General features: G+C 41.9%; 102 protein-coding genes and 1 pseudogene (1 of these 103 cut by a window edge). 56 read left to right on the forward strand and 47 right to left on the reverse strand.

Annotated features, from left to right (window positions below; translation table 11 throughout):
- Positions 1-255: 255 nt before the first annotated feature.
- From hisH to typA, 4 genes are all read right to left on the reverse strand, one after another.
- The gene (gene hisH / locus TPSD3_RS16490) at positions 256-897 is read right to left on the reverse strand and encodes an imidazole glycerol phosphate synthase subunit HisH (protein ID WP_086489653.1); all 642 of its coding nucleotides are present in this window, start codon (positions 895-897) and stop codon (positions 256-258) included.
- Positions 894-1,490, reverse strand: a complete 597-nt coding sequence (gene hisB / locus TPSD3_RS16495; RefSeq protein ID WP_086489654.1) for an imidazoleglycerol-phosphate dehydratase HisB — start codon at positions 1,488-1,490, stop codon at positions 894-896. The genes hisH and hisB overlap by 4 nt, the downstream gene beginning before the upstream one ends.
- Positions 1,487-1,705: a hypothetical protein gene (locus tag TPSD3_RS16500; RefSeq protein ID WP_086489655.1), complete on the reverse strand. Its 219-nt coding sequence runs from the start codon at positions 1,703-1,705 to the stop codon at positions 1,487-1,489. The genes hisB and TPSD3_RS16500 overlap by 4 nt, the downstream gene beginning before the upstream one ends.
- 119 nt (positions 1,706-1,824) lie before the next feature.
- The gene (gene typA, locus TPSD3_RS16505) at positions 1,825-3,642 is read right to left on the reverse strand and encodes a translational GTPase TypA (RefSeq protein WP_086489656.1); all 1,818 of its coding nucleotides are present in this window, start codon (positions 3,640-3,642) and stop codon (positions 1,825-1,827) included.
- A 238-nt stretch (positions 3,643-3,880) separates the two neighbouring features.
- On the opposite strand from typA, the gene phoB reads away from it, so the two are divergent.
- Together phoB and phoR are read left to right on the forward strand one after the other, a co-directional pair.
- Positions 3,881-4,576 carry a phosphate regulon transcriptional regulator PhoB gene (gene phoB / locus TPSD3_RS16510; protein ID WP_086489657.1) on the forward strand — a complete coding sequence of 232 codons (696 nt, stop codon included), beginning with the start codon at positions 3,881-3,883 and terminating at the stop codon, positions 4,574-4,576.
- Positions 4,573-5,895, forward strand: a complete 1,323-nt coding sequence (gene phoR / locus TPSD3_RS16515) for a phosphate regulon sensor histidine kinase PhoR (protein ID WP_086489658.1) — start codon at positions 4,573-4,575, stop codon at positions 5,893-5,895. The genes phoB and phoR overlap by 4 nt, the downstream gene beginning before the upstream one ends.
- 146 nt (positions 5,896-6,041) lie before the next feature.
- On the opposite strand, the gene TPSD3_RS16520 is transcribed toward phoR, so the two are convergent.
- Both TPSD3_RS16520 and cheD read right to left on the reverse strand, forming a co-directional pair.
- The gene (locus TPSD3_RS16520; RefSeq protein ID WP_086489659.1) at positions 6,042-7,154 is read right to left on the reverse strand and encodes a protein-glutamate methylesterase/protein-glutamine glutaminase; all 1,113 of its coding nucleotides are present in this window, start codon (positions 7,152-7,154) and stop codon (positions 6,042-6,044) included.
- Between the two features lie 9 nt (positions 7,155-7,163).
- Entirely contained in the window at positions 7,164-7,787 is a 624-nt protein-coding gene (gene cheD, locus TPSD3_RS16525; protein ID WP_086489660.1) for a chemoreceptor glutamine deamidase CheD, read from the reverse strand.
- A gap of 330 nt (positions 7,788-8,117) precedes the next feature.
- Here cheD and TPSD3_RS16530 point away from each other — a divergent pair, with 330 nt between their 5' ends.
- Positions 8,118-10,187 (forward strand): heavy metal translocating P-type ATPase, encoded by a 2,070-nt coding sequence (locus TPSD3_RS16530; RefSeq protein WP_086489661.1) that lies wholly within the window; start codon positions 8,118-8,120, stop codon positions 10,185-10,187.
- 51 nt (positions 10,188-10,238) lie between these two features.
- Complete coding sequence (locus TPSD3_RS16535) at positions 10,239-11,249, forward strand: ParA family protein (RefSeq protein ID WP_086489662.1); 1,011 nt, start codon at positions 10,239-10,241, stop codon at positions 11,247-11,249.
- Positions 11,250-11,303: 54 nt separating this feature from the next.
- Here TPSD3_RS16535 and TPSD3_RS16540 read toward each other — a convergent pair whose 3' ends face one another.
- The 3 genes from TPSD3_RS16540 to TPSD3_RS16550 are packed head-to-tail and all read right to left on the reverse strand — an operon-like array spanning position 11,304 to position 14,553.
- The gene (locus TPSD3_RS16540; RefSeq protein WP_086489663.1) at positions 11,304-12,266 is read right to left on the reverse strand and encodes a hypothetical protein; all 963 of its coding nucleotides are present in this window, start codon (positions 12,264-12,266) and stop codon (positions 11,304-11,306) included.
- Between the two features lie 11 nt (positions 12,267-12,277).
- Complete coding sequence (locus TPSD3_RS16545; protein WP_086489664.1) at positions 12,278-13,417, reverse strand: DUF3696 domain-containing protein; 1,140 nt, start codon at positions 13,415-13,417, stop codon at positions 12,278-12,280.
- Positions 13,414-14,553: a DUF262 domain-containing protein gene (locus TPSD3_RS16550; protein ID WP_086489665.1), complete on the reverse strand. Its 1,140-nt coding sequence runs from the start codon at positions 14,551-14,553 to the stop codon at positions 13,414-13,416. Before TPSD3_RS16550 ends, TPSD3_RS16545 begins: the two co-directional genes overlap by 4 nt.
- 459 nt (positions 14,554-15,012) lie before the next feature.
- Here TPSD3_RS16550 and nifV point away from each other — a divergent pair, with 459 nt between their 5' ends.
- The 22 genes from nifV to TPSD3_RS16660 all read left to right on the forward strand — a co-directional run bounded on the left by nifV (position 15,013) and on the right by TPSD3_RS16660 (position 39,612).
- On the forward strand, positions 15,013-16,209 hold the full coding sequence (gene nifV, locus TPSD3_RS16555; RefSeq protein ID WP_086489666.1) for a homocitrate synthase: 1,197 nt from the start codon (positions 15,013-15,015) through the stop codon (positions 16,207-16,209).
- Positions 16,210-16,243: 34 nt separating this feature from the next.
- Complete coding sequence (gene cysE / locus TPSD3_RS16560; RefSeq protein ID WP_086489667.1) at positions 16,244-17,041, forward strand: serine O-acetyltransferase; 798 nt, start codon at positions 16,244-16,246, stop codon at positions 17,039-17,041.
- 20 nt (positions 17,042-17,061) lie between these two features.
- Positions 17,062-17,577 (forward strand): hypothetical protein, encoded by a 516-nt coding sequence (locus TPSD3_RS16565; RefSeq protein ID WP_086489668.1) that lies wholly within the window; start codon positions 17,062-17,064, stop codon positions 17,575-17,577.
- A gap of 20 nt (positions 17,578-17,597) precedes the next feature.
- Positions 17,598-17,945: a nitrogenase-stabilizing/protective protein NifW gene (gene nifW / locus TPSD3_RS16570; protein WP_086489669.1), complete on the forward strand. Its 348-nt coding sequence runs from the start codon at positions 17,598-17,600 to the stop codon at positions 17,943-17,945.
- Between the two features lie 80 nt (positions 17,946-18,025).
- Entirely contained in the window at positions 18,026-18,490 is a 465-nt protein-coding gene (locus TPSD3_RS16575) for a nitrogen fixation protein NifZ (RefSeq protein WP_086489670.1), read from the forward strand.
- Positions 18,491-18,499: 9 nt separating this feature from the next.
- Entirely contained in the window at positions 18,500-19,396 is an 897-nt protein-coding gene (nifM, locus tag TPSD3_RS16580) for a nitrogen fixation protein NifM (protein WP_086489671.1), read from the forward strand.
- A 10-nt stretch (positions 19,397-19,406) separates the two neighbouring features.
- Entirely contained in the window at positions 19,407-20,675 is a 1,269-nt protein-coding gene (gene clpX, locus TPSD3_RS16585) for an ATP-dependent Clp protease ATP-binding subunit ClpX (RefSeq protein WP_086489672.1), read from the forward strand.
- Positions 20,676-20,721: 46 nt separating this feature from the next.
- On the forward strand, positions 20,722-21,279 hold the full coding sequence (locus TPSD3_RS16590; RefSeq protein WP_086489673.1) for a hypothetical protein: 558 nt from the start codon (positions 20,722-20,724) through the stop codon (positions 21,277-21,279).
- Positions 21,280-21,744: 465 nt separating this feature from the next.
- The gene (locus TPSD3_RS16595; protein WP_086489674.1) at positions 21,745-22,050 is read left to right on the forward strand and encodes an isoamylase early set domain-containing protein; all 306 of its coding nucleotides are present in this window, start codon (positions 21,745-21,747) and stop codon (positions 22,048-22,050) included.
- Between the two features lie 227 nt (positions 22,051-22,277).
- A complete protein-coding gene (locus TPSD3_RS16600; protein ID WP_086489675.1) occupies positions 22,278-23,315 on the forward strand; it encodes a type IV pilus twitching motility protein PilT in 1,038 nt (345 codons plus the stop codon).
- Positions 23,316-23,359: 44 nt separating this feature from the next.
- Complete coding sequence (locus TPSD3_RS16605) at positions 23,360-24,505, forward strand: PilT/PilU family type 4a pilus ATPase (RefSeq protein WP_086489676.1); 1,146 nt, start codon at positions 23,360-23,362, stop codon at positions 24,503-24,505.
- 50 nt (positions 24,506-24,555) lie between these two features.
- On the forward strand, positions 24,556-26,037 hold the full coding sequence (locus TPSD3_RS16610) for a PilT/PilU family type 4a pilus ATPase (protein ID WP_086489677.1): 1,482 nt from the start codon (positions 24,556-24,558) through the stop codon (positions 26,035-26,037).
- Positions 26,038-26,203: 166 nt separating this feature from the next.
- The gene (locus TPSD3_RS16615; RefSeq protein ID WP_086489678.1) at positions 26,204-27,433 is read left to right on the forward strand and encodes an O-antigen ligase family protein; all 1,230 of its coding nucleotides are present in this window, start codon (positions 26,204-26,206) and stop codon (positions 27,431-27,433) included.
- Positions 27,434-27,451: 18 nt separating this feature from the next.
- Positions 27,452-28,528: a uroporphyrinogen decarboxylase gene (hemE, locus tag TPSD3_RS16620; RefSeq protein ID WP_086489679.1), complete on the forward strand. Its 1,077-nt coding sequence runs from the start codon at positions 27,452-27,454 to the stop codon at positions 28,526-28,528.
- A 34-nt stretch (positions 28,529-28,562) separates the two neighbouring features.
- The gene (locus tag TPSD3_RS16625; RefSeq protein ID WP_086489680.1) at positions 28,563-29,339 is read left to right on the forward strand and encodes an ABC transporter ATP-binding protein; all 777 of its coding nucleotides are present in this window, start codon (positions 28,563-28,565) and stop codon (positions 29,337-29,339) included.
- Complete coding sequence (locus TPSD3_RS16630; protein WP_086489681.1) at positions 29,324-30,334, forward strand: MlaD family protein; 1,011 nt, start codon at positions 29,324-29,326, stop codon at positions 30,332-30,334. The genes TPSD3_RS16625 and TPSD3_RS16630 overlap by 16 nt, the downstream gene beginning before the upstream one ends.
- Positions 30,335-30,344: 10 nt before the next feature.
- Positions 30,345-30,962 (forward strand): ABC-type transport auxiliary lipoprotein family protein, encoded by a 618-nt coding sequence (locus tag TPSD3_RS16635; RefSeq protein ID WP_176329921.1) that lies wholly within the window; start codon positions 30,345-30,347, stop codon positions 30,960-30,962.
- A 24-nt stretch (positions 30,963-30,986) separates the two neighbouring features.
- Positions 30,987-32,084, forward strand: a complete 1,098-nt coding sequence (locus TPSD3_RS16640) for an ATP-binding protein (protein WP_086489683.1) — start codon at positions 30,987-30,989, stop codon at positions 32,082-32,084.
- A gap of 15 nt (positions 32,085-32,099) precedes the next feature.
- Positions 32,100-33,266: a DegT/DnrJ/EryC1/StrS family aminotransferase gene (locus tag TPSD3_RS16645; RefSeq protein ID WP_086489684.1), complete on the forward strand. Its 1,167-nt coding sequence runs from the start codon at positions 32,100-32,102 to the stop codon at positions 33,264-33,266.
- A 4-nt stretch (positions 33,267-33,270) separates the two neighbouring features.
- A complete protein-coding gene (locus tag TPSD3_RS16650) occupies positions 33,271-33,867 on the forward strand; it encodes a sugar transferase (protein WP_086489685.1) in 597 nt (198 codons plus the stop codon).
- Positions 33,864-35,696: a polysaccharide biosynthesis protein gene (locus TPSD3_RS16655; protein ID WP_086489686.1), complete on the forward strand. Its 1,833-nt coding sequence runs from the start codon at positions 33,864-33,866 to the stop codon at positions 35,694-35,696. The genes TPSD3_RS16650 and TPSD3_RS16655 overlap by 4 nt, the downstream gene beginning before the upstream one ends.
- Positions 35,697-35,721: 25 nt before the next feature.
- Positions 35,722-39,612, forward strand: a complete 3,891-nt coding sequence (locus TPSD3_RS16660; protein ID WP_086489687.1) for a translocation/assembly module TamB domain-containing protein — start codon at positions 35,722-35,724, stop codon at positions 39,610-39,612.
- 1 nt (position 39,613) lies between these two features.
- Here TPSD3_RS16660 and TPSD3_RS16665 read toward each other — a convergent pair whose 3' ends face one another.
- The 3 genes from TPSD3_RS16665 to TPSD3_RS16675 form a co-directional block, all read right to left on the reverse strand.
- Positions 39,614-40,786: an ATP-binding response regulator gene (locus tag TPSD3_RS16665; RefSeq protein ID WP_086489688.1), complete on the reverse strand. Its 1,173-nt coding sequence runs from the start codon at positions 40,784-40,786 to the stop codon at positions 39,614-39,616.
- A 2-nt stretch (positions 40,787-40,788) separates the two neighbouring features.
- The gene (locus tag TPSD3_RS16670) at positions 40,789-43,491 is read right to left on the reverse strand and encodes a PAS domain S-box protein (RefSeq protein WP_086489689.1); all 2,703 of its coding nucleotides are present in this window, start codon (positions 43,489-43,491) and stop codon (positions 40,789-40,791) included.
- A 133-nt stretch (positions 43,492-43,624) separates the two neighbouring features.
- On the reverse strand, positions 43,625-44,392 hold the full coding sequence (locus TPSD3_RS16675; RefSeq protein WP_086489690.1) for a pteridine reductase: 768 nt from the start codon (positions 44,390-44,392) through the stop codon (positions 43,625-43,627).
- Between the two features lie 40 nt (positions 44,393-44,432).
- Between TPSD3_RS16675 and TPSD3_RS16680 the strand changes: the two genes are divergently transcribed.
- The 7 genes from TPSD3_RS16680 (at position 44,433) to TPSD3_RS16710 (ending at position 50,252) form a co-directional block, all read left to right on the forward strand.
- Positions 44,433-45,608: a class I SAM-dependent methyltransferase gene (locus tag TPSD3_RS16680; RefSeq protein WP_245391639.1), complete on the forward strand. Its 1,176-nt coding sequence runs from the start codon at positions 44,433-44,435 to the stop codon at positions 45,606-45,608.
- Positions 45,609-45,641: 33 nt separating this feature from the next.
- Positions 45,642-46,445: an undecaprenyl-diphosphate phosphatase gene (locus TPSD3_RS16685; protein WP_086489691.1), complete on the forward strand. Its 804-nt coding sequence runs from the start codon at positions 45,642-45,644 to the stop codon at positions 46,443-46,445.
- Positions 46,445-46,849, forward strand: coding sequence for a VanZ family protein (locus tag TPSD3_RS16690; RefSeq protein WP_086489692.1), 405 nt, complete (start codon positions 46,445-46,447; stop codon positions 46,847-46,849). The genes TPSD3_RS16685 and TPSD3_RS16690 overlap by 1 nt, the downstream gene beginning before the upstream one ends.
- Before the next feature lie 213 nt (positions 46,850-47,062).
- A complete protein-coding gene (locus tag TPSD3_RS17695) occupies positions 47,063-47,881 on the forward strand; it encodes an AAA family ATPase (protein ID WP_176329922.1) in 819 nt (272 codons plus the stop codon).
- A complete protein-coding gene (locus TPSD3_RS16700) occupies positions 47,878-48,180 on the forward strand; it encodes a hypothetical protein (RefSeq protein WP_086489694.1) in 303 nt (100 codons plus the stop codon). Before TPSD3_RS17695 ends, TPSD3_RS16700 begins: the two co-directional genes overlap by 4 nt.
- Positions 48,165-48,500 (forward strand): hypothetical protein, encoded by a 336-nt coding sequence (locus TPSD3_RS16705; RefSeq protein WP_086489695.1) that lies wholly within the window; start codon positions 48,165-48,167, stop codon positions 48,498-48,500. Before TPSD3_RS16700 ends, TPSD3_RS16705 begins: the two co-directional genes overlap by 16 nt.
- 303 nt (positions 48,501-48,803) lie before the next feature.
- Positions 48,804-50,252 carry a cryptochrome/photolyase family protein gene (locus TPSD3_RS16710; RefSeq protein WP_086489696.1) on the forward strand — a complete coding sequence of 483 codons (1,449 nt, stop codon included), beginning with the start codon at positions 48,804-48,806 and terminating at the stop codon, positions 50,250-50,252.
- Positions 50,253-50,435: 183 nt separating this feature from the next.
- Here TPSD3_RS16710 and TPSD3_RS16715 read toward each other — a convergent pair whose 3' ends face one another.
- Positions 50,436-51,080: a LysR substrate-binding domain-containing protein gene (locus TPSD3_RS16715; protein ID WP_425353101.1), complete on the reverse strand. Its 645-nt coding sequence runs from the start codon at positions 51,078-51,080 to the stop codon at positions 50,436-50,438.
- Entirely contained in the window at positions 51,049-51,420 is a 372-nt protein-coding gene (locus TPSD3_RS18425; RefSeq protein ID WP_245391640.1) for a LysR family transcriptional regulator, read from the reverse strand. The genes TPSD3_RS16715 and TPSD3_RS18425 overlap by 32 nt, the downstream gene beginning before the upstream one ends.
- A 56-nt stretch (positions 51,421-51,476) precedes the next feature.
- Here TPSD3_RS18425 and dtd point away from each other — a divergent pair, with 56 nt between their 5' ends.
- The 5 genes from dtd (at position 51,477) to TPSD3_RS16740 (ending at position 54,950) form a co-directional block, all read left to right on the forward strand.
- On the forward strand, positions 51,477-51,917 hold the full coding sequence (gene dtd, locus TPSD3_RS16720; protein ID WP_086489697.1) for a D-aminoacyl-tRNA deacylase: 441 nt from the start codon (positions 51,477-51,479) through the stop codon (positions 51,915-51,917).
- Positions 51,880-52,920 (forward strand): FecCD family ABC transporter permease, encoded by a 1,041-nt coding sequence (locus TPSD3_RS16725; RefSeq protein WP_245391641.1) that lies wholly within the window; start codon positions 51,880-51,882, stop codon positions 52,918-52,920. The genes dtd and TPSD3_RS16725 overlap by 38 nt, the downstream gene beginning before the upstream one ends.
- Positions 52,921-53,171: 251 nt before the next feature.
- Positions 53,172-54,140, forward strand: coding sequence for a hypothetical protein (locus tag TPSD3_RS16730; RefSeq protein ID WP_086489699.1), 969 nt, complete (start codon positions 53,172-53,174; stop codon positions 54,138-54,140).
- Positions 54,141-54,450: 310 nt separating this feature from the next.
- A complete protein-coding gene (locus TPSD3_RS16735; protein WP_086489700.1) occupies positions 54,451-54,699 on the forward strand; it encodes a DUF4160 domain-containing protein in 249 nt (82 codons plus the stop codon).
- 5 nt (positions 54,700-54,704) lie between these two features.
- Positions 54,705-54,950, forward strand: coding sequence for a DUF2442 domain-containing protein (locus tag TPSD3_RS16740; protein WP_086489701.1), 246 nt, complete (start codon positions 54,705-54,707; stop codon positions 54,948-54,950).
- A gap of 84 nt (positions 54,951-55,034) precedes the next feature.
- On the opposite strand, the gene TPSD3_RS16745 is transcribed toward TPSD3_RS16740, so the two are convergent.
- The 13 genes and pseudogenes from TPSD3_RS16745 to pqqC all read right to left on the reverse strand — a co-directional run bounded on the left by TPSD3_RS16745 (position 55,035) and on the right by pqqC (position 67,999).
- Positions 55,035-56,987 carry a molybdopterin biosynthesis protein gene (locus TPSD3_RS16745; protein ID WP_086489702.1) on the reverse strand — a complete coding sequence of 651 codons (1,953 nt, stop codon included), beginning with the start codon at positions 56,985-56,987 and terminating at the stop codon, positions 55,035-55,037.
- 47 nt (positions 56,988-57,034) lie between these two features.
- Positions 57,035-57,748 carry a HesA/MoeB/ThiF family protein gene (locus tag TPSD3_RS16750; RefSeq protein WP_086489703.1) on the reverse strand — a complete coding sequence of 238 codons (714 nt, stop codon included), beginning with the start codon at positions 57,746-57,748 and terminating at the stop codon, positions 57,035-57,037.
- Positions 57,749-59,866, reverse strand: coding sequence for an exonuclease domain-containing protein (locus TPSD3_RS16755; RefSeq protein WP_086489704.1), 2,118 nt, complete (start codon positions 59,864-59,866; stop codon positions 57,749-57,751).
- A 6-nt stretch (positions 59,867-59,872) separates the two neighbouring features.
- On the reverse strand, positions 59,873-60,244 hold the full coding sequence (locus TPSD3_RS16760) for a response regulator transcription factor (protein WP_086489705.1): 372 nt from the start codon (positions 60,242-60,244) through the stop codon (positions 59,873-59,875).
- Positions 60,245-60,475: 231 nt separating this feature from the next.
- Entirely contained in the window at positions 60,476-61,066 is a 591-nt protein-coding gene (locus tag TPSD3_RS18235; protein WP_342587088.1) for a restriction endonuclease subunit S, read from the reverse strand.
- A 30-nt stretch (positions 61,067-61,096) separates the two neighbouring features.
- Positions 61,097-61,330 (reverse strand): annotated as a pseudogene (locus TPSD3_RS18200) (restriction endonuclease subunit S); the annotation flags it as partial.
- Positions 61,331-61,391: 61 nt separating this feature from the next.
- Complete coding sequence (locus TPSD3_RS16770) at positions 61,392-62,423, reverse strand: IS630 family transposase (protein ID WP_086486662.1); 1,032 nt, start codon at positions 62,421-62,423, stop codon at positions 61,392-61,394.
- Positions 62,407-62,787, reverse strand: coding sequence for a hypothetical protein (locus tag TPSD3_RS16775; RefSeq protein ID WP_086489707.1), 381 nt, complete (start codon positions 62,785-62,787; stop codon positions 62,407-62,409). The genes TPSD3_RS16770 and TPSD3_RS16775 overlap by 17 nt, the downstream gene beginning before the upstream one ends.
- Before the next feature lie 354 nt (positions 62,788-63,141).
- A complete protein-coding gene (locus tag TPSD3_RS17370; protein WP_140048596.1) occupies positions 63,142-64,812 on the reverse strand; it encodes a PP2C family protein-serine/threonine phosphatase in 1,671 nt (556 codons plus the stop codon).
- 20 nt (positions 64,813-64,832) lie between these two features.
- Positions 64,833-65,744, reverse strand: coding sequence for an ABC transporter substrate-binding protein (locus tag TPSD3_RS16785; RefSeq protein WP_176329923.1), 912 nt, complete (start codon positions 65,742-65,744; stop codon positions 64,833-64,835).
- Positions 65,745-65,902: 158 nt separating this feature from the next.
- On the reverse strand, positions 65,903-67,021 hold the full coding sequence (gene pqqE / locus TPSD3_RS16790; protein ID WP_086489771.1) for a pyrroloquinoline quinone biosynthesis protein PqqE: 1,119 nt from the start codon (positions 67,019-67,021) through the stop codon (positions 65,903-65,905).
- Entirely contained in the window at positions 66,990-67,277 is a 288-nt protein-coding gene (gene pqqD / locus TPSD3_RS16795) for a pyrroloquinoline quinone biosynthesis peptide chaperone PqqD (RefSeq protein WP_086489709.1), read from the reverse strand. Before pqqD ends, pqqE begins: the two co-directional genes overlap by 32 nt.
- A complete protein-coding gene (pqqC, locus tag TPSD3_RS16800; protein ID WP_086489710.1) occupies positions 67,274-67,999 on the reverse strand; it encodes a pyrroloquinoline-quinone synthase PqqC in 726 nt (241 codons plus the stop codon). Before pqqC ends, pqqD begins: the two co-directional genes overlap by 4 nt.
- A 243-nt stretch (positions 68,000-68,242) precedes the next feature.
- Between pqqC and prpB the strand changes: the two genes are divergently transcribed.
- The 3 genes from prpB to TPSD3_RS16815 all read left to right on the forward strand — a co-directional run bounded on the left by prpB (position 68,243) and on the right by TPSD3_RS16815 (position 71,828).
- Positions 68,243-69,130: a methylisocitrate lyase gene (gene prpB, locus TPSD3_RS16805; RefSeq protein WP_086489711.1), complete on the forward strand. Its 888-nt coding sequence runs from the start codon at positions 68,243-68,245 to the stop codon at positions 69,128-69,130.
- Positions 69,131-70,264: a bifunctional 2-methylcitrate synthase/citrate synthase gene (prpC, locus tag TPSD3_RS16810; RefSeq protein WP_086489712.1), complete on the forward strand. Its 1,134-nt coding sequence runs from the start codon at positions 69,131-69,133 to the stop codon at positions 70,262-70,264.
- Positions 70,265-70,376: 112 nt separating this feature from the next.
- A complete protein-coding gene (locus tag TPSD3_RS16815; RefSeq protein WP_086489713.1) occupies positions 70,377-71,828 on the forward strand; it encodes a bifunctional 2-methylcitrate dehydratase/aconitate hydratase in 1,452 nt (483 codons plus the stop codon).
- Between the two features lie 308 nt (positions 71,829-72,136).
- On the opposite strand, the gene greA is transcribed toward TPSD3_RS16815, so the two are convergent.
- The 3 genes from greA to carA form a co-directional block, all read right to left on the reverse strand.
- Complete coding sequence (gene greA / locus TPSD3_RS16820; RefSeq protein WP_086489714.1) at positions 72,137-72,613, reverse strand: transcription elongation factor GreA; 477 nt, start codon at positions 72,611-72,613, stop codon at positions 72,137-72,139.
- A gap of 243 nt (positions 72,614-72,856) precedes the next feature.
- Complete coding sequence (gene carB, locus TPSD3_RS16825) at positions 72,857-76,117, reverse strand: carbamoyl-phosphate synthase large subunit (protein ID WP_086489715.1); 3,261 nt, start codon at positions 76,115-76,117, stop codon at positions 72,857-72,859.
- An 81-nt stretch (positions 76,118-76,198) separates the two neighbouring features.
- Positions 76,199-77,341 carry a glutamine-hydrolyzing carbamoyl-phosphate synthase small subunit gene (gene carA / locus TPSD3_RS16830; protein ID WP_086489716.1) on the reverse strand — a complete coding sequence of 381 codons (1,143 nt, stop codon included), beginning with the start codon at positions 77,339-77,341 and terminating at the stop codon, positions 76,199-76,201.
- A gap of 311 nt (positions 77,342-77,652) precedes the next feature.
- On the opposite strand from carA, the gene TPSD3_RS16835 reads away from it, so the two are divergent.
- The 3 genes from TPSD3_RS16835 to hemB are packed head-to-tail and all read left to right on the forward strand — an operon-like array spanning position 77,653 to position 79,723.
- The gene (locus tag TPSD3_RS16835) at positions 77,653-77,997 is read left to right on the forward strand and encodes a hypothetical protein (protein ID WP_086489717.1); all 345 of its coding nucleotides are present in this window, start codon (positions 77,653-77,655) and stop codon (positions 77,995-77,997) included.
- 4 nt (positions 77,998-78,001) lie between these two features.
- The gene (locus TPSD3_RS16840) at positions 78,002-78,697 is read left to right on the forward strand and encodes an MBL fold metallo-hydrolase (protein WP_086489718.1); all 696 of its coding nucleotides are present in this window, start codon (positions 78,002-78,004) and stop codon (positions 78,695-78,697) included.
- Between the two features lie 21 nt (positions 78,698-78,718).
- Positions 78,719-79,723 carry a porphobilinogen synthase gene (hemB, locus tag TPSD3_RS16845; RefSeq protein WP_086489719.1) on the forward strand — a complete coding sequence of 335 codons (1,005 nt, stop codon included), beginning with the start codon at positions 78,719-78,721 and terminating at the stop codon, positions 79,721-79,723.
- A gap of 89 nt (positions 79,724-79,812) precedes the next feature.
- On the opposite strand, the gene rpsI is transcribed toward hemB, so the two are convergent.
- On the reverse strand, positions 79,813-80,205 hold the full coding sequence (gene rpsI, locus TPSD3_RS16850; RefSeq protein ID WP_086489720.1) for a 30S ribosomal protein S9: 393 nt from the start codon (positions 80,203-80,205) through the stop codon (positions 79,813-79,815).
- 6 nt (positions 80,206-80,211) lie between these two features.
- Positions 80,212-80,646, reverse strand: coding sequence for a 50S ribosomal protein L13 (gene rplM, locus TPSD3_RS16855; protein ID WP_086489721.1), 435 nt, complete (start codon positions 80,644-80,646; stop codon positions 80,212-80,214).
- 326 nt (positions 80,647-80,972) lie between these two features.
- Here rplM and TPSD3_RS16860 point away from each other — a divergent pair, with 326 nt between their 5' ends.
- Positions 80,973-82,334: a flavin monoamine oxidase family protein gene (locus tag TPSD3_RS16860; RefSeq protein WP_086489772.1), complete on the forward strand. Its 1,362-nt coding sequence runs from the start codon at positions 80,973-80,975 to the stop codon at positions 82,332-82,334.
- Between the two features lie 14 nt (positions 82,335-82,348).
- Here the strand turns inward: TPSD3_RS16860 and TPSD3_RS16865 are convergent, their stop codons facing one another.
- From TPSD3_RS16865 to TPSD3_RS16875, 3 genes are all read right to left on the reverse strand, one after another.
- Positions 82,349-83,179 carry a hypothetical protein gene (locus TPSD3_RS16865; RefSeq protein ID WP_086489722.1) on the reverse strand — a complete coding sequence of 277 codons (831 nt, stop codon included), beginning with the start codon at positions 83,177-83,179 and terminating at the stop codon, positions 82,349-82,351.
- Positions 83,176-84,363, reverse strand: a complete 1,188-nt coding sequence (locus TPSD3_RS16870) for a hypothetical protein (RefSeq protein ID WP_140048597.1) — start codon at positions 84,361-84,363, stop codon at positions 83,176-83,178. Before TPSD3_RS16870 ends, TPSD3_RS16865 begins: the two co-directional genes overlap by 4 nt.
- 158 nt (positions 84,364-84,521) lie before the next feature.
- Positions 84,522-85,646, reverse strand: coding sequence for a hypothetical protein (locus TPSD3_RS16875; protein WP_140048598.1), 1,125 nt, complete (start codon positions 85,644-85,646; stop codon positions 84,522-84,524).
- Between the two features lie 88 nt (positions 85,647-85,734).
- Here TPSD3_RS16875 and TPSD3_RS16880 point away from each other — a divergent pair, with 88 nt between their 5' ends.
- Entirely contained in the window at positions 85,735-86,766 is a 1,032-nt protein-coding gene (locus TPSD3_RS16880) for an IS630 family transposase (RefSeq protein WP_086486662.1), read from the forward strand.
- A gap of 25 nt (positions 86,767-86,791) precedes the next feature.
- Here the strand turns inward: TPSD3_RS16880 and TPSD3_RS16885 are convergent, their stop codons facing one another.
- From TPSD3_RS16885 to TPSD3_RS16895, 3 genes are read right to left on the reverse strand one after another with little or no spacing between them, the layout of a single operon-like run.
- The gene (locus tag TPSD3_RS16885; RefSeq protein ID WP_086489725.1) at positions 86,792-87,352 is read right to left on the reverse strand and encodes a hypothetical protein; all 561 of its coding nucleotides are present in this window, start codon (positions 87,350-87,352) and stop codon (positions 86,792-86,794) included.
- Complete coding sequence (locus TPSD3_RS16890; protein ID WP_086489726.1) at positions 87,336-88,184, reverse strand: TRAFAC clade GTPase domain-containing protein; 849 nt, start codon at positions 88,182-88,184, stop codon at positions 87,336-87,338. Before TPSD3_RS16890 ends, TPSD3_RS16885 begins: the two co-directional genes overlap by 17 nt.
- A 57-nt stretch (positions 88,185-88,241) precedes the next feature.
- Positions 88,242-90,257 (reverse strand): hypothetical protein, encoded by a 2,016-nt coding sequence (locus TPSD3_RS16895; RefSeq protein WP_086489727.1) that lies wholly within the window; start codon positions 90,255-90,257, stop codon positions 88,242-88,244.
- 253 nt (positions 90,258-90,510) lie between these two features.
- On the opposite strand from TPSD3_RS16895, the gene TPSD3_RS17700 reads away from it, so the two are divergent.
- Positions 90,511-90,687, forward strand: coding sequence for a hypothetical protein (locus TPSD3_RS17700; protein ID WP_176329924.1), 177 nt, complete (start codon positions 90,511-90,513; stop codon positions 90,685-90,687).
- Positions 90,688-90,775: 88 nt separating this feature from the next.
- Here TPSD3_RS17700 and TPSD3_RS16900 read toward each other — a convergent pair whose 3' ends face one another.
- Positions 90,776-91,105, reverse strand: a complete 330-nt coding sequence (locus TPSD3_RS16900) for a DUF2845 domain-containing protein (protein WP_086489728.1) — start codon at positions 91,103-91,105, stop codon at positions 90,776-90,778.
- A 393-nt stretch (positions 91,106-91,498) separates the two neighbouring features.
- Between TPSD3_RS16900 and ggt the strand changes: the two genes are divergently transcribed.
- The 4 genes from ggt (at position 91,499) to urtD (ending at position 96,162) form a co-directional block, all read left to right on the forward strand.
- Entirely contained in the window at positions 91,499-93,109 is a 1,611-nt protein-coding gene (gene ggt / locus TPSD3_RS16905; protein WP_086489729.1) for a gamma-glutamyltransferase, read from the forward strand.
- A gap of 10 nt (positions 93,110-93,119) precedes the next feature.
- Positions 93,120-94,274 carry a sensor histidine kinase gene (locus tag TPSD3_RS16910; protein WP_086489730.1) on the forward strand — a complete coding sequence of 385 codons (1,155 nt, stop codon included), beginning with the start codon at positions 93,120-93,122 and terminating at the stop codon, positions 94,272-94,274.
- The gene (locus TPSD3_RS16915) at positions 94,267-95,187 is read left to right on the forward strand and encodes an AAA family ATPase (protein ID WP_086489731.1); all 921 of its coding nucleotides are present in this window, start codon (positions 94,267-94,269) and stop codon (positions 95,185-95,187) included. Before TPSD3_RS16910 ends, TPSD3_RS16915 begins: the two co-directional genes overlap by 8 nt.
- Positions 95,188-95,313: 126 nt before the next feature.
- A complete protein-coding gene (urtD, locus tag TPSD3_RS16920; protein ID WP_086489732.1) occupies positions 95,314-96,162 on the forward strand; it encodes an urea ABC transporter ATP-binding protein UrtD in 849 nt (282 codons plus the stop codon).
- A gap of 292 nt (positions 96,163-96,454) precedes the next feature.
- On the opposite strand, the gene TPSD3_RS16925 is transcribed toward urtD, so the two are convergent.
- The 6 genes from TPSD3_RS16925 to TPSD3_RS16950 form a co-directional block, all read right to left on the reverse strand.
- Positions 96,455-104,671: a non-ribosomal peptide synthetase gene (locus TPSD3_RS16925; RefSeq protein ID WP_086489733.1), complete on the reverse strand. Its 8,217-nt coding sequence runs from the start codon at positions 104,669-104,671 to the stop codon at positions 96,455-96,457.
- Positions 104,672-104,691: 20 nt separating this feature from the next.
- The gene (dcd, locus tag TPSD3_RS16930; protein ID WP_086489734.1) at positions 104,692-105,261 is read right to left on the reverse strand and encodes a dCTP deaminase; all 570 of its coding nucleotides are present in this window, start codon (positions 105,259-105,261) and stop codon (positions 104,692-104,694) included.
- A 216-nt stretch (positions 105,262-105,477) separates the two neighbouring features.
- Positions 105,478-108,051 (reverse strand): COR domain-containing protein, encoded by a 2,574-nt coding sequence (locus TPSD3_RS16935; RefSeq protein WP_086489735.1) that lies wholly within the window; start codon positions 108,049-108,051, stop codon positions 105,478-105,480.
- A 72-nt stretch (positions 108,052-108,123) separates the two neighbouring features.
- Positions 108,124-108,852 (reverse strand): glutamine amidotransferase, encoded by a 729-nt coding sequence (locus TPSD3_RS16940; RefSeq protein ID WP_086489736.1) that lies wholly within the window; start codon positions 108,850-108,852, stop codon positions 108,124-108,126.
- Positions 108,853-108,876: 24 nt separating this feature from the next.
- Positions 108,877-109,749 carry a hypothetical protein gene (locus TPSD3_RS16945; RefSeq protein ID WP_086489737.1) on the reverse strand — a complete coding sequence of 291 codons (873 nt, stop codon included), beginning with the start codon at positions 109,747-109,749 and terminating at the stop codon, positions 108,877-108,879.
- 15 nt (positions 109,750-109,764) lie between these two features.
- Positions 109,765-110,100: a Rieske (2Fe-2S) protein gene (locus TPSD3_RS16950; protein ID WP_086489738.1), complete on the reverse strand. Its 336-nt coding sequence runs from the start codon at positions 110,098-110,100 to the stop codon at positions 109,765-109,767.
- Positions 110,101-110,125: 25 nt separating this feature from the next.
- On the opposite strand from TPSD3_RS16950, the gene folB reads away from it, so the two are divergent.
- From folB to cyaY, 5 genes are all read left to right on the forward strand, one after another.
- A complete protein-coding gene (gene folB / locus TPSD3_RS16955) occupies positions 110,126-110,491 on the forward strand; it encodes a dihydroneopterin aldolase (protein WP_086489739.1) in 366 nt (121 codons plus the stop codon).
- A complete protein-coding gene (gene folK / locus TPSD3_RS16960; protein ID WP_086489740.1) occupies positions 110,484-110,975 on the forward strand; it encodes a 2-amino-4-hydroxy-6-hydroxymethyldihydropteridine diphosphokinase in 492 nt (163 codons plus the stop codon). Before folB ends, folK begins: the two co-directional genes overlap by 8 nt.
- 494 nt (positions 110,976-111,469) lie before the next feature.
- Positions 111,470-112,528: a phosphoribosylformylglycinamidine cyclo-ligase gene (purM, locus tag TPSD3_RS16965; protein ID WP_086489741.1), complete on the forward strand. Its 1,059-nt coding sequence runs from the start codon at positions 111,470-111,472 to the stop codon at positions 112,526-112,528.
- Positions 112,522-113,121 (forward strand): phosphoribosylglycinamide formyltransferase, encoded by a 600-nt coding sequence (gene purN, locus TPSD3_RS16970; RefSeq protein ID WP_086489742.1) that lies wholly within the window; start codon positions 112,522-112,524, stop codon positions 113,119-113,121. Before purM ends, purN begins: the two co-directional genes overlap by 7 nt.
- Positions 113,122-113,140: 19 nt before the next feature.
- Positions 113,141-113,485 (forward strand): iron donor protein CyaY, encoded by a 345-nt coding sequence (gene cyaY, locus TPSD3_RS16975; RefSeq protein ID WP_086489743.1) that lies wholly within the window; start codon positions 113,141-113,143, stop codon positions 113,483-113,485.
- Between the two features lie 193 nt (positions 113,486-113,678).
- Here cyaY and TPSD3_RS16980 read toward each other — a convergent pair whose 3' ends face one another.
- A complete protein-coding gene (locus TPSD3_RS16980) occupies positions 113,679-114,683 on the reverse strand; it encodes an acyltransferase family protein (protein WP_086489744.1) in 1,005 nt (334 codons plus the stop codon).
- A 32-nt stretch (positions 114,684-114,715) separates the two neighbouring features.
- Positions 114,716-115,343 carry the 3' portion of a YebC/PmpR family DNA-binding transcriptional regulator gene (locus TPSD3_RS16985; protein ID WP_086489745.1) on the reverse strand. It continues 119 nt past the right edge of the window, so only the last 628 of its 747 coding nucleotides appear in the window; its start codon lies off the right edge, out of view — the gene reads right to left on this strand; its stop codon occupies positions 114,716-114,718.

Genomic DNA, 115,343 nt, shown 5'->3' on the forward strand with positions numbered 1-115,343 from the left:
CCTCAGCAACTAGTGGCTTGGGTGTGAAGCTGTGCATTCTACGTGGTTTGTTTCGTCTCTGTCAAGCCTTTTTCAAAATATTTTTAATTTCTTTTGCTTCGGCTTGTCTTCACTCGCTTCTACTTCTGTAAAAGCTCGCGGACTCTTACACTTTCCCGCTCTGCATTCCCGCTTCATTTGTCTCAGGTAAGCCGCGCACTATACAGAGCAGGAAAATCCCTGTCAAGGTTTTTTTGGAAAAATTTTTGGAGACGCTCACCAGTCTAAAAAATTCTCCAGTAAGGTGAGGCCGTTCTTCTGACTTTTCTCAGGGTGAAACTGTACCGCAAACACGTTGTCTCGTGCGGCGGCTGATGTAAAGCACACGGAACCGTAACAAGTTTGTCCCGCAGTCACTGCTTCGTCGCGGGGCGCAACGTAGTAACTGTGAACGAAATAGAAACGACTGTTGTCCGGAATACCTTGCCACAAGGGATGCGGTTGTACCCAATGCACGGGACTCCAGCCCATGTGGGGAATTTTTAAACGCTCGCCACTGTTCTCTTCTAATAAAGGCGTGGGAAAACGCTTCACTTCTCCCGCAAAATGGTTAAAACCATTGACTCCGCCATTTTCTTCACTGTATTTAAGTAGGCTTTGCAAACCCAAACAAATGCCTAAAAAGGGTTTGGTTTTTAAACTGGTGACAATCACTTCTGTTAAGTGTTGTTCGGTCAAGACCTGCATACAGTGAGCAATTGCCCCTTGTCCGGGGAAAACCACTTTGTCTGCTTTGACAATGTCATGGGGAGATTGGCTGACGTTGACGTGCCAATTTTTTCCCGCCACATGTTCTAAGGCTTTGCTGACTGAGCGTAAATTGCTCATGCCATAGTCGATAACAGTGACCGTTTTCACACTAAAGTTCCTTTGGTCGAAGGCGTAATATTTTGCATTCGTGGATCGAATTCCACCGCGGCACGTAAAGCGCGCCCGAAGGCTTTAAAAATGGTTTCAACAATATGATGCGTATTATCACCGCGTAAATTTTCAATATGTAAGGTGATCAAGGCGTGATTGACCAGACCTTGAAAAAACTCTCGCACCAATTCCACATCAAATTCACCCACACGATGTTGCGTAAAATCGACGCTGAAAAATAACCCCGGCCGCCCCGAACAATCAATAGTGACTCTCGACAAGGCTTCATCAAGCGGAACATAAGCATGGCCGTAGCGACGAATCCCTTTTTTATCGCCTAAAGCCTGTTTGATGGCTTGTCCAAATGTGATACCAATATCTTCTACAGTATGGTGCGCATCAATGTGTAAATCGCCTTTGGCATGAATCTGTAAGTCGAATAAACCATGACGAGCAATTTGATCTAACATGTGTTCTAAAAAAGGAATACCCGTATCAAATGTGGCTTGTCCGGTGCCGTCGGCGTTGAAATTGACACTGATCTGGGTTTCCAAGGTGTGGCGTGTAATATCAGCAATTCTGGGAGTCATTTACAATTTCTCTGGGCAGCAGTGGAAGAATCGATAAAGGCATCGTCGGAACTAATTTGTGTTTTTTTTAAGCTGATTAAGTGATCTCCGATTAATGCCAGAACTAATAAGATAAAAGCAAATAAAGCAATAACAAGAAAACCAGAAATCACTAAAGTGAATAAGCCTATTATCAGTAAGGCAAAACCCAACTGCTGGATAACGTTTTTAATCATGTTTTAGGTCTCCTTAAAGTATCGTTACTCATCTGTAGCGATAATAATGGCAAGAGCCTAGTAAAAAAAGTGCATGAATCACTTATTTAAATTGTTCATGCACCTTTTTTTAAGAACGGTTAAGCACTTTCACGAGAAGCGCGTTTGCGTTCATGTTCTTTCAAGAACTGTTTACGTACGCGAACCGATTTTGGCGTGACTTCGACCAATTCATCATCATCAATGAATTCTAAGGCTTGTTCTAAAGAAAAACGAATCGGTGGCGTTAATAAGATATTTTCGTCAGAACCCGCCGCCCGAATATTGGTTAATTGCTTGGCTTTTAAGGGATTAACGGTCAAATCATTACCGCGAGAATGAATGCCAATCACCATGCCTTCATAGACCGCATCGCCATGTCCGATAAATAAACGTCCACGTTCTTGCAAATTAAACAGCGCGTAACCAAGACTTTTCCCTTCTCCATTAGAAATCAATACGCCATTAATTCGTTGCCCAATTGAACCTGCTTTAACGGGCGCATAATGCTCAAAAACATGGTACATTAAACCCGTACCTGACGTTGCCGTTAAAAATTCGGTGCGAAAACCAATTAATCCACGCGCAGGAATCATAAATTCCATACGCACTCGGCCTTTACCATCGGGGATCATGTTTTGCATTTCGGCTTTACGTTCGCCCAATTTTTCCATGATCGCGCCTTGATGAACTTCTTCCACATCGACGGTCAAACTTTCATAAGGCTCGCACAATTGGCCATCAATTTCTTTATAAATCACCTGTGGCCGCGACACGCCTAATTCGTAGCCTTCTCGACGCATGTTTTCAATTAAAATGCTTAAATGCAACTCACCGCGTCCAGAAACCAAGAATTTATCCGGATCGGCCGTATCTTCTACGCGCAATGCCACGTTATGCAGCAATTCTCGCTGTAAACGTTCCCGAATTTGCCGTGAAGTGACATATTTGCCTTCTTTACCGGCAAAAGGTGAAGTATTCACTTGAAAAGTCATACTGACTGTAGGTTCATCAACGGTCAAGGCCGGTAATGCCCGCACATGCGTGGGATCGCACAAGGTATCAGAAATAAATAAAGGTTCAATTCCCGTGAAAGCAATAATATCGCCCGCGCTGGCTTCGGGCATTTCCACCCGCTCTAAACCATGAAAACCAAACACTTGCAACAAGCGTCCTTGTCGTTGTTTTCCTTCTCTATCCACGATGGCCACGGGCATATTGGTTTTAACGCGACCACTGGTAATGCGTCCAATACCGATAATACCCACGTAACTGGAGTAATCCAAAGCACTGACTTGCATTTGAAAAGTTTCATCGGGATCAACGTCGGGAATAGGCACATGTTGAATAATCGCCTCAAATAAAGGCTGCATATCACCACCGCGCACCGTATTCTCCAACCCGGCATAACCCATCAACGCAGAGGCATAAATCACCGGAAAATCCAATTGACTCTCGTCCGCTCCCAAACGATCAAACAATTCAAACGTCTGATCCAACACCCAATCTGGTCGTGCGCCATCTCGATCAATTTTATTAATGACCACAATGGGACGCAAACCATGTTGTAAGGCTTTTTGGGTCACAAAACGAGTTTGTGGCATCGGCCCATCCACCGCATCCACCAAAAGTAACACGGAATCCACCATAGACAACACCCGCTCCACTTCACCCCCAAAATCCGCATGGCCGGGCGTATCGACAATATTAATTCGGTAATCTTGCCAGCGAATGGCCGTATTTTTGGCCAAAATGGTAATGCCGCGCTCTTTTTCCAACTCATTGGAATCCATCACTCGCGTCACCGCTTCCCCGCGAGTTTGTAGCGTGCCGGATTGTTGCAACAATTTATCCACTAAAGTGGTTTTGCCATGGTCAACGTGAGCAATAATAGCAATATTGCGAAGTTTGGTTATCACAGAACTGATCTCAATAAAAACAAAAAGTTAAAAAACAAAATGACCGCGCCAAGCACGTGTCAATCAGCCAATACGTTAAAATATCTGATGTGAGTATAATGCAAATGCTGCCGTTTGCGCGAAATGAGCGATAAAAAAAACGCTGCTTTTTTTGGAAAATAAGGCTTGCAATAAAATTGCAATCTGTTTGTCATAGACTGACCTAAGTCATTGATTCACCCATGAGTAACCTATTATTATGACAGAACATCACATTTTAGTGGTCGAAGATGAGGCCGCGATTCGAGAAATGTTGCATTTATCGCTAAAAAAAGCAGGCTATGTGGTCAGCGAAGCCGCGGACGTACGTCAGGCTAAGGCCTTGATTTATAACCAAGCTCCGACTCTAATTTTACTGGATTGGATGCTGCCTCATGTGAGCGGTATCGAATTTGCGCGCCAATTGAAAAAAGAACCCCAAACCCAACAAATTCCTATCATCATGCTCACCGCCAAAGGAGACGAAAGCGATAAAGTACGCGGTTTGGAAGTGGGTGCAGATGATTATATCACTAAACCCTTTTCTCCCCGTGAACTCATCGCTCGTATTAAAGCGGTATTGCGCCGCTCCAGTTCTGTACAACAGGAAAATCAGCAATTAAGCATCAAAGAATTGCAACTAGACCCCGCCGAACATCGGGTGTTAATTAAAGGCGAAGAAGTGCAGATTGGCCCTACTGAATTTCGTTTATTACACTTTTTTATGAAAAATCCAGAGCGGGTTTACAGCCGCAGCCAAGTGCTGGATCAAGTGTGGGGCGGGAATGTATACATTGAAGAACGCACGGTCGATGTGCATATTCGGCGATTGCGCAAAATATTAGCCGAATACCAATATGAACATTTGGTGCAAACCGTGCGCGGTGTGGGTTATCGTTTTTCTATCCGAGAATGATTAAAGTGGCTTTACCGTTATCGGATTATCATCGCAGCCAAGAAATATGGTTGATTATTGCCTTATTTTTTATTGCCTTAATGGGCGGTTGGTTAAGCACCCATTGGCTGCTTTTCTTGTGCTTAGGATTAAGTTTTTATTTAGCTTGGCATTTGTACAATGCTTACCGTTTATTACAATGGTTTTCTCATCCTAAAAAAATAACATTGCCTGAAGCAGTGGGAATTTGGGGCGAAATTTTTGACCATTGTTACCACTGGCAACAGCGCAATCGTAAACGCAAACGTAAATTATCCACCATGTTAAAACGGGTGCGTCGTTTTACCGCGGCCATGCCAGATGCCAGTGTGATTCTCAGTGCAGAACAGGAGATTGAATGGTTTAATAAAGCCTCACGAAAATTATTAGGTTTTCGTTCGCCGCAAGATTTGGGACAACCGATTGTTAATTTAATTCGTTATCCGAATTTTCGTCATTATTTAAACCATTATCAACAACAAGATTCAGTCAAATTAGTGTCGCCCATTAATCCCAATATGATGTTGCGCATTAATATTGTGCCGTATGCAGGACATCGTTATTTGCTATCGGCGCGAGATGTCACGCAATTACATCGCTTAGAACAAGTGCGACGTGATTTTGTGGCGAATGTTTCGCACGAATTGCGCACGCCATTGACGGTAATTGCAGGCTTTTTAGAAGCCATGACCGACAGTGACGATGAATCATTAAAAAATTGGCAACGGCCTTTATTTCTCATGAATCAACAAGTGTTAAGAATGCGCAGTATTGTAGAAGATTTGTTGTTATTATCACGCTTGGAAAGTGAGAATTATCAAATTGTTACAGAACCTGTTCTATTAGCCGAATTGTTAGAAGAAATTTACCACGATGCCGAAGCCTTAGATCAAGAAAATAAACACGTTTTTATTTTAAAATTAGACCCCGAATTGGCTTTAGAAGGCAACGCCGAAGAATTGCGCAGTGCTTTTTCTAATTTGGTCTTTAATGCCGTGCGTTATACTCCTGAAGGGGGAGAAATTACCTTACACTGTTACCAAGATGAAAGAGGCGCACACGTGGCGGTTTCTGACACGGGCGAAGGCATCGCGGCTGAACATATTCCGCGTCTCACGGAACGTTTTTATCGCGTGGATGTCGGACGTTCCCGCAATCAAGGGGGAACGGGTTTAGGTTTGGCGATTGTTAAACATGTGTTAAATCGACACGGCGCGCAATTACATATTGAAAGCGTAGTGGGAAAAGGCAGTTTATTCCGTTGCGATTTTCCACTTCATGCAATTTGTAAATCCATTTGATGCAGTCTGTCTGAATCAGAATTTACAGAATTTCAAGATTTTCAGAATGAAGAGAATAAAAAATCTGCTAAAAATAAACGACTTGCAAGAATCAATTTTGAAAATTCTTGTGTCTGTAAATTCTGATTCTGACAAAATTTGCTATATCAGCGAATATCCAATAAATTCAATAATCTCTGCGGAATTTGTGACAAAGGCACCACATGATCTACGCCTCCCAAGCGCACCGATTCACCGGGCATTCCCCATACTACGCTGCTGTGTTCATCTTGGGCAATGGTCACTGCGCCGGCTTGGTGCATTTCTAACATGCCGTGCGCGCCGTCGTCGCCCATTCCCGTCAAAATCACACCAATCGCATTTGGCCCCACATTTTGTGCCACCGAACGAAACATCACATCGACTGAGGGACGATGTCGATTCACCGGACTGCCTTCGTGTAAACGACACACATAACGTGCGCCGTCCCGTTCTACCAATAAGTGGTGACTACCCGGCGCAATGTACACATGACCGGGTAAAATCACCTGCGCATTGGTGGCTTCATAAACAGTCATGGCTGAAATTTGATTCATGCGTTGCGCAAAGGAATAACTAAACGTCGAAGGAATATGTTGACTGATAACAATCCCCGGCGTGTGTGCGGGTAATTGCGACAATAAGAATTTAATCGCTTCCGTGCCTCCGGTGGATGCGCCAATGGCAATAATTTTTTCTGTGGTGCGAAAAGGACGGCGGTGGGTTTGCGTGGCTAAAATCACATCCGCAGAATATTTCGGAGGCACAGAAATTATAGTGGCTGGAGTGGGTTTATGTTCTTTTTTGACCACTTTGGGCAAATTCAATACGGGACGAATATTGGCACTGGCGGCGGCACGAATTTTATTAATAATCTCATCGGCATATTCGTGAAATGTCTCCGCAATGTCTAATTTTGGTTTAGACACAAAATCAACCGCACCATATTCCAAAGCCTGTAATGTAATGTCCGCGCCTCGTTCGGTCAACGCCGAAATCATCACCACCGGCATAGGACGCAAACGCATTAAATGCTGCAAAAATGCTAAACCATCCATCCGCGGCATTTCAACGTCTAAAGTCAGCACATCAGGTTTAAGCAATTTAATTTTTTCGCGGGCGATATAAGGGTCTGCCGCAGTCCCCACGACTTCAATATCAGGTGCGCTATTTAATAAGCGGCTTAATAACTGTCGAATAAGTGCCGAATCATCAACAATTAACACACGAATTTTTGTCATAACAACCGCCTAAAATAAATCCACTTCGCCACCATCAATAGGATGGGTTTCCAGATTGCGTAAATAAGCATTTTCACGCTCAATAATACCCTGTTCCATTGCACGTAATTTTTTCACGCGCACGCGCCCGGTTAAAGGGTAAAATAAAATCTTTCTGGGGTAAATATCGCCTAAATCTTCAGCCATTAATTTTAATCCTTCAGTTCTTACATAATTACGAATAAAATCAATGTTTTGCTGACCGATATTCGCCATATATTGCATGATGCGTCCGCCACCAAAAAGTTTTAATTGTAAATTTTCGCGGCGGCCGCCATATTTGAGAATTTCATTAATCACATGTTCCATCGCGTAATTGCCGTAACGGGTTGCGGCACTGACTGCGGTTTTATCCCATTTATCGGGAGGAATCGTGCGGGTGGGCAGCATAAAGTGATTCATGCCGCCGATGCCGTTTTGGCTGTCGCAGATGCAGGCAGAGACACATGATCCCACCACGGTAGTAATGATTTCATCTTGGCGAGTCACATAATATTCTCCGGGTAAGATTTTGGCCACATAGCTATCGTAATGGTGATCCCAATAGCGTTTAATGTGTTCATAGCCTTTGAATGACGTGGGTGGTTTCTGCATGGATTATGGTTAAACTGTCACACAAATAGTCACAGGGTTTGGTGGTGAATCCGTCAAAGTCGCCAAACGCGATGCTGACCGTGCTAATAGTACACCATCAGCCGCATGAAAGCCCATTGGCTTTGCGAATTTTATTGAAAGCGTAGCAGAATTGGAAAGTTTCTGTCTTGAGTTTGCCTATGCCGCGCTACCTAGACACCTGTTATAATCTAAGCTAAGTCACTTTGTACAGAGGCAATGATTCTGTGATGCCTGTATTAGGTTTTAGAACGGCCTTTTTTTTCATACTAACTCTTATTATCCCACTGATTTTACTGAGGTTATTTCATCATGCTATTATTGGGTTTAGAACTTGTGCTGGCCAGTTATGTGGGGTTGCGGGTTTATGAAAAAAGCAGAGGTAAAATTGTTTCTGGCACAAGTTTAAGCGCAGTGACCGAATCCCCCACCACGCCTCACACCACCCCATCAGACCCCAAACTTTTACAAGAACCCAGTCGGGGTGAAAAAAGCGTTCATTTGCATTATGTTAAGGTGAGTGGTGCGACGTTGGGGCTTTCTGTGTTGGCTTCTCTCAATCCCATTTGGATGCCGATTACTTTAGCGGGTTTTACTTACAGTGCTATTCCTTATTTGCGCTTAGTGGAACATTCTTTATTTAAAAAGAAAAAAATAGATGGTTATGTTTTATACGGTGTGGCTGATTTAATGACCTTAGGATTAGGACATGTCTTTACGGCTACATTAGGGATTTCATTAACACATATTGCTTATTATTTGGTTTCAAATGCTGAAGAGCGTTCTAAAAATAGTTTAATAGATGTTTTTAAACAACAACCGCGTACAGTGTGGTTATTAAGAGATAATGTTGAACTTGAAGTGCCATTAGAACAAGTGCGTCAAGGCGATATTATCGTGATCAGCACAGGAGAAATTATTGCGGTGGATGGCGTGGTGATCACAGGAATCGCAGCAGTAGATCAACACACCCTCACTGGCGAATCGCAACCCGCAGAAAAGACGGTAGGGGATATGGTATTGGCTTCAACGCTGGTACTGTCGGGCTGTATTCAAGTGCAGGTTTTAACCGCAGGGTCTGACACCACCGCAGCAAAAATTAGCGAATTATTAACCCATTCTATTGATTTCAAAACCCACAGCCAATTAAAGGGGGAACAATGGGCAGATGCGTGGAGTGTTCCCTTTTTAATATTAGGTTTTTCAGCCATGCCCTTTTTAGGGCCGACGGCGACCGTGGTGATTCTCAATGGTCACATTGCACAAAGCATTCGCATTACCGCGCCATTAAGTACTTTAAATTATCTCAATGTAGCGGCTCATCGCGGTTTATTAATTAAAGATGGACGAGTATTAGAAGATTTACCGAATGCTGACGCATTTGTTTTTGATAAAACAGGCACATTAACCAGTGATGAACCTTCCGTTGGCCGCGTGATTATTTACGATGTCAATTATCATGAAAATGAAATCTTAATGATGGCCGCCGCAGCGGAACGTAAATTAGCCCATCCGATTGCGCGAGCAATTGTGAAAAAAGCAGAAAGTTTAGACTTAACGCTTCCTGACATTGAAGATGCCCATTTTCAAGTGGGTTATGGGGTCAGTGTGATGATCGGGGATCGTTTGGTGCAAGTGGGCAGTTATCGTTTTATGCAGCAAGAGGGCGTGGAATTGCCAGATGATTCCGATCAAGATATACAACAAGCACACAACGCAGGTCATTCTTTGGTCATGGTCTCGTGCAATCGGCACTTGGTGGCAATATTAGAAATGCACGCCACACTTCGCCCAGAAGTTATTGATATAATTAATAAATTACGTGATCGTCGTTCTTGTATTTTAGCGATTGTATCAGGCGATCAAGAACAACCCACACGCAAATTAGCCGAACGTTTGGGCATGGATCATTATTTTTACAACATTTTGCCACAGAATAAAGCCGATATTGTAGAGCATTTACAGCAACGTGGTTATACAGTTTGTTTTGTCGGCGACGGAGTCAATGACACGATTGCCATGAAAAAAGCCAATATTTCCATTTCCCTCAGCGGTGCGACATCCATTGCCACGGATACGGCGCAAATTGTGTTAATGGATGGTTCATTAAAACATTTGCCTGATTTATTAGAAATTTCTACCGAATTAGAAAAGAATTTAGATCGCAGTTGGTTGCTTAATGTTGTGCCTAGTACATTAACAGTCATTGGAGCTTTCTTCTGGAGAATGGATATTTTAACTTCAGTGGTATTAACACAAGGCGGTTTAGGTTTAGGCGTGGCAAATGCCGCTTTACCATTGCGACAATTAAAAACAGAATCTCCCACTCCTTTATTACCACACCAATCTTATGCGGAATATGAACGAACTGCGGGAGAATAAATTAATTTCTGTCAAGAAAATCGCCCATAAACAAGAGAGAATCCATACCTTATGAACGCCCCGATTATCGCCTTCTTCAATAACAAAGGGGGCGTAGGAAAAACATCACTGGTTTATCATCTCGCGTGGATGTATCAGCGTTTGGGATTGCGGGTGATTGCGGTCGATCTCGATCCCCAAGCCAATTTGACGGCTGCTTTTTTAAGCGAAGACCGTTTAGAGGAAATTTGGCTGCTTAATCAACAACCTAGCACTATTTTTCGCGCCGTACATCCCCTGATGCGCGGGACGGGAGATGTGATTGTGCCGCAATTGGAAGTGATTAATTCCCGTTTACATTTGCTGGTGGGTGATTTACAACTGTCTGAATTTGAAGGAAATTTAGCTTTAGAATGGCCGGGCTGTATGGATCGCAAAGAATTGTCATTTCGTGTGACTTCTGCTTTTTGGCGGTTGTTACAACAACTACAAACGCATCAACATCCTGCGAATGTGATTTTATTGGATTTAGGTCCCAATTTAGGCGCGATCAATCGAGCGGCTTTAATTGCGTCTGATTACGTGGTGGTGCCTTTATCGCCAGATTTATTTTCTTTACAAGGCTTAAAAAATCTGGGGCCGACTTTGCGTCGTTGGCGCGCAGAATGGCACGAACGACGGCGTAAAAATCCCACTCCCGAACTGTTATTGCCGCAAGGACAGGTTAAACCCGTCGGTTATGTTGTTTTACAACATTTGCAATATGCCGCGAATACTGGTCGCCCCGTTAAAGCCTATGAACGTTGGTTAGAACAGATTACAGGAACATATTGGCACGCGGTTTTGAATCGCACCGACATAGAAGTGCCGAATTTGGCCGAAGACCCGTATTGTTTGGCATTGGTAAGACATTATAAGAGCCTCATGCCATTGGCACAAGCCGCACGTAAACCGATTTTTGATTTAACAGGACACGATGGTTTAACAGGTGGCAATGTTTCTGTGGCACAACAAGCCGTACAGGATTTTGAACAATTGGCACGCCGTATTGCGCGTAATTGCAAAGCGTATCAGCAGAAGTAGTTGCTTAAAATGTTAGGAAATTTTTGGCTATAAATAGAATTTTTGTATAGGCTCTTATAATTTTAGACTCCTATTAGAAATCTGCGGCTTAAAATTCTTACCGTCGAATGAAATAGAACCCAAATGGTTGTTACCTTTTTCGTTTTTATGAATCTCGAATTCACCATGTTGTGTATCTACAGAAACAATAAATTCTGAATTCGGTATTGTGTAAATAATTCTAGCAGGATTATTTTTTTCTAAACTACCAGTGGCTTTTTCCCACTTTTGAATCTTGGCAATATGAGTGGAAAGCTGTCTAATTCGACTTACTTTTTCATCAACGGTCAGCTTTGATAATTCTTTGTAAAATGTATCCCAAACTGTACTCATATCATCATCTAGGTGTAAGCTATATATTTCCTTTAAAACCAATAGGTTTGTCCGCTTGAGTTCAGGATTAAAATATGGCTTATAACCCTGCCAGTTATATAAACGGGACAAAAAAGCTAAATGGCAATCAACGATATGTTTTTTGTTACTGGCGTTTCTAATTGATTTAATTTCCGTGACATCGCCTTGATCACTCACTCTGGTTATTGAAACGCCAAATTGACACATATTCCATTGCGTCACACTATCAAGGCTAACGACTAAAGAGTCCTTCAAATAAGCTGCCGCAATGCCTGTCGGCTCATGATGATCTACACCATTAAGCGTGATATAGGTTAAATCGTAAATATTTCTGTGTGGATCATCTTCAGTAATGTATGGAGAATCAAAAATTCCCAGCAAAAAAATATACACGGAATCGTGATGGTCAAAATTATCTTGCAAAAAATCAAAGAGAGTTTGATTTTTTGTAATCATTTTTTGGGCAAAGTCATCACTACGCCTAAAAGAAAATGAGTCATCTTGTAATGACTCAGTAATTTGTTTTAGCAATCGACCAAGTTGTGCTAATTTTTCTAACCAAAGGCAAGCCTGCTCATCAGTATCCGCAGTTGTTAGTGATAATTCATTAAAAAATATATCCATTATGATTTCCGTTAAAACAGTTTCATCATGGAATTTGTCCACTCATCAAAAAATCCCTTGGGAATTTTTCCAGCACTTCCATCTTCCATCTTTCGGTAAAGTTTACCTTTTTCATCAATCATAATCGGGGTAACGTGACTTGAATAGCCTTCTTCATCACGCTTAAAATGGAAAGAAACCACATTATCTGGGGAAATATCTTTTTCTCGTACAGCAATCCTAATTCCATTTAAAATATGGTCACTGTGCGTTTCTATGAAAAGCTGAACTCCCGCTTGTGCCGCTAAAGCAAAAAGTCTTCCTAATTGCGATTGTCCTTTAGGGTGCAAATGGGATTCTGGATTCTCTAGGATAAGCAGATCACCCGGTTTGGAGGACAACACAGCCGTAATAATTGGTAAAACATACGTTATACCAAACCCAACATTCGTTGGTCTAATTTCATCGGTAAGCGTGTTAGCGACTTGGAATTTATACGATAATTTTGCAACAGCAAGTTCATCGTCTAGTAAAGCACCTATTTGTACATTTGGGCTAATTTCTCCGAGCCAAGCATCTAGTTGAGCTAATAAAACATTAGATATTGCTTTAGGATGGTGCAAAGAATTCGTTGGAATAGCTTTAAATCGGTTACGAGCAATAAAATGTGTAGTAAATTGCCCATAATTGCCTAAAGTATGAACTTGATCTACGTGATAATCAGAAGCGGGGAAGAATGTTTTTGGAGAGGCTCTTTCAGCAGCAAGATATTGAAAATTATCACAAAACAATGCCTGTTTCCATATTTCATCTTCATATTCTTTTTTATTGTGCAATGGTAATAAGCCAAATTTATCTTTATCTTCATATTTAAATTCAATATGAAAATCTAATTGTTCATTCCATTGAAGCTCAAAGCTGATAATATTATCCCCGCTGCCATACATACAATAAGCATCTTTTCCTTTTCCTATTTCAATATAGTCCCCATTTAGTAACAACCCATTTTGTAACAAAGTATTTTGCCGATAGGACTGTCTGAGTAGCAATAATGTCTGTAAAACAGAGGATTTACCCATACCATTCAGCCCTGTAAATATATTAAGAGGGCGAGGAGAAATGCTTATCTCCCGAAATGACTTAAAATTTAGTATTCGAATATTCGTAATCATACGCTATATTTCCTGATAATAGATTCGATAGTTTCAAATCTTTTTTTAATCTGTGTAGCCCCCAAAGTGGAACGAGAAATTGCACTAAAAAAATCATCATCATTCTTTAATTTATCAGCAAACTCAGCGCATACACTTCCTTTTTTTTGTGATAAATTCTTTCTTTCCTCATCACTTAGTCTTGCAATAAGCACAGTCCATACCTCAAACAAGGCTGGATTTTTCTTGTTTTTTTCTTTGCCCATAATTGACTTACTGAAAATCTGATGACCAAATATTTCATTGCAAGTGTGCAAAGCAGCTTGTAAGTTAAACTTATACATTTTTAATGTATTATCGTCAATTGAACTGAGCTTTTCCATTGCATCGTCAAGAAATTCCGTAAAATTACGTATTCTTTCTTTTTTTCTTAATGGATAATCCGTGTAAGAAAATATAGAAAACGCCAAATAACGCAAGACAAGTTCTCTGGCTTGCATTCTTTTGTCATTCATATTCACTATGGTTTTGAAAACATTATCTTCTACCAGTTCTTTCAGATAGTTCGCTGGTTTTCCTTGATTTAGAGTATGGCGTATCTCTTGAGGAGTGAGTTTAAGACCACCCGTATTAATTCTTCTGAAAATATCATATTTTACCTCTTTTGGCGTACCCGGCTTTATGAGGTAAGTTATCAATTGATAACGTGCCATTGCTCTTCTCTGGTCGGAAGCAAGGTCATCATAGCCCTTATCGTTTAGGCTGGTATAAATTTGTAAATCAGTTAATTTTAAGGTTTTGTCTATCATAAATTTTTTCAATGTTGACAGCCGCTGCAATCCATCAACAATTAACCATTTAGAATTATCTGAGGCATCAAAATAGAACACGGGTAATGGTAGTCTTAATAGAATTGACTCTATTAATCTACTCATTATTTTGTTATCCCATAAATCCCCACTTCTTTGAAAATCAGGATTCATGTCTATTGCTTCATCTTCAATCATAGATACAATTGTTGATAGGCTATTTTGCTCTGAAACAATATCAATGTCCTTTGGATCGAATAGTGGTTTATTCCCAGCAAATATCTCATCTTCAGCTTCTTCTTGCTCAAGTTCATTTTCTTCAGTATTGACTGACTCATTATGTGACATGATAATTTATCCTTTCTCTTCGTAACTCATTGAGTTTACTTTGTAAAAAATCCAAAAAGTGAGGCGGTAGTGGTTTTATAAAAATGAACATGTCCACAACTCAAGCTAAACTGGCAAGTTTTGTAGCCATATTGAAATTATAATGACGAATAAAATACTCCATAGCACCAACCTTGTAAAGACGATCCCAAACCATCGTAATATATAAATCACAAAAAATCGCCATTTTGTATAATTTCTATTTTTTAGCGATTGCTGCAACAAGTACAAACCCATCATCTCCCCACACACAAAAAACAAGGCAAAATTGTAGGCTTTGCGACAGCATTCAGTTTGCTTTGCAGTATTTTTATTCCCCTAAATGCGACAAGATAATTATAATTGTCTGATTTTAAAAGAAAAATAAAATGGCATAAGGCTTGCTAAACTCAGAAAAATCTCTGATGCGAGCCTAATACCATGACCCATCCCGCGCCCCATACTGTTATCATCGACGATACCACCTTACGTGATGGCGAACAATCCGCCGGTGTTGCCTTTTCTCTGGCTGAAAAATTAGCCATTGCCCGCGATTTAGATGCCATTGGTGTGCCTGAATTAGAAGTGGGCATTCCTGCGATGGGAGCAGAAGAATGTGACAGTATTCGTGCGGTGGCCGCCTTGGGCTTATCGGCACGTTTACTGGTCTGGACACGAATGCGGGCTGATGATTTAGCGGCGTGTCGAGACTTGGGCGTGCAAATGGTGGATTTATCCATTGCCGTTTCCGATCAACAAATTACTCATAAATTACGCCAAAATCGCGCTTGGGTGTTAGACACCATTTATGCTTATACGCAAAAAGCCCTCGAAATGGGTTTAGACGTGGGCATCGGGGGAGAAGATTCTTCGCGTGCCGATGTGGATTTTCTCATTCAAGTGGCCGAAACCGCACAAGCCGCTGGAGCGCGTCGTTTTCGTTTTGCCGATACGGTGGGTATTTTAGAACCGTTTGGCACGTATGAACGGATTAAACGTCTGCGCGATGCGGTGGATATTGAAATCGAAATGCACGCCCATGATGATTTAGGATTAGCCACAGCGAATACTTTGGCCGCAGTGCGCGGTGGTGCGACACATGTCAATACAACTGTGAATGGTTTGGGTGAACGCGCCGGCAATGCTGCCTTAGAAGAAGTGGTTTTAGGCTTAAAACAGTTATACGGTTATCAATTGGGGATTGACATGCGCCAATTCCAAGCCGTGTCTGAACGAGTGGCCGCGGCTTCTGGACGACCTTTACATTGGCAAAAGAGCTTAGTTGGCCCCGGTGTTTTTACCCATGAAGCGGGTATTCATGTGGATGGTTTGTTAAAAGACCCGTTGAATTATCAAGGGGTTGACCCTGCCGAATTAGGACGCAAACACCAGTTAATTTTAGGTAAACATTCTGGCACGCAAACGGTTGTCCAAGTGTATGCCGAATTAGATATTTTTCTTAATCGTGAACAAGCCGCGCAATTATTACCTGCGATCCGCGCTTACAGCACACAATATAAACGCCCTCCTGAAGCCGATTGGTTAAAAACGCTATTTTTAACCACTTTCGATCAAAATAACCCCCGTTGTTTGTGTTTATCGTCTCACCCTGTTTGCGCTTCTGTGGTGACGCATTGAATGCAACCTTTTGTTTTTTAAGGAGCGTCAAAGTATGTTGAAAACTGAATCGTCTGTTACCCCTTTGAAATGTCCCATGACAGAACAACGCCCTTTATTGCAAGAATTACGCGAAGATGTCAGTTGTGTGTTTGAACGGGATCCGGCGGCGCGGACTCGTTTTGAAGTGCTGACCACTTATCCCGGTGTTCACGCGCTGATTTTTCACCGTATTTCTCACCGTTTATGGCGACGTAATTGGTGTTATTTGGCGCGATTATTGGCGTTTATCAGTCGCTTATTCACGAATGTGGACATTCATCCGGGTGCGACGATTGGTCGGCGGTTTTTCATTGATCACGGCATTGGCGTGGTGATTGGGGAAACGGCGGTGATTGGTAATGATGTCACGCTTTATCACGGCGTAACACTCGGTGGCACGTCGTGGAATAAAGGACGACGACATCCGCAATTGGGCGATAACGTGTTAGTCGGCGCGGGTGCGAAAATTTTAGGCGCGATCAGTATTGGAAATAATGTCCGCGTGGGCGCAAATTCTGTGGTGGTGCGCGATATTCCTGCGAATTGTAGTGTTGTGGGCATTCCGGGCAAAATCGTCCGCACCGGCGCACCACAAAAAAGTGCGTTGGGGATTGATTTAGACCATCATTTAATTCCTGATCCTGTTGGCCGCGCCATGACGTGTATGCTAGAGCGAATTGTAGAATTAGAACGGCAATTAAACGAAGGCAAAACGAATACCCGTAGTAAAACAAAAACCGATCCCTGTCCTGCCTGTGAAGCCTTAGACGTGTGTTTGTGCGAGCAGAGCGGGGAACATTGCAAGAATTAATCAATTATTAGGCTAATCCAATGGATTTACTCGATTTTGAAGGCGAAGCGTTATATTTTGACGATCCACCGCCTGAAAATGTCACTGTGTTACTAGCAGCCGCAGCGGATGCTTACGGACAAGGCGAATCGGAATTGCCGTTATTGCAGGCTTATTTTTTCGCACCAGAACATTTAATGGTCATTGTTGCCTTATATCGTTTTTTTTATTATCAACATCGTTATCCCGAAACTTTAATTGTGGCTGAACGCGCATTAACTTTAGTTGGGCGACGGTTGCATTTTCCCGATCAGTGGTCAGCATTAACACCCGATGATTTATTGGGTGAAAATAAGCCCATGAGTTTGATTCGATTTTACTTATTAGCCTTAAAAGGCGCGGCGTATGTGTGTCTGCGTTTAGGACAGCTTGAAAATGGAAAGGCTATGGTTGAGAAAATATTGGAATTAGACCCCGAAGATCGTTTAAATGCTTCGGTGTTGAAAAACGTATTAGACGAAGCCACACGTTTACGTTTGGTGGTGTCTAATCCTTAATTTATACAGAGGGTTATCTCATGCCTACTTTAGAAGATGATTTGCAAGATTTAAGCACCGCCGAAGATTTTTTAAATTATTTCGGTATTAATTACGACATTCAAGTGGTGCAAGTGAATCGTTTGCATATTTTGCAACGTTTTCATAATTACCTGCATAAAGCCGAAAACGCCATGCCCGACGATGAAGCCGCACAACGCGAGGTTTATATCCGTTTATTAACACGGGCGTATCAAGACTTTGTTGAATCCGATGCGTTGACCGAGAAAGTGTTTAAAGTGTTTCGGATGCACGAGCCACAAACGGCTTTTGTACCGTTGGAGCAAATTATGAGTAAATCAAATCCTGCGGTTTCAGGTAAAATGTGACTTTATTTTCTTTTTTATGGCTCTGAATCAGAGGTTAATTCTGATTCAGACGATCCCAGTTTGTCAGTAAGGAATAAGTAATGCGTCCCCAATTTGAATATGGCGATTCTGTCCGTGTCGTTCGTAACGTGCGCAATGACGGTACTTTTCCCGGTAAAGAAGTGGGTGAATTATTGGTGCGACGTGGCAGCGTGGGTTATGTGCGCGATATTGGCTCATTTTTGCAAGATCAAATTATTTATACCGTTCATTTTGTTGATGAAAATCGCATGGTTGGCTGTCGAGAAGAAGAATTAATTGGCGGTGATGAATATTGGGTCGCCAGTTTATTCGAGTTCCGTGACAAAGTGACTCCAAAAATTCCCCTTGCCATTCAAGGCGAGGTCATCGCCCAACCGGGTGATGTGGGTGAAGTGTTTAAAGTGTTACGCGATGCACCGGGTGGGGTGCAGTATCACGTGCGTTTTCCCGGCCGCACCTTGCAAGTACCTGAAACGGCTCTTGATCCCGCGGGCGATTCTGTTCCCACTGCGGATGACAGGTAGGATACATTTATGAGTAGCACACCTTTAACCGTTCCCCCACCCGCCCCTGAGATTCCGGCCGAATTGGCTTATCTTATATTGCGCACCGCCTTAGCGCGTTTTAAAAAAGCCACTGCTGAATTAAACGCCGCCGAATTAAAAACCGCGCTTGCTGCCGCACGGCAACAATTTAAAGTGGAAAGTCAAATTTTATCCTCTCCCGAAGCCGCAGAAGTAGAAGTGGCTGAAGCGGATTTCATGAACCATTTAGCCGAAATTCAAGGACGTTATGAGGATCAGGCCAATTTTATGGCCGATTTGGCGCGTAATGGCATGGATTTATCGCAATTGCAAACGGCCATCCGTCGAGAATTACACGTTGAAGTGGTTTTGACACGCGTGGGCGCACGTGCTGCGGATATTAGTGATGTCGATGTTAAAATTTATTATTACATGCACCCTGAACGTTTTACACAACCCGAATTGCGTACGGCTCGCCATATTTTGCTGACGATTAATCCCGAATTTCCAGAAAATACGCGAGAACAAGCCCATCAGCGTTTAGAACAAATTCGTAAACGCTTGCTAAAAAAACCACAACGCTTTGCTGAACAAGCCATGAAACATTCCGAATGTCCAACCGCATTACAAGGTGGATTACTAGGGCGTTTACCGCAAGGCCAACTATTTCCCAGTTTAGACACGGCCTTATTTGCCTTATCCGAAGGACAAATGAGCGGTATTATTGAGTCAGAATTGGGATTTCATGTGTTGTTGTGTGAGGCGATTGAACCTGCGGGAACAATGTCTTTAAAAGACGCTTATCCCAAAATTTTGGAACATTTACAGCAGCGACGGCGACGAATTTGCCAAAAAAGTTGGTTGACCCAGATTCAAAATTTGCCACATTCGGCGCATCCCATCTAAGGAGTCTGTCATGAGTAAGCCACCTCCCCATTGTTCTTTTTGTGGAGTCGAGCAGTCGCCCGGTGTCCCGTTGATTGCGGGCGCGGAGGGGTACATTTGTGAGGCTTGTGTGCGTTTAGCCAATCAAGTCGTGACCAGTTGGGGACGTAAACGCGCTTTAGCGGATTTACATGGCCCTTTACCCACACCGTCTATGATGAAAGCCCGCTTAGATGACTACGTGATTGGGCAGGATTTAGCGAAAGAAGTGTTGTCTGTCGCCGTGTATAACCATTATAAGCGATTGAAACACGAAAGCACCCACAGCAGTATCGGTGACAATGAAGACGCAGTAGAAATTGGTAAATCTAACATTCTCATGTTAGGACCCTCAGGAACAGGAAAAACTTTATTAGCCAGTACCTTAGCAAAAATTGTGGGCGTTCCGTTTGCCATTGCCGATGCCACGACACTGACTCAAGCGGGTTATGTGGGCGATGATGTAGAAAGTATTCTGGTGCGTTTGTTAGACGTGGCAGAGGGAAATGTCGGACGGGCGGAATGGGGAATTGTTTACATTGATGAGATTGATAAAATCGCCCGCGCTTCAGAAAGTAGCACTGTTGTGCGTGATGTCTCTGGTGAAGGTGTACAACAAGCCCTGCTGAAATTGATCGAAGGCACACAAGTTAAACTGCCACAAAAAGGACGTAAACGAGATCACGGTGAGGAAATCACAATGGATACTCGTAATATTTTATTTATCGCAGGCGGTGCTTTTCCTGCATTAGAGGAATACGTTGCGCGGCGGGTTAAACCCAATCGCCGTGATATTGGTTTTCATTCTCCCGTGTTGGACGACAGCAAATTGACTTCTTCGCAATTGCTGGCCGAAACGCAACCCGAAGATTTGCGACGTTTTGGTTTAATTCCTGAATTTATCGGCCGTTTACCCGTATTGTGCGTATTGGAAGAATTGGACGAAGCCGCCTTAGTGCGTATTTTAACCGAGCCACGCAATGCCTTAACTAAGCAATACGCTAAGTTATTCGCTTACGAAGGGGTAGAATTACGTTTTACCGATACGGCATTAACTGCATTGGCACAAAAAGCCTTAGCGCGGGGTACAGGCGCACGCGGTTTGCGTAGTATTATGGAAAATGTTTTGCGTCGTTGCATGTTTGATCTGCCCTCTCGTAAAGAGGCCAGCATTTGTATTGTCGATGAAGCGGTGATTGCAGGGGAAAAAGAAGTTCAAGTCATTGATAATGAAGCGGAAAAAGCAAACGCTTCCGCGTAATTTTCTATGTATTTTTTTATTCAGCCGACCTTGAGGAGAAAAAGCAGTGAGTTTGTTAGAGACTTTAAAAGCCGAAAAATTATTGTGGCAAATGTCATTTAGCGGCGCAGTGAGTGTAGGTGAAGGGTATCGGGGTGAATTAATTCTGGTACCGGGCAAGATCAACGCTTCTGGTAATCAAAATCCTCCCGAAAAATTGGCAGCGCAAACCCTATTGATCGCCAAAGAAGGGAAAATTGATTTTTTAGCGGGTTACGTGCGCCATTTGGATTATTTAAACCATTTTGCGGAAAAATTTGTTCCTTATTGTAAAGCAGGCATTCCTTTTTACTTTTTCGTCGAAGACATTGGCAAAACGATGTCATTTGAACTGGCTGATCACCGTTTTTACGTGTTTCCATTAGACGAAGGCACGGTATGGAACGAATTTTGTGATATGTTAGGTTTAGAAAAAGGCGATTTTAAAGGCTTAGATGCAGGCGAGAAAATCGTAAAAGTCGCCGAAGAAGGCGCGAATTTTAAACCCAAAGCCGAAGAAGTCACTTTTGAAGTGGCTTTAACCCGCACCATCGCCATTCATAAAGAAGCCCGTGGCCCTGTGTAATCTTTATTTGTAGATTCATCGCCACCGCACATAAAAAGACATCAAAAATGATTTTTTGGTGTCTTTTTTGTTTTTTCGGAGACTAATGTTAGAATACTTGAATGAGACCTATGAAAAAGTACATCTTTTGTGTCCATCAAGACGCATGTTTTTTGAGCAGTGACGCAACTTGATGCAATATTTACGCTTCGATAATTGGCAGCATTCAACGGGTTTTATGTTTGAAGCCCTCCCTAGGCGTGATTCTTGAGTTGCTTGGTAGGGCTTAAATTGAGAATTGTTGATGTATAATTAAACAATTTAATTTTGTGCTATGCGCTTAACCAATCACTCTATTTTTCACTATTCTTCATTATTCATACGTTTGTCACAAAATGGGATTGCATTTATCCTAAAAATAATGGCATTGTACAATCTCTATTGATGCTGGTTATAAAACATCTGCTATAAGGAGGGACGATTCTCATGAGCATTACTAAAAAATTCTTGAAAACTAAGCCCGTGTGCAAAGTGACTTTTGAACTGTCTAAAGTCGGCGCAAAAAACGCAGAAACGGTGCATCTGGTGGGCGACTTTAATCAATGGGATCAGCACAATCTACCCATGAAAAAACAGAAAGATGGCAGTTTTAAAATTGTCTTAGATTTAGCCACAGGCCACGAGTATCAGTTTCGCTACGTGTTAGATGATACGCTATGGAAAAATGAAGATGGTGCAGATGGTTACGCGCCTTCTCCGTTTGGTGACAACAATTCGTTACTGAAAATTTAACAGACTCAACCCATTTTGCCACGCACAGCGTGGCAAAATGATTATTTTTGTGTATAAAGTGAATGTTGTTAAACAGAAACTTGTATAATATAGCTACCGCAACGTAAAAAGAATATTCAAACCTGTGAAGTTTCCTACAAATTTGACAGGTTCAGATTATCTTTTTATAGTGCCTCAACTATATCTGTGTGCTTATTGCAATGATAAATGGTTAAGGAGAATCAATTGTGGATATTGGTGAATTACTGGCGTTTGGCGTAAAAAATGGCTCATCTGACTTGCATTTGTCGGCAGGAATGCCGCCGATGATTCGGGTGAGTGGTGATATGCGTAAAATTAACGTGCCTGAATTAAATCACAGTCAAGTGCGCGATATGGTTTATGACATCATGAACGATAAACAGCGTAAAGATTATGAAAAATATTTGGAATGTGACTTTTCATTTGAAATTCCTGGTTTAGCGCGTTTTCGCGTCAATGCGTATAACCATAATCGCGGTGCGGGTGCAGTATTTCGGACAATTCCTTCTTTAATTCTTACGTTAGAACAGCTTAATGCGCCGGCCATTTTTAAACAATTAGCGGAAATTCCGCGGGGAATGTGTTTGGTGACAGGGCCGACAGGGTCGGGAAAATCGACCACCTTGGCTGCAATGATCAATTACCGTAATGAAACTGAATACGGTCATATTCTTACCATTGAAGACCCAATTGAATTTGTGCATCCCAGTAAACGCTGTTTGATTACACAACGGGAAGTGAAACGGGATACACTGGGATTTAACGAAGCCTTGCGTTCGGCTTTGCGTCAAGACCCCGATGTGATTTTGGTGGGGGAAATGCGCGATTTGGAAACGATTTCACTGGCCTTGTCTGCGGCAGAAACAGGACATGCTGTATTCGGCACACTGCACACCAGCTCGGCCGCAAAAACCATTGACCGCTTGGTTGACGTATTTCCCGCAGCGGAAAAAGACATGGTACGCGCCATGTTATCCGAATCGCTCAAAGCGGTCATTTCACAAACGTTGTTGAAAAAAGTTGGCGGTGGTCGGGTCGCGGCGCATGAAATCCTCATCGGTACGCCTGCGATGAAAAACTTAATTCGGGAAAATAAATTGGCGCAAATGTACTCGGCCATTCAAACAGGGCAAAAATTCGGAATGCAAACCTTAGAACAGAATTTGCAATTACTCTTGCAAAAAAATCTTATTACCCGCGAAGCTGCCCGCGAAAAAGCTAATATTAAAGACGCTTTTAATTAATCCTTGCTAATCACCCCACCACAACTTAATAGGAGCAATCGAAAATGGAAAGACAAGAAGCGATGGCGTTGATGATCAAGTTGCTCAAATTGATGTTAAAAGAAGGCGGATCGGATTTATTTATTACCGCAGGTTTTCCTCCCGCAATGAAAGCCAAAGGAAAAATGACTCCGATGATGAAGCAACCGTTATCCAGCAACGATTCTAAAGCCTTAACGCAATGCGTCATGAACGACCGTCAATTGAAAGAATTTGAAGAGACGAAGGAGTGCAATTTTGCGATTGCGCCGCCGGGAGTGGGACGATTTCGTTGCAATGCTTTTGTGCAGCAAGGGTGTCAAGGTTTGGTGATACGGGTTATTCCCACCGAAGTGCCGAATTTTGAAAAATTAGGTTTACCCGAAGTATTAAAAGAAGTGATGATGGCTAAAAATGGGATTATCATCATGGTGGGTGGAACGGGGTCAGGGAAATCGACCACGATGGCCGCCATGATCGATTACCGCAACGCCACCACCTACGGTCACATTATCACGTTAGAAGACCCCATTGAATTCGTACATCCGCATAAAAACTGCGTGATCATGCAGCGCGAAGTGGGCGTAGATACGAAAAGTTGGGGCGCGGCTTTGCATAATACTTTACGTCAAGCTCCAGACATGATTCTGCTGGGGGAAATTCGAGACGAAGAAATTATGAATTTCTCCTTAGAATTCGCCCAAACGGGTCACTTGGCTTTAGGCACATTGCACGCGAATAACGCCAACCAAGCCATTGATCGGGTATTGGGTTTCTTTGCCATTGAGAAACAGAAAAAATTACGCCAAGATATTTCTTTAAACTTACGTGCGGTCATTTCGCAACGTTTAATTAAAACAGTCGATGGTGGTCGTTGTGCGGCGATTGAGATTTTATTAAATTCGCCACTGATTGCAGAATTAATTGCCGCAGGAGATGTGGGTGGAATTAAACCCATTATGGCGAAATCTTCCGAAGACGGAATGCAGACATTCGACCAAGCCTTATTTAAACTCTATGAAGCGGGTAAAATTACCCTTGAAGAAGCCTTGCGTAATGCTGATTCTGCAAACGAATTGCGTTTGAAGATTAAACTGGAAAGCAAAAACAGCAAAGGCAGGGATTTATTGGATGGAAGCACCATTGCTCTGCAAGACATTCCCAAAGAATAATAATAAGAAAATTCCTACGTTGGCACTTTTGACTGCGAAGCGATAACACTATGGATTTAACGCCTTATTTGAAACTCATGCACGACAAACAAGCCTCAGATATGTTTGTCATTCCCGGTGCGCCGGTAAAGGTTCGTTTAGAAGGCAAAGATAAGCCCGTCGGTAAAGATGTGGTTACGCCAGAAATGAGCAAATTAGGGGCTTATTCAATCATGAGTCCCGAACATAAAAAGCAATTGGCCGAAAAGAAAAACGTTGACTTTACTTTTCCCATGCCCAGCGATAATACTGTTCATTTTCGCGCCATTATTTCTTATGAAAATAAGCAAGTCATGATGATTGTGCGCCCCGCCAAAGTGGAAAAAGCAGAGAAAACGGAGAAAGCCGAAAAACCTGCCCCTGCGCCCGCTGCGGCAGTGTCTTCAGGAGACAGTGACGAAATTCAAGTGTTGGGTGCGCCGCCACAAGGTCATTTGGATTTATTGCCGTATTTGCGTGAAGTGATTAAGCGAGAAGGCTCGGATTTATTTTTAACCGTGGGTTCATCGGTGAAGGTAAAGATTTCGGGTAAAGCCATTGCATTTGATCGCTTTATTTTAACGCCAGAAATGACGAAGTCAGCCGTATTTGGCATTATGACCGATGAGCAAATTGAAGAATTTGAACGCACTAAAGATTTAGATTTCGCCATTGAAATGCCAGATGGCAGTGCGCGATTTCGTGCCAATGCGTTTTATCAACGCAAAACCATTGGTTTAGTCATGCGTTTAATTCCTTCAAAAATCCCTAATGCCAAAGATATAGGAACGCCTGAAGCGTTATTAGAATTAATTATGGCAAAACGCGGATTATTATTAATGGTGGGTGGAACGGGATCGGGTAAATCTACGACTTTGGCGGCCATGATTAATCACCGTAATGCCAATTCACCGGGGCATATTTTAACCATTGAAGACCCTGTGGAATTTTCTCATCCCAATCAAATGTCTATCGTCAATCAGCGTGAAGTGGGCGTGGATACGGCCTCTTATGCGCGGGCATTAAAAGCCTCATTGCGTGAAGCTCCTGACGTGATATTGATTGGGGAAATTCGAGATCGAGAAACGATGGAAGCGGGCTTAGAATTAGCCAATACGGGACATTTATGTATCTCGACCATGCACGCCAATAATGCGAATCAGGCAATGGAGCGGATTATTAACATGTTTCCCAACGCCATGCACAAGCAATTGTTAATGGATATTTCAGGCAGTTTACAAGCGGTGGTTTCTCAACGTTTAATTCCTGATGTGCGAGGAAAGCGGGTGGCTGCGATTGAAGTGTTAATTAATACGCCGCACATTGCCAACTTAATTATGCAAGGTAAATTAAACGAAATTAAAGAAGCCATGCAAAGCAGCGGTACAAAGGGAATGAAAACTTTTGACGGTGCGTTATTTGACTTGTATCGAGACGGTAAAATTAGCTTAGAAGAAGCATTAAAAAATGCAGATTCTCGCAACGATTTAGAAGCGAAAATTAATTTCGGATAAGGCGACTGCGCCACACCCAAACCCCAAACAGAACAAGAAAACGCAGGGTAAAACAGTCTATTGGGCGATTTTGCTCTGCGTGGGTGATTTTCAACTTTTGTAACTCCTGCTATGTAAGAGATTTTAGGTTAAAATAGCCAGTCATTTTAAGGTAAAATAAAAGACAATGGGCTATCACTTTAATCTCAATCCAATGAATCAACACGCATTAACTTATACCATTTCTCTGTTACTACTCAGCATTGGTTTTGCCATTCCAATTTCTAATGCGTTGACTAATATTCTTATTTTTCTGGCATTAATGACCATTTTATTAATAAAAAATAGCGATAGTTTATTTAATCATTTAAATAAAAATCCTATTGCATGGACAGCGATGGGATTATTAATAGTTATTTTACTGGGCATTAGCTACACCACGGTGTCGTTACCTCAAGCCTTAGAAATGCTGGTTAAATACCGAGAATTATTATATATTCCGTTATTAATAATTCTGTTTCAATATAGCCGCTGTCAACAATGGGCATTATGGGCATTTATGTCAGCGATGTTAGTGACATTAATTCTTTCTTATTTAATTGCTTTGGGTTGGGGAGAATGGGGTAAAGGTGACAGTGCGAATCCCTTTGTGTTTAAAAATCACATTACGCAAGGCATTTTAATGGCTTTATTTGCCTATTTTCTGGCTATTTGGGCTTTATACTGGCCGCGGTGGCGTATTGTTGCGTGGGGGTTATGTGGATTAGCGGTGTTTAATGTGCTGTTGATGACGCAAGGGCGCAGTGGTTATTTAATTTTTGCCTGTTTATTTTTACTGCTGATTTATCATCTTTGGCAATGGCGCGGATTAATTTTTATTTTGGTGATTGCTTTAATCACTATTAGCGTCATGTTATTGGCTTCTAATCGCGTGCAAAATCGCGTGCAAATTTTGACTCAAGATATTGAAGATCATCAAGCAGGATTGCGCACGAATTCTAATGCGTTGCGTTATGATTTCTTACGTAATAGCAGCCACATTGCTTTACAATCTCCATTCATTGGACATGGTACGGGTAGTTTTAAATTAGTTTATCAAGAATTTGTGCTAAACCATACCGTACATCGTTATTTTTCCGAAAATCCGCACAATGAATATTTAATGATTGCGGTACAATGGGGTGCATTAGGATTATTATTATGGCTGTTATTACTGTTTTTATTATGGCGCAATACTCGTCATTATCCCCCTTTGTGGCAATGGCAAGCGCGGGGTTTTGTGCTGGCGATTGTGGTGGGATCGCTGGTCAATTCGCTGTTATTAGACACGACGGAAGGGCATTTATTCGCTTATTTAACGGCTTTATTTTTCAGTTTTGATGAGAAAAATGGGTCTTCTATTTTACAAGATAATTAGATTTGAGATTTTATTGTTATGACACCTTTAAAAAATGACAGATTTATTCGCGCCTTATTGCGCCAATCCGTCGATAAAACGCCCGTATGGATGATGCGTCAAGCAGGGCGTTATTTGCCTGAATATCGTGCGACTCGTGCCAAAGCAGGCGATTTTTTAACCTTATGCAAAACGCCAGAATTAGCCTGTGAAGTGACCTTGCAACCTTTGGATCGTTATCCGCTGGATGCCGCGATTTTATTTTCTGATATTTTAACCATTCCTGATGCAATGGGATTGGGTTTATATTTTAGTGAAGGCGAAGGGCCTGGTTTTAAAAAAATCATTCGTAGCGCGTCAGATGTTGCGTCATTAGGCGTTCCAGACCCGATGGTAGAATTGCGTTATGTCATGGATGCGGTGAGTTTAATTCGTCGAGAATTAGCGGGAAAAGTGCCATTAATTGGCTTTTCGGGCAGCCCTTTTACTTTAGCCACTTATATGGTTGAAGGGGGCAGCACGAAAAACTTTCAATACATTAAACAATTCTTATTTTCTCAACCTGAATCCGCACATCAATTATTAGCCTTATTAGCACAAACTATTAGTGATTATTTAAATGCCCAAATTAAATCAGGCGCACAGGCCGTAATGATTTTTGATACGTGGGGCGGTGTGTTGACTACACGCGATTATTTAACTTTTTCTTTAGCCTACATGCGTTTGATTGTGGATCGGTTAATTCGAGAACAAGAGGGGCAGAAAATTCCCGTGATTTTATTTACTAAAAATGGCGCATTATGGTTAGAATCAATGGCCGAAACGGGTTGTGATGCTTTAGGATTAGATTGGATGTTGCCCATTGGCGAAGCGCGGGCGCGTGTGGGGCATCGTGTGGCGTTGCAAGGCAATATGGATCCGTGCATTCTTTACGCACCGCCTGCGCGCATTGAAGCTGAAGTGGCAGATATTTTAGCCAGTTATGGCGTGGGCAATGGGCATGTGTTTAATTTAGGACACGGCATTCATCCGCAAATTAATCCCGAACATGTCGATGTTTTTATTCGCGCTGTGCATGAATTAAGCGCGCCTTATCATCAGGCGAATTCTGTTTAATTTCACGCTGATATTAAATGGGTAATTAAAAATAATGTCCGCAGTGATTGAAGTGCGTCATTTAAAAACGCAATTAGGCGAACATCTCATTCATGAAGATGTCAGTTTTGACGTGCATCAAGGCGATATTATGGGCATTATTGGCGGCAGTGGCACGGGAAAATCGGTGTTATTGCGTGAAATTACGCGCTTAATTAAACCTGTTAGCGGCTCTATTAAAATTTTTGGTGAAGAAATTTTAAATCGCAGTGAAAATGAAACCGCTTGGATTCGGCGACAATGTGGCATTATGTTTCAAAATGGCGCATTATTTAGCGCATTAACCGTGGCTGAAAATGTCGCCGTTCCATTGCAAGAACATACGCAATTAAGTCCGCGTTTAATTGCTGAAATTGCCGCTTATAAAATTGCTTTAGTGGGATTGCCACCGAGTGCGGCAAATAAATATCCTTCTCAATTAAGTGGCGGCATGATTAAACGTGCCAGTGTGGCACGAGCATTGGCATTAGATGCGCATATTTTATTTTTAGATGAACCCACAGCAGGATTAGACCCTGTTGGCGCGGGTGCATTAGACGAATTAATTTTGCAATTGCGTGACTTATTAGGATTAACCGTGGTATTAGTGACCCATGATTTAGATTCTTTATGGAAAGTCACGAATAAAATTACCGTATTAGCAGAAAAGAAAGTTCTCACTGTCGCGCCTATTCAAACTTTAATTACAATGGATTATCCGTGGCTAATTGAGTATTTTCAAGGCGCACGCGGCCGCGTTGCCACGCAGGAGTATTCATGGACAATAAAGTAAATTATGCCTTAATTGGTTTTTTAGTGATTATATTAAGTTTAATTTTTGTTGCTACCCTATTATGGTTGGGCGTTCGTGCGGATAAAAAAGAATATAAAACTTATGTGGTTTATATGAAAGAATCGGTATCAGGTTTAAATAAAAATGCAGCGGTTAAATATCAAGGAGTAGATGTGGGATCGGTTTATGCGATTTCTTTTACGCCGAAGCGGCCGGGCGAGGTGCAATTGTTATTAAAAATTGAAGAAGGCACGCCATTACGCGCCGATGCCACCGCCACATTAGCGTCACAGGGTTTAACGGGATTAGCCTATATCGAATTGGACGGGGGAACAAGTGAGAATTTATTGCCTATGGATTCGCCTTATCCTGAAATTAAAAGTAAGCCTTCTTTATTCGTGCGTTTAGACACTGCCGTTTCTGAATTGGTCGATAATGCCGATGGTTTAGCCGAAGTGGCAAGAAATTTATTGGCGGGCTTAAAACAATTGTCTCAAGAGGCGCAATCATTGGTTTCAAAAGAAAATCAAGAAGCTGTCGCAGAAACTTTGCATAATATTAGACGAATCACGGATAATTTAGCTCGTCAAACGGATCGTTTTGATCAAATTACCCAAAGTACAGAAATGACTTTAAAAAATAGTGAGAAAATTACCGCCGTTTTACCCGATTTATTAACTCAATTACAATATAATTTAGCGGCTTTCTCCCGCACGGCTGACAGCATTACCCAAACTTCTGACAGCGTTAATGTGGTGGTGAAACAATCGCAACAAGATATTAAGAAAACCACCGCAGCCATTGCTGAAACTGCAAATCATTTAAATCAAGACATGTCAAAAATAACACGAGAAATTGTGCCGCAATTTTCTCTATTACTCAGCGAATTGCAAAGCGTAACTCGCTCTTTTAATGAATTCAATCGAGAATTAAAACGTCAACCGGATATGTTAATTTTCGGCCGCGAACGCCCGCCGGCGGGACCTGGAGAATAAAAACATGATAATGAAATGGCTTTCATTATTTTTCATCACGCTGCTATTTATATCAGGATGTAGCGTTTTAAGCTCTAAACCTTATCCCATTTATTACCAATTAAATCCTGAGATTTCATTTCAGCCCAATTTTAATATCGAGGGTAAAAGTTTATTTATTGCCAAACCCAGAGCGGCCGTAGGATTTGATTCTAGCCATCAAGTTTATATTAAAAATATTCATCAATTGGAACATTATCGCAACAGCCAATGGATTGCGCCACCTGCGGAATTATTATTGCCGTTATTGGTGCGTTATTTAGAGGGCAGTGGTGCATTTAATGCGGTATGGGCAGAGGGCAGTTCTCCCGTGATGGGCGAATGGCGTTTAGACACGGAATTATTGCGTTTACAACAAGAATTTTTTAGCGTTCCGAGCCAAGTGCGCTTGCAATTGCGTTGGCAATTGTTGGATTTGCGTAAGCAACAAATTGTGGATATTCAATATGTTGACGTGCTTATTCCCGCGCCCAGTGAAGATGCTCTGGGTGGTGTACAAGCCACACACGAAGCGGTCACAGTCGCACTGACGCAACTCAGTGACGCGCTCGCTACAATCGCCAATCGTGCGAATCTCAGCACAAAATAAACGGGTAAAAATTGGTTTTTCTTTATGGAAAATAAGCCGAATATTTCTTTAATCAATCCATTTCAACCATTTGCGCCATTACAGCCTGAAATGGATCAAGCCATTTTTCGTGGACGAGCCGATTTAGCCAATCGTTTAATTTTATTGCCGCTCTTTCCAGAACATAAAACCACACTGGTATTGTCGGGGCCAATGCGCAGTGGAAAAACTTCTTTTTTAAACATGTTGCCTTCTTTATTAACCGAGAATTGTTTATTCATTCAATTAACGCCTAATACGCCTTATATTATTCCTGATATTTATTTTCAAACGATTGTGGAACAAGCCCGTGAACAAATTAAAGCCCGCTATCATTTAATATTGCCGTCATTGCCCTCTGATCATAATCCTTATCAAGCGGGTTTACGTTGGTTAGATGGTCTGAATCACCGTGGTAATGAATTGCAAATTGTTTTATTACTAGACGATTTTGAAAAGCTGCCTGATTTATTTGTGGGGGGGCGTTTTGCGTTTTTAGATTTTTTAGCGTTATTACAAAAAGTAGTGACTCAATTTGAAAATATTCATTTATTATTAAGCAGCGAATATACTTTAGAAGAAATGATTGAAACCGAATTGGCTTGGTTAGAATATTTGCCGAAATTTCGCCAATTATATTTAGAATTATTATCTCCTGTCACTGCAAAAAATTTATTACAACAGCCTGTCATTACTTTCCCAGAACAATTAATTGATGCGTCATTTGCCGAATCAATCGCAGTAAAAACAGGTGGCCATCCTTATTTATTACAATTATTTGGTTATGTGATAGTAGAATTCTTAAATGAACAACAACAAAATTATATTTCGCCAAAAGATAAAATAATAATGACTGAGCGCGTATTAGAAATGGCTACGCCTTTTTTCCAGCAAATCATGCAAAAATATACTGCATTTCATACCCCTTTAATGCAAATGGCAAAAAATGAGATAATAACGACTGAATTTACTGCGATGCAACAACGTTATTTAAAACGCCATTGGCTATTAAATGAAAAAAATAAGTTAGCTATTCCTTTATTACAGCAATGGCTGATTAAAAATCAATCTACGAATGAATTAACGCGGCTTCCTACTGTGTAATTTGGAGCAAATAGAGTGACCCCTAATTTTATTCCGTTCGCTTTACCTGATATTGGTGAAGAAGAGATTAATGAAGTCATTGATACTTTACGTTCAGGCTGGCTCACGACGGGACCTAAAACGCGCTTATTTGAGCAGCAATTTGCCGAATTTATCGGCGTTAAACATGCGTTAGCGGTGAATTCTGGCACGGCGGCTTTGCATTTGGGATTGGAAGCGGTGGGGATTCAGGCGGGGGATAAGGTGGCGACTACGCCTTATACTTTTACTGCCACAGCCGAAGTGATTCGTTATTTAGGGGCTGATCCTGTTTTTGTGGATATTGATCCGCGCACTTTTAATATAGATGTGAATCAATTGGCTAATGTTTTGGCTTCAACGGATAGAATTAAAGCCATTATTCCTGTGCATATTGCAGGGCAAAGTTGCGATATGGATGGCATTTTAAAACTGGCAAAAGAATATGATATAAAAGTGATTGAAGATGCCGCTCATGCTTTGCCCACTTATTATAAAGAAAAGTTAATTGGCACTTTAGGTGATGTCACCGCATACAGTTTTTACGCCACCAAACCGCTGGCAACGGGAGAAGGGGGAATGCTGGTGACTCCCCATGATGATTATGCAGAACGCTTTAAAATCATGCGCTTACATGGCATTAACCGCGATGTGTTTAAACGGGAATCGACACCACAACCGAGTTGGTATTATGAAGTGGTGGCTCCGGGCTTTAAATACAACATGAGCGACATCATGGCTGCTTTAGGCATACAACAATTGCACAAAGTAGAACAATCGCTGCATCGCCGTGCGACTATTGCCGCTCGCTATGATGCCAGTTTTAGCGATTTGCCCTTACAACGTCCTTATCGAGATGAAAACAGCAGCCATGCGTGGCATTTGTACATTATTCAATTAAATTTGGCGGAATTAACCCTTAATCGCGATCAATTTATTGAGGCGTTAAAACAACGTGGCATTGGTGCCAGTGTGCATTTTATTCCGCTGCATATTCAACCTTATTGGCGAGATCGTTATGGTTTTCAACCGCATGATTTTCCTTATGCTTTAGAAACTTATCAGCGTTCTTTAAGTTTGCCCATTTATCCAACATTAAGTGAGCAAGACGTTTCTTATATTATCTCTACCGTTCAAGACATTTGTCACGAGGCAGCGCGTTAATTCAATGCACAGTAAGCGAATTTTTGATTTATTATTTGTGATTCCGGGCTTATTATTATTGAGTCCGTTATTATTATTTATCGCACTTCTGATTAAATTAGACAGTCGCGGTCCTGTTTTCTTTATGCAAACCCGAATTGGTCAATATGGAAAACCGTTTAATATTATTAAATTTCGCACCATGCGCGTGGCGAATAAAGGCTTAAAATTAACCATTGGTAAAGATGAGCGAATTACTCGAATCGGCCATTGGTTGCGTTATTATAAATTAGACGAATTGCCGCAATTAATTAACGTGTTGCGTGGTGAAATGAGTTTAGTGGGGCCGAGACCAGAAGTCCCTGAATATGTGGCACTTTATCCAGATGAGATTCGAGATCGGGTGTTATCTGTTCCTGTGGGAATGACGGATTTTGCTTCTATTGAATTTCGTCATGAAAGTGAATTATTAGCCACATCACACCAGCCAGAAATTGATTATATTGAAAAAATATTGCCTATTAAATTGGCTTACCATCAACAATATGTGAATGAACGATCATTATGGTTGGATTTTCGCTTAATTTTACTGACTTTTAAACATATTTTTCACCACCCATGAAACTTTATTTTAAACGTTTACCCGTGATTTTACACGATCTGCTGATGGTGGTGTTGGCGTGGGGACTGGCTATAGTCATACGTTATGATTGGCCATTGCCTGACGACGTACAAATGTTGTTTATCCCTATTTTGTGGGTGGTGGTGGCGATTCAAGGCGTGGTATTGTGGTACAGTGGTTTGTACAAAGGCATTTGGCGATTTTGTAGTATGCCTGATTTTGTCCGCATTTTACGCGCTGCGGTATTGGGAACATTGTTGATTATTCTGGTATTAATGCTGTTTAATCGTTTAGAAGGCATTCCACGTAGTTCGCTCATTTTGTATCCTATTTTGCTGATTTTCCTGTTGGGAATGCCGCGATTGTTGTACAGATTGTATCATGAACACTCATGGTTACTGACTGCGCCGACGCACCAGCGCGTGCTGGTATTGGGGGCGGGAACGTCGGGGGATATGTTGGTACGTGATATGTTGCGTAATCCGAATTGTGGCTATATTCCCGTGGGCTTCTTGGACGATCAACCGCGTTTGCACGGCGGAAATGTACAAGGTGTTCCCGTGTTGGGGGCAATAAATACCTTATCTGAAGTGGCTGACAGTTTTTCAATTGATTTGATTGTGATTGCCATGCCGTCGGCATCGGATCAGCAAATGCAGCGCGTTGTGGAATACTGTGAACGCAGTCACGTGCCTTTTCGTACTCTACCTAAATTCGATCACTTGATCAGTCAACAGGTCAATTTAAGTGACTTACGTGATGTGTCGATTGATGATTTATTGGGACGGGCGCGGGTACAGTTGGATTGGGCGCAGATCGAGCAGGGCTTATCAGGAAAAACCGTGATGGTGAGCGGGGGAGGTGGTTCGATTGGGACGGAACTGTGCCGACAAATTGCCCGCTTACAACCTTCTGCGTTGGTGATTTTTGAGCGATGCGAATACAATTTGTATCAGGCTGAACTGCTATTGCGTGCGACATTTCCAGATTTAAAGTTATACATTCATTTGGGAGATGTGGGGGATCGCAAGGCTGTACGTCATATTTTGACGAAATATCGCCCGCAGATTATTTTTCACGCGGCCGCTTATAAACATGTGCCTATGTTGCAAACGCAGATTAGAGAAGCGGTAAAGAATAATGTGATTGGCACGCGAATTTTGGCCGAATCGGCAGCACAATTGGGCTGTGAAAAGTTTGTGTTAATTTCTACCGATAAAGCGGTAAATCCCAGCAATATTATGGGCGCAACAAAAAGAGCCGCGGAAATCTTTTGTCAGGGAATGAATGCCCACACTAAAACTCATTTTTTAACGGTGCGTTTTGGCAATGTATTGGGGTCGGCAGGGAGCGTGGTGCCGTTGTTTAAAAAACAAATTGCCGCAGGCGGCCCCGTAACAGTCACTCATCCTGAAATCAGCCGCTATTTTATGACCATTCCCGAAGCCTGCCAATTGATTTTACAAGCGGGCGCAATGGGTCATGGCGGGGAGATTTTTGTGCTGGATATGGGGACACCCATCCCTATCCGTTATTTAGCCGAACAGATGATTCGTTTAGCGGGTAAAACTCCTAATGAAGATATTGCCATTATTTATACTGGATTGCGGCCGGGAGAAAAATTACACGAAGAATTATTTCATTTGGATGAAACGCTACAACCCACTTCCCACCAAAAAATCTTATTAGCCGCGCATAATCAAGAAGAAGATTGGGATGGTTTATTGACGCATTTAGATCAATTGCAATGTGCGTGTGATCGTTATGATGAAAAGGGCATTGAACATTTATTAAAATTATTAGTGCCAAAATTGGGTGAACAAAATTAAAAAGCTATAAAATGAGATTTGACGAATGCGTTTATTAAAATATGGATTTTTTGGACTGTTAATCACTTTTTTTCTTTTTGTCATTGTTGCAGGGGTAGGAACAGGGACAAATGCAGGCTCTAATTGGTTAATAAAAAATGTCGGCCATGCTTTAGGTGGTGAATTAGAAATAGAGCGAATTGAAGGGCATTTATTAGACGAATTATCCCTGCATCAAGTCCGTTATCGCCGTGGCGAATTAAGCGTGAATGCGGAACAAATTAAGTGGGCATGGCAACCGAGTGCTTTATTTCGTGGTTTATTGCATATTAATCGTATTGAATTGCAACAAGTCACCTTAATTTTGCCACCCTCTCGTGAGGATACCCCACCCAATGATACTCCGTTTGAAATGCCAGAGATTCGCTTGCCCATTAAAGCGCAAATTGACGCATTAATAGTGCAGCAATTTACGCTGCATCATCATCAAGATCAACCGCCATTTATTCTTGATCATGCCTCGTTACAAGCGCGGGTGGATCAACAGTTGTTTATTGAACAATTACGTGTTAAAACGCCTGAATTTAATAGTGAACTTGATTTGTCAGGACAATTTGAATTATTACGTCCTCATGCTTTGCAATTGGCTTTACAGGCACGAGCCGATTTACCCGAAGCTCCCGCCACCACATTAGCCCTTACCGCGCAAGGCCAATTAGCAGCCATTAACACGGAAATTAAAATAGATGGTTATTTTCCTTTATTAGTACAAGCCACAATAGAATCCGTTCTCACTGATCCACAATGGAAATTAGCGGTTATGTGGGATGAATTAAAATATCCTATTGCTGCTCCAGAATATTTTTTAAAAAATGGCAAAATAGAAGCAAAAGGTGATTTAAAAACCTATCAAATAAGTAGCCAATTAAGTACCGCAGTTCCCCAACTTCCAGCCGTTCAATGGCAATTTAAAGGCACAGGAGATTTAAACCAGTTTCGTTTAGAAAATTTATTGGCAAAGTTACCACAAGGCGATGTGAATCTTCAAGCGAATGTACAATGGTTGCCTGAATTGCAAGCGGATTTTAATTTTACCGCGAAAGAATTGGCTATTGCTGAGTATTGGCCGCCTGAATTGCCAGCGATTAATGCGAATATTAAAGGGCAATTTGCACAACAACAATTGACAGTGGCGCATTTACAATTAGATTTGCCAAATAACACGCAATTAAAAGCCCAAGCTGATATTAAATTAGACAATCCTGCTGATCCCTATATTGATGCCGTATTGAATTGGCAAGAATTGCGCTGGCCGCCGACAGGTACGCCATTAGCCAGTTTACCGAAAGGCCAAGCCGAATTTAAAGGCACGCCGAGTGCCTATCTGTTAAATCTTATTACTGATTTAATGGGTCAAGATATTCCGAAAAGTAAAATTAATTTAACGGCAAAAGGTTCGACTCAAGAAGCAAAAATAGAAACCTTAAAAATTGATGTCTTAAAAGGTCAAATCAATACTCAAGGCAATGTGCAATGGTTGCCCCATGTTAAGTGGAATTTAGCCGTGAAAGGTCAACAAATTAAACCTGAAACGCAATGGCCAGAATTCCCCGGCACTTTAGCTTTAAATTTAACCACTGAGGGTCAATTAATCGATAAGTTACAAGCACAATTAGAATTAACCCAATTAAAAGGACAATTGCGTGGTTATCCGTTGGATTTAACGTTGACGGCTCAAGCCAATGGGGATCGTTATCAAATTCAGCAATTAAAGTTCCGTTCGGGAGAGAATCAACTCACCGCTAAAGCCGATTATCAACAGCAATTAACTGCGGAATGGACATTAGATTTGCGTCGTTTAGCCGCATTATTACCGAACGCCCAAGGACAATTAAGCAGCAAAGGCACGATCAGCGGCAATCCCCAATCTCCGCACATTAAAGCGCACATTAAGGGAGAAAAATTGGGATTTGATGAATTAACATTGCAACAATTAGCCGTAGATATGGAAGCCAATTTAGGCAAACCAGATAGCCCCTTAAATCTCAACTTATTATTGAAACAATTACATCAAGCAGATGAGTTATTATTAAGCGATGCGTCTATTGTTGGTACGGGAACGATTAAACAACATCAAATTAAATTAAATGCCAAAGCTCCAATGCAAGATGTGGCGTTGCAATTAAATGGTGGATTAAAACTGGATCAATTGGATTGGCAAGGACAATGGCAACAATTGCAAGTTAAATTTAAAGAAAACTTAGCCAAAGCAGGGGAATGGCAATTGCAACAAGCCAGCCCCCTTTCTTTTAATGGCAAAAAAACTCAAGTGCAATTGCAAGATTTTTGTCTACGCCAAAAAAATAATAATATGCAATTCTGTCTCACCGCACAACACGACAGTAAAAATAGTCAATTAGATTTTCGTTTGAAAGAATTATCTTTAAATGTAATAAATCCCGATTTAACAGGAACGATACAGGGAGAATTAACAGCCAATTATCGTCCTAATGGACAAATTGCCGCTAATGGCCAATTTCGCGTCTCGCCAGGGGCATTTGTGACTGAAATAGAAGAGGGTCGCCGCCAGCAATTAAAATATGAAGGAGGCATGCTCGAATTAAGCATAAATGAAACAGGCTTAACCAGCCGCTTAGATTTTAAATTGTTGCAACACAGTGCGTTACAAGGACGATTGCATTTGCCCGGATTTAATCGCCTGCCTTTGTCAGAACAGCAAACGTTAAATGCACAATTAATGGGTGATATTGGTGATTTAGCGTTGATAAGTATTTTTGTGCCAATGTTGGAAGAAGTAAAAGGTAAATTATCGCTTAATGTGTCTGCCGAAGGCTTGTTAAAACAACCGTTAATTCAAGGTAAAGTGCGTTTGAGTGAAGCGCAATTAAATGTGCCTTTATTGGGCATGGAATTAAGAGATTTATACGCCAATATTGACAGCGATTTGCAAACATTAGGTTTATTAAAAATAGATATTGGCGCACGTTCGGGTAATGGCAATTTAAATATTATTGGTCAAGCCAATCCATTGACGCAACAAGTCGATTTAACTTTACAGGGTGATCAATTTCGCTTGTTGAATAACGTCGATGCGTTTGTGGTTATTTCGCCGAATATTAATGTCAAAGTTAAAGAAGAAAATGTAAACATTACGGGAACATTAACCATTCCTGAAGCGAATATTACGCCAAATATGGTGGTCAGCGATGGCAGTACCAGTGTGGGCGGCGCGGTGCGCGCTTCGCAAGATGTCGTGATCATTAACGATCCCAATGCCACTGAAGAAAGCAAAATATTAGGCATTGCAGAACAATTAAAATTAAGCATGAATTTACTGGTTAAATTAGGCGATACTATTCATGTTGATGCCGTTGGTTTTAAAAGCCAAGTAAAAGGACAAATTCGTTTAACCCATCGTCCACAAGATATTGAATTATTACCCATTGCGAATGGAGAATTGCAGATTATTAACGGCACATTTCGCTCTTATGGACAGGATTTAGAAATTGATCGTGGACGCGTTATTTTCGCCAATACTATAGTGACTAAACCTGAATTAAATATTAAAGCCGTACGGCGCATTTATGGCGATCAAAAAGTAGAAGCCGCAGGAGTTCACATTACGGGAAATCCTGAAAAAATTAATTTAGATTTATTTTCGCAACCTTCTATGCCGCAAGATCAAATTATTTCCTATCTTTTAACAGGAAAAGGTTTTGATCCCAGTAATCCTGATCATACCATTGGCTGGGGAACTTATATTTTACCCAATTTATATATTAGTTATGGAATCAGTTTATTAAACCAAAGCAATATCTTTAGCGTTCGCTATGAATTAAATAAAACATGGGGGGTAGAAATTAATATTGCTGAAGAAGATAAAGGGATCGATTTTTCTTATACTTTGGAGCGTTAAATTAGGTTTGAATTAAAGGTAGGGTAAAATAAAATAAACTGCCTTGTTCTGGCCAACTTTCTGCACCCACTTCGCCGTTTAATTTCTCCGTGATTTGCTGCACAATCGATAAACCCAAGCCATGCCCTTCCACGCGGCGAGTTTCTAGGCGAGTAAACGGCGTGAATAATTCTGAGCGCATTTCCTCAGCAATACCTTGTCCATTATCTTTAACCCAAAAGCGCACTTTTTGAGTTTCTTCTAAGATATTTGCACCGATAGTTAAGTGCGGTGGAGAGCCGCCATATTTTAGCGCATTGCTGATATAATTCGTCCAAATTTCCTCTACCCATGGCGCATAACCTAAGGTGTAAGGAAAAGTCTCTGCAATGTCAAAAGTCGCTTGATAACGCTGAATTAATAAATGCAAACGACGATAAATCACGCGATTGACAATATCTTTCATATCCAATGGCGATAATTCCACTTTTTGCCGACAAGAAACCCCTGCCAATAATAATAAAGCATCAATAATATTAATGCCTTGTTGTCCTGCTTGAAAAATATAATTTAAACGCTCTAATCGATGATCTTTCTTTGGCAATAAACGATTAAATTCATCAATTAATAATTCACTCAAGGTCATAATAGAACCCAATGGCGTTTTTAAATCGTGAGAAACGGTATGGGCAAACGCATTTAATTCTCGGTTGCGTTTTTCTAATTCTGCGGTACGCTTGACTAATTCGGCGGCAGTGTGTTTATGAACGGCGACTTCAGCTTGCAATTGCTGTTGAATATCGCGCAATTTCAGGTGGGTATTAATTCTTGCCAATACTTCTTCATAATGAATTGGTTTAGTCACATAATCGGCTGCACCCAAAGCAAATCCTTGCAGTTTATTAACCGTATCATCTAAAGCCGTCATAAAAATAATGGGAATATCCTCAGAAATGGGATTATTTTTTAATTCTTTACACACGTCAAATCCGCTAATTCCTGGCATCATAATATCGAGTAAAATTAAATCAGGCGGGCTATAAATCACGCTTTCAATGGCACTTTCACCATCGCGTGCAATGCCCACTTTAAAAGCAGCTTGACTCAGAAAATCAAACAAATGACCAATATTATCTGGATTATCATCCACAATTAAAATGCGTTTTAGAGATTTTTGGTTTTCAATTTTCATCATGATTATCCGTGAGGGGTCAATAATTGACGAATTTTTATCATATCAAAATGTTTGGCGGCATCCATTAAATATAAAGCCACATCTTCTTGTTTAGGATCAATTTGCATTAATTGATCGGCAAATTCAATAATTGCTGTTATATCACCACACAATACTTTATCTTGTAAAATAGCGATTTGTTGTGGATTTAGGCGATGTTGTAATGTGATTGAGGGTTGTGTGGTTTGTTGAGTTAAAATAGGTTCGTAAATCCATTCTAATTGCAAAGCGGTTTTTACCTTATTTAATAACATATCTAATGACACAGGTTTGGCTAAAAAATCATCACATCCCGCCGCTAAACTGTTCTTTTTATCTTGCTCAAAAGCACTGGCTGAAATCATTATCATTTTTGTTTTTTTTAGTGCGGCAAATGTGCGTAAAATTTTTACCGCCGCCAAGCCATCCATAATGGGCATAATGGTATCCATTAAGATTAAATCAGGTTTCCATAAACAGGCAATATCAACGGCATGTTTTCCGTCAACAGCTTCTTTTAATTCAAAGCCTAATTCAAAAAGCATTTGCCATAAAATTTGCCGATTTTCTACGCGATCATCCACAATTAAAATGCGATAAGGTGGCTGTTGAGATTTTCGCACATAACCGATAATGGCTTCACATTTAGATTCTTGTTGTATGGGGAAATGATCGGCTTTGGGTAATTTTAATGTCACCCAAAAAGTAGACCCTCGTTGTAATAAACTGCTGACTTGTAATGTACCATTCATCATTTTTACTAATTTATAAACAATCGCTAATCCTAATCCTGTGCCTTCGCTGGGAGTAATTTGATTATTGGCTTGTTGAAAAGGGAGAAAAATGCGATCTAAATCTTCTGCCGCAATGCCCACGCCGGTATCTTCGATTTGAAAACGAATTAATTCGCATTGATTGGGCGCATGACTTTGTTGGCAACAAATCCGCAAACGCACCCAACCTTGTTGCGTGAATTTAAGCGCATTATTGAGCAGATTAATCAGAATTTGTCGCAAACGTTTCTCATCGGCATAAACCATTTCTGGCAGCCATTGCGGCAATTCAAATAAAAAACGAATGCCTTTTTGCGTGGCACGGCTATGAAACAGTTCAATGAGTTCATTCAGCATTTGTTTTAAATTAAAATGGCTGGGATTTAATTCAATTTTGCCGACTTCGATTTTAGATAAATCTAACATGTCATTGATCAGCGATAATAAATAATCTGCATTACGATAAATGGCATCCATCGCTTCATGTTGTGCGCTATTTAATTGTTTATCCCGCTGCATTAATTGTGCATAGCCTAAAATAGCGTTTAATGGTGTGCGCAATTCATGACTGGTATTGGCTAAAAATCGGCTTTTGGCTTGATTGGCTTTTTCGGCTTCTTTTTGTGCTAATTCGGCTTGTTGTCGCGCTTGTTGTAACTTTTCTTCGACTTGTTTGCGTTTGCTAATATTAACAGTAAAAGTAATGACTCGTGGCGTACCATCAGGAGCTTGAATTAATACCATGTCAATAATCACCACGATTATTTTTTGTTGACGGTTTACTAATCTTATTTCTTGGTTATTGATTTGGATTTGACCTTTTAAGAAACTTTGGTATAAAGCGGATAAATAAATTTGTTCTTCTGGAACTAAAAAAATGGTGAAATGCTGCCCTAAAATTTCATTCAGTTTTAATTCATAAATATTAAGATAAGCAGGATTGGCAAATTCAATAATACCTTGACTGTCCGTAATAGAAATGCCGACAGGATTTTGATCAATCACTGTGCGAAAACGAGTTTCACTATGGCGTAAGGCTTCCAACATGCGGTGACGGTGCGTAATGTCTTGCACCAGCGAAGCCACGCCAATGGTGTGATTGTGTTCGTTGCATAACGGTGTATTGTACCATTCGCAGTGAATTCTTTGCCGTTGTTTGGTTAAATTTTGATACGTATTGGAAAGGCTTTGTTTTTCGGATAATAAAGAATGCCAAATATTTTCTATATAAGGCCTAAGATTTTCTTCAATAATGAGTTCAAATATACTTTTATATAAAGCTTCTGCACGAGTATAACCAAAAATTTTTTCGGCCGCTTGATTCCATTCTAATACGCGCAATTCCCGATCCCATTCAATATAGGCTAATGGCGTGTGTTGAATATGCGAAGATAATTTGCGTTGGGATAAGCGTAATTTTTGATTAGCAGCTTTTAATTCAAGCGTGCCTTCGGCGATTAATTTTTCTAAGGACGCATAGAAAAGTTGTTTTTTACAATTTTCTTGATGTAAAGTAATTGATTCTCGAATGGCTTTGTTAAAATCAAGCGGCTGAATCGGTTTAATAAAAATTTTAAACGGATTAAGATGGTTAATTAATTTGATTAAATATTCTGGTTCAAAAAAACTGCCTAAAATAATCAGTGAAGTTTTAGGGCTAATGCTGTGAATATGGCGCAATAATACTTCTCCATTCATGTCCGGTAAATCATTTTCACTGATGACTAAAGCAATTTCTTGATCGTCTAGTAAAGATTGGTGTAATTGAATTAATGCCAATTCGGCATTGGGTGCTGTTTTTAATTGGTAATGGGGATTTAATGCTTGAGTCATCAAATGCGTTAATTGATTTTGAAGCATCGGATCAGGTTCAATACAAAGAAGAATCGGTGAATTCGGCAAATGTGTGGACATAATGCAAGGGAATCTGAGTGACGACGATCAATTTTTTTAGGATAACATCCACATTTTAAAAAACTTGGATGCTATCCCCCCTTTGGTGATAAAAAAAACACAAGCGAAAGCGAAAATAATGCAAATAACAGACTCATTGGCTCAACGTTCGGCCGCCATCAACCGCGATAATTTGTCCAGTAATATAAGGGGCATCGCGGATTAAAAATAATGCCGTTTTCGCTAAATCATCGGGATCACCGTGACGTTTTAAGGCAATATTCGATAAAATGCGCTGTTTGGTTAAATCATCCATGTCATTTTCTGGCCAGAGAATCGCCCCCGGCGCAATGCCATTGACGCGCACATGTGGCCCCAAGTCGCGTGCCAGTGCTTTGGTCAACATGGCTAAACCTGCTTTAGCCGCGCAATACACCGCGTGTTGTTTTAATGGCCGCTCGGCATGAATATCAATTAAGTTTATAATACAACCTTGTTGCGCCGTTAAGTGCGGTGCCGTCGCTTGAGAAAGAAATAACGGGGCTTTTAAATTCGATCCTAACAGATCATCCCACTGATCTTCTGTAATTTGTCCCAAAGGCGTGGGATAAAAACTTGACGCATTATTGATTAATACGTCTAATCGGCCATAATGATCCATGCTTTGTTGAATCATGCTGTTGAGTTTGGCAATGTGGCTTAAATCGGCTTGCAAGAGTAAAACAGAATGCGGTCGTTGGTGATGTAATTCGTTTTGTAGATCACGCGCCTCTGTTTCTGCACTGCGATAATGTAAAACAAGATTCATTCCCGCGGCATGGAGTCGCCGCGCGATGGCCGCGCCCACTCGCTTGACCCCGCCAGAAATGAACACGACGGGGCGATCTCGTTCTATCGGGTCATTTACGGGTTGGTTTTGCATTTTTTTCCCTCAATTTTTAAACAGTTAAGTCGATTATTTTATGATGTCTGCACGTCGTTTACCGCAGCCCGATGCGGCCGCACAAGCCCACAGTGCGCTTTTAACCGCGCATATTATACAACGAATGCACGCGGCCGGCGGACGGTTGCCATTTAGTGAATTTATGCAAGATATTTTGTACGCGCCGGGGTTAGGTTATTACAGTGCGGGCTGGCGTAAGTTTGGGGCTGAAGGTGACTTTATCACAGCCCCAGAATTATCGCCTTTGTTTTCGCAATGTGTGGCGCGGCAATGTGCGCAGGTTTTGGCGAGTTTGCCCGCGGATTCTCGTATTATTTTAGAATTCGGTGCGGGGACAGGACGGATGGCGGTTGATGTATTGCGTAAATTGGCGCGAATGGAAACCTTGCCTGTGGCCTATTGGATTTTAGAACTCAGTGGTGAATTACAACAACGGCAGCGCGCTTTATTTGCTGAAGAATTGCCTGAATTATTGCCGCGGGTGCGTTGGTTGTCGCAATTGCCTGAAACGGGATTTTCTGGGGTGATTCTCGGTAATGAGGTGTTAGATGCCATGCCGATTGAGCGATTTCACGTGACGGAAACGCAGTTAGAACGGTTTTATGTGGCGTGGGATGGGACGCAATTTATTTGGCAAACCGCGGGTTATGATGAACCGATGTTGTCTGCGATTTTAAGCCCATTATTGCCGCAATTACCTGTGGGTTATGTGTCAGAATATAATGCGTTATTAGCGGGGTGGTTTCGTCATTTAAGTTGTTGTTTGGATAAGGGATTGGTGTTATTAATTGATTATGGTTTTCCGCGAGCGGAGTTTTATCATCCGCAACGCAATGAAGGCACGTTAATGTGTCATTATCGCCATTATGCGCATTCTGATCCGTTGATTATGGTGGGTTTGCAAGATGTAACGGCGCATGTGGATTTTACTGCGGTGGCGGAATCGGCAGTGGATGTGGGTTTTTCTGTGGCGGGATATTGTGATCAGGCTAATTTTCTGTTGTCCTGCGGTTTGATGGATTTGGCACAAGCCACGCCCGTCGAAGATACGGTGAATTGGACACGGCAAACCCAAGCCGTTAAACGTTTATTATTGCCCAGTGAAATGGGAGAATTGTTTAAGGTGATCGCTTTGACACGTGATTGGGATGCGCCATTATTGGGCTTTCGGCACGATCAGCAAGGGCGATTGTAGTTTTTTTAATTCTTTTTAGCGTTGGATTGTATTTTGGATATTTGGAATATTGTTATTTTAGCCTTAGTTCAGGGAATTACTGAATTTTTGCCGATTTCTAGTTCGGCGCATTTGGTGTTGTTACCTAAACTGTTAGATATTGAAGATCAAGGGCTTGCATTTGATGTGGCGTTGCATGTGGGCAGTTTGGGCGCGGTGTTGTGGTATTTTCGCCATGATTTGCGGCCGTTATTTCGGGCGTGGTGGCTTTCTATGCGTACGCGACAATTGGATGCGGAAAGTCGTTTAGTGTGGGGTGTGGGTTTGGCGACTTTTCCTGTGTTGTTGGTAGGTGCGGTGGTTACGCTGGGAGATTTTGAAGGTTTTTTGCGTTCTATGTGGTTGATTGCAGTGGCTAATTTGGTGTTTGCGGGGTGGTTGTGGTGGGCTGATTATTATGCCCGTCAATCTCGGAATGAATACAGTTTAAGTTTTTACGATATGGTGTTGATCGGTTTGGCGCAAGCGGTGGCGATTGTTCCCGGCACCTCACGTTCTGGAATTACAATTACGGTGGCCTTATTGTTGGGGTTGCAGCGTACGGCGGCGGCGCGTTTTTCTTTTCTCTTGTCGATTCCTGTGATTATTGTGGCGGGCGCGGGTGAAAGTGCCATTCTTTGGACGAAATCCATTCCGCCTGTGAATTGGGCGGCTTTGGGATTGGGTGCGCTGTTGTCGGGAATTAGTGCGTATATTTGTATTTATTTATTGATTCGTTTATTAGAACGGATGAGTTTATTGCCGTTTGTGATTTATCGGGTGGTATTGGGTGTGATTTTATTACTTTGGTTAGTCTAATGCGGCGATTTATCTTTTTTCGGTGGTGGTTTGTATTGGGTTTGGCGTTGATCGCGGCGATTTTATTGGGATCGTTGTGGCCAAAGCCCATGACCTTGAATGTGCCAAATGAGGATAAAGTGGTGCATTTGTTGGCTTATGCGGTATTGATGGGTTGGTTTGTGTTGCTGTATCCACGGCGGGCGTATCATCATGGATTCGCTGTGTTATTTATCGCTTTTGGTGTATTCATCGAAGGCTTACAAGCCTTGTCTGGGACTCGTTTCGCAGAATGGAGTGATGTTGCCGCTAATAGTAGCGGGGTGGCTATTGCATGGTTTTTGGGTAGGACGCGCTTGAAATGGGTGTTGTTGCGCGTGGATCATGGGCTGGCGCGGCGGTGTCGTGCGTTTGGGAAAAAGTAGGGTTTTTTGTCTGAATCAGAATTTACAGACACAAGAATTTTTAAAATTTATTCTTGCAACTTATTTATTTTAAACAGATTTTTTATTCTTTAATTCTGAAAATCCTAAAATTCTGTAAATTCTGATTCTGACAGAATAAGTGTTTTTTGAATCCTATTGTTTTACTATTGAGATTGGAGATTTTAAATGGACTTTCATATAAAAAATAAAGGCATGATCAAAGAAGCCTTGATTCAATTAGAAGGATTAGCAGTTATTGCTGGAGAAAATGACACAGGAAAAAGCACTGTAGGTAAGGCTCTTTTTAAAGAGGTAAGAAATTATCTTGAAAACAATAAAAACACTGAAAATATCACACTCAATCCTAATGAGGCATTAAATTTTCCAATTTTTATTGAAACACCTGATTTATTGGCCAAATTTAATTACATAAAAAATACTAATTTACTCGCCAACCAAAGCCAACTCAACTTTCCTTTGCCAATCGAAGTGACAGATTTAATTTTGCGACTGTCACAAAAGCCCATTAAAAATAAAAACACAAGGCTATTTCAACGCATTAAGAATATTATTGAAGGTGAAATTTATTATGATTTTGCAAAAGATGATATTTTTTACAAAAAAGGCAATTTACGCCTTGAAATGTATCAGACTTCAAATGGCATCAAGATGTTTGGTTTTTTTCAGATGTTGATTTTAAATGAAAGTCTCAAACAAGGGACTGTGTTAATATTAGATGAGCCTGAAGTACATTTGCATCCTAAATGGCAATTATTGTTAGCGGAATTTATTATTATTTTAATTCAAGAACTTAAAATAAAAGTGTTAGTCACTTCCCATAGTCCATACGTAATAGATGCTTTAAAATATTATGCTGATCAGGCGAAAATTGCCTGTCGTTTTTATTTGGCCGAAAAACAGGATCAAGCAGCTTTTATTTACGATGTGACCAGAGATGTCTCCCCTATTTTTGAGAAACTCACAGAGCCTTTAGCACAGTTGAGAAGAATGAAGTTAGGATTAACGCCATGACCTTATCAGATATTGAAGAATTATTTCAACAAAAATATTCAGATTGCTTTGATACACTGTCAGAAATATCTTACGATATTTCAAATAAAGTTATTTTATGCAATTTTAAAAATAAGTTTATTAACTTTGATAAAGTTGCTAAAAAGTATCATCATAGTTGGCCATCAACGGATATGATATTTTTTGATTTGCATGGAGAATATATTGTATTTGTAGAATATAAAAATGCAAAAAAAATGACAAAAAAAAAATTAGAACGAAGCTTTTTGAAAGTGTTGCGCTTTTGCATGAAATTTTAAAATCTGACGAAATTTTAAATCCTAAATTAAAACCAATTTCTAAAACAGATTTTTGGCAATTTAAGACTTATCTTGTTTTTGTTACTAGCAAAGAAAATAATAAATCTCAGATAGATTATAGAAAAAGTATGGCCTCACAATATATGGGATCAGAAGGTATTTTAGACATTTTAGAAAAAAACATCATTTCAGAAAAAAACATCATTATGTATGGATTTGAGCAGTATAAATCATGGCTTTTTGATGAAGTTAAAACTCCTTTTTGTGATGAATTTGCAGAGTTTATGGAAAAAGAATTTAAAATTAAGCTAGAAACTTGATGAATTATACACCTGAATATAGCAAAATTAAGCCATTTATAAAATTTTTCTGTCTGAATCAGAATTGACAGAATTTTAGGATTTTCAGAATTAAAGAATAAAAAATCTGTTTAAAATAAGTGACTTACAAGAATAAATTTTGAAATTTTTTTAATTCTGTAAATTCTGATTCTGACAGAAAAATTTTATGAATGACTTAATTTTGGTATAGGAGGGGGCTAGGGGGTGGTAGAAAAGTGAAAATTCTGAACGTTTTTTAGTGTCTGAATATTTTTGTTTAACTACTTAAATCCATCAATCATTATGAATATTGCCTTGATATGGTTTCGGCGTGATTTGCGTCTGCATGACAATCCTGCATTGAGCTACGCTGTACAACAAGGGTATCACCTGCTGCCCGTTTATTTGTATGCGCCCGAAGAAGAATTGCCGTGGTCGCCGGGTGCGGCCAGTCGTTGGTGGTTGCATCACAGTTTGTTTGAACTACGAAAACAGTTGCAACAACAGCAATTGCCCCTGTTATTATTCAAAACACAAAATAGTTTGCAGACTTTACAACAACTTATCACACACACTGGCGCAAAAGCGGTGTTTTGGAATCGTTGTTATGAGCCTATTTTACAAAAGCGCGATGAACAAATTAAACAGCAATTGCGCCAACTTGGGCTAGAAGTGCGTAGTTTTAATGGTTTTTTGCTGCATGAACCGTGGACGGTGCAAACGCAACAACATACGCCTTTTAAAGTATTCACTCCGTATTGGAATGCCTGTCAAAAACAAACCATTTCTATTACTCCCCTGCCAAAAATATCTGATATATCAACAGCTTGTGCGCCTTCTGAGACATTTTCTTTTCCGAATACTTGTGATTTGGCTGAATTAGATTTGTTGCCGCGAGTGAATTGGACGGAAGGATTGGCGGCCACGTGGGCTATTGGTGAGGTGGCTGCCTTAGCCCAATTGCAACGCTTGTGTCAGGATAAATTGGCCGATTATCAAGCGCGTCGTGATTTTCCCGGTAGTGATGGCGTGTCGCGGCTATCGCCTTATTTGCATTTTGGCGAGCTTTCAGTGCGACAAGTGTATTATGAAGTGCAACGGACGATGGCGAATAATCCAGAATGTCGCAAGGGGGGAGAAAGTTTATTGCGACAGTTGTATTGGCGGGAATTTGCGTGGCATTTGCTCTACCATTTTCCTTATACCAGCGAATATCCGTTGTACGATAAATTTTCAGCTCTGTTTTCTTGTAAAACAGATAAGGATCAATTAACCGCGTGGCAAACCGGACACACCGGCTATCCCATCGTTGATGCCGGAATGCGGGAGTTGTGGCATACGGGATGGATGCACAATCGAGTGCGCATGTTAGTGGCTTCTTTATTGACTAAAAACATGGGGATAAGTTGGTTAGAGGGCGCGAAATGGTTTTGGGATACTTTGGTGGATGCCGATTTAGCGAATAATACACTTGGTTGGCAATGGGTAGCGGGTTGTGGTGCAGATGCTGCACCGTATTATCGTTTTTTTAATCCGCAAACACAAAGTGAAAAATTTGATCCCCAAGCAAATTACATTCGACGTTGGCTGCCTGAATTCGCCCATTTAGACGAGCGTGCCTGTCACAATCCCACTGCGCTACAACGAATACCGTTGAATTATCCCGCGCCTATCGTCGATTACAAAAGTTCCCGCGAAACCGCTTTAGCCGCTTATGGGCGTTTAAAACAGGAATCCTCTCGACAAAAATAAGCCTTATATTAATTAATATATTTTTTAATAGAAATTTATATATGATTATCAATCAGTTAAAAGTAATTTGTAAATGTTATGAATTTTAATAAAATGGAACATTTCCTGCATAATATAGGTCGCTAAACGTAGTAAGTGTTCTTAGCCCGCTTTGGATCGAATCGAAGCGGGCTTTTTTTTCGCTTAATATTCGGGTAACACGACATCATGAAATAATTGTTCAATGGCATGATGATGGGGTTGTTTTGTGGCGAGAAGTACTTTTTCTCTGGTCAAATGTGGTGCAAAATATTCAATAAAATCATACATATATTCTCGTAAAAATAAGCCTCGTCGAAAACCGATTTTTGTTACACTGGCTTCAAATAAATGGCTGGCATCTAAAGCGGTTAAATCTTGATCTTCTTTGGGGTTATAAGACATTTTGGCCACGATGCCCACGCCCAAACCCAAACGCACATAAGTCTTAATCACATCGGCATCCACTGCCGTAAATACCACGTGCGGCCGCAAATGGGCTTCTCTAAAGGCTTGATCTAATTGGGAACGTCCCGTGAATCCAAACACGTAAGTCACCAACGGATGGCACGCCAACGTCGCTAAATCAATCGTATCTACTGCGGCCAACGGGTGATCTCGCGGAACTAAAATACAACGATTCCAGCGATAACAAGGCATCATAATTAAATCTTTAAATAATTCAAAGGCTTCTGTGGCAATGGCAAAATCCACCTGTCCTTGAGCGGCTAAGGCGCAAATTTGCGTAGGCGTGCCTTGTTGCATCTGCAAAATCACTTTAGGATAACGCCCAATAAAACGCCGCACCACCGCAGGCAAAGCATAACGCGCTTGTGTATGGGTGGTGGCAATGGGACAATTGTCCTTGTTGATCGGTTTGGTGATCGCGGTGTTCTTCGGCAATACGCTTAATATTTTGCGTATGTTGTAAAATTTCCCGTGCCAATATCACAATGTCCGCGCCCGCGTCGGTTAAACCCGTTAATTGTTTGCCCGACCGAGTGAATAATTTAACGCCTAATTCTTCTTCTAAGGCTTGAATTTGTTTACTGATACCGGGTTGTGAGGTATAAATGGCATCGGCGGTGGTGGAAATGTTTAATTCATGTTTAACAATTTCACATAAATAACGTAATTGTTGTAATTTCATAATGATTTTATAACCTCTTTAAACGGCATTTAAAGATTGAATCAAGGATAATTTTAATGATTGGCTTATTGCAGCGAGTGACACAAGCCCAAGTGACCGTAGAAAAACAAGTGATTGCCAGTATTAATCATGGTTTATTGGTGTTGGTTGGGATAGAAAAACAGGACACGGAAGAAACGGCGAATCGTTTATTAACGCGCTTATTACATTATCGGGTTTTTGCGGATGAACAAGGTAAAATGAATTTGAGCCTACAAGCGTGTCAAGGCGAATTACTTCTTGTAACACAATTTACTCTCGCTGCGGATACGCAAAAAGGAGCGCGTCCTAGTTTTTCCACCGCTGCGCCGCCTGCGCAGGGATTGGCCTTGTTTAGTTATTTGTGTGAACAGGCGGGGCGCGCTCATTCTGTGGTGGAAACGGGAGATTTTGGCGCAAATATGCAGGTCAGTTTGGTCAATGATGGCCCTGTTACATTTTGGTTACAAGCGAAGTAATGGGATGCAATTTATTATTTTACTGGGATTATTGTTGGTGGTGTTGTGGGGATCGTTGTTGGTGGGCAGTGTGGAATTGTCACTGACAAAAATTATTAACCAATTGTTTAATATGCCATTTTTGCCGAATTTTGAAGCGTCCATTGAAGCCACTATTGTGTGGTCGATTCGTTTGCCGCGAATTTTAACCGCGGCTTGTGTGGGTGCGGCTTTAGCGGTGGCTGGGGCGCAAATGCAGAGTTTACTGCAAAACCCGTTGGCTTCACCGGGTTTATTGGGCAGTAGTTCAGGTGCGGCTTTGGGTGCGGTGATGGCGATTACATGGGGATGGGCGAGTTGGGCGGTGTGGGCGTTGCCGGTGATGGCGGTTGTGGGGGCTTTTGTGGCGTTATTTGTGGTTTATGCGTTATCTGTACGACATGGACGTGCGTCTGTGATGACGTTATTACTAGCGGGAATTGCGGTGAATGCGTTTATTGGCGCATTAACGTCATTGGTGATTACTTTAGTGTGGCAAGATTATGAAATGGCCGGACAGATTATTTTTTGGTTATTGGGCAGTTTAGAAAGTCGCACATGGTTACATGTTTTGTTGGTTGCGCCTGCTGTGATAATCGGGGTGGGCGTGGCAATGTTATATGCGCGAGAATTAGATATTTTTTTAATGGGACAAGAAACGGCAGAAAGTTTAGGCGTGGCGACGGAATCGATTCACCGAATTATTTTATTAAATACAGCATTATTAACAGGTTGTGCGGTGGCGGTGAGTGGTGTAATTGGATTTGTGGGGTTAATTATTCCGCATTTGGTGCGAATGTTCTGGGGGCCGCGCCATCGTTATTTGTTGCCGATTTGTGCCATTATGGGGGCGATTTTTTTGGTGTTAATGGACACTTTAGCGCGAACGTTATTATCGCCGCAAGAAATTAGAATTGGTATTTTAACAGCATTATTAGGCGCGCCTTTTTTTCTTTTTTTATTATTGCGTCAGCGGGAATTTTAGAGCCTATATAAGAATTTTATTTATAACTAATTTTTTTAAGTTGAAGACTTTATCTCCACTGTACAGTCATAAATCTCCTCTAAATACTTAACAAACTCACCCCGATAAGTTTTATCTGCCCAGATATGGTTTATATTAAATTTTAAAAAAACTTGATAAGTTAGTTTTGGCATAGGCTCTATGACTGCGGTTTGTACTTTTTTACGGTTGCGGCAGCGAGTGGCATGAGGATTATTTTTTGGAGTAAGGCTATGAATCGTATGAAAGTATTTCTTTTTATGTTGGCTTGTTGTTGGCTGTTTTGGCTGTTTCCGTCACCATTCAGCCTCAACATCACTGTACGCGACGACGACGGGCATCCGGTATCTGGTGCTACAGTAAGCGGCTCTTTCTACCGAGACAGGGTCTTTATGGGGATTAAATCGCCTTTTCACCGCGGTGAAACCGATGAAAACGGCTTTGTTAGGTTGTATGGCAGCGATAACCTTTATGTCGATGTATGGGCAAGAAAAGATGGCTATTATGACACCACGCACCAAGTCCTTGTGCGCGGTGGAGTCCCAGATCAGGTGCAAGTATTGCTGCGAAAAAAACACAACCCTATCGCCATGCACGCACGACATGCCAATATCACGTTGCCTGAATACAACCGCGAATTCGGTTACGACCTTTTGAAGGGTGATCTGGTGATGCCGGGGCGCAATGGTGTCAATACGGATATTATCCTGCGTGTGGATCGCTGGACACCCAGACCAGAAGAGCTAGGCGCGGAACTGACAATTCGGTTTCCACATCAAATGGATGGGCAGGTCCCAATGGAGCTTAAAGATGTCTGGGGGACTAGCGACTTCAAGACGGCCTATGCCGCACCGGAAGATGGGTACGCTGGCATCCTTCAAGCCAGCTTCAAAGATCGACTCGGACCCGGTCCTGGCTCTCGATTCGGTGCCGAAGGGCATTATGAGAAAATCAACATTAACAAACCATTTTTCATGCGCATCCGCTCCGGGACGGACGAAAACGGCAGGATGTTGGCGAACTACTGCAAGGTGGCACCCGGGGTTAACATTCACAGGTGGGGACGGACATCGCCCATGCCAACCGTCGTGATGCGCCACTACTGCAACCCGGTGCCGAACGACCGCAACGTCGAGTTCGACATCCGGCGCAATCTGATTAAGAGACCAAAGGAAGATACTTACGCGGTGAATGAACCTTGAGGGATTTTGTTCTGCTTGTTTCTTTCATTCCCACGTTCCAGCGTCCGTTTAGGTTTTGACACTGGGTCATCTTGTGGTATCTTTTGCGGAAAAAGGTGATGCTATTCGCATTATTTCGGCAAGATGTATGAGCAAACGGGAGCGTAGAGCTTATGAATAATGAATAGGATACATCCTGAACCCACACCATTTTCTTGCTGAGACTCGACGTGGCACGTCGTGACTGCATTCCCACATCGCATGTGGGGACGAGGAAAATACGCTATAATAAAGAAACGATTTTAACGCGGTTGCAAAACAAGGGGCAAACATGCCAGAAATAACAAGGTTTTACGGTATTATTATCAAACTATTTTTTGGAGACCATCCACCACCACATTTTCATGCTGTGTATGATGAATACAATGCTATTTTTGATATGGAAACGTTGAAAATGATTGAAGGCGATTTACCGAGTCGTGCTGAGAAAATGGTACTTGAATGGAGCGCACAACATCAACAAGCACTGCTTGAAATGTGGAATACCCAAAATTTCCATAAACTTCCACCATTGAGATAATTTATATGCAATATCCCAAAATTAAATCTGCATTGGCTATTGATGACCATACGTTATTGGTTGAGTTTTCCAACGCAGAAAAACGTCAATACGACATTACAAAGTTATTAGAAAATAAAATGTTTTCCCCGCTAAAAAATCCTAGTTTTTTCAAAAACTTCAAAGTAGATTCAACAGGATATGCCATTATTTGGAATGAGGACATTGATATAAGTAAATATGAAATTTGGCAACACGGCGGCACGGGATAAAATACGAAGTCGAACGCGACATTTTGCCCACCATAAACATGGTGGGAGTTCTTTTACAGGTTCAAAAATTTTGCTATATCACAACTAACCAAAACGACCCACACAACCAAACCCCAACCCCCCCAACCATTCCCGCACTGTCGCCTGTTGCAATAAATCGCTAAATACTTGTACTCGTGACAAACGCGATTCATGCAGCACAAAATCATAATGTTCGTCTTGTAAGGCAATGAATCCTAAGCCATATTGTCGCGCTACCGATTCAATCGCCACGCCCCAATCCGCACGTCCCTGCACAATTGCTGTTGCCACCGCGTTGTGCGAACGGGTTTGTAAAGCGTAACCGTTTGGACGATGCTTGCCTAATAATTGATCAATTAAAATTCTTGTACCACTTCCCGCATTACGATTAACCATGAGACAATGCGGGTCTGTCAACGCCGCTTGTAACGCCGCTTCTTTTGTTTGACCTGAAAAACGCGCATCGTCTATACGAAACACGAAACCTTGTAAACGACGATAGCCCGGTAATAAACGCAATTCAGGTGTTAAAAATGGTGTATTGTAAGATTGGCTTTGCGGATCGAATAAATGAATTCCCGCTAAATCACATTCTCCACGTTTTACCGCTGCTAACCCGCCCAAACTGCCCACGGAGAGCGTTTTAACCCGCACACCTTGTTGTTGCAATAGACTAAGTAAGTAATCCAAACCCACGCAATGACTGCCAATCACCACCAAATCCGCAGGTTCTAACGCGCCAATTAACTGCACCGATACGGGCGTGCCGGCCGCGACCGTTTCCACGGTGGACTCCACGCGCACAAAACCATCCGCATGACTAAAACTGGTCACCGATCCCGAATTTTTCCCCAAAGGAAACGCCATAAAACCATTGTCACTGGCGATTAAACTCACCATGACAAATTCTGTTCTTCCCGCTTCCGAACTGAGACGAGTCGCTAACTGGGCATCAATAGACTGCGTTTGTCTCACAGGACGACCCGCTAAAGCACGTATAACTGGCGCAACAAATTCGTGAAAAGTGAAAATTGCCGACGTGGGAAATCCGGGCAAAATCACCACCGCTTTTTTTTCGGTTACGGCTAAACAAATGGGTTTACCGGGTTTTAACGCCACCCCGTGAACAATCACGCCCGGGTTTTGTAATCGGCTCACGACGCGATAAGACAAATCGCCCGCGCCTTTGGATGTGCCACCGGATAAAATCACCATGTCATACTGTAAAGCCTGCGACAATGCTTTTTGTAATTCTTTTTCATCATCTGGCACAATACCTAACACATGCGCTTGGCCACCGATTTCTGTCACTGCGGCCGCGAGAATGGCCGCGTTAGAATCGAAAACGCAACCCGTTTGCCACGGTTGACCGAGCGCAATTAACTCATTGCCCGTAGAAAAAATCGCCACTTGCGGCCGTCGATACACCGTCACTTGATCGCAGCCAATAGCGGCTAAAATCCCAATTTCACGGGAACTTAAAACGTGTCCACAGCGTAATGCCGTTTCACCGCGAGCGATGTCGCTGCCGGCAAAAGCGATAAATTGACCGGGAACAGCGGCTTGTGTGATATGAATTTGGCGGGGATCGTCGCTGGTTTCTGTGTATTCAATCATCACAATGGCATCCGCTCCGCGAGGCGACATGCCCCCCGTCGCAATGGGCGTGGCGGTGCCGGGCAACACGGGACAATTCGGCACAATGCCCGGTGATAACACTTCAGGATTTAATTGTAAAATAACAGGTTGCGCTTCACTGGCACCAAAAGTGTCCATCGATTGCACCGCAAAACCGTCCACACTCGCCCGATCAAAACCCGGTACATCCACCGTCGCCACGTAATCGATAGCCAACACGCGTCCCAAGGCCTCGCTTAATGCCACTGTTTCACTGCCCAACGGACGCAAATCCAGCGCATTTTGAAAACGCAACAAGGCTTGTTCTCGATCCATGACTTGTAAAAATTGGGATTGTTGCGTGACGGCATCAGAAGGAAAAACGGGAGATTCAGACATAACCATCTATCCGATAAGAAGTTGTTTTTAAAAGATTTTTTATAGAATTAACCGCCGCACACCACACAGGCAGGGTCTTTGGGTAAACGCAGGGTTTTCCAGCGGCTATTGAGTGCGTCGAATAATAACAGTTTTGCCGATAAGGGCTGACCTATTTTTAAAAGAATTTTAACCGTTTCAATCGCTTGAATACTGCCAATGACGCTGGGTAACGGCGTTAAAACACCAGAAACGGTGCAAGTTTCCGTTTCGGTTTGTGTAAATGCTTCATCAGGATAAAGACAGTGATAACAAGGACTTTCTGGCAGATAAGGTAGAAAACAAGCCACTTGACCATTAAATTGAATCGCCGCCCCAGAAACTAACGGTTTTTGCCAGCGGACACAAGCACGATTGAGCATAAAGCGGGTGGGAAAATTATCGCTACAGTCCAAAACCACATCAATACGCGGCAACCAACGATCCAATAAATCCCCATTCATGCGTTCAGTCAGTGCGACAATGTGGAGATCGGTTTGGTGTTGTTGTAGTTGTTCTTGTGCGACAAGAACTTTATATTGACCCAAATGTTGTTCTTGATACAACCATTGTCGGGATAAATTAGAACGCTCTACCCGATCAAAATCAACCAACACCAATTGTTTTACGCCAAGGCGCACCATATCCCACACCGCCGCACAGCCCAATCCCCCCATGCCAATCACTAACACGCGCTGGGTGGATAATGATTGTAGATTTTTTTCAGATAAATCAACACGCACTTAAAATTGCGCCTGCTGCTTACGCACATCCACAATTTTTTCAGAGGCTTCTGTGGCTTGACGTAAAGTTGTAATTCCTTTGGCCATGAGCAAGTCAACCAATTTTAAAAATACCTGTGCCGTCGCAATCGCATCGCCTAACGCGGTGTGACGATCCACAATTTCAACGCCTAATCGTTCAGCAATGCTGTCGAGATAGTGATTTTCCGTGTGAGGATGTAAGCAGACGGATAACAATAAGGTGTCTAACACCGCGTTATCAAATCGTATTCCGCTGGCTTTTTCTTTTAACTGTAAAAACTTCATATCAAACGCCACGTTATGCCCGACTAAAACCGCATCGCCCACAAAAGATTTAAAACGTGGTAACACTTCTAAAATCGTGGGTTTGCCTTCCACCATGTCATCTGTGATACCGTGAAAACGAATAGAGGCTTTAGGAATACTGCGGCCGGGATACACCAATTGTTCAAAGGCTTCACCGCTTAAAATACGCCCATTCACCACGCGCACACCACCCATCGAGATAATTTCATCCCCTTGTGAGGGGTGTAAGCCAGTGGTTTCGGTGTCGAAAACCACGAATTCCAGCGTATTTAATGGCCGATCCGCCAAATCATTGAGTACATTCAAGGTCTCTGGCAACTCAAAATCGTAAAATTCAGGGCGCGGTGCTAATTTCTCATTAGGCTGTTCCCATTGTTTACGCGAGGCGGGCAACGGAACACGCAATAACGCATAACCCGCTTGACGGTGCGCCTGACTCCAGAAATCGCTGTCATGGGTGGTTAAAATATCACGTACCGTAGTCAATCCCGCAATGCCTTGTATCTCATTATCATGCCATTCGCTCAACAGCGTATCGGCTAACGTTTGCCCTTGCCAGATTAAGTCTAAGTAAACGTGGCGATCACCCATTAAAGTTTCTAATTCAAAAGATGATGTGTGGGTGTGCGCACTGATTTGTTGCAATAAATGTTCGATTAATAAAATTAATGCGTGGCTGTCCACATGTACCCATAGGGGTTGGCCGATCATTTGTAATTGTAACGCTTGGCGCGTGGTCATGCGTTCAATCACACAGTTGAGTAAATCAGCCGAATACGTATCAGCCATTGACCATTCATTGCCCTCTAATAAACGACGCTCCCGCGACACTTCTTCTAAACGATCACTTAATTGATTACTTTCCTGCACAATCACTTGGCAAAATGAAGAACGCATGTCCGCATCCATATCAGGATAAGCAGACAGATTTTCCGATGCGGCGCGTAAACTGGCCAAAGGTGAGCGGGCATCATCTAACAATTTGCGTAATAACTGATTGTGTTGCCGTAATAATTGCACCCGTCGCGTGACATCGGCAAAAGCCAGTACAAATCCCGTTTCCCGTCCATTTTCAAACGAACGCATTAGGCGACAATGCAAAATAATATCGCTGTCTTGTGCCGTAATGACAAATTCGACTAAATGCTTGTCGTCCATGTCCTGCGCATTGTCACTGGGTGCATGGTGACGTAAACGCAGTAAATTTAGCTGATGTTCTAGCGGGGGCCGCGCCATGACATCGTAAATCGAACGCCCTAAGCCAATCGCCACCTGATTATTTAAAATTTGTACGGCCGCAGGGTTATACAACAAAATTCTCCCCTGCGAATCGCACACCATCACGCCACTGTCTAAGTCTTTCAAAATGGTTTCTAAACGGCGTTTTTGTGCTTCGACGCGAGCCGCGCCGCTGGTGAGGGCTTGTGTCACCTCACCGCGGGCTTTATGTAACTGCTCACCTAAATCATGCACCGCTTTGGCGACTTCATGCAGTAAATGGTTGCCCGTTAATTCCAAATCATGGGCGGCGTGAGTGTGAATCATGATTTCCACGCCGCGCACTAAAGCGTGCATCGGACGAAAAATCATAGAATCCAAAATCATCCACGCCACCATCACGGAAATCATCACGCCAAATCCCGCTAAGGCTAAAAAGGCGAATACGGACTCATAAATAGCCGTATTTGGATCAATTTGCTGTAACAGCCACCAACCGCCCCCGCCTAATAAAGCACTGAGCAGGATAAAAAGAGCCAAAAAACCCAACCAAAATAATTGCCGTGCATTCATAAGGCGTTATTCACTCAGTAATTCTTTAACTTTTTCGACGACTTCTTGCGTCGCAAAGGGTTTGGTGATGTAATCATCTGCGCCTAAAGCCAGACCTTTTTCGCGTTCAATATCGCGTCCTTTGGCGGTCAGCATAATAATACGGATAGATTTCCAATTGGGATTGGCGCGGATGGTTTCACAGACTTGATAGCCTGTGCGTTTGGGCATGTTGACATCTAGCAACATCAGGTCAGGCGGCGAAGCTTCGACAGATTTCAAAGCCTCTTCGCCGTCGCGTGCTGTTTTGACGCTGTACTTGGCTTGCTTCATCAAAAATTCGAGGGAAAGTAGGATATTCGGCTCATCATCAACAACGAGAATTGTTTTACTACTCATTATTCCTGCTCCATTTGGTGGTTCATGTTTATCTGAACTGTTTTTTTGTGCTTTTTAATGATTCCTTTGGTCAATGGCGGTTCTCTTAATCCTAATTTAGGGTAGGAAAAAAGAGAACGGCTGAATCATTATGGTCATCGCATTTACAAACCATTATGATCCTTTTCAGGTCATACCCAAATTATACTCGTTTACATTCTAAGAATGCAGCTATTCTTCAAGATTTTCTCCTTACTCATCAATCGCCACGGGGAACATTCGCTGCATGAGTCCTTTTTTATGTTTTTTTAGCGCGTCGAGTTTTTGACTGTGCGCGGTTATTAATTCATCTAGTGAAGAAAGGCAGGCGGCGATTTTTTGTTGTTCGGGGAGGGAGGGGAGTGTTGTTTTTATAGAATAAATTTTATTCCTATTAATACCAGGGACTGCACCATTATCTTTAAAATCTGCTAATTTACTTTTTTCTAACGTAAGTTTTAAGAAAAACATTAGATAGTTTTTTGAATCCTTATTTTTAACATAAAAAGTTGTATCAATTGGATAACAGTTTGATATAATCCAATTAATTTGTCCTGCCGATCCTTTTCTGCCAACCACAATTGCAGGAGCATTAACCAAAGCATTATCATGATAACCAACTATACCATTAGAGCCAACTACAGGAATTAATCCACCGTTTCTCTTTTTTTCTGGTAATGGACTCCCGTATTCAAGGCTAATAATCTCCCCCAGCTTTTTCTCCACCCACTCCCCCGCCTCCCGAAACTCAGGAAAGCGCAAACTAGGCACAGTTTGACCTTCTGCGGGGAAAAGCTGTTGCATTAGTCCTTTTTTATGTTTTTTTAGCGCGTCGAGTTTTTGACTTTGCGTGGTTATTAATTCATCTAGTGAAGAAAGGCAGGCGGCGATTTTTTGTTGTTCGGGGAGAGTGGGGAGAAATATTGAACATTCCAACACATCATCTTTTTTGAGATTTGTTTGCTTTACACCATCATCAAATGCTAAAAAATAAGGATTTCTATTTAAGGAATAAAAAAGTGCCATGCTAATAGCTTTTTTTGGCGTGAGTTTGCAAACGCGCTGATTAACTGTGTAACTATACCAAAATTATGTGAGATATAAAAACAAATTAAGTTTTAATATCTAGCTAGATATTAGGTATAAGATACTGTTTAATTTTATTAAACTTAAACACTTTACCTGACAAAAAGGTCTCAAACATACTAGTGACTTCTTTAAAGCTTGATAGGCGATGAAAATTCTTTCTGACCCAATTCTTACCTTGAAGCCAAATATCCTCGACTGGATTTTGCTCTGGGGCATTAGGTGCAAATCTTAATAAACGGACTTTCCATTCTGATTCTGGAAGTCCCCCATTTAATTTCTCTAAATAAGTTCTTAAACCTTCAGAACGATGATAACTTGCACCATCCCAAATAATCACATGACGGGCTTCTTTATATCTGTAAATGAGCCAGTTAATAAAGTCTATCGTATATTTTGTATCAGCTTTCTTTGCCCTATCTAAAATAAATTCTCCCGTATAAATATTCACCGCTCCATACCACGTTTGAGAAGTGCGATAATTACTCATCTTTATTGACGTTCTTTCTCCTTTTTTCGACCAAACATAACCACAAATATCTCCCCACAACTGATGGCTTTCGTCTTGCATCCAGTACATTACCTCTCCACTTTCTATCTGTTCACGCTCCTTATCTATTAAATCCTTAATCTCTTTTTTTTTAGCTTCCACTTTTACCTCATCTTTTGCCGAATTCTCTTTGTGTGTCTTCTTATAACTTAAATTCGCTTCTTCTAATAATTTAGTATAAGAAGTATTTGAAGAATAGAAAACATCATACTCCTCTTTTAAGTATCTCTTTAGTTCCTCTATTGTTATTGTCTTCTTTTCTTGTATCCAATTAATCACATCTTCTCGTTCACGCGGCTTTAAATACCCTGGTGAGCCTTTATACGCTAACTTTAATCCTTCAACCCCTGACGCTAAATAAATGGCTTTCCATTTATCCACAAATTGCACACTGACACAACACGCTAAAGCCGCTTCCGCACGCACAAAACCAAGCAAAGACATTCTTACTGCCATCGCTCGCTTCACTTCTCTCGCTTCACCTGTTGACATTAATTCTTCTAAATCTTCATATCTTTTGTTCATTATTCTCTCCTATTTGAAAAGTATTATTATACGACTCTGAAAAAATTGGTATATTATCAGTATTAACTAAAAAACATTTAGCTATAGCTTTACCATTAGGGACATCACTGAGAACCATTAAAATATCCCCTTTTCTAGCAATGCAATGTGGTGTATTTGTAAATTTTTTTATTTCTCCATTAGTTGAAATAAATTTAGAATTTACAACTATAAAATTACCTATTTCAACAATATCTTGTTCATGAGCTTTCCCATTTTCATATTTGACGATTTCACCAAGAAATTGCTCCACCCACTCCCCCGCCTCCCGAAACTCAGGAAAGCGCAAACTAGGCACAAGGGGAGAGGATTTTTTATTTTTCATGGGGTTGTTCCTTTAAAAAAATTAATAATAAAAAATATTAAGTCGTTAAATAAAAATATTAAGGTATTAAAAGCGTTCAGAATTTTCACATTTCTACCGCCCCCCTACCCCCCTCCTGCTAGGAGGGGGGAAAGAGATGAGGTTATCTTGTTAAATTTTAACCATAAAAATAACCTCTTTCTCCCCCTCCTAGCAGGAGGGGGCTGGGGGGCGGTAGAAATATTGATATGCCAGATTATTTTCCTTTAGGTACTTAGCTTATAAAAAAAACATTATCTCGTTCCCACATGCCATGTGGAAACGAGGGAACAGGCTGATATTCCAGATTATTTTTATTTAGGCACTTAATGTTATCTACAAACAATGGGGCGGAGACCGTTGTTTAATCACCAGTAAAGTCACATCATCCAAAATCTTAGCATCGCCAATATGGGCGCGTACATCAGCGATCACCGCATCTTTTACCGCTTCGGATGTCCCCTGCCAATGCGTCCTAATCACCTCACACAAACGTGCCAAACCATATAATTTCCCTTTGTTATTACGTGCTTCGGTAATGCCATCGGTGTAAAGTACAATGCCTTCGCCTGTTTTCAATTCCACTTCCATATTATCCACAAAACGGCTGATGTCTTCCGTCAAACCCACCAAAAAGCCTAAATCAAAAGTATCAATACAATGAATCGAACCATCACGTCGCACATGCAAAACTTCTTCGTGTTGTCCAGACAAACAAAATTTACCGTCGAAATAATCGAGAATCGATAAAGTCAAATTTTTATCCGATTCCATACGCTGAATATTATCGTATAAAGCGCGATTTAATAACGTCATAAAAACTTTGGGATCAGTGACATTATTCAACAACAAAGTACGCACCGCGGTTTGCACCATTAACATCAACACGCCACTTTCCAAACCATGTCCAGTGACATCACCAATACCGATTTTTACATGTCCATTGTGCTGCAAAACATCGTAATAATCGCCTCCCACTTCGCTGGCTGGCTCCATAAAACAAGCAATGTCCAAATCATCAATTTTATCTAATTCTTGTTGGTGAGGTAACACCATTTGTTGCAATTTGCGCGTGACTTCTAATTCCGTTCCCATGCGCACATTTTCTGCTTGTAACCTTTTATTGAGATGCGTAATTTCTTGATTAGCGGCTTCTAATTGTGCGGTGCGTTCAGACACTTTGGCTTCTAATTCACTAAAAAGCTGTTTTAATTCCACACTCATGCGAGAAAAGGCTTGGGCTAAATAACCGATTTCATCTTTACGCCACAATGGCAATTGCTGAGTATATTCCCAATTCCCTGCACTGAGATGTTGTGCTGCAATGTTCATTTGATTGATCGGGCGAATTAACCACACGGTTAAGACCAATAAAATTAATCCCGCACCTAAGAAAATCACTAAAACCGCATTATAAGTTTGCGCCAATAATTCTTGACGCATGTCTTTTTTAGCGGTGGTGAGGTCTTGCCACATGAGCAGTAAACCAATGCGATCAGGGCGAATACTGTCTGCATGTTGTCCTAAAATCACAGGATAAATCCCATAAACGCCATGATGGGCTTCACTAAAACTAATTTTTCCTATTTTGACATCGTTTTTAATTTGTGTCATATCCTGTGTGAGCTGATCAGAACGGCGAATGTCATCTGCATAATCAGCCAACACTTGACATAAAGAATGACCCAAATCTCCGCGCCTTAGCGAAGCCAACACTTTCCTGTCTTCATCCAACAACACAGCAAGCTTTACACTGGAATCTGATCCCATTCCAGCCACTTCTTCTTGTATCCGCAAAAAATCATTTTTTTGGATTAAATAAGCCAGACTTTCTTTAAGATGTTCTAAACGAAAACGTAATGTTTCTGCAATTTCCTGCTCAATTCGCGCATCGGCTTGATGCCAACTGTGGTAAAAAATATACGCATTCTGCGCACAAACCAACGTCAAAATCAGCAGGATAATTTTAAAATTAATCGACCTTAAAAAACGCGCCATGATTTCCATTCTCCCCAACACCTTAGTTTTTATAAATACTCACCACGAATACAAATCTGCTCCACGTGAACAGGATCAGACAACAGATGTTGTTCCTGCATGATACGGTTTAACTGGTGCAAAGTATCGCGCAAAGGTTCGGAAGTATTTGGTGCGCGGGTGAGGAGTTGGCGGTTTTCGTCTCGATCCGGCAGAGTCAGACCCTCATACATCGCCACTACTTCAGAGGCAGGCAGTTGCATCCGCGGTGCCATCCGTGTAACAGCATCCTCTGTGTGACTGGCAAAATAATCTAAGGCTCCAAACCAATTATTAATCACATAATGGGCTTGTTCTGGGTATTTATCTAAATGGCTTTTTCGTACAACGAGAACATCTACAATTTCTCCGCGGATTTGACTGCTATCAAATAACTGCACCGCACCCGCCGCTAACAAACGACTACGCACAGGCTCAAAAGTCACCACCGCGTCCACTTTGCCAGACAAATAGCCCGCTTCATGTTGATCCAAAGCTAAGGGAACAATCGTGACATCTGTCACACTCAATTCAGCCGCTTGTAAGGCGCGAGCCAGCATATAAGCCCCTACGGCTGTATTTTCTACCCCAATACGCACCCCTTTTACATCAGACAACTGTTGTAAACTGGGTTTACCCATTACCACGTCCGCGCCCTCTGAAATGTCCATGACCAACACAATACACGCATCCGTCGTGGCCTGATACAAAGACAGCACCTCATCTAAAGTTAATGCTGCGCCTTCGGTGTGCTGCTCCAGAAAACGGCGAAGACTTTGCGAAGTAGAAGAGTTCTCCACCAAACGTACTTTATCATCGGTTAAATAGCCCAAACTGCGCGCCAAATATAACGGCTCATAACCCGGCCAAAAATTCGTGCCAATGCGTAAAGGCGCATCAGGCGTATTTCTATTACAAGCCACAAGGCTGAAAATTAAAATAAAAGTTAAAATTGATCTGAGGCCGAAGGCAAGAGTTTGTTGTATCATCATTGTTATATTCTTTTGATGTTAAGAACTGAATCAGAAACCCGCCATTTCCCTCTATTCTGATTCAGGAGAAAGTCGCCAAACGATTCATTTTAAAATCGTTTAGCATTCTGTGGGTTGCGTAAAATAAGTGGTGTATTTTTAGGATTATCTGCACGATTAATAATATCCACCACCTTATCATGGTGAGGGGACAATTCACAAACGGGATCCGCTTCACACGCATCGCCCGTTAATAAATAGGCTTGGCAACGACAGCCCCCAAAATCCTTACTTTTCTCAGGACAACTGCGACAAGGTTCTTTCATCCACTCATCGCCGCGATAACGATTAAACGCGGGAGAATCATTCCAAATCCACTCCACAGAAGCCTCTTTAACGTTAGGAAACGTCAAGCCCGGTAACTGTCGCGCTTCGTGACACGGTAAAGCCGTCCCATCGGGTGCAATAGTTAAAAACACCGCGCCCCAACCATTCATACAAGCTTTTGGGCGTTTTTCGTAATAATCGGGAACAACATAATAAATTTTCATTTTTCCCTTCATACGTTCTTGATAAGCATGAGCAATTTTTTCACCTTCAACCAATTGTGCTTGACTGGGCATCAACTGCTCACGATTCACCCACGCCCAACCATAATATTGTGCAGTGGCTAATTCCACATAATCCGCTTCTAATTGAATCGCTAATTCTAAAATATCCGCAATTTGCTCAATATTATGACGGTGCAAAACAAAACACAATACCATAGGATAACCGTGTTTTTTAACCGCTTGTGCCATGGCTAATTTATGTTGAAAAGTGGTTGTGCCTGCTAATTGATCATTTAACGTTTCCTCACTGGCTTGGAAACTGATTTGAATATGATCCAAACCCGCTTGGCGAAATGCGGCCACTCGCGCCTCATCCATACCAATAGCAGAAGTAATTAAATTACTGTAATAACCCAATTGACGCGCCTCAGCAATAAGCTGTTCTAAATCCGTGCGCACCAAAGGTTCTCCGCCAGAAAATCCCAATTGTAACGCGCCCAATTGACGCGCTTCTTTTAACACACGAATCCATTGATCGGTGGTTAATTCTTGGCTACGCGAATAACGATTAAAATCCAGCGGATTAGAACAATACGCGCATTGCAAAGGACAGGCATAAGTCAATTCTGCCAATAACCACAAAGGCTTAGGTAGCGGGCGAGTAGTCGATCCAACCATGTTCATAAGCAGTTCTCAAAAATTCGTAAATGTCAGGGCGTAAATCTCCCGCATCGGGAAATTGTTGTTCTAATTCTTGGATTAATTCCAATACCGTTTTATCTCCTTTTGCACACCGTGATAGAATCTCACCTGCACTAGAATTTAACGTGATCATGCCTTCTGGATATAATAAAACATAAGCATTTTGTGCCGCTTCCCATTGAAAGCGATATAATGACTGAATGCGAATGATGTGCGAATCAAGTAGATTCATACTGGTTTTTCCACCGTAAAAAAGGGAGGCATTTTTAACACATAAGCCATTTGCATGGCATCTAGCATGGTCCAGAGAATTTCCAATTTAAATTGCAAAATTGATAAGGCGTGCATTTGCTGTTCATAGGTTTGAAAATAATCCAAAGTAATTTGCAAACCTTGCTGCACATCTCGACGTGCTTCGCTTAATCGATTACGAAAATATTGTAAACCAGAGCTTTCAATCCATGTATAATGATTTGGCCACGTATCCAAACGTTTTTGATGAATTTCAGGGGCAAATAACTCAGTTAATGAAGAACATGCGGCTTCTTGCCATGTGGCTTGTTGTGCAAAATGCAAATAAGCATCAACCGCAAAGCGCACCCCAGGCAATAAATGTTTAAATGACCACAACTCCTCACGAGTCAAACCGCAAGCCTCACCCAAACGCAGCCACGCTTCAATGCCGCCTTCTTGCCCGTCGCGGCCGTCGTGGTCAATGATGCGCTGTATCCAATGGCGGCGTACATGTTGATCGGGACAATTCGACAAAATCGCCGCATCTTTACGCGGAATCGTCACTTGATAATAAAAACGATTAGCCACCCAACCTTGAATCTGTTCACGAGTACATTCGCCGCGATTCATAGCCACGTGGTAGGGATGATAAATGTGATAATAAGCCCCTTTAGCCCGCAATTGGGCTTCAAATTCAGTACGACTTAGTGCAGATGGCATAAAAAGCTCCTTTGTGGTGGTTTTTTGTTGAAAACTAAGGTTAGTTTAACGAAAAAATAAAAGGCGTAAAGTTTTTTATTTTCCCATTAAGTATTTTGCTGTAGCATAATTTTTGTCCACTGTTATCATTGAATTTATCAATGATACTTTACAATAGAATTAACTCCGCTTATGCTACACACGCCTTTTTAAACACGGCTTAAACGCTCTCAGAATAACTACACCATGGAGACCACCCAATCTATGAGCCAAATTCACTCTGCTGGCGCACGTTTTCGTCAAGCTGTCGCCGCTGAACAGCCGTTGCAAGTTGTCGGCACCATCAACGCTTACACGGCACTGCTCGCGCAACGCAGTGGTTTTAAAGCCCTTTATCTTTCGGGTGCGGGCGTGGCGAATGCGTCTTTTGGCTTGCCCGATTTGGGAATTACCACGCTGAATGACGTACTAACTGACGCAAGTCGTATCACTGCAAGTACCGATTTACCGTTATTGGTCGATATTGACACGGGCTGGGGTAGTGCATTTTCCATCGCTCGTACTATCAAAGAAATGACCCGCGCAGGAGTTGCCGCCGTTCATATCGAAGATCAAGTGCAGGCCAAACGCTGTGGCCACCGTCCTAACAAAGCATTGGTTTCTACAGATGAAATGGTTGACCGCGTTAAAGCCGCCGTCGATGCCAAAATAGACAGCGAATTTGTACTCATGGCGCGCACCGATGCCCACGCCAGCGAAGGACAACAAGCCGCGATTGACCGCGCTTGTGCTTACGTTGAAGCGGGTGCGGACATGATTTTTGCCGAAGCCTTGCACACTTTGGAAGATTATCAAGCCTTTACTCGTGCGGTTCACGTTCCCGTATTGGCAAATATTACTGAATTTGGTAAAACACCTTTGTTTACCGTTGAACAATTGCGAGCGGTGGGCGTGGGTTTAGTGTTATACCCATTATCGGCGTATCGTGCCATGAGTGCGGCCGCAATTGAAGTTTACGACACCATTCGCCAACAAGGCACTCAACAAGCGGTGATTGACAAAATGCAAACTCGTGCTGAATTGTACGAAGTGCTGGGTTATCACACCTATGAACAAAAATTAGATGCCCTATTTCGCAAGGAGAGCAATTAAATGTCTGAAGCTAAAGTGGTTGATAAAAATGCAGGCGGCTTACGCGGTCAAGTCGCAGGTCAAACTTCCATTTGTACCGTAGGCAAGTCAGGTTGTGGCTTAACTTATCGCGGTTATGAAATTGAAGAGTTGGCAGAAAAATCTACTTTTGAAGAAGTGGCTTATCTGCTGTTATATGGAAAATTGCCGACTGCGGCGGAATTAGACAATTATCAGCAACGTTTACGCAGTTTGCGCGGTTTGCCTGCGGCCTTAAAAAGCGCGTTAGAACTGATTCCGGCCAACGCCCACCCAATGGATGTCATGCGCACGGGCTGTTCTATTTTAGGTACGTTAGAGCCTGAAGAAAGTTTTGAACAACAACATACCGTTGCAGATCGTTTACTGGCGACTTTTCCGGGCATTTTATGCTACTGGTATCGTTTTGTGACTTACGGACAACGGATTGATGGTTATACACCAGAACCCAGTTTAGCGGGTCATTTCCTGCATTTGTTACACAATAAAACTCCGAATGAGCAGCATCGTCGTTGTATGGATGCGTCATTGATTCTGTATGCGGAGCATGAATTTAATGCGTCTACATTTACAGCGCGAGTGTGTGCGGCGACCTTGTCTGATTTTTACTCTTGCATTACAGGTGCGATTGGTTCATTGCGTGGCCCGTTGCACGGGGGCGCGAATGAAGCCGCGATGGCTTTAATTGAAAAATTCCACAATCCCGAAGAAGCCGCTACGGGCTTAAAAGACATGTTAGCGCGCAAAGAGAAAATCATGGGATTTGGTCATGCGGTTTATTCTAAATATGATCCGCGTAATGCGACTATTAAAGGCTGGTCAAAAACATTAGCCGAAACGGTAAATGGACAAAATTTATACGCCATTTCTGAGGCAATTGAAACGGTCATGTGGGATGAGAAACAATTATTTCCCAATTTAGATTTTTACAGTGCCAGTGCCTATCATTTCATGGGCATTCCCACGCCGTTATTTACGCCCATTTTCGTTATGTCGCGCATCACGGGTTGGGCGGCGCATGTCATGGAACAACGCGGCAATAATAAATTAATCCGTCCGAGTGCGGAATATATTGGCCCTGAAAGTCGCCCTTATTTACCCATTGAACAACGGTAATTTTTTCTCTTATCCCGCCGTGAATAAAACCTGTTTTTTAGGTGAAAGAAACAGGCGGGAATTTTCATTATTTCTCAATAACAATCACCCTTAATCATAGAAAGGAACACCTATGTCTGCTTACGACATTCGAGATACAAAACGCCCTGATCCTGATCAAGTTTTCGTGGATATTGCTGATTACGTTATGAATTACGACGTAACGCAAAGCAAGGAAGCGATGGAAACGGCGCGTTATTGTTTAATGGATACTTTGGGTTGTGGACTGTTGGCGTTGAGCTACCCAGCGTGTACAAAAGTGTTGGGGCCAGTGGTACCAGGCGCGTCTATGCCGAATGGCGTACGAGTACCGGGGACTTCTTACGAATTAGACCCCGTACAAGGTGCGTTTAACATTGGTGCGATGATTCGTTGGTTGGATTTCAACGACACGTGGTTAGCCGCAGAATGGGGACATCCGTCAGACAATTTAGGTGGTATTTTAGCGGTAGCGGATTACTTGAGTCGCAAAGCGGTTTCTGAAGGGAAGCCTGCATTGACCATGAAACAAGTTTTAGAAGCGATGATTAAAGCGCATGAAATTCAAGGTGTTATTGCTTTAGAAAATGGTTTTAATCGCGTTGGTTTAGACCATGTGATGTTAGTGCGGATTGCCACGACCGCGGTGGTCACCAAAATGTTGGGCGGTACACGCCAAGAAGTTATCGACGCAGTATCACACGCATGGATTGATGGTAGTGCGTTACGCACCTATCGCCACGCTCCAAATACAGGTTCACGCAAGAGCTGGGCGGCAGGCGACGCGACCAGTCGCGGCGTGCGTTTGGCGTTAATGGTGTTACGTGGTGAAATGGGTTATCCTTCTGCGTTGACCGCGAAAACATGGGGTTTTAACGACGTATTATTCAAAGGCAACAGCTTGAAATTCACCCAATCCTACGCGACTTACGTCATGGAAAATGTGTTATTCAAGATTTCCTTCCCCGCCGAATTCCACTCACAAACCGCGTGTGAAGCCGCAGTCACATTGCATCCGCACGTGGTGGGCAAATTCGATCAAATCGAAAAAATCGTGATCGAAACCCAAGAATCAGGTGTGCGGATTATCGACAAAACAGGCCCCTTAAACAATCCTGCTGACCGCGATCATTGTATTCAATACATGGTGGCCGTGCCTTTGATCAAAGGCAATTTGACTGCGGAAGATTACGAGGACGACGTGGCTTCTAATCCTTTGATCGACGAGTTACGCAACAAGATGGAAGTCGTTGAAAACAAACAATTTACTGTAGATTACTTAGACGCAGCCAAGCGTTCTATTGGTAATTCAGTACAAGTGTTTTTCAAAGACGGCAGTAAGACTGAAAAGGTTTCAGTAGAATACCCAATTGGTCATCGTCGTCGCCGCGCCGAAGGCATCCCAGTATTGCAAGCGAAATTCGAGCGTAATCTAGCTACTCGTTTATCGCCCAAAAAATCAGCCCAGATTTTAACACTCTGCGCTGATCAAGCGACACTGGAGAGTACGGCGGTGAATGAGTTTATGAGTTTGTTTGTGGTGTAGGATGTAAAGTTTTGTATCTCTTAAAGCCTGCAACGAATAAATAAGTTGCGGGCTTTTTTATATTTCTAATTCAGCAATTCTCAATTTAAACCATTACAAATAATAATGTTTTTATAATTGATTGAAAGTAAAGATTATGAACAAACTCGAAGTATTTTTCTAATTTTTGCCCGTTATCAAGCTCCAAGACTGTAAAAGAAATTGCAAAAGCACTATTTTTTGCTTATAAATCACAAAAAAAAGGGATAAAAACCCAAAATATAATATTATCATTTTGGCTTATCCCTTTTATATCCCGTTACCGAAAATTAAACATATTTCACTTCGATAATTTCATATTCTCTTTTGCCACTGGGGGCTTGCACCACGGCAATTTCGCCTTCTTCTTTATTAATCAAAGCGCGTGCAATGGGCGAAGTCACAGAAATTAAATTAGCCTTAATATCGGCTTCATCTTCACCGACAATTTGATAAGTCACTTCCTCTTCCGTTTCCACGTTCATTAACACCACTGTGGCACCAAAAACAATTTTGCCATTATTCGGCAAACGCGAAACATCAATAATGTGCGCCGTGGCTAATTTGCCTTCAATCTCGGCAATGCGCCCTTCCACAAAAGATTGCTGCTCACGAGCGGCATGATATTCCGCATTTTCTTTCAAATCGCCATGCGCTCTGGCTTCGGCAATAGCTGCGATAATTTTCGGCCGCGTCACCGATTTTAACTCCTGCAATTCTGCCCGCAATTGCTCCGCACCCTTAACTGTCATTGGGGATTTATTCATTGATTCACCACCGTTTTTTCTATTGTCAATTCACTCAATTTTCTTAAAAATGAGTACCCATTACAAATGTTAAACAAAAGCAAACCCGACCAGTCGCAGAATAAACACGATTAATTCGTTTTCATTCCGCAATCAGTCAGGTATTAAGCCAATGCAAAGGGATAACACGCATAAACCCGTGTTATCCCCAAAAAATAACGCCGTCGTTAATAGTGCCGAATGTTCGGCTCTATGATGCCCGCACTAAGTCGGTGAGGCTTGGGTGTAGTTTAAACCTGATAGCTCCTTATGTAAATCTTGTAAGCGATTTACGCCGCGAATATCAGTTGTTTTCAACGCCAACACCGTCGCACGTGCGCCTGCGATAGTCGTGGTGTAAGTCACTTTGTGTTGCAAAGCAGAACGACGAATGGTAAATGAATCCGCAATCGCTTGTTTACCTTCTGTGGTATTAATGATAAAAGCGATTTCATCATTTTTAATTTTATCCACCACATGCGGACGGCCTTCCAACACTTTATTCACAGCCTCACACGGTAAACCCGCCTCTTTCAAGGCTTGCGCTGTACCGCGAGTGGCTATCAGGCTAAAACCCAAGTCCAACAAAGACCGCGCCACGCCCACCACCGCACCTTTATCCGCTTCGCGCACGCTGATAAACGCCACGCCGGGACTTGGCAGCGACGATCCTGATGCCAATAACGACTTGGCAAACGCCTCGCCAAACGTTCTCCCCACGCCCATGACCTCGCCTGTGGACTTCATTTCAGGGCCGAGTAACGGATCGACCGTAGGGAATTTGACAAAAGGAAACACGGATTCTTTCACCGAATAGTAATGCGGAATGCACTCAGATGTAACACCTTGTTGTGCCAGCGTTTGTCCCACCATACACCGCGCCGCAATTTTCGCCAAAGATAAGCCTGTCGCTTTGGAGACAAATGGCACAGTACGCGAAGCCCGCGGATTCACTTCTAATACAAATACCGTGTCTTGCTGAATCGCAAATTGCGCATTGACCAAACCAATCACATTAAGCTGTTTTGCCATACGACTGATTTGCTCGCGTAATTCATCTTGTAACATCGGCGATAAAGTATAAGGCGGCAAAGAACACGCAGAATCACCCGAATGAATCCCCGCTTGTTCAATATGTTCCATGATGCCCCCGATTAACACGGATTCACCATCACAAATCGCATCCACATCAATTTCCGTGGCATCGTTTAAAAAGCGGTCGAGTAAAACCGGCGAATCATTCGACACCGCCACCGCATAACGCATGTAATTTCTTAATTCATCTTGATTATAAACGATTTCCATTGCGCGTCCACCCAAAACATAAGACGGACGGACTACTAAGGGATAACCGATTTCCTCCGCGCAGGCAATGGCTACTTCGGGCGTGCGGGCGGTGCGATTGGGCGGTTGACGAAAACCCAATTGATCCACCAATTGCTGAAAACGCTCCCGATCTTCGGCTAAATCAATCGAATCCGGCGAAGTGCCAATAATCGGCACGCCTGCGGCTTCTAGGGGACGCGCCAATTTTAATGGCGTTTGTCCACCGTATTGCACAATCACCCCTTTAGGCTGTTCTAAGTGTACAATTTCCAGTACATCTTCCAAAGTCAACGGCTCAAAATACAAGCGATCAGAGGTATCGTAATCGGTAGAAACCGTCTCAGGATTACAATTAACCATAATCGTTTCATAACCATCTTCCCGCAACGCCAAAGCCGCTTGTACACAACAATAATCGAATTCGATCCCTTGTCCGATGCGATTTGGCCCGCCACCTAAAATGATGATTTTTTCTCGTTTAGTTGGTTCTGCTTCACAGGCCTGCTCATAAGTTGAATACATATAAGCCGTATTCGATGCAAACTCCGCCGCACACGAATCCACGCGCTTATACACAGGGCGAATACCGAATTCATGGCGTTGTGTGCGCAAAGTCAATTCGCTTACACCCACCAATTGCGCCAAACGCGCATCAGCAAAGCCTTTGCGTTTTAACACACGTAAACGATCCGCGGTTAATGCGGCCAAGCCACCGGCTTTTACTTCGGCTTCTTCTTCGATTAAATTGGCGATTTGGGTCAAAAACCACGGATCAATTTTCGTAAAATCAAACACATCTTGAATTGACCAGCCCGCACGAAACGCATCGCTAATGTACCACAAACGCTCTGGCCCCGGCACTTGTAAATGATGACGTAAAACATCACGAACTTCATCGCTGGTTAAATCTTGATTCGGGTCTAAGCGTTCATCAAACCCAAACGCGCCCGTTTCCAAGCCACGTAAGACCTTTTGTAAAGACTCTTGAAACGTTCTACCCATTGCCATCACTTCGCCTACGGACTTCATTTGTGTGGTCAGTAAGGGTTCTGCTTGGGGGAATTTTTCAAATGTAAAACGAGGAACTTTGGTCACCACGTAGTCAATTGACGGTTCAAACGAGGCCGGAGTCACACCACCTGTAATATCATTAGCCAATTCATCTAACGTATAACCAATAGCCAATTTTGCCGCGACTTTGGCAATGGGAAAGCCCGTCGCCTTAGAAGCCAACGCCGAAGAACGCGACACCCGCGGATTCATCTCAATAATGATCATGTGACCATTTTCAGGATTAATCGCAAATTGTACGTTAGAGCCGCCCGTATCCACGCCGATTTCCCGTAAAACGGCAATCGACGCATTACGCATAATTTGATATTCTTTATCGGTCAAGGTTTGCGTGGGGGCGACGGTGATCGAATCGCCTGTGTGTACGCCCATGGGGTCTAGGTTTTCAATCGCACAGACAATAATACAATTATCTTTGCGATCCCGCACCACTTCCATTTCGTATTCTTTCCAACCCAATACGGATTGCTCAACCAGTAATTCATGAATGGGCGATAATTCTAAACCGCGAGTACAAATGGCTAAAAATTCCTCACGATTATACGCAATTCCACCGCCGCTGCCGCCTAAAGTAAACGAAGGACGAATGACAATGGGAAAACCAATTTCTGCTTCTGCGGCTAAGGCTTCGTCTATATTGCGCACAATGATCGAATAAGGCATGTCTAAGCCAATTTTACGCATGGCATCGCGGAATAATTCCCGATCTTCAGCTTTTTCGATGGCTTCTTGCGACGCGCCGATCATTTCGACATTAAATTGCGCCAAAACCCCATTTTTAACCAAATCTAACGCGCAATTTAACGCCGTTTGCCCGCCCATTGTGGGCAATAGGGCATCAGGGCGTTCGTGTTCGATAATGCGGGCAACGGTTTCCCATTGAATGGGTTCGATATACGTCGCATCCGCCATATTGGGATCGGTCATGATCGTGGCGGGATTGGAATTGACCAAAATGACCCGATACCCTTCTTGTTTCAAGGCTTTACAGGCTTGCGCCCCAGAATAATCAAATTCACAGGCTTGACCAATCACAATCGGCCCCGCCCCAATAATCAGAATACTTTGAATGTCTGTACGTTTAGGCATATTACGAATCGTTCTGGACAGTGAAAAAGAAACAGCACGCTTACAGCCAATGCCGATGTTGCTTAAAGTAAAATGAGTGGGTTATTTTTGCGCTGTTTTTTGCTGCATCAACGCAACAAAGCGGTCAAATAAACCCGATACATCATGTGGCCCCGGACTGGCTTCAGGATGCCCTTGAAAACTAAACGCAGGTTTATCTGTCCGTTCAATGCCTTGCAACGAACCATCGAATAAGGAACGGTGTGTGGCTCTCAAGAATTTGGGCAAACTGGACTCATCTACGGCAAAACCATGGTTTTGACTGGTGATAAAGACTTGTTTATTATCCAAATCTTGTACGGGATGATTTGCGCCGTGGTGGCCGAATTTCATTTTTGAAGTCCGCGCACCGCTGGCTAAACCAAGCAGTTGATGTCCCAAACAAATGCCAAAAATCGGCAAATAAGGCTGTTCTAACAGCGTTCCAATGGCAGAAATCGCATAATCACATGGTTCTGGATCGCCGGGGCCATTGGATAAAAATACGCCATCGGGTTGCAAATCTAAAATAGCTTGGGCGGGCGTTTTCGCAGGAACGACAGTTAAACGACAGCCGCGATCCGCAAGTAAGCGCAAAATCGCGTGCTTTACGCCAAAATCATAAGCAACCACATGCCATTGTGAGGCCTCAAGCGGGCTGTCGGCATTGGTGGCCAATTGCCATGAACGACGTTGCCATGAGTAAGTTTCCGCCGTGGTGACTTCTTGGGCTAAATCCATGCCTTTTAAGCCGGCAAAGGCGCGTGCTGCGGCAATAGCCGCATCGGGATCAAGGTTATCGCCGGCCATTACACAACCGTTTTGCGCGCCTTTTTCGCGTAAAATACGGGTTAATTGGCGCGTATCGATGCCCGCAATCGCCACCACGTTGTGACGAATTAAATAATCGTCTAAAGTCTCTTGAGCGCGCCAATTGCTGGCCAACAAAGGCAAATCCCGAATAATTAAACCCGCGGCATAAACCTGTTCCGATTCTTGGTCAAACGAATTCGTGCCGACGCTGCCGATGTGGGGATAAGTGAGCGTGACCAATTGTCGATGATAAGAGGGGTCGGTTAAAATTTCTTGATAACCCGTCATGGCAGTGTTAAACACAACTTCGCCGACGCTTTGGCCGGGAACACCAATGGATTCTCCATAAAACAGACGACCGTCTGCGAGTGCGAGTAAGGCTGGTTTGTTCAAGAACCGTCTCCAGTTACAAGGGTGATGCGATAAGCTAAGTGATTGAATCAATTTGAATCAATAAGAGAGAAGAGGCCGATAAGCAAACAAATCGAATGCCCAACGCTTCAGATAGAAGGCGATTAAGCAAACCATTTTACGGGACTGGGTGCATTGCAGCAAGATTTAAAGGGGAGGGGATTGGGGATGGATGCGATTTTAAGGATTTGTCAAACAAAAGGAAGCCATCGCTTGTGCAGAAAAGGTGGATAAGGTTAATATCAACGAATTCACCAGAGTGATAGTCAACACAACCCCAATAGGAGGATAATATGCGAATTGAAGGCGGTTTAAGTATTGCAGGAATTATGGCGATTGTGATTTCTTATGTTTTATTATTACTGGCATTTATTGTTGTTGAAGAACAAAGAATGCTTTATATTATTGGTGGTTTTGCGGGTTTTTTATTAGGGTTATTATTACTAGCATTTGCAAAAATTATTCACTTACAAACAGAAACACTGAAACAATTAGAAACATTGGTACGTTTCGACCGTGCGCAAACGAAAGTCTTAACCGACTTTGCCGCTAACAATACTCCTGTAAAAAAGAATCCCTCCCCCACAGCAATAAAACAAAATTCGCCCTCTGTTCTGACTCCAGAAAAAAAGGATTAACCCAATGTCTAATGAAAAACCTTTCTCCATTACCACGCTTGAATTAGGGCCAATGGAAAATTTTATTTACCTGATTCATGACCACGCCACCCAACGCGCTGCCGTCGTTGATCCCGCATGGGATGTGCCGTCAATTGTGCAAGCGGCTGAGAAATTGGAAGTCACCATTACTGATGTGTTATTAACCCACAGTCATCATGATCATGTGAATGGCTTAACGGGATTATTACAACACTATGATGCGCAAATTCATTTGTTAAAACCGGAAGCACAATTTTGGGGGCATTATTTAGAATTACCCACTTTACATCACGGTGGCGATCAGATTCAATTGGGCAAAACCACGATTGATATTTTACACACGCCCGGCCACACGCCCGGTTCGGCTTGTTATCAAATTGATCAACATGTGATCACGGGAGATACTTTATTTATTTTCGGTTGTGGACGCTGTGATTTAACGGGCGGCGACCCCGAACAAATGTTTTATACTTTAAAACGATTAGGGCAAGAATTACCGCCGCACACTTGTTTGCATCCCGGCCATCATTATGCCGAAAAAACCACTTCCACCATCGGCGAACAATTAGATGGCAATCCGTTTATGCACTTTAGTGAATTAAATGCGTTTATTCATTACCGAATGCACCAACACGATAAAATTCGTCAATCCCCTTATCGGGCAGAACCTAAATCTTAACTTTAAATAAAGCGTAATGTAATGACTGTTTCTACTCTTTTTCCCGCCATAAGAATGCGGAGAATGCGCCGCGATGATTTTTCTCGTCGTTTAATGCGGGAAAACCATTTAACGGTGGATAATTTAATTTATCCTGTATTTGTCACCGAAGGACAACAACAACGCCAACCCATTGATGCCATGCCCGGACAAGTGCGGTTTAGCCTAGATGAACTGCTCAAAGAAGCAGAAATTTGGGCGCGTTTGGGTATTCCTGCGTTGGCTTTGTTTCCCGTCGTACCGAGCGAAAAAAAATCATTGGAAGCGACAGAAGCCTGGAATCCCCAAGGTTTAGTTCAACGCAGTGTACGCGCCTTAAAACAAGCCGTGCCAGAATTAGGTATTATTACCGATGTGGCCTTAGACCCCTTTACCACCCACGGACAAGATGGATTAATTGACGCATCAGGTTATGTGGTGAATGATGACACGGTCGCCGCATTGGTCAAACAAGCCTTGTCACACGCCGCGGCGGGCGCGGATGTGATTGCGCCTTCAGATATGATGGATGGGCGCATTGGGCAAATTCGCCTTGCTTTAGAAAGTCATGGTTATGTGAATACGCGAATTATGGCGTATTCAGCTAAATATGCGTCTAGTTTTTACGGCCCGTTTCGGGATGCGGTGGGATCGGCAGGGGCGTTGGGACAGGGAAATAAGTATAGTTATCAAATGGATCCCGCTAACAGCGATGAAGCCATCCGCGAAGTCGCTTTGGATATTCAAGAAGGCGCGGATATGGTGATGGTTAAACCGGGTTTGCCTTATTTGGACATTGTGAGACGGGTAAAAACTGAATTGGGCGTTCCTACCTTTGCGTATCAGGTTAGTGGTGAATACGCCATGGTGAAAGCCGCCGCACAACACGGGTGGCTGAATGAAACTGCAATCATGTTAGAATCTCTGCTGTGTTTTCGTCGTGCGGGTGCGGATGGGATTTTAACTTATTTTGCGGTGCAAGCGGCTGAAGCCTTGCGTAAAACGTAATCTAAATCTAAAAATTGCTGCACCCACAAAAAAACCCACAAACGTATGAAACATTGTGGGTTTTTTTATACTGCAACACGTTGATAATATTAACGTTTTGAGTATTGAGGACGTTTGCGAGCTTTGTGCAAGCCCACTTTTTTCCGTTCTACTTCACGCGCATCACGAGTGACAAAACCCGCACGGCGCAAGGGCGAACGTAAATTTTCGTCGTATTCGATTAAGGCACGAGTCAAACCGTGACGAATGGCACCCGCTTGACCAGAACTGCCACCGCCGGCTACGGTGACGTAAATATCGAATTTATCCGTCATTTCAATCAATTCCAGCGGTTGACGCACAATCATACGCGCTGTTTTACGACCAAAATACTCGTCTAAAGGGCGGTCATTCACCATAATGCTGCCACTGCCAGAACGGACAAATACGCGAGCAGATGAGCTTTTACGACGACCTGTACTGTAATATTGTGTGATAGCCATGATGGATTAACCGTTTAATTTAAGTTCGACAGGTTGTTGGGCTTCGTGTCTATGTTCGGCACCGGCATAGACTTTTAGTTTGCGATACATGTCGCGTCCTAAAGGCCCTTTGGGTAACATCCCTTTTACGGCATTTTCAATAATGCGTTCGGGGTGTTTTTGCACCAGTTTGTCGAAACTAATGCCTTTAATTCCACCGGGGTAGCCGCTGTGATGATAGTACATTTTATCGGTGCGTTTGCGCCCGGTGACATGCACTTTTTCTGCATTGATGACCACGATATAATCGCCAGTGTCGATATGGGGGGTATATTCTGGCTTATGTTTACCACGTAAACGACGGGCAACTTCGGTAGCAAGCCGACCCAGAACCATATTCTCGGCATCGATCACATACCAGTCGCGTTTTACGTTCTGAGGTCTGGCACTGAAGGTTTTCATTAAAATACTCCGTTGACGCATCGCTGCTCACAGTGAGCAATGCCAAGCGTTTGGTATTTAGGAAGAACTTTTTTCTTTAAGAAACAAGAAGATTCGGTTTATACACAGGCTCTAACAGTCACGCCTGAGATAAAGGCGGAATTGTAACGAATTCGCTGGGATGTGTCAAGAGGACGACGAACGGGCAGCAGCGGCAATCGCATTCGGTTGGTGCGCGGTGGACAGTGATTTGCATTTTTCTTATTATTTTGTCAGAATCAGAATTTCCAGAATTAATTTATTCAGGAAATCATTTAAATTTAAACCCATTAATCCCTCAGGATAATATGCAAAGACGAAAATTTATTAAAAACACATTGGTAGGATTCCCGCTAATTTTCTCACCTGCTTTATTTGCTTTAAACAGCAAAGAGATTAAACCCAATGGAAAAACAGTGGTTGTTATTGGTGCAGGTATTTCTGGCTTGGCGGCTGCAAAAAAGCTGAAAGAAAAAGGCTTTAATGTGATTGTTTTTGAAGCGCAAAATAAAGTGGGTGGACGATTGCGAACCAATAGAACTTTAGGGCTTCCTTTTGATGAAGGCGCAAGCTGGATTCACGGCACAATCGCTAATCCCATCACTAACTTGGCTCAACAAGCAGGAATGAACACGGCTTTCACCGATGATGAAAGTTTAGTTTGTTATGATATTAATGGCGTTTTAAGAAACGATACCGCTTTTAGCCATGCAGAAGCAGAATTAAAAACCATTTTAAACACCTTAAAAAACAGTGGTAGCGCAACGCAAAGTTTTGAAACCGTTTTTAATCGTGTGCATCCAACAAAAGTCAATGATCGACTTTGGAAATTTTTACTTTCAGCCTACGTTACTTTTGATTTAGGAGATTTGGATAAAGTTTCTTCAACATTATATGATGAAGGAGAGGAACTTTTAGGCGAGGAGCGAATTGCTACAAATGGTTATGATATGATTCCCAATTTTTTGGCGAATGATTTAACGATTCAATTAAATCAGCGGGTATCAAAAATTGATTATTCAGGCGCAAAAATAAAAGTGACTCATAATGATCATATCACCGAAGCGGATTATGTTGTAATAACTGTTCCTTTAGGCGTTTTAAAATCTGGAAATCTACAATTTATTCCCAATTTGCCAACAGCCAAATTAAATGCGATTCAAAAAATAGGCATGAATTGCGTCAATAAGTTTTTACTGACTTGGGATACTGGTTTTTGGGATAATGAACAATACATTTGTTACACTCCAGAGATTAAAGACAAGTTTAATTATTTTGTCAATGTAAAGAAATTTAACCCTAAGATAAATGCCTTAATGACGTTTGCTTATGCGGATTATGCAAGACAAACAGAAACCATGAGCGATACGCAAATTATCGACGAAATCATGTTGCATTTAAGAGATATTTATGGAAATCATATTCCAAATCCAACCCATTTTCTAAGAACGAAATGGCAAACCAATGAAAACTCATTTGGTGCTTATTCATTTATTCAAGTGGGTACAGAAATGCAACATTTTGCTGATTTAGCCCAAGATATAAATGACAAATTATTTTTTGCAGGCGAACATACCCATATTGATTATTTTTCAAAAGCACACGGCGCGTATTTAAGTGGGATTAGAGAAGCAAATAAAATCATGGTGGCTTTTTATTTGGGTCGTTAAGTGGTTTAAAAAATCTAACCCGCGTCACAAAACAGCGGAATTAAAGCCTCTTGTAAGGGATAATTCCCGCTGTTTTCTCGTGAGGAACTGAAAAAATATTGAATATCCTCCCAAAATCGCTCACGCTTCACCCAATCGCAATTATTATTCATGCCTTCGCTAGAGGTATAATAACGTTTTATTTCCTCAAGTAATGCTAATAAAAATCTCGCTTGTTTCTCGGTGTTTTCATTAAGAAATTTAAAAGGAGATTGCGCGATAAAACTATTTTCTCTTGGCATATTTTCAACAGAAAATTTAACCACTTGATAAGCTAAATCGCATTGGAGATCGTCTTTACATGGGTTGCCATTTCTAATCAATTCTTCATTGTTTTTGGCACGTAAAAACGAGTTAAATTGCTTGGCGGCCGCGTCGAGATATTCGGCACGTTTTAGCAAACTGTCCATTGTGACAGCGGGTTTATTAAACAATGTGTTTAATGACGGATATTCCCGATCTAAAGGCAAAGTGATTAAAGCATAAAAATTAGAACTCGCCCGATAGTTTTTAACCAGTTGCCATTTGCTTTCTAAATCGGAAGTAAATAGCTTTGTGATTTCGCTTTGACAGGTTAAATCATCACCGATCAATTTTAAACTTATTAACTCTGCGCAGAATTCATTTTCAACAGTTTGGGAGGGAGAAGTTTTCCAGATGAATCCCTGTGGAGAAACAAGCAAAAAGCCCGCAACGGCTAATAAGATAATTAAAACAACAATAATGCCAATGAGCAAGGTATTATTAGAAGATATATTGCCAGATTCTCGTGATTTGGCGTTGGGTTTAATGGGGTCTTTCATCATGATGGTTGATTCCCTTGGTTGCATGGTAAAAACTTTTCTAACTTTTCTCTAATCTTACCAACGGTTTTTTTATTTTCCTCCGCTGGTAAAACACGTTCAATTGACTCCCAAACCTTGTTGTCGTCCTTTAAAAGCGCACAACAAGAGGCGACATCTTGGCAGGGCGCATTTTGGTTCATAGGCTGCCCTGTAGCGATTTTTGAAGATTGATCTGACTGCGATTTTGACTGCGATTTGTCACCGACTAAAGGCTTTAAAACCTTAAAGAATTCATCTAAAACCGCAGCCCACTCGACATCCTCGTTGCTTAAAAATGGGGAATCAGATAGTTCACCAATCTTCTTTGCCTCTTCAGAAATTGACTTAATGGCTTCATAACGGTTGATACAATTAGTATCTGTCTGATCACACGCAGTTCCTTTGTCTATCTCTTCAAAAAACGAGTCAAAAACACCCTTTAATCCACGCAAATTATCTCGACGAGCAATTAATTCTTCCATGTCTTTTAACCCAAAAAAATAAACGCTTTGCAGCTTTTTTCTGTATTCTTTCAAATCTAAAGTGATTAAACAATAATCCGCTTCAAATTCTGAGCGGCATTTTTGGAAATCTTCCATTTTTTCTGGCAACAAAACGGCTTCGCATTGCGTCCCAGCAAAAAGCTGTTTTTGTGAATCACTCAAGCCGTTGCATACTTTTTGTGCCTCTTTTGCCAAATCAACAGGCTGTTCAATTTGATTTGATGCCTCTGGTGGATTTTCAGGAGTTTTATTTTCTGAGCTTGAGAAATAAAAAGCCAAAACAGCCACAATAAAAACTAAAACCGCAACCACACCCATAATTATTTTATTGGATGGTTTTGTCGATTTAGAAACAACGCTGTTTTTTTCAGGTAATGGAACGTGCAGTAAATCTGGGAAAATATCGACAATTTCATTTTCCCATTGCGCTATATCAGGGTGTTTAAAAACAATGCCGCGGGCTTCTTTCCAATTAACTTGTTTCACCAATTCATCAAAAGCAGTGTCTAATTTATCTTTAAGCCATTGCGCGACTTTATCCCGTTGCGCAATGGAATAATTAGCGATGGCTGCATTCACCAAAACCAGCCATTCATCTCCCTGTCTTGCACCTGTGGAGGTTTGGGTTCTTTTAACGTGTACCGCAATAAAATCTTCACCCAAAATAAAGGGCGAATCAGTCCACGCCAATTGTTGACTGGCTTGCGCTAATTTGCGTTGTAAATCAACTTCCAAAAAGGGACATTGCGGCGAAACAATAAAACGATGATTTAATTCACCCGCCCGCGGTGTTTGACCAATGAGATGAAAGGCTGTCATGATTATTGATATTTCCAATCAGGTAAAACAGGAGCTTGAGGATAACCAGTGAGTCCAAAATAGACACTAGCAGTCAGTGTGCCTTCTGTGTTGCGAAGATCAACTTTCTTGCCTGATGCTAATTCGACTGGAGTGGTTTCAAAAGTGGCACTGCCATTATTTGGTGTTGAGAACCAACCTTTGTAAGTCACTGTTATTGAAATCTCTAACTTTTTGTTAGAGGCTGCGCTAAAAGTCTGCATGGGTAGAGTAGTATTCACGTTATTTTCGGAACTAACGTCTTTTGTGACCTCTGCCTGTCCGTACATTCTAACCGCAAGTACGTTATCTCCCTCTTTTGCTCCCTGCCATTCGATACGAGTAATTTGCAGTTGCAAATTGGGAATGACTGCATTAGGGTCTATTTTAGACAGATATTCTCTGTACGCATTAACCTCACGCTGCATCGCTTTGAGTGGAGCTTCTTTCAAATAGCTATCTAAGTTTGAGAGCGTAGGATTGGGCTTGGCATTCTCATAAAGATGCTGATCTTGACGCTTGTCAACTTCCAATTTGAGTTTCTCTAACTCTGCATCAGTACCTTGGCGCAAGGAAACAGGTATATTTTGATAAGCTGACAAAATATTGTTCGCATTGTTGAACTGATCCTTTGCAAGTTCCTGATTGACTTGGTTTTTCAAAATAGAAAGTGAACGTTGCGGAAAATCCTTAATCAAGGCCACCAATTCAGCATCGGTATCATCTTTGCGTTGACCCAAAACCTGTGCGGCAACGGTTAAATTGCCTCCATTCATTGCATTGTTGTAAGAGACGAGAAACTCTTGCAAACTCTTCTGAGAAACCAGTTTCATATACTGCTCTGACATCTGATTTCTAAGTTTTTCAAATTCCGCACGCAATTCAGCATCAGAAACCAATGGAAACTTTCCTGACAAGTCGTTTAATTCGGCAAGTGATTGATTCAGTTTCTCCGCTTCATTAGCGAAAGTGGTAGCTTCTTGCTTTATTCTGGACAATGCGCTGCGATAGTCTGTGGTTTGCTGCTTGATTTTTGCCGTTAAAACCAACTCCTCCGCTGATATGCGGTATGAACCATTGGGATAACGCTGCAAATAATCACTTGCCAAGCTAACTTGTGTGCCTAATTCACCGCTGGCTTTAATATACCAATTTTTTCAGAGTCGTATAATAATACTTTTTAAATAGGAGAGAATAATGAACAAGAGATATGAAGATTTAGAAGAGTTAATGTCAACAGGTGAAGCGAGAGAAGTGAAGCGAGCGATGGCAGTAAGAATGTCTTTGCTTGGTTTTGTGCGTGCGGAAGCGGCTTTAGCGTGTTGTGTCAGTGTGCAATTTGTGGATAAATGGAAAGCCATTTATTTAGCGTCAGGGGTGGAAGGATTAAAGTTAGCGTATAAAGGCTCGCCAGGGTATTTAAAGCCGCGTGAACGAGAAGATGTGATTAATTGGATACAAGAAAAGAAGACAATAACAATAGAGGAACTAAAGAGATACTTAAAAGAGGAGTATGATGTTTTCTATTCTTCAAATACTTCTTATACTAAATTATTAGAAGAAGCGAATTTAAGTTATAAGAAGACACACAAAGAGAATTCGGCAAAAGATGAGGTAAAAGTAGAAGCTAAAAAAAAAGAGATTAAGGATTTAATAGATAAGGAGCGTGAACAGATAGAAAGTGGAGAGGTAATGTACTGGATGCAAGACGAAAGCCATCAGTTGTGGGGAGATATTTGTGGTTATGTTTGGTCGAAAAAAGGAGAAAGAACGTCAATAAAGATGAGTAATTATCGCACTTCTCAAACGTGGTATGGAGCGGTGAATATTTATACGGGAGAATTTATTTTAGATAGGGCAAAGAAAGCTGATACAAAATATACGATAGACTTTATTAACTGGCTCATTTACAGATATAAAGAAGCCCGTCATGTGATTATTTGGGATGGTGCAAGTTATCATCGTTCTGAAGGTTTAAGAACTTATTTAGAGAAATTAAATGGGGGACTTCCAGAATCAGAATGGAAAGTTCGTTTATTAAGATTTGCGCCCAATGCCCCAGAGCAAAATCCAGTCGAGGATATTTGGCTTCAAGGTAAGAATTGGGTCAGAAAGAATTTTCATCGTCTATCAAGCTTTAAAGAAGTCACTAGTATGTTTGAGACCTTTTTGTCAGGTAAAGTGTTTAAGTTTAATAAAATTAAACAGTATCTTATACCTAATATCTAGCTAGATATTAGAACTTAATTTGTTTTTATATCTCACATAATTTTGGTATAGTTTGCCACAATTGCTCTTCACGATCACGTCGCAATTTATGCAACATTTCTTTGGCATTTTCCCGATCAAAAGTTAGGCGAGACAAGCTATGGCGAAAACGCGGTGAATTGACATAATTCTCTAGCCAAATTTCAGCCGAATCGAGTGCCGTTTGCTCAATTTTTGGATTTTCAAGATTGCTCAAGTGTTGACGCAATTGAAAATGGTCTAAAACGCTTTCGGCAATTAATCCCACTAAGGCCAAAGAGAAAAAACCAACAACAGAACCAATCATGAGTTTTTTCTGGCAATTTTTCCCGATCTGCATAATTTCTTGAGCATAAGGGGATTCTTGGGGAAAACGAAGCAACAATTCTTGGCTTTTTCCCATGCACGAAAAAACATCTTTTTTGGCAGTTTCTTGAAACCGCGCAAAATCAACTTCATCACAACGCTGTGCCAACCAAACAAATGGCTCTTCTAATCCAAAAGATTGCAAAGGAATGCGGACTTGAGGACATTCAACTTGATGGCCGTCTTTATCGGTACTTGCCACTTGACTGCTGCCAAAAGCACTGATTAGGAAAAAGCTCAAAATTACCCTGAGACATCACGTTGCAAAGGGTATCATATAAACCCTTGTGGGCAGGATTTTTCTGATCTCCAATAAACTCATCCAATAACTTTTTTTGCACTGGAAAATTAAAGCGATTTTTAGGGATTTTAACAGGACGAGTTAAGTCAATATTAGGATTGGAAGATCGAAAAGAAGGCACGGGACAACTGGGCAGTGGTTTAAAGTCAGGAGACCAGCGATCCCATTTATTGACCACCATCGCCACGGGCATGTCAAAATTAGCTCCCTCCTGCTTGTGGCTGCGCACTTGGGCAAATACTCTGGATAGCCCATAAATGTTGTGATAAGTTTGTTCATTATCACGTGAATTAGCTTGCCGATTAGGGGCTTCTGCTAAAATCAAAATTCCGTCCAATTCAGAGAAAATTTTACGCAAATTTTGCGCGATTTGGCTTTCATCTACGCGGGTGTTTAATAACTCTCCCGAATAATCAAAAATATCAATACGAAAAGTGCGGCCTTCAGGCGTGCCAAATTCATACTCGAAAATAAATTGATCACTAATTGCCGTAGGCGGGGGAACTTCTCCCTTAGTGATCTGCGTAATTGCCGCCTCCAACCATTGTTTGCCCGCTTTTAAGCGATTGGAATGCTCGCTGTTATCCAATTCACCCATAGGCAGCCAAAGCGCACTTAGACCGCTTGGACTGGGACGGCGCGGCATTCCCAATGCAGTTAAAATGCAGCTTTTGCCTGAGCCTGAATAACCAAACAAGCCAATTTTGTAAATTTTACGCTTAGTCTTTTCCATTACAATATGCCTTAATTAACCATAAATAATAAAAATGACATCTATCCCAAAAAAGATTTAGAATAAATGCGCCTTACTGTTAGTAAACCACCAAACCGAATTATTTTTCTTAACCAATAAATCGGCTGCTTTGGAGGAGTCAAGTGCCTGCTGTCTTTGTTCAGACAATTGAGTAAAGATGGCTCTACCTTTGTCATCAATCCGATGCTCAAGTTGAGAATAACAATCACTATTTGCAACGACTGGATTAGAATAGGCTAAAAAAGAACAGGCTAAAATCAGCGCACCTGCTTTAGCAAATGAGGAATTAATACTTACCGTTGCTTTTTCATCCTTGCGCATAAATAAATCTACCTTACCTTTTTCAATCATCTGAAATGTCCCTTGATTCAGCAAAAACGCATCAGAAGATGTCGATAAAATTCCAGCGAGAGGAAGGGAGGCATTAATGTCTGGATTGGGTTTCATTTGAGTTTTCATAATATCTGAAAAATGAGATAAACGGATGCCTTGCGATAATTGAGCTTTAGAACGTTCCATAATTTCAGAAAGGAAAATATCTGCCCCCTCTTCAAAAAGATCAATTTCTTTAACCGCTTTTCCAGCCACTGAAGGCATTTTTTTCATGAGTTTCCCCATTTGTTTATTAATTGCTTTTTTAGTTTGGGTCTTTGCAACTTGTTTTACGCCCGCAGACAATGCTTTAGAAACTACCCCTGAACCCGGTATGGGTACAACAGTAAAGATTACATCCGTTGCTACCAATAAGGCTTCCACGCCAGAAACATGTCTACCTTGTGCAGTTCTTACCACAGTTGCGAACGTACCGCCTCTATCCTGCCGACAAAGTTCAGCATTCAATCTGTCACGATCATTTTCTTTTAACCAATCATTAAGAAGAGAATCCACTCGACTTTCATCGCTATTTAACTTATGAATCGCAGAAGTTTCTGTACAATAGTCAAGGTTTTTTTCTAAGAAGCGATTAAACGACGGATTTTTACCCAAATTCACCAGTGGATATAAAATTTCATTTTTCTCTAATAACGCTTTTTCAATGCGATTTAATACCGCTGGTGGATAATGTTCTTTAAACAATAATTCAGCGGGCGTATAGCCAGTGACTTGTAAAGACCATAACCACGCTTTTAAAAACTGTTCCCCTTCTGGAATAGTGGCGACTTTCCAAAAATGAGCATCACTGGCATATAACACCAATGAAAACCCCGTTTCTTCCGAAGCCCGCAATAAACGCGGCCAGAAATAATCTCTAAAATTATCTCTAAATGATTCATCTTCAATCAAAAATGTGCGAATCTTTGCCCCTTCTTGCAACAAAAATTGATACTGATTTATTAATTCATCAGAATCATCACTTCTTAATGCCGTTTCTAGCACATCTCTTAACCATTTTTCATAAATAACAATGGCTTCTTTATCTCTAGGATTATCTCTAGGAAAAATAAATAGCGTTTCCGAATGCAATAAATGCTTTTCTTGTAAGCGACAAATTAAATCTGAATTGCGCGACAAGGCCTGTGCCAATGCAGTGGCATCTCGTCTATTGCTGTGAAACATAAATAAACTGGTAAAATGTGCATAACAATCTTTATGATAATCCACTAATTTGATAAACTCTGTCAGATCGCTATCCAGATTAATCATTAAGGCGGCCATTTCTGGATTTTTCTCCAGAAAAGACATTAACGCAGAAGAGACTTTTAAAGATTTTAACTGGAACAATAGATCATCCAAAAAACCTTTTTCAGTCAAATACAACAAACTAAACCATTCTTGATTTAATGCCAAAACAGCAGAGGCGGCTTGTTTTGTCCAACCTGCTTTGATCAATTGATCTTGCCAATGGGTCAATTGTTGAGAAAAATGGTCGGAACTGCTGACAGTCTCAGCTTGAGGCGAGTTTGCTTGAGAGGAAAGATCCGGCGATGAATCAGCCGTAAGAGAATTTGGCGAAGAATTTAGGACAGAATGCGTCGGCTCTCGCGTCCCATAGACAACAATCACCACTGCCAATAACACAAAAAGCCCAAATGCGGTGTAGATAACTTTCATGATGTATTCCTCAGTAAAAACTACGCCATTATAAATTGAATTTCGCCCTCTGTCGCATTATTTTTTATACAAATTAAGGTCTGGATCATCATTTAATCGCCGTTAAAGTAGTCGATAATGACGGCTTATAAAGTTTGGAGGTGAAGGGGAGGTTCGGAGAAATAGGGAGCGGAGACTCTTATTTTACTTTTATGATTTAAAGTAAAATAAGATAGTTTATATTTTACTTTCAAAAAAAATACAGGAAAAGTTGATGAATATTAAAGATTTTATTGCAGGACAGTGGAGAGCAGGTTATCAGTATCAGTATTTTTTACCGACTTCAATTAACCAAGAATTTTACTGGACAGATTCCAAACTAAACTCTCTTTTATCTCGTTCCTACATGCTACACAGGAATGCAGCCCAAATGCGCCGCGTCACGAATTAACTTAATGTGGCACATCGTGGCTGCATTCCTACAAACTTGTGGAGACAAGATAAAGTATTTTTCAGTTAGATACCGCACCGTACCGTTTTTATGTCTTATTGTCCCAACCAACAACATATCCATCTTCCAGTATAATACGGAGCGCATATCTTCCGCGACCTGTTTTATTGTATTTCCATGTTTCTTTTGTCTTTGTTTTCATGACTTTTTTATCAATATCCAATGGTTTACCTAAGGAATCTATTAACTGTTCAGTGGTTTGACCTTGCCAAAACATTTTCTTCATAATCATATCGACAATTTCTACATTACCATACTTCAAAAGTAGTGCTTCCCGACGTTTTTCGTTCAAGTACTGCGAGTACCGTGATAAAGCAAACCAAACGATTCCAATGATAACTAAAACAAAAAACTCCATGATTTGTTCCTTGAAAAGCTTTCTAAGGCGACTCTAAGCCTTGGTTGCAGCAACCTATCAGCACCAAGCATTCCACCCTGATACTCTGTGATACTAAAGATAAATCAGGCAAGTTTGACCTGATACTCTTTACCCTAATAACTTGATATTAAACAAGTAATCACGTATCCTTATCAGGATACTTCTTGTATGCTATCACTGTATTTATACGATGTCAACAACCCGATCAGGCAAAACCCGACTGACTAAAACCTGCGATTTAATGCAGCGTTTGCACTATTCCATTCATACCGAATTAGGCTATTATTCATTCTCAAAATTCCTGAAACTGAACAATGGCCGTTTCCTCATTTCCATATCACCTAATTCGCCACAAAAAAGGAAAACCCAATCATGTCCTATTTTCAATCTCGTCGATCTGCGGTATTGGCGCGGCGGGGAGCGGTGGCGACCAGCCAACCACTTGCAGCACAAGCGGGCTTACAAATGCTGATGGCAGGGGGAAATGCTGTAGATGCGGCTGTGGCCGCCGCCGCGACGTTGGCAGTGGTTGAACCCATGTCAACAGGCTTGGGAGGGGACTTGTTTTGTCTGATTTGGGACGCAAAAACTAAACAAGTCTATGCACTAAATAGCAGTGGCCGTGCGCCTGCCCATGCCGATCCAGAAGCAATGCGACGCAAAGGCTACCAAAAAATGCCCTTGTCAGGTGCAGATGTCGCCTGCTCTGTCACGGTACCGGGAACAGTCGCGGGCTGGGAAGCCGCATTGCGTCGTCATGGGCGCATGAGCTTTAAAGAGGTCTTACAACCTGCGATAATGTATGCCGAAACAGGCTTTCCCGTATCCGAATTAATCGCCACCATGTGGCAAGAAGCCGAAAGTAAATTGACCGCTTCGGTATCAGGACAGGAGTTATTGTACAACGGACGTGCGCCACGTTATGGTGATGTTGTTGTACTTTCAACACTGGCCAAAAGCCTGCGCCAACTCTATGAAGGGGGCGCGGCCGCTTTTTATGAAGGCGAATTAGCGAGACAAGTGGCTGATTATGTACAAAAAAATGGCGGTTGGCTCACAGTTGACGATCTGCGCCAACATCAAGCCACGTGGGAAACACCGCTTAATATAGATTATCGCGGTACCACAGTATGGCAATGTCCACCGAATGGACAAGGTTTAACTGTACTTTCTGCGTTAAATTTATTACAACAATTTGATGTAAAAGATTTTCCTGCGCAAACTTCGGCGCGTTATCATTTATTAATTGAAATCATGCGGTTAGCTTTTGCCGATGGTTTGCATTATATTACTGATCCGCGCACTGATCCCGTGCCAGTGGCTGCTTTGTTAGACAAAACGTATGCTAAAAATCGCGCTGCCTTGATCCATCCTGATCACGCGCTACAGAATGTCAGCTACGGCATTATTCCACCGTCGAGTGATACGATTTATGTCAGTGCAGTGGACAGCGAAGGTCATGCTTGCTCATTAATTAATAGTACATTTCAAAGTTTTGGCAGTGGTTTAGTCGTACCAAAGACAGGAATTAGCTTACAAAATCGGGGCGCAGGATTTAACTTAATTGAGGGTCATCCACGCTGTTTAGCCCCAGAAAAACGCCCTTATCACACCATTATTCCGGGAATGGCCACGAAAAATGGGGAATTTTACCTTAGTTTTGGCGTAATGGGCGCGTTTCAACAGCCACAAGGACAGTTGCAAGTGCTAAATCACTTGTTAGATGAAAAAATGGACATACAAGCGGCCTTAGATGCGCTACGATTTGGGATTGATTTAGAGACAAATGTAATCCGTTTAGAGGCTGGTGTGCCACAAGAAATTGTGGATGGATTACAAAAAAGAGGGCATTGTGTGACTATTTTAGATGGTTGGCAACGTATGGAATTGGGCGGCGGACAAGCCATTATCCGCGATCCAGAAACTGGAGTATTGTTTGCGGGGTCTGAACCGCGCAAAGATGGCGCAGCCGTTGGCTTTTAAGGACTCATTTATGCGTACTCTTGAAGTTGTGCAAACTGGCACATTACTCATTGTGGATGATGTGCCGAATAATTTGCGTTTATTGTTTGATTATTTAAAACATTACCATTTTAAATTAAGAATTGCCCGCGATGGAGAAGACGCATTGCGACAAGTGGCATTAGCTCCGCCTGATTTGATTTTATTAGATGTGATGATGCCTGTTTTAGATGGTTTTGAAACCTGTCGCCGTTTAAAAGCCGATGAAAAAACCGCCCATATTCCTGTTATTTTCATGACCGCTTTAAATGATACGGTAGATAAAATAAAAGGTTTTGAATTAGGCGCGGTGGATTATATCACTAAGCCATTTCATCCCGAAGAAGTATTAATGCGCATTAATACGCATTTAACCTTGCAAAAATTGCAACGGGTATTGTTGCAAAAAAATCGACAATTGCAACAACAAAATGAAGAATTAGAAGCCTTTGCCCATACGGTGGCGCATGATTTAAAAAATCCATTGAGCAGTATTGTTAATTTTATTGGCGTACTTTCTGAGGATTATTTAGAACAATTTGATGGGCAAACCTTGCAATTATTAAAGATGATTGAGCAAGAAAGTTTGCGCAGTTTTGACATTATTGATGCGCTGTTATTATTAGCCAGTACGCGCCGACGCGATATTGAAATGAATTTGCTCAATATGTCTAGCATTATGCGTCGAGTGCAGCAACATTTAGCCCCAATGATTGCCGAATATCACGCCCATATTATTTATCCCAATGAATGGCCATTAAGTAAAGGATTTGCCCCTTGGGTTGAGGAAATTTGGACAAATTATATGAGTAATGCCATTAAATATGGTGGACGGCCGCCCATCGTTGAGATTGGAGCTGAAGCCCAGCCGGACAAAAATCGAGCGTATTTTTGGGTGAAAGACAATGGTGAAGGATTAAACATGGCCGCCCAGCAAAAATTGTTTACTCCCTTCACGCGCATTGGTCAATCAGGGATTGAAGGTCATGGCTTAGGCCTATCTATTGTACAACGTATAGTAGAACGATTTGGCGGTGAAGTGGGCGTGATCAGCACACCGGGCGAGGGCAGTACTTTTTTCTTTACTTTACCGATCCGTGATTCGGTTTCTTTAGAATCAGGCGAAATGGACGCATTAAATGAATAGCACACATCCTATTTTAGAAAAATTAATTCAACAAATAACGAGCGTTATTTTAGGTAAAGAACAACAAATTCGTTTGGTGTTGACTTGTTTATTAGCGCGAGGTCATGTATTAATTGAAGACTTACCGGGGGTGGGAAAAACCACATTGGCTCATGCGCTGGCAAAAGCAATGGGCGTGAGTTTTCAACGCATTCAATTTACCAGTGATTTATTGCCTGCGGACATTATTGGGGTTTCTATTTTTGATAAAAATTCGGCTGAATTTAAATTTCACATTGGCCCGATTTTCGCGCAAATGGTACTCGCTGATGAAGTGAATCGTGCGACACCGAAAACCCAAAGCGCGTTATTAGAAGCGATGGAAGAACATCAAGTGACGGTGGATGGTGTTAGTCATGTCTTACCTTCGCCTTTTTTTGTATTAGCTACGCAAAATCCATTGCACCAAATTGGTACATTTCCTTTGCCTGAATCGCAATTAGATCGCTTTATGATGTGCTTGGCTTTGGGTTATCCCGATGCGCGCACCGAGCGGGATTTATTGCGCGGACAGGATCGGCGGGATTTAATTGAAAAAATACAACCTGTGATTGCCTTAGACGAATTTGTGGCATTGCAAAAAAACGTGCCACAAATTCACGTGTCAGATGCCACTTTAGATTACATTCAGGCTTTATTGGCATACAGTCGTGAATCACCGCGTTATCGTTATGGGCTTTCTCCGCGGGCGGGTTTGGCTTTGTTGCACAGTGGCCAAGCGTGGGCTTTGCTGCATGGACGTGATTATGTTTTACCAGAAGACATACAAACTATTTTGCCCGGTGTGGTGACACATCGTCTGGTCAGTTCGTTAGAACTACGTGAGGGACAATCTATTGTTGATCCGTTATTAACAGAAGTGGCGATTCCTTGATTTGGGATACATAATAACGTATTTTAAGTAATGCGAATGACCACGGTGAGCGCGTCAAAATGATTGGATTAGCTCAGGCAATCGCTTAAAATAGGTGCTAATTCATTTTAAAAACAGGAAATAAAAATGACTCATTGGTTAATGCGTACTCGTGAATTTTGGCGACGAGATCAGGTATTTGATTTTATGTTGCCTCCGTTGCAATCTCGTGAATTAGATTTATCCCACGGAATTGTTTTATATTTGGAAAATGTCACTGTTAGTTTTGACGGATTTAAGGCGTTAAATAATTTAAATTTATATGTGAATAGCGGAGAATTGCGCTGCATTATTGGGGCAAATGGTGCGGGTAAAACGACGATGATGGATGTCATCACAGGGAAAACACGACCAGATACAGGATCGGTTTTTTTCGGGCAACGCATTGATTTAACAAAGTATAATGAGTCAGAAATTGCTGCTGCGGGAATTGGGCGCAAATTTCAAAAACCTACGGTATTTGAAAATCACACGGTATTAGAAAATTTAGAGTTGGCTTTGCAAGCGAATAAAACCACTTTTGCCACTTTATTTGCTCGCCTTAATGCAGAACAACGGGATCGTATTGATGAGGTATTAAAAATTATTGGTTTAACCGACCAAGTGTACTTGCGAGCAGGACTGTTATCGCATGGACAAAAACAATGGTTAGAAATCGGTATGTTGTTGGTGCAAAATCCTTATTTATTATTAGTGGATGAACCCGTTGCTGGCATGACGCAACAGGAAATTGAACGGACTGCGGAGTTATTGTTGTCGCTGGCTGAAAAACACTCAGTTGTAGTTGTAGAACACGACATGGTTTTTGTGCGCTCAATCGCGCGCACCGTTACAGTGCTACATGAAGGCAGTGTGTTGGCAGAGGGGAAAATGGATGAAATTCAAAATAATCCTAAAGTCATTGAAGTGTATTTGGGTTCAGAACTCACTGCATAACTCTCTGTCATCTTTTTGGTAGTCCACTCTAACGAAAATAATGTTGATTCTTGCAAGTCGTTTATTTTAAGTCAGTTTTTTATTTCTTAATTCTGAAAATCCTAAAATTCTGTAAATTCTGATTCAGACAGAAAAATTTTATAAATGGCTTAATTTTGGTATACTTGGTTATTTGTTAGGTAAAATGGATGATACTTTACTGAGACTCGACGTGGCACGTCGTCGCGGCGTTCCCACAAACTGGTGGGAACGAGACAAACAAAAAGCGATGTTACTTTTTAATGCGTTGCTCTTAGTTTCTATCCCCTCTCCGCTCCATTTCTCGCATCATCGCTTGGGCTAATTCGTCTAAATGCGGTTGCTCAAATAAACTCAAATGAAAACCTGAAATTAAACACACTTCGCTGCCTTTTTCTCCTAATGCGGCGTAATCTGGTGCGTGTTCGGGTAAAATTTCTTCTGACAAAAAGAAAGTGATTTGTCCCGGATAAGGCGTAATGCGATAAGCTGAACGTGCCGCTTCAAAACGTCGAATAAACGCGATAATTTTTAATTCTTGCGGCAATTTTTGTTCTGCTTTATTTTTCCCCATGAATCGCTGAGAGAGTTTAATTAATAAACGCTTCATAATCAGGCTAAAATTAAAGCGCGTGCGTAATTTATGCAGCCCATAGCGTAACAGGCCAAAACGTTTCACATTCGCCGCATGTCGCGCCCAACGCCGTTGTCGCCATTTAAAGAAATCAATCACGCCAAAAAACGCAATCGGCTCTCCCAATTCGCTCAAATGATGCACCACCGCCATCGCAATGCGCGCATCGCCACAATATGCCCCAATAAAATAAGGCCCTGTGGCTTGAATTTGCTTCATTTCTTTGACAAAACGCTGGGCAACGACCTGCATGGTTAATTCATCTTCAGGCATATCTTGAAAGGCAAAAATATTTAAACCATAAAACGGTTGTTCACTGCCCATTGCATTAGACAAAGCCCGCGCATAATGCGGCGCACTGAGAAAAAATAACGGGGGATTCTTACCCGACGTTTGCACCGCTTGAATTGCGGTTAATTCCTGTTTAGATTCTCCACCCATTGCTGCGGCTAATCCTGCAATAGTTGGCGTTTGAAATAATAAACTGAGTGAGGCTTTTTGTCCTGTTTGCTTTTCAATATGCGACATTAAGCGCAATGCCAACATGGAATGTCCACCCAAATCAAAAAAGTTATCATGAACGCCAATTGCATCTCGATTTAACACTTTAGACCACGCGGCCGCCAATTGTTTTTCTAACAACGTGCGCGGCGCAACAACTTCTGATTTAACAAGGGATAACACGGGATCGGGTAAAGCAGCACGGTTTACTTTTCCATTGGCATTTAAGGGCAAACGCGCTAAAGAAACATAAGCCACAGGAATCATATAATCAGGTAATTGCAAGCGTAATTGTCGCGTTAATTCCGCCTCATCTAACGACTGTCCTGATTGCGGCACGAGATAAGCGACTAATTGCCGCTCTTCACTGCCTTGAATTAAGCGATAATCCACCACGATTTCTTCAATATCATTGCGCATGCGCAAACGGCTTTCAATTTCGCCCAATTCCACCCGAAAACCACGAATTTTAACTTGATTGTCAATACGCCCTAAAAACAGCACACGGCCATCCGCGAGATAATAACCCGCATCACCGGTGCGATAAAGGCGATCTTCTCGCGTTTTTTCCTCACTGCGAAATGGATTCAATAAGAAACGTTGCGCCGTTTGCTCTTCGTCTAAATAACCCAGACTTAAATAGGGCGAACGAATATAAATTTCCCCGCGTTCTCCCACGCCTGCTAATTGTCCATTCGCTGTTAAAATTAATAATTGCACGCCATCAATACCATAACCCAAAGGCGCGTTTTCATACTCTGCATTATCTAAATGATAAAGGCTCATTAATTGCGGCGTTTCCGTTGCACCATAACCGTTAAAACACTGCGCATTCGGCGCGATTTGACGAAATTGATTGAGCGCATGACGACTCAAACGATCCCCGCCAAAAACCACGTGTTTTAAAGAGATTAAAGGCGTTGTTGCGGTCAAACTCAATACATCAGCCATAGCAGGCGTTAAATGACTGACCGTAATGTGATGAGAATGAATCCAATTTGCCAACGGTTCTAATTGCGCTAATTCATCAGGATATGGAATATAAACACAAGCCCCACAATAATAAGCCGTAAACATATCGCGCAATAAGGGATCATGTGCCAATCCCGATATTAAACTAAATCGATCATCGGCATTAAAACCAAAACTTTTCACATACCAATCAAAGAAATGCGATAACGGATAATGCGCGCCTAAAATGGCTTTAGGTTCTCCCGTCGATCCCGTGGTAAAAGCGACATAAGCCACATCATGCGCTTTGGCTTTAGGCGAAATCGCTAATAAATCGTTTTCTGTGATGCTAATAGAGGCGTTTAATAAATCGGGTAATTGATAAATAGAAACGGATAAGTTTTTTAATTCAACGGGACAATCTGGCGTTAAAAGAAGCAGCGAATGAATTCGTGCGGTTTTAGCGAATTGTGCCAAGCGTTGTGGTGGATAATGGGGATTTAAAATGGTAAAAGCTGCGCCACAATGCCAAATTCCCAACAGCGCGGCGACAAACCACGGACTGCGATCCCCGTAAACTGCAACCACCTCATTTTGTGCCACGCCTGCCTGCCGCAAAGCCGCAGCGAGACGGCAAACATTGCCCCACAAGGTGCGATAATCCCACGTTTCGCCTAAGCCCACTAAAGCAAAATGTGCTGGAGATTGCGCGGCTTGCGTCGCCAATTGATCCAACACCGTGGGCAAATACACGCATGGCAACGGCATTCGCGGGTCAGGTAAACGGGCGTGTGGCGTGCGCAAACTGTATTCATGTAAACGCGCTTCTGGATGAGCCACCACTTGCGTCAATAAATGGTGATACTGTTGCAAGAATTCGACAATACGAGTGGCTTCGTACAAATCAGGATTATAAACCAATCGCAATTCAATCCCATTAACCGTTTCTTTGACATATAAAGTAATGTCGAATTTAGACAAAGTATTAGCGGTGGGAATGTATTCAATTTGCACATCGGCACTGTCAAAATGTGCCGCTTCCAAATTCAACATATTAAACCAAATTTGAAAAATGGGCGTATAGCTTAAATTCCGTTGAGGTTGCAACACTTCGACGATTTTCTCAAAAGGCACTTCCTCATGGTTATAGGCTTCGATGGCTAATTGTTGTACTTTTTGTAAAACTTGAGTAAAAGTCAACTGATCCGCGCTACAATCTGGCACAATACTGTCCAGCGGCGTACGTAGTGCAATAGTGTCAATAAAAAAGCCGACCAATTTTTCCAATTGCGGGTGTGAACGCCCAGCCGACGGCATCCCGATGACCAAATCACTTTGTCCGCTATAACGGTATAACAATACTTGAAACGCACTAAACAGCGTCATAAACAAAGTGACACCCGCTTGACGACTGCTTTGTTGTAGCGCATTGCTCAAGGTTTTAGGTAAAACAAGTTGTTCTTCTGTCCCGTGATAAGTTTGAATCGCAGGGCGTGGGCGATCTGTGGGTAGGGTAGATAAAATAGGCGCATTAGCCAATTGCCGCTGCCAATAAGCTAATTTTTGATCTAAAACTTCGCCTTGCAAATAAGCCCGCTGCCATAAAGTATAATCGGCATAATCAATAGTTAATTCAGGTAAATCAATGGCTTTCCCTTGACGCAACGCGCCATAACATTGAAACAATTCATGACACAATAAACGAATTGACCAGCCATCAGAAATAATATGGTGCATGGTCAACAATAATTGATGCCGTTCATCCGCCAATTGCACCCAATGTAAATATAATAACGGGGGCGCATTTAAATGAAATAAATGTTCAGCCGCTTGATGCTTTAATGTGTCTAAAATAGAATCCACATTTTTTTCTAATCGCAAATCACTATAATCAAAAGAACATTGACGACAATGCGGATCAATAAATTGATAAGGCATTTGTTCGGCATCGGTGCGAAATGCGGTGCGTAAAATCGCATGGCGTTGCAATAAAGTATTTAAGCTGCTTTGTAAATCATAACGGTCTAAATGGCCGTGAATATCTAATAACACATGAATGTTATAAGCGGCGGTTTGTCCTTCTAATTGTTCCAAAAACCATAAGCGTTGTTGGGCAAAAGAAAGTGGAATTTTATCAATAGCTTGTTCGCGTTTCTCAATAAGTTGTCGTGCGGTGTCATTGTTTAATGTGCGGCATTTTTCGGCTAATTTGGCAATGGTTGGATTTTCAAATAACACCCGTTGCGGCAAGTTAATGCCCAAGGTTTTGTGCAAACGGAACATGATTTGTGTGGCTAATAAAGAATGGCCACCCAATTCAAAAAAGTTATCATGAATGCCTAAGCCATAAGTGTCTAAAATAGTTTCCCAAATTTGCGCAATTTGTTGTTCTAATTCATCGCGGGCGTACATTTTTTGTCCGCGTTGCGATTGACTTAACCAACGGCTTAATTGGGCGCGATCAATGTGCTGATCGGGTTCTAATAAGGGCAAACGCTCAAAATGACGAATATCACAGGAAGTATTTTGTCCAAATGGGTCTGGAATCATTAACTTAGCGGCATATTGTCGCAAGGCGGATAATTTGACTTGTCCCGATACAGCCGCGGTCAAATGCAGTACAGATTCAGCAGGATGTTGTACATGTTGCCGTAACCAAGCGTTATAACCGTCTAAACCCACCGTTAAATAGGGCTGATCGTGTAACAAACCGATGCGCAAAGAAGTCAAGCCTTGCGTCGTACTTAATGTGTGATAGCCTCGCGCACGCGACACTTCCCGCAATTGATAAGCGCGATCCTGCCCGACTTCTTCCCAAATACTCCAACCAAAACAATAACTTTTGCGATTTTTTTGGCGTTGATATTGGGCGAAATGGTCTAAAAAGCCATTCGCCGCCGCATACGCACCCATGTTGTACGTGCCTAAGACGCTGGAAACAGAGGAAAAATGAATAAAAATAGCCTCTGGCCGCGTTTGTAATAACTGATCTAACACCCATGTGCCTTGTACTTTGGGGCGTAGCATCGCGGCTAAAGTGTCAGACGTTTCCTCCGTGATCAAGGCTTGATGTGTGACACGCGCCAAATGAATCACGCCTGCCAGTGGCGTTTGCCAGTGTTGTTCTAAGTCATTGATAGTATGGTTTAATTTTTCAAAATCCGTGATGTCTGCGGCTAAATAACGAATTTCTCCGGCCAACGCTTCCAAGTCTTGTAATAAGGCCAGTTTTTTTCCAACGGGTTGATTTTGTTCAATAATCCCTTGCCATTCCGCTCGCGGTGGTAATGCGGTGCGCCCGATTAAGAGTAATCGTGCTTTGTAATCCATTAATAATAAGCGCGCCAAAGCCACGCCAATATCGCCCAAACCGCCGCTGATCAGGTAAAAACCACCAGAGACCAATGGCATGGTTTTCTTGGTTTCCTGATTTAAATCAACCGCTTGCAAACGAGACACATAACGGATTCCCTTACGCCACACCAGTCGTACATCAAGGCTGTGGTGTTGAATTTCTTGTTGTAAGGCGTGTAAATTTCCTGTTAAATCAGCAGGTAACAAATCGAGATGCCGCGCTTGGATTCTCGGTTGTTCATGGTTGACCGTTTTTAGCCACGCATCCAACATGCCGCGTTGCGGGGCAGATAACAGATCATCAGGTAGCACGGATTCGCTGTAACTGCTATAACAAATCAGTTGTAAAGTTTGATCAGAATCGGGATTCTGCGCTAACCATTGTTTTACGCCATGTAGTAAGCTATTCAAGCCCAGTGCTTGCACCTTGTGCCAATCGTCGCTGTTTTGAATGACGGGAGCTTGTTCTGTGTATTGCCAACCGTGGAGCCAATACGTGTGCAGGATTGATGAGGGAATGTGGGCAAATAACTGGTGATAATCCGCGACATTATCGGGATTAATACGGTAATAATTCTCGGCGAGAATTTGAAAAGATTCACCTTTTTCTACTTGAATGATTAGCGCATTATTATCACAAGTTTTAATAAAAGATTGCGCTAAACCGCACTCGTCATTAAAGCATAAATAAAGCGTTTTCTCTGCGGCGATGGGTTCAATTTTTTGCGCCGATGGCAATTGATACGCCTGCCAATTCAGCCGATAAAACCACGCGGGCAAAGTCTGTTCATTGGCTAACCATAAGTCAACTTGTTTCACTAAGGCATTAAATTCGCCATTTTCAAAGCGTTGTTTTAATGGATTGCGTTGTAATTTGCCAATAGAACTTTTTGGAATATCGCTTTTAGCCACAGGTAACACATAAGCGGGCATCACGCCTAATTTGCGCACCAATTGCCCTTGAATACGACGGATAACATCGGCTTGTGTTTCACCGTGGTGGCGGGTGTGGAAAAAAATCAGTAAATCATCGGTATTGCTTTCTTGGCGACGAATCGCGCAGGCAACGGTAAAACTGGCTTCTACGCCTTCGACGGTTTCTACAATGGCTTCAATCTCATGGCTATAATGGTTTAAGCCATTGATAATAATCATTTCTTTTTGGCGGCCGGTGATGGTCAGTCGCCCTTGATGTACCACACCCAAATCACCTGTATCAAACCAGCCATCTTGTGCCAGCACTTGGGCGGTTAATTCTGGGTTTTCGTAGTAACCTACGGTGATCATTGGCCCTTTAATTTGTAATAGCCCTATTGTACCTTGTGGTACAACATGCCCTTCTTGATCCAGTAAACGTAATGCAAAATTCGGCACGGGCTGTCCCACTTCGACATAAGGCGTATCGGGAGAAGCCAAACGTTGTAGGTAATCATGAGAAAATACGACAGCCGCCCCCGTTTCTGACATACCCCAAGCGGCTTGCATCACTTTGGGATTGAAGCCGTGTTGGCTCAGTAAACGCGCAAAAGCTTGGGCGGTTTGTGGTACAATCGGCTCGGCTACACTCAATAACGACTTGACACAACGCAAATCCCAATGACCGCGCTTAATCGCTTCGGCGCGTTCGTTGATTAAACCGAGCGCAAAATTCGGAGCCCACGCATAAGTGACACGATAACGATCAATCCAGTCTAACCAAATCAAAGGGTTATGCAAAAATAATTCGGTGGGCGCGTGAATTTGTTGGCTGCCCACATACACATCTCGAATACAACAACGCACCAAACTGCCCACGTGATCCAAATGTAACCAGTTTAAACTGATCTCTTCTGCGGTAAAACGATTGTGCGCGGCAGAGCTGGCCACGTTATTGATCAAAGTCGAATGGGTCAACATCACGCCTTTGGGTTGTCCTGTTGATCCTGATGTAAACAAAAGAATGGCCACATCATGCGGATCAGCGTGATGCCAATGGTGATCGGGATCGCCTTGTGTCAGGTCTTCTACGCTTAAAATACGGGGCGGCGTGTCGAAAATGGTTAATTTTTGTAAGTCATTGAGTAATCCACGACGTGTCACAATAAGCGGCCGCGCCAGCCGTTGCCAAATGTTGCCTAACAGTTGCACGGGCGCACTGTCCGCTTCGTATAACGGTGGCACGTGCGTGGGAACGGGAATAAATCCCCCCGCTAAACAGCCCCAAAATATCGGAATGAAATCCGCATTGTGATCCAATTGTAAGATAATTTTGTCGCCAGTCTGACAACCCTGCTCACGTAATCGCGCCAAGACCATCGCCGCCCGCTCCGCGAGTTCGGCATAACTTTGCCATTCTTCTCGCCCATCAAGGTGCAAATAACGCACGCCTTGCGCATACGATTGTTGTGCGGTGTATTTTAAAACTTGCGGCAAAGTCAGCGGACGATCCGCAGGTAAAGGAATGTTTACCCCTTCTAAATACGACAAAGCGTGTTCACTTTGTGCTTCTTGCGAAGTACGTTGAGCGAGTTGGGGCGAGATAACAATGGAATGGTGCGGCGTTCGATCCTCATCTAACACATCGCTTAAATGCCACCGTGCCTGCTGTTTCACCTGTTCATGTGCGACAACGGTCAAGGGTTCAGGCGCGGCCAGCGGACGCAAGGCGTGTGTCCATTGCTGGCATAAGTCCTCGTCTTCTAAATAAGGCAGTTGTTTTAAGGCTTCTGTATCCACATCACCTTGTGCCGTGCGCGGCAATGCGGTGACGGGTAAAAAATGTACCCGTTGCCAAAAATTTTCCCAATCTATTGATAATTCTGGAAAAAATGCAGTAAGTCGCGTCTGAAGTTGGGTGCGGAGGCGTTGGGTATCGAGTGGGCTTTGTGTACTGACGAGGGCGAGACGTAAATGCGGAAGTTCGGACGTTGTTGGGGTTATTTGTACTGCAAATGCCTCACGAATGTGATTTTCATTGAATAGCGCGCCTTCAATTTGTCGTATAAAAGAAGGGGTTAATTCTGGGAGATAAGCAGTATGGGTTAAATCGTTGGCATTCGTGAGATGTGTCATTGTATTATTTCCAGTAGAGATCAGGCTTTAGGTAAGGTGACACCGCGTTGCCCTTGATATTTGCCGCTGCGGTCGCGGTAAGAGGTTTCACAAACCTGCTCCGCGCCGAGAAACAGCAGTTGTGCCACGCCTTCATGGGCATAGATTTTAGCAGGTAATGGGGTGGTGTTAGAAAATTCTAAAGTAATATGCCCTTCCCATTCAGGCTCTAGCGGCGTAACGTTGACGATAATACCGCAACGCGCATAAGTCGATTTTCCCAGACAAATCACTAATACATCACGCGGAATGCGCAAGTATTCCACACTACGCGCTAAAGCAAAAGAGTTGGGTGGAATAATACACATATCATCAATTCTATCGACAAAATTACCCGCTTCAAATTGTTTGGGATCGACGATGGTCGAATTAATATTGGTGAATATTTTAAATTCGTTGGCACAACGCACGTCGTAACCATAACTAGAAGTGCCGTAGGAGATAACGGGTTGTTGTTGGGTATTTTGTTTAATTTGGTGTTCGGCAAAGGGTTCTATCATGCCGTGTTGGGTGGCCATGTGCCGAATCCAACGATCTGATTTTATGCTCATGATGGGAATGGAGAGTGGTTATTGATGGGGGGATTATAGCAAAGTTTTGCGAGAATTCGGAATGTAGGGGATTTGAGAATTTTTAGAAGGGATTAATTTGGGTTAGTTTTTTTGTCTGAATCAGAATTTACGGAATTTTAGGATTTTCAGAATTGAAGAATAAAAACTTCTTGTAAGAGTTAATTTTGAAAATTCTTGTGTCTGGAAATTCTGATTTCATCCACGATTCTCCTTAAAAAACCATTTTAAAACGCTATCCAAATGCGATAAAGCGATGGGTACGTTGTTATCAAGCTCGCGGTCAGAAAGATGCGCGCCTTCTCGGCTTTGTTCATTAATTTTAAACATTAAATCGATTATTGTGGCATCTGGGGTAAAAGGCTGGTTTTTTAAATTATCCAGATTTTTGCCAAGCATTTTATCAGGGGGAGTTTTTTTATTTTTGCTGTACAAATCACGCACAATACATTCTAATGCTTTTCTGGAATGAATTAAGACATCATCGGCGCGAGTTATTTCAAGAATAGCGGCAATTTCTTTTTGAATGGGCGAGTTATTAGGGCATTTATTACGATGATTTTTTAAGGGTTTCAATTGTTCTTCCCAAAGAAGAAATTTTGCATTTTTATCTCGGTTAAAAAATGACTTAAAATCCTCCATATTCGCCCAAACGCCGTTAATCGTTTGAATTTGCCGATTCTGTTTTGGTGCGTTTTCCACATCAATTCTACGCACAAAATCCTCTCCATCTAATGACCACCATTCCTCCACTTGATCATCTTTTTGGATTCTATCAAATTCATTCCGCACTTTATCCAATAGATTTTGTGGATTATTACCTGCCACCATGATTTGTAAATAAGGTTTTTCTGCGTTAAAAAAACCTTCGATGAGGGCTAAATTTCCCTGCTCATCTTTCAATTGACAACCATTTTTCCACAAACTAGATATTTTCCCCCAATAATGCGTGCGCACAATAAAACTTTGCAAATTGCCATAATGTAAAAACCGATATTCATAACGCACAAATCGTTTTTTATCATTCTGTTCCCATAAATCAATTAATGCCTCTGGTTTTTCCTCTGGCAATAAAGCAGGCGCAATAAAACGACGTTCGGAAAAAAGTTTTTCAGAATCATAATCTAGTTCAAAACAAATCTCACAAGATTTCATGAAATCTAAAAATAATTCCTGCTCTGTTTCATCAAATTGTTGCCACACATGTTTTAATTGCGCTGCGCCAAATTCACCATTTTTTACCAATTGTGGAAAAACGCCTTGACGATCAAATAAAGTATAAACCGCATCAATCGCCCATTTTTGGTCTAAAATGATTTGGTTTTGAAATAGATTTTCTTGATAAAATACCCAGCTTGTATCATGTAAATATTTTAGCAAAGTATGCGCATGTTCATTATCCAATCCAAATTTTTGACACAACTTGTTAAATTCGGTTAAAGAAAGGGTTTTTTTAGAGGTTTGCCACTTTTGTAACTGAGTCTGTACATCCCACCATGATTTAGGAAAAATGACGCAGGTTTTTTCAAGTAATTTTTCAACTTGTTCCATTAAATGTTGTTCAAAAAAAGTAAAGCCATTGTGTTTATCTTGTGAAGATTCCACGGCAATAGACGCAACAATATTATAACGCTGACGCAAATCCGCTAAATTTTTCGGGATTTGTTCCCCATCGCGCTGTTTTTTAGTTTGCACGATTAAAATAGGGCTGTTATCGCCTAAATTTTTCGCATAATCTAACCAATAATTTAAGGGATAATTACGATAAGGATGATCACCTTCTTTTTGCTCAGGTTCTTTTTCTGTTTGAGCATCCCACACTAAAACAAAAATCGCTTTGGTTTGCATAAACAAGCGATGGGTGGCGTGATAAATGTCTTGTCCACCAAAATCCCAAATGTGTAGTTGAATCGTTTTAAATTGCTTTTCTTTAGCGAGTTTTTTTAAGGAATAATGCCGCAATTGAATCGCATGGGTAGAAGGTTCTTTTTCGTCAAAAGTCTTGTCCAGCCACCGCTTGAGCAAACAAGTTTTACCCACACGCCCATTACCAACTAAAATCACTTTAGCTTGATAAGTTTGGATTTGCTGTTTTTCTAGGTCTTCGAGGTAGTGACGGACTGGAATTAAAACATCTGCACTCATTAAAACATCTCCATATTCATATTCACGATTAAAAATTTCTTCTGGTATATTTTTAATGGGATTTCCATAAAGTTCAAGCTCTATCAATTTTGGGAAATTATTGAGAAAATCTAAAGTGATTTCTTGAATTTGATTATTCTTTAAATCCAACTCAGTCAAAGCGGTCAAGCCTTGTAACGGGCTTAGGTCGCTAATTTGATTGTTCCATAAGCTCAACCCAGTCAAAGCGGTCAAGCCTTGTAACGGGCTTAGGTCGCTAATTTGATTACTGCCTAAATCCAACTGAGTCAAAGCGGTCAAGCCTTGTAACGGGCTTAGGTCGCTGATTTGATTACCTGTTAAATCCAACAGAGTCAAAGCGGTCAAGCCTTGTAACGGGCTTAGGTCGCTGATTTGATTACCTGTTAAATCCAACAGAGTCAAAGCGGTCAAGCCTTGTAACGGGCTTAGGTCTTCTATTATTTCACACCACGTCAGATGCAAACCCACCACTTCCCCTTGCTCATTCAAGGCAAATTCAGCTCGTCGCTCTTCATAATATTCCCCAATCTCCCCCAACTCCACCTGCTCAAGCGCAAATCCCAAATCCTTCTCTAATTGCAAAATCACTTTAGGTTTATTTGGCATGGTTGAAAATGTTCCTTTTTAAGAAAGAATCGGCTTTTTTAAGGGAGTTATTTCTGATGCAGATAAAAAATTTTACGCGCCTTGCCGTACCCACTCGCCAAAACGACGCAACACCTGTTGGCTTTCAGGACAATCTGTCACATTGCGTAATAATTGTTCCATGCTATAACCATATTCAGCAAAAGAAATTTCACGGGCATGAATATAACGGCGGGTAATTTCTGCATTAAACTCAGGATGAAATTGCACACCCCAACAACATTGCCCAATACGAAATGCTTGATGATTATCGTGTGCATTGCGCGCTAAAATAACGGCATGATTCGGTAAATCAATCACCGTTTGCGCATGAACAGAATAAGCCATTAAAGAAGAAGATAAATGATTAAATAACAGATCATTTTTAGCCTCTGCCATTAATTCAATTTGAATCACGCCAATTTCATAACCTTTAGGATTATAATCCACTCTTCCACCCATCGCATGAGCAATTAATTGATGCCCATAACAAATGCCCAATACAGGATAATTCGCTTCAATCGCTTGTCGCAACCATTCGGCTGTTTTTTCGCTCCAAATTTCCCGATCTGTCACCATCGCATTAGAACCAGTAATTACAATGCCAGAAATCGCATTATTCTCGTTTAATTCGGGCAAAGATTCCCCCAAATAAACCGCCACCGTTTGCACTTCTGCATCGGCATATCCTAAACCATCGCGCACCCAATCTTCAAAATCACCATAATCCGTTCTAATCGCATCAATGGTGCAGCCTGTTTTAATAATCAACATCTTCAACATAAGTAAATTCCATTCACTGGTTTATTAATTTTTTGCCGTTAAAGGTTCTAAATACGTTTTTAAGCGATTTCTCCAGCCCAATAACCAGCGTGATTCCTGACGTTCAGCGGGTGCATTTTGCACGCGACGAGTGAGAATAACATCAGCCGCATCAGCAAATTCTTGTAAAGGAGAAGCGGTATTTCCTGTCATCGCCGATAACACTTGCAATAACCCCCAACCTTGTTCTTGATAACGCTCTGTTAATGCCACACCTTCCCCTTTAAAATTCACATAATCCAATAACGCATAAACGCCTTGTGGAGTCTGTGCCACGCGATAAAATTGCGTTTTAATTAACGCACGTTCGGCTTCGTTGCTTAATGTTTGCAACATCACGGGCAATGCCTGTTCTAAACGACGAATAATAAACTGCACTTGGTCAGGAATGCTGTCTAACATGAATTGCCGCAATTCCGTCATTTGTGGCGTATCTTTAGCCGCTAAAAAAGCCTCGCGGTTTGGCCATGGATTCACCGTGATATTTTGCAACCAAACGGGTAAAGTATAATTGCGTTCTTTTAAGAATTTTAACAAATCAGGAAATGTCTCTGTATAAGGGCGATGATTGGTTTCAGGATACCAAATAAAATGACCAATTCCCAAAGAAGCAAAATGTTCCCCTTGATTCCAAGAAGTGAGTCCTTCTATTTTGGCAGAACTTTCATTCATCCAAATCTTTTGCCCAATCACCAAGGCATCGCGTTGCGCCACTTCAATATAAGCGGGTTTAATTGGCTCTGCAATCACCACAGATTCGGCGGGAACTTTAGGGGTTTGGCTGCAACTGCTTAATGTCATCATCGCAGGAGTTATTAACAAACCTGTTAAAGCAATACGATAGCTTATTTTTAACATAAAAAACTCCACTGATTAACGATTAAATTTAACAAAAGCGTGCTGATTTTCAATTTTAACCTCATAACGGGTTAAATTATCACAAATGGCATTGCGACAATGACCATCTTTTAAAGAAAAACGATATTTATGAAAAGGGCAAGTGATACTGTCTCCATTCACCTGCCCCAGTTCTAATGAATAACCCAAATGTGGGCATTTTGCCTCAAAACAATGGACATTTTCCCCTTCTCGACCGACCAATAACAAGTCATCGTTTACCAGAATAAATAAACACCCTTGCTCTGGAATTTGATACAATTCAGCCAATGGCAACCAATCGGTATCTAATTGCGTCATTTGTTTAGACATTGTTTTATTCACAACGGGAAAAAAAATGGATATTATCTATTTACGTGATCTGAGAATAGACACCGTGATCGGCATTTATGGTTGGGAGCGGCAAGTCAAACAGACTATTGTTTTTGATTTAGAAATGGCAACCGATATTAGAAAAGCCGCCCATTCTGATTGTATCGAAGATACTTTGAATTATAAAGCGGTGGCGAAGCGTTTGATTGATTTTGTCGGTCACAGCCAATTCGCTTTGGTAGAAACGTTAGCCGAGCGAGTGTGTGAGATTATTGTAACGGAATTTAACGTGCCTTGGGTACGTTTGCAACTGAATAAAAAAGGCGCGGTGCGCGGCGCACGCGATGTGGGAATTATTATTGAACGAGGAGTGAAACCAGAACATGGCTGAGGTTTATTTAAGCATTGGCAGCAATATTGATCCTGCGGCAAATATTCGCGCTGCCATTACCGCTTTAAAACAGCATTATCATCACGTGATTCTGTCACCCATTTATGAAACAGAAGCAGTGGGTTTTGTGGGCGATAATTTTTATAATTTAGTGGTGCAATTAAACACGGACAATCCTCCCGATTTAATCGCCAAAACGCTACGCGATATTGAACATCAACAAGGGCGAAAACGCACCAGCGAGCGTTTTAATTCTCGCACGTTAGATATTGATTTAATTCTTTATGATGAGATGGTGTTAAAAACCGATTTATTGGAACTGCCACGCGGCGAAATTTTAAAATATGCTTTTGTGTTAAAACCCTTAGCGGATTTAAGTCCCGATAAACTCCACCCCACCACGCAACAAACTTATCGCCAATTATGGGCAGCTTTTGATCACGCCAGTCAACCGCTTTGGCCTGTTTTATTAACGGTAGAATAAAGCGCGTTATTAAGTCGTTAAAAAAATATTCAGCCATTAAAACCATTCAGAATGTTCACTCCTCTACCGCCCCTGCCCTCTTGCTGGGAGGGGGAATAACAGATTGTTTTTATTGTTAAAATCTAACAAAATAACCCGATCTCTTTTTCCTCCTAGCAGGAGTGGTTAGGGTGGTAGAGGTGCTGATAGTCCAGATTATTCCTGTTTGGGTGCTTATATGAAATTCATGAGAATGAACTTTAAGTAAAGTGCTTTCGTCAATTACAATAATGTTTGTTGAGTGGGCGAAAAACTCTTAGTTTACAAATGACGTTTTCAATTGTACTTTTTGGGTGTGACGCTTCCTTTTACCACTGTGGTAGCGTTTTTGTTTTTTGACGCTCAAGACGGTGCGTTTTTTTAAAATTCTCCCTAAACGATTTTTGATAGAATATCTCTCCAACAAAATTATTCTTAAAATTAACCCCATCACTCAGCATCACCGAGAATACCAAATGACAACGACGGATACGCGATCACCGCTTAATTATCAAACCGCAGGTGTGAATATCGATCACGGCAATTTGTTGGTGGAACGCATTAAACCCATCGCCCAACGTACCCACCGCCCAGAACAATTGGGTGGTTTGGGGGGATTTGGAGCTTTGTTTGCGTTGCCGCTGGAGCGTTATCAACATCCTGTATTGGTTTCTGGCACCGACGGCGTGGGAACAAAATTAAAATTAGCCATGCAACTGGGAAAACATGACACCATTGGCATTGATTTGGTCGCCATGTGCGTCAACGATATTGTGGTATCGGGCGCGGAGCCTTTGTTTTTTCTCGATTATTACGCCACAGGTCATCTTAATGTCGAAACGGCAACCGCAGTGATTGCGGGCATCGGGCGCGGCTGTGAATTGGCAGGCGCGGCATTGGTCGGCGGTGAAACGGCAGAAATGCCCGGTATGTATGAAGGCGAAGATTATGATTTAGCAGGGTTTTCTGTGGGCATTGTGGAACGGGATCGCATTATTGATGGGCGACGTTTGGCACAAGATGGCGATGTGTTAATTGGATTGGCTTCTAGCGGAGCGCATTCTAATGGTTACTCTTTGATTCGTAAGGTCATTGAGCGTACGGGTGTGGCGTTGGATGCGGATTTTTACGGTCATTCTTTGGGTGAAGTATTGCTTGAGCCGACGCGGATTTATGTTAAACCTGTTTTACAAACCTTAGCCATTGCGCCCGTTCATGCCATTGCACATATTACAGGTGGCGGCTTGTTGGAAAACCTTCCTAGAGTATTACCTGACAATGTCACCGCGTATATCGACACAGCCAGTTGGACGTGGCCGCCCTTGTTTAAATGGTTACAAAGCGAAGCCCATATTGACGACACGGAAATGTATCGTACTTTTAATTGTGGTGTGGGCATGGTGTTGTGTGTGCCTGCGGCTGTCGTAGATACAGTTATACAAAGTATGCAGCATGCAGGGGAACAAGCGTGGGTGTTAGGGCGTTTAGTTCCGCGGGTGGATCAGGCGATCATTTTTGGAAATAGCGTATGTTAAACGTGGTTATTTTGATTTCTGGACGCGGCAGCAATATGCAAGCCATTGTAGAGACAGAAGATTCTTTGTTAGCGGTGCGGGCAATTGTCAGTAATCGAGCGGATGCGGCTGGATTGCGTTATGCTCAGGCTAAAAATATTACAACTCATGTGCTTTCTCATCATGATTATGCGGATAGAACGGCTTTTGATCGGGCTTTGCAAGCCTGTATTGATCAATATGCCCCGGATGCGGTGGTGTTAGCGGGGTTTATGCGTATTTTGGGACGGGAATTTGTGCAGCATTATGCGGGGCGTTTGTTTAATATTCATCCTTCGTTATTGCCTGATTTTAAAGGATTAGATACGCATCGTCGTGTGTTGGAGGCAGGTTGTCGGGAACACGGGGCGAGTGTGCATTTTGTCACTGAGGATTTGGACGGTGGTCCCGTGATCGCGCAAGTGAAAGTTCCCATATTACCCAACGATACGGAAGACACATTGGCGACTCGTGTATTAGCCAAAGAACATTATTTGTATCCAAAAGTGTTACAACAATTTGCTGCGGGCGAATTTTATTTACACAACGGGCAAGTGGTGTGGACTCAGAAATAATGGATTGAGGATAGAGAAAATGAGTGATTCTGGTTATCAAGAATTAGTAGATAATACTCTAATGGCGATTGAAGAAGCATTAGAACAACAAGAAATAGAGATTGATTATGAAACCGTTTCAGGTATTTTAACGCTGGAATTTGCGGATCATTCAAAAATTGTGATTAATCGCCAACCCGCGGTTAAGCAATTGTGGATTGCGGCCAAATCGGGTGGTTTTCATTTAAATTATGATCCAGCACAAATGACTTGGGTTTTAGAGACGGATTCATCATTGGACGTGGCGCAATTATTATCGCGGTTATGTTCTGAGCAATCCGGGGAGAATGTACGGTTGTTGTTGGGGAAATTATCAGGGCATTGAGTTGTTGATAAAAATATTTTTTGTCTGAATCAGAATTTACAGACACAAGAATTTTCAAAATTTATTCTTGCCAGTGGTTTATTTTCAGCAGATTTTTTATTCTTTAATTCTGAAAATCCTGAAATTCTGTAAATTCTGATTCTGACAAAATAAGAATTTTGTGGGCTATATCTTTTTTGTATTACGCTATTTATCACACATTTTTCTTCACTCCCCAATGCCGAATCATTCGCCGCGCAGGATTTTCAAATAAGAAATAAGATAAGGCAGCCACTAATACCGATAAACTTAAAAAAATCACTAATAATAACCAAGTATTTTCAATCGGTAATTGTTTCACTCCGCGCAAAACAGGTTCATGCAGCAAATATAAAGAATAAGAAATTTTTCCCAGAAAATCGCCAATGGAATTAGTTAAAAAAGAGTGATCGTCAGGCACAAGAAAAACCAGTGAGAAAAACACCGATCCCACCACTAATAATACCCCAACATCTTTCCATAAACCATGCTTTACTCCAGTGATTGCTTGAAATATCTGGGGAAATAACAGCACAATGAATAACAAAGAAAATAAATACGCGCCACTTTGCCACTGTTTCGGTGCTGACCAGTGACGATAAACTTGTCCCAATACTAAACCGGTTAAAAAATAAGGCAATGCTTCAAATATTCTAAATTGAATCGGCATCCCTAGCCATTCTGTGTTTATTCTCGGCAATCCCAGAAAAATTAATAATGCCACAATCGCCACTAACAAAAGATACAAGCGGCCTTCCCATTTTTGATAAAACCACCACAGTAAAATAAACAGTAGATAAAAATGAATCTCAACAGGAATTGTCCACAATACTGATGTGCCAAATAAAAATAATAAATGCGCCATTAAATGCTGAATATTCGGAATATTGTAGAGAAGATTAGCACTGCTATAAGATAAAAAAACCACCAATAAAAATAACGGAATGACCCGTGCGATACGTGCCACTCCGTATTGATATACCATCGCTTTATTAAACGGTTGATTCATGTACAAATACGACATCAAAAAACCGCTTAATATAAAAAATAACATCACCCCAAATTGACCCGCGCCAGTACCAAAAAAACCGCTTAAAAATTGAGTATTGTTGCTGTAATGACTGACGGCCACAATTAAAGCAGCAAGACCGCGCAGGCTGTTTAATTTTCTAATTTCCATTATAATTTGGGGTGCTTATCAAAACCAATCCACTAACCCAATTGCGACATGATTTCGTCGCTAATATCCGCATTAGAATAAACCTCTTGTACATCATCAAGGTTTTCTAACATGTCTAATAATTTCAACATCTTTTGTGCGGTGTCTAAATCCAATTCGCTGCTCGTGCTGGCGCGCATGGTTACTTCGGCTGTTTCTGCTTTAATACCTGCTTTTTCTAAAGCTTCTTTGACCGTGTGAAAATCATCAGGCGCAGTCAACACTTCAATCCCACTGTCATCATCAGTGACAATATCGCTTGCACCTGCTTCTAAGGCGATTTCCATCACCCGATCTTCGTCCGTACCGGGGGGATAATAGAGTTGTCCCACTTTGGTAAATAAATAGGAAACAGAACCATCTGTGCCTAAATTACCACCTGTTTTACTGAAGGCATGGCGTACTTCGGAAACAGTGCGATTACGATTATCCGTTAAACAATCCACCATCACCGCCACGCCGCCGGGGCCGTAACCCTCATAACGCACTTCTTCATAATTATCACCGTCCATATCGCCTGAACCGCGTTTAATCGCACGCTCAATGGTGTCTTTACCCATATTCGCGGTTAAAGCCTTATCCACCGCTAAACGCAAACGCGGATTAGACGCGGGATCACCG

Origin of the sequence: Thioflexithrix psekupsensis (genome assembly GCF_002149925.1) — a bacterium.
Taxonomy (GTDB): domain Bacteria; phylum Pseudomonadota; class Gammaproteobacteria; order Beggiatoales; family Beggiatoaceae; genus Thioflexithrix; species Thioflexithrix psekupsensis.

Coding starts and splice junctions, on each gene's coding strand:
- hisB (WP_086489654.1), bottom strand. CDS start 1,490: ATGACTCCCAGAATTGCTGATATTACACGCCACACCTTGGAAACCCAG.
- TPSD3_RS16500 (WP_086489655.1), bottom strand. CDS start 1,705: ATGATTAAAAACGTTATCCAGCAGTTGGGTTTTGCCTTACTGATAATA.
- phoB (WP_086489657.1), top strand. CDS start 3,881: ATGACAGAACATCACATTTTAGTGGTCGAAGATGAGGCCGCGATTCGA.
- phoR (WP_086489658.1), top strand. CDS start 4,573: ATGATTAAAGTGGCTTTACCGTTATCGGATTATCATCGCAGCCAAGAA.
- TPSD3_RS16520 (WP_086489659.1), bottom strand. CDS start 7,154: ATGACAAAAATTCGTGTGTTAATTGTTGATGATTCGGCACTTATTCGA.
- cheD (WP_086489660.1), bottom strand. CDS start 7,787: ATGCAGAAACCACCCACGTCATTCAAAGGCTATGAACACATTAAACGC.
- TPSD3_RS16530 (WP_086489661.1), top strand. CDS start 8,118: ATGCTATTATTGGGTTTAGAACTTGTGCTGGCCAGTTATGTGGGGTTG.
- TPSD3_RS16535 (WP_086489662.1), top strand. CDS start 10,239: ATGAACGCCCCGATTATCGCCTTCTTCAATAACAAAGGGGGCGTAGGA.
- TPSD3_RS16540 (WP_086489663.1), bottom strand. CDS start 12,266: ATGGATATATTTTTTAATGAATTATCACTAACAACTGCGGATACTGAT.
- TPSD3_RS16545 (WP_086489664.1), bottom strand. CDS start 13,417: ATGATTACGAATATTCGAATACTAAATTTTAAGTCATTTCGGGAGATA.
- TPSD3_RS16550 (WP_086489665.1), bottom strand. CDS start 14,553: ATGTCACATAATGAGTCAGTCAATACTGAAGAAAATGAACTTGAGCAA.
- nifV (WP_086489666.1), top strand. CDS start 15,013: ATGACCCATCCCGCGCCCCATACTGTTATCATCGACGATACCACCTTA.
- cysE (WP_086489667.1), top strand. CDS start 16,244: ATGTTGAAAACTGAATCGTCTGTTACCCCTTTGAAATGTCCCATGACA.
- TPSD3_RS16565 (WP_086489668.1), top strand. CDS start 17,062: ATGGATTTACTCGATTTTGAAGGCGAAGCGTTATATTTTGACGATCCA.
- nifW (WP_086489669.1), top strand. CDS start 17,598: ATGCCTACTTTAGAAGATGATTTGCAAGATTTAAGCACCGCCGAAGAT.
- TPSD3_RS16575 (WP_086489670.1), top strand. CDS start 18,026: ATGCGTCCCCAATTTGAATATGGCGATTCTGTCCGTGTCGTTCGTAAC.
- nifM (WP_086489671.1), top strand. CDS start 18,500: ATGAGTAGCACACCTTTAACCGTTCCCCCACCCGCCCCTGAGATTCCG.
- clpX (WP_086489672.1), top strand. CDS start 19,407: ATGAGTAAGCCACCTCCCCATTGTTCTTTTTGTGGAGTCGAGCAGTCG.
- TPSD3_RS16595 (WP_086489674.1), top strand. CDS start 21,745: ATGAGCATTACTAAAAAATTCTTGAAAACTAAGCCCGTGTGCAAAGTG.
- TPSD3_RS16605 (WP_086489676.1), top strand. CDS start 23,360: ATGGAAAGACAAGAAGCGATGGCGTTGATGATCAAGTTGCTCAAATTG.
- TPSD3_RS16610 (WP_086489677.1), top strand. CDS start 24,556: ATGGATTTAACGCCTTATTTGAAACTCATGCACGACAAACAAGCCTCA.
- TPSD3_RS16615 (WP_086489678.1), top strand. CDS start 26,204: ATGGGCTATCACTTTAATCTCAATCCAATGAATCAACACGCATTAACT.
- hemE (WP_086489679.1), top strand. CDS start 27,452: ATGACACCTTTAAAAAATGACAGATTTATTCGCGCCTTATTGCGCCAA.
- TPSD3_RS16625 (WP_086489680.1), top strand. CDS start 28,563: ATGTCCGCAGTGATTGAAGTGCGTCATTTAAAAACGCAATTAGGCGAA.
- TPSD3_RS16630 (WP_086489681.1), top strand. CDS start 29,324: ATGGACAATAAAGTAAATTATGCCTTAATTGGTTTTTTAGTGATTATA.
- TPSD3_RS16635 (WP_176329921.1), top strand. CDS start 30,345: ATGAAATGGCTTTCATTATTTTTCATCACGCTGCTATTTATATCAGGA.
- TPSD3_RS16640 (WP_086489683.1), top strand. CDS start 30,987: ATGGAAAATAAGCCGAATATTTCTTTAATCAATCCATTTCAACCATTT.
- TPSD3_RS16650 (WP_086489685.1), top strand. CDS start 33,271: ATGCACAGTAAGCGAATTTTTGATTTATTATTTGTGATTCCGGGCTTA.
- TPSD3_RS16655 (WP_086489686.1), top strand. CDS start 33,864: ATGAAACTTTATTTTAAACGTTTACCCGTGATTTTACACGATCTGCTG.
- TPSD3_RS16660 (WP_086489687.1), top strand. CDS start 35,722: ATGCGTTTATTAAAATATGGATTTTTTGGACTGTTAATCACTTTTTTT.
- TPSD3_RS16665 (WP_086489688.1), bottom strand. CDS start 40,786: ATGATGAAAATTGAAAACCAAAAATCTCTAAAACGCATTTTAATTGTG.
- TPSD3_RS16670 (WP_086489689.1), bottom strand. CDS start 43,491: ATGTCCACACATTTGCCGAATTCACCGATTCTTCTTTGTATTGAACCT.
- TPSD3_RS16675 (WP_086489690.1), bottom strand. CDS start 44,392: ATGCAAAACCAACCCGTAAATGACCCGATAGAACGAGATCGCCCCGTC.
- TPSD3_RS16680 (WP_245391639.1), top strand. CDS start 44,433: ATGATGTCTGCACGTCGTTTACCGCAGCCCGATGCGGCCGCACAAGCC.
- TPSD3_RS16690 (WP_086489692.1), top strand. CDS start 46,445: ATGCGGCGATTTATCTTTTTTCGGTGGTGGTTTGTATTGGGTTTGGCG.
- TPSD3_RS17695 (WP_176329922.1), top strand. CDS start 47,063: ATGATCAAAGAAGCCTTGATTCAATTAGAAGGATTAGCAGTTATTGCT.
- TPSD3_RS16700 (WP_086489694.1), top strand. CDS start 47,878: ATGACCTTATCAGATATTGAAGAATTATTTCAACAAAAATATTCAGAT.
- TPSD3_RS16710 (WP_086489696.1), top strand. CDS start 48,804: ATGAATATTGCCTTGATATGGTTTCGGCGTGATTTGCGTCTGCATGAC.
- TPSD3_RS18425 (WP_245391640.1), bottom strand. CDS start 51,420: ATGAAATTACAACAATTACGTTATTTATGTGAAATTGTTAAACATGAA.
- dtd (WP_086489697.1), top strand. CDS start 51,477: ATGATTGGCTTATTGCAGCGAGTGACACAAGCCCAAGTGACCGTAGAA.
- TPSD3_RS16725 (WP_245391641.1), top strand. CDS start 51,880: ATGATGGCCCTGTTACATTTTGGTTACAAGCGAAGTAATGGGATGCAA.
- TPSD3_RS16730 (WP_086489699.1), top strand. CDS start 53,172: ATGAATCGTATGAAAGTATTTCTTTTTATGTTGGCTTGTTGTTGGCTG.
- TPSD3_RS16735 (WP_086489700.1), top strand. CDS start 54,451: ATGCCAGAAATAACAAGGTTTTACGGTATTATTATCAAACTATTTTTT.
- TPSD3_RS16740 (WP_086489701.1), top strand. CDS start 54,705: ATGCAATATCCCAAAATTAAATCTGCATTGGCTATTGATGACCATACG.
- TPSD3_RS16745 (WP_086489702.1), bottom strand. CDS start 56,987: ATGTCTGAATCTCCCGTTTTTCCTTCTGATGCCGTCACGCAACAATCC.
- TPSD3_RS16755 (WP_086489704.1), bottom strand. CDS start 59,866: ATGAATGCACGGCAATTATTTTGGTTGGGTTTTTTGGCTCTTTTTATC.
- TPSD3_RS16760 (WP_086489705.1), bottom strand. CDS start 60,244: ATGAGTAGTAAAACAATTCTCGTTGTTGATGATGAGCCGAATATCCTA.
- TPSD3_RS18235 (WP_342587088.1), bottom strand. CDS start 61,066: ATGCAACAGCTTTTCCCCGCAGAAGGTCAAACTGTGCCTAGTTTGCGC.
- TPSD3_RS16770 (WP_086486662.1), bottom strand. CDS start 62,423: ATGAACAAAAGATATGAAGATTTAGAAGAATTAATGTCAACAGGTGAA.
- TPSD3_RS16775 (WP_086489707.1), bottom strand. CDS start 62,787: ATGAAAAATAAAAAATCCTCTCCCCTTGTGCCTAGTTTGCGCTTTCCT.
- TPSD3_RS17370 (WP_140048596.1), bottom strand. CDS start 64,812: ATGGAAATCATGGCGCGTTTTTTAAGGTCGATTAATTTTAAAATTATC.
- pqqE (WP_086489771.1), bottom strand. CDS start 67,021: ATGGTTGGATCGACTACTCGCCCGCTACCTAAGCCTTTGTGGTTATTG.
- pqqD (WP_086489709.1), bottom strand. CDS start 67,277: ATGAATCTACTTGATTCGCACATCATTCGCATTCAGTCATTATATCGC.
- pqqC (WP_086489710.1), bottom strand. CDS start 67,999: ATGCCATCTGCACTAAGTCGTACTGAATTTGAAGCCCAATTGCGGGCT.
- prpB (WP_086489711.1), top strand. CDS start 68,243: ATGAGCCAAATTCACTCTGCTGGCGCACGTTTTCGTCAAGCTGTCGCC.
- prpC (WP_086489712.1), top strand. CDS start 69,131: ATGTCTGAAGCTAAAGTGGTTGATAAAAATGCAGGCGGCTTACGCGGT.
- TPSD3_RS16815 (WP_086489713.1), top strand. CDS start 70,377: ATGTCTGCTTACGACATTCGAGATACAAAACGCCCTGATCCTGATCAA.
- greA (WP_086489714.1), bottom strand. CDS start 72,613: ATGAATAAATCCCCAATGACAGTTAAGGGTGCGGAGCAATTGCGGGCA.
- carB (WP_086489715.1), bottom strand. CDS start 76,117: ATGCCTAAACGTACAGACATTCAAAGTATTCTGATTATTGGGGCGGGG.
- TPSD3_RS16835 (WP_086489717.1), top strand. CDS start 77,653: ATGCGAATTGAAGGCGGTTTAAGTATTGCAGGAATTATGGCGATTGTG.
- TPSD3_RS16840 (WP_086489718.1), top strand. CDS start 78,002: ATGTCTAATGAAAAACCTTTCTCCATTACCACGCTTGAATTAGGGCCA.
- hemB (WP_086489719.1), top strand. CDS start 78,719: ATGACTGTTTCTACTCTTTTTCCCGCCATAAGAATGCGGAGAATGCGC.
- rpsI (WP_086489720.1), bottom strand. CDS start 80,205: ATGGCTATCACACAATATTACAGTACAGGTCGTCGTAAAAGCTCATCT.
- rplM (WP_086489721.1), bottom strand. CDS start 80,646: ATGAAAACCTTCAGTGCCAGACCTCAGAACGTAAAACGCGACTGGTAT.
- TPSD3_RS16860 (WP_086489772.1), top strand. CDS start 80,973: ATGCAAAGACGAAAATTTATTAAAAACACATTGGTAGGATTCCCGCTA.
- TPSD3_RS16865 (WP_086489722.1), bottom strand. CDS start 83,179: ATGATGAAAGACCCCATTAAACCCAACGCCAAATCACGAGAATCTGGC.
- TPSD3_RS16880 (WP_086486662.1), top strand. CDS start 85,735: ATGAACAAGAGATATGAAGATTTAGAAGAGTTAATGTCAACAGGTGAA.
- TPSD3_RS16890 (WP_086489726.1), bottom strand. CDS start 88,184: ATGGAAAAGACTAAGCGTAAAATTTACAAAATTGGCTTGTTTGGTTAT.
- TPSD3_RS16895 (WP_086489727.1), bottom strand. CDS start 90,257: ATGAAAGTTATCTACACCGCATTTGGGCTTTTTGTGTTATTGGCAGTG.
- TPSD3_RS17700 (WP_176329924.1), top strand. CDS start 90,511: ATGAATATTAAAGATTTTATTGCAGGACAGTGGAGAGCAGGTTATCAG.
- TPSD3_RS16900 (WP_086489728.1), bottom strand. CDS start 91,105: ATGGAGTTTTTTGTTTTAGTTATCATTGGAATCGTTTGGTTTGCTTTA.
- ggt (WP_086489729.1), top strand. CDS start 91,499: ATGTCCTATTTTCAATCTCGTCGATCTGCGGTATTGGCGCGGCGGGGA.
- TPSD3_RS16910 (WP_086489730.1), top strand. CDS start 93,120: ATGCGTACTCTTGAAGTTGTGCAAACTGGCACATTACTCATTGTGGAT.
- TPSD3_RS16915 (WP_086489731.1), top strand. CDS start 94,267: ATGAATAGCACACATCCTATTTTAGAAAAATTAATTCAACAAATAACG.
- urtD (WP_086489732.1), top strand. CDS start 95,314: ATGACTCATTGGTTAATGCGTACTCGTGAATTTTGGCGACGAGATCAG.
- TPSD3_RS16925 (WP_086489733.1), bottom strand. CDS start 104,671: ATGACACATCTCACGAATGCCAACGATTTAACCCATACTGCTTATCTC.
- dcd (WP_086489734.1), bottom strand. CDS start 105,261: ATGAGCATAAAATCAGATCGTTGGATTCGGCACATGGCCACCCAACAC.
- TPSD3_RS16935 (WP_086489735.1), bottom strand. CDS start 108,051: ATGCCAAATAAACCTAAAGTGATTTTGCAATTAGAGAAGGATTTGGGA.
- TPSD3_RS16940 (WP_086489736.1), bottom strand. CDS start 108,852: ATGTTGAAGATGTTGATTATTAAAACAGGCTGCACCATTGATGCGATT.
- TPSD3_RS16945 (WP_086489737.1), bottom strand. CDS start 109,749: ATGTTAAAAATAAGCTATCGTATTGCTTTAACAGGTTTGTTAATAACT.
- TPSD3_RS16950 (WP_086489738.1), bottom strand. CDS start 110,100: ATGTCTAAACAAATGACGCAATTAGATACCGATTGGTTGCCATTGGCT.
- folB (WP_086489739.1), top strand. CDS start 110,126: ATGGATATTATCTATTTACGTGATCTGAGAATAGACACCGTGATCGGC.
- folK (WP_086489740.1), top strand. CDS start 110,484: ATGGCTGAGGTTTATTTAAGCATTGGCAGCAATATTGATCCTGCGGCA.
- purM (WP_086489741.1), top strand. CDS start 111,470: ATGACAACGACGGATACGCGATCACCGCTTAATTATCAAACCGCAGGT.
- purN (WP_086489742.1), top strand. CDS start 112,522: ATGTTAAACGTGGTTATTTTGATTTCTGGACGCGGCAGCAATATGCAA.
- cyaY (WP_086489743.1), top strand. CDS start 113,141: ATGAGTGATTCTGGTTATCAAGAATTAGTAGATAATACTCTAATGGCG.
- TPSD3_RS16980 (WP_086489744.1), bottom strand. CDS start 114,683: ATGGAAATTAGAAAATTAAACAGCCTGCGCGGTCTTGCTGCTTTAATT.